The following is a 113147-nucleotide window of genomic DNA, read 5'->3' on the forward strand; positions in this document are numbered from 1 at the left end:
CGCTGCGCGCGCCTCCGGTCGGGCTACGCCCGCCCTCCGCCGCACGCAGCGCAAGGCCATCTTCAACAAACCAACATCATATCCGAAAAGGGGTCCCTCTTCGACGCCGATCGGGGGTCCCTTTTGAACGCCGTTTGACAAGTTGATCGTGTCCGGCGACCTTGAGGTCGTCAAAGTCGGCCGGTCCACGCTGGTCCTCTATACGAGCCTCAAGGCCCTGATCGGCCGCTAGGCGGTCGAGGTCGCACTCTTGCCGAAGGCGGGGCGCAGAATTTGCGCCCCATCGCGCAGCTCGTCGAGATAATCGGACCAATGCTGCATCATGCGAACACGTTCGTCCCAATATTCGCCGCGGGTGTAGACCCGGCGCGTCGCATTGGCATCGAGATGTGCCAGTTGCCTTTCGATCGCATCCGGGTGCCACATTCCCATCTGATTGAGGAGAGTGGCGGCCGTCGCGCGGAATCCATGAGCCGTCATCTCCTCACGGCTGTAGCCCAGCCGCCGAAGCGCGGCGCTGACAGTATTCTCCGACATGCAACGGCGGGGCGTCCGAAAGGACGGAAAGAGGTATCTCCCATGGCCGGTAAGGGCGTGGAGCTCTTCGAGCATCGCAAGAACTTGCCGTGACAGGGGGACGCAAAGCGAGCGGCGCATTTTCATCTTCTCTGCCGGGATCGACCAGACGGCATCATGGGAATCAATCTCCGCCCATTCTGCCTGGCGCAGTTCGCCCGGTCTGACGAAAAGATGCGGCGTCAATCGAAGCGCGACCGCGGTGAGCTCGTGACCAGCGTAGCCATCGATCGCGCGGAGCAGCGCGCCGACTTCCTTCGGGGCCGTGATGGCGGCGTGGTGCTTCACCTTCGGAGTGATCAGCGCACCACGGAGATCGGCCGCCAGATCGCGGTCGGCCCTTGCGGTCGCAATGGCGTAGCGGAACACTCGGCTAATCACGCTCCGCATGCGCCGCGCGCTTTCATATCGGCCGTTCGCCTCGACTTTACGGAGAACGGCCAGGATTTCCTGCGCGGTGAGTTTCGATATCGGGCGACTGCCGATCATCGGTTCGGCGATGTCGAGGAGCCATCGCACCTTCCGAAGCGTGACTGGCGCGCGCTCTTCTCGTTCGATTTTCACCAGCCATTCCTCGGCGATCGCCTTGAACGTATTGTCCTGCGCGATCTTCTGGGTGATCCGCGCGACCTTCTTCTCCGCTGCGGGATCAAGCCCGGCGACAAGCTTCTTGCGCGCCTCGTCGCGAAGTTCCCGAGCGGACGCGATGCCGACATCGGGCCACGACCCGAAATACAGCGTCTTTTGCCGTTCGAGATAGCGATAGTTCATTCGCCAGACTTTTGCGCCGCTCGGCCTGACCACGAGGTACAGGGCGTCGGCGTCAGCCATTTTATAGGCTTTTTCCTTGGGCTTAGCGTTCGAAATCTGGATGTGGGTAAGCGACATGATGGTTTCACCTTCGATAGGCTGACCGAAACCATCAAAAACACCATCAAAGCTGATGGTACGCTGATGGTTCCGGCTGGATCAGCCTGGATTCCACTCAGCGAGTCTCATCGAAAAAGCGGTGAGAAACCAGCCGCTTACTGGACGTCCTCGGACATTCCGAGGAGAACAGATGGTGCCCAGAAGAGGACTCGAACCTCCACGACCTTGCGATCGCCAGCACCTGAAGCTGGTGCGTCTACCAATTCCGCCATCTGGGCACGGGGTAGGAGCGGGCGCTTAGCGGGGCCGCCATCGGCTTGTCAACAACGCTGCGAGGGGCGACGTGCATTTTATCGCAAAGCCGCGGGTTTTGCGTCCGAATGCCGTGGTTCCCCTTGCCCCCTTCCCCGCTTCGCGGCATGGGGAAGCCGTGTGGCGCGCCCTGCGCCGGGTAAAAGAATCGATCACAGGCGGACGATATGCAGAAACTCGACGGACAATTGATCACGGTGCTGGGCGGCGGCGGCTTCCTCGGCCGCTATGTCGTGCAGAGACTGCTCGCCCGCGGCGCCCGCGTCCGCGTCGCGCAGCGGACCCCGCGCGCCGCGACCTTCCTCAAGCCGCTCGGCGGCCTTGGTCAGACGCAGTTCGTGGCATGCGACGTTCGCGACCCCGCCAGCGTGGCGCGCGCCGTGCAGGGCAGCGACACGGTGATCAACCTCGCCGGCGCGTTCGACGACATGCAGGCGGTGCAGGCCGACGGCGCCGGCCATGTCGCCGCGGCGGCGAAAGCGGCAGGCGCCGGCGCGCTCGTCCATGTTTCGGCCATCGGCGCCGATCGCGAAAGCCCGTCGGCCTATGGCCGCAGCAAGGGCGACGGCGAAGCCGCGGTTCGCGCGGCCTTCGCCGACGCGGCGATCTTGCGGCCGTCGATCCTCTTCGGGCGCGAGGATCATTTCATCAACCGGTTCGCGGGCCTTATCCGCATGTCGCCGGTCGTCCCGGTCATTGCGCCGAACGCGAAATTCCAGCCCGCCTATGTCGGCGATGTCGCCGATGCGGTCGTCGCCGCGCTCGGCAACGAGGCGGCAGGCAAGATGTTCGAGATTGGCGGACCGCAGGTGCTGGCGATGCGCGACCTGCTCCGCTGGATCGCCGACGCGACCGGCCGCTCGCCCCTGTTCATCCAGATACCCGACTTCGTCGCCTCGACGCTCGCTTCGGGATTCGGCTGGGCGCCCTTCGCGCCGATCACCAAGGACCAGTGGCTGATGCTCCAGCACGACAATGTCGTTGCCGGCGGCGCTGCGGGCCTCGCCGAGCTCGGAATCGCGTCGACCTCGCTCGCCGCGGTCGCCGATGGCTGGCTCGTCCAGTATCGCCGTCACGGCCGCTTCGCCCAGACCGCCTGATACCCCCACCGCCCTTCCCGGCGGTCGCCATGTGATTGCCGGGGATGACGATCCCCAGGACATTCCATGAACGACCTTCTGACCATCATCCTCCTCGGCATCATCGAGGGGCTGACCGAATTCCTGCCCGTCTCTTCGACAGGCCACCTGATCCTCGCGAGCGAATTGCTCGGCTTCACCGGCGAAGGATCCGCGGCATTCAAGATCGCGATCCAGCTCGGCGCCATCCTCGCGGTGCTTGTCGCCTATCGCCATCGTTTCTGGGCCGTCGGCAAGGGCCTGCTGCACGCCGACCCGTCGTCGATCGCCTTCACGCGCAACATCTTGATCGGCTTCCTGCCCGCAATGGTTATCGGCGCTGTCGCCTATAAAGGCATCCGCGCGCTGCTCGAATCGCCGACCACAGTCGCGATCGCGCTGCTTGTCGGCGGCGTTGCGATCCTCGTGATCGAACGCATGATAAAGGTCGTAAAGTTCGAAAGCGTCGAAGCGATGCCGGTGCGCACCGCCATCGCCATCGGTGTCATGCAGTGCGTCGCGATGATCCCGGGGGTCAGCCGGTCGGGCGCTACGATCATGGGCGCGTTGCTGATGGGTGTCGAACGCAAGACGGCGGCCGAATTCAGCTTTTTCCTCGCCGTACCGACGATGATGGGCGCCACCGCCTATTCGTTGTGGAAGGATCGCGCGATCCTGACCTTCGACGACATCAACGCCATCGCCATCGGGCTGGTTGTCGCCTTTCTCGTCGCGCTGATCGTGGTGAAGGCGTTCGTCAAGATCGTCGGCCGCTTCGGCTTTGCGCCCTTTGCCTGGTATCGAATCATCGTCGGCGCCGGTGCACTGGTGTGGCTAGCCGTGAGATAGGTCCGATATTTTACTAGTTTGCGAAACATTATTGCGCGAACTCATTTTGAGGAAAATTCCCCTCCATTTTAGGTTAGTAATGCTGCCCTAACTCGCATTTTGGTCGTGACAGGCCAATTTTGGCAATGCAACTCCCCGCTCAACGAAGGGGATACTGCATGGCTTCCGAACGCATGCTCCAGTTTGTGGGGCGTGAACAATCCTATCCGGACAAGCGCTCCGCCGAAGAACGCGCGCGCGACTTCCGCGAGATCGCCGAGCGCTATGCTGCGCCCGACGCCGACGCGCAGGCGGCGCGCTGCTCGCAATGCGGCGTGCCCTATTGTTCGGTGCATTGCCCGCTCCACAACCATATTCCCGACTGGCTGCGCCTGACCGCCGAGGGGCGGCTGCGCGAAGCCTATGAGCTCAGCAACGCGACCTCGACGATGCCCGAGATCTGCGGCCGCATCTGCCCGCAGGACCGGTTGTGCGAAGGCAATTGCGTGATCGAATTTTCGGGCCATGGCGCGGTGACGATCGGCAGCGTCGAGAAATATATCACCGACACGGCGTGGGCCGAGGGTTGGGTCGAGCCGCTGCACGCGGGCGCGGCGACGGGCCAGTCGGTCGGCGTCATCGGCGCGGGGCCGGCGGGGCTTACCGCCGCCGAATATCTGCGCGCCGCGGGGCATGAGGTCCATGTCTATGACCGGCATGACCGCGCGGGCGGGCTGCTCACCTATGGCATCCCCGGTTTCAAGCTGGAAAAGGACGTCGTGATGCGCCGCATCGACCGGCTGGTCGAAGGCGGCATCCATTTCCACCTCGGCTTCGCGGTCGGCGAGGATGCAACGCTCGACGCGCTGCGCCAGAAGCATGACGCGATCCTGATCGCGACGGGCGTCTACAAGGCGCGCGAGATCAACGTCCCCGGCAAGGACGCCGACGGTGTGATCGCCGCACTCGACTATCTGATCGCATCGAACCGCAAGAGCTTCGGCGACGCCGTCCCCGCATTCGACGACGGCCGCCTCGACGCCAAGGGCAAGCATGTCGTCGTGATCGGCGGCGGCGACACCGCGATGGACTGCGTCCGCACCGCGGTGCGGCAGGGCGCAAAATCGGTGAAGTGCCTCTATCGCCGCGACCGCGAGAATATGCCGGGGTCGCAGCGCGAGGTCGCCAACGCCGAAGAGGAAGGCGTCGAGTTCGTCTGGCTCTCGGCCCCCGAAAGCTTCACCGCCGACAAGCATGTGAAGGAAGTCGCGGTCGCCGGGATGCGCCTCGGCGCACCCGACGCGAGCGGCCGCCGCAGCCCCGAAGCCGATCCGGGGCGCAAGTTCGACGTGCCCGCCGACATGGTGATCAAGGCGCTGGGCTTCGATCCCGAGGAACTGCCGCACCTGTTCGGCTCGCCCGACCTTTCGGTCACGCGCTGGGGCACCCTGCGCGTCGATCACCAGACGATGATGACCAGCCTTCCCGGCGTTTTTGCCGCAGGCGACATCGTGCGTGGCGCCAGCCTCGTCGTCTGGGGCATCCGCGATGGCCGCGATGTCAGCGACCATATGGCAAAGTGGTTGAAAGCGAAGGCGAAAAGCGAAAAGAGGGCAGCATGACCAACAGGAAGGAATTTTCATGATGCCGTCGTTCAAATCGATTCTGCTTGCCGGTGCCGTCGCCATGCTGCCGCTCGGCGTCGCGGCGCATGCCGCGCCCAAGAAAGCCGCCAAGGAAGCGCCCGTCGCCGAGGTGATGGTGGCCGAGCCCGCGCAGGTCGAGGAAGAACCCGCCACCGACTTTGACAGCGAAGCCTATGCCGCACGGCAAAAGGAGCGGATGCAGAAGGAAATGGATGAGGCGATCGCGCTCATCGAAAAGATGTTCGACACGAGCGGCCTGCCCCCAATCGACCCCGCGCGCCTGACGCTCGCGCAGCAGACGACCGCGGCACTGATCCCGGCCGGCAGCATCGAGAAGATGGTCGACAACCTTTACGGCAAGATGTTCAAGACGCTGATGGGCGAGTTCGGCGGCCAGTCGGACATGATGCTGTCGATCAAGACCGGGGTCGAAAGCGACCAGATCGCGAAGCTCGACGAGGCGACGAAGGGCAAGGTCGCCGACATGTTCGACCCGCACCGCAAGGAGCGCGAAGACCAGATCACCCGCGTGATCAAGCCGCTGATCAGCGAAGCTCTCGCCGACATGGAGCCGCCGATGCGCAGCGGCCTTGCCAAGGCCTATGCCCGCAAGTTCACCGGCGCGCAGCTCACCGACCTCAACGGCTTCCTCGCAAGCCCGACGGGCAGGATCTACGCGAGCGAGTGGATGGCGCTGCAGGCCGATCCCGAAGTGATGCTCGCAGTGATCAAGGCGGTGCCGCCGCTGATCACCAAGTTCATCGATCGCGCGCCCGAGATCGAGAAGGACTTCAAGGAGCTGCCGAAGGAAAAGCAGCTCTCCGACTTCACCGACAAGGATCTCGCGAAGCTCGCCAAGCTGATGAAGGTCGATGTGAAGGTGCTGAAGGAACAGCGCGACATGTGGAACTCGGACGCCGTCGAGGCGACCGAGGCCGCCGAAGCGGTCGATGCCGCCGTCGACGTCGCGGGCGCCGAAGCCGCGGCTGACGCGGCCGAGGCCGCCGCCGATGCTGCCGTCGCAGCGGTCGACGACCCGGCCTATGATCGCAGCAACTGGTCGGCCGCCGACCTGAAGCGCGTCGAGGAGCTCGAAGCCGCCTCAGCCGCCGCGGCGAACGCCTATCTCGAAGCCGAAGCCGAAGCCGCCAGCAAGGCGCGCGAGCGGCTGGACAAGAACCCCTCCGAATAGGCTCCGGCCTATCCCGTCAGGACGAAGATGATGACCCACTACCCCACCCCCGATCACGCGCGGCTCGAAGCCGAAGGCATGTACCGCCCCGACATGGAATCCGATGCCTGCGGCGTCGGCATGGTCGCGGCTACCGACGGCAAGCCGTCGCGCCGCGTCGTCGAGGCGGCGATCGAGGCGCTGCGTGCCGTCTGGCACCGCGGCGCAGTCGACGCCGACGGCAAGACCGGGGATGGGGCGGGCATCCATGTCGACCTGCCGGTGCGGTTCTTCGACGATGCGATCGCGGCGTCGGGGCACAAGGTGCGCCCGAACCGCCTCGCCGTCGGCATGGTCTTCCTGCCGCGCACCGATTTGGGCGCGCAGGAGGAATGCCGTACGATCGTAGAGGCCGAGATCATCGACGCTGGCTTCACCATCTATGGCTGGCGGCAGGTGCCGGTCGACGTGTCGGTGATCGGCGACAAGGCGCAGCGCACGCGCCCCGAGATCGAGCAGATCATGATCGCGGGCCCCCTCCCCGACGAACAGTCGGTCGCCGAGTTCGAAAAGCAGCTCTATCTCGTCCGCCGCCGGATCGAGAAAAAGGTGATCGCCGCGCAGATCGCCGACTTTTACGTGTGCAGCCTGTCGGCGCGCTCGATCATCTACAAGGGCCTCTTCCTCGCCGAGAGTCTCGCCGACTTCTATCCCGACCTCACGAACAAGCTGTTCGAAAGCCGCGTCGCGATCTTCCACCAGCGCTATTCGACGAACACCTTCCCGCAATGGTGGCTTGCACAGCCGTTCCGCTGCCTCGCCCACAACGGCGAGATCAACACGATCCGTGGCAACAAGAACTGGATGAAGAGCCACGAGATCAAGATGGCGAGCCTCGCCTTCGGCGAGCATTCGGAAGACATCAAGCCGGTGATCCCCGCAGGCGCATCGGACACCGCCGCGCTCGACGCGGTGTTCGAGGCGCTGTGCCGCGCCGGCCGCGACGCGCCGACCGCAAAGCTGATCCTCGTCCCCGAGGCCTGGACGACCGAATGCGACGTCCCCGACAACCACCGCGCGATGTATAGCTATCTCGCCAGCGTGATGGAGCCGTGGGACGGCCCCGCCGCACTCGCGATGACCGATGGCCGCTGGGCGGTCGCCGGCATGGACCGCAACGCGCTGCGCCCGCTTCGCTACACGCTGACCGCCGACAACCTGCTCGTCGTCGGTTCCGAAAGCGGCATGGTGCTGCTGCCCGAAGCGAGCATCCGCAAGAAGGGCCGCCTTGGCCCCGGCCAGATGATCGCGGTCGATCTCGACGACGGCACGCTCTACGAAGACCTCGCGATCAAGGACAAGATTGCCGACGCCGCCGACTATGCCTCGCGCGTCAAGGGCTTCCGCACGATGGCCGACCTGCCCAAGGGCGGCAAATCGAGCCTGCCCGTCTTCGATCGCCCCGAATTGCTCCGCCGCCAGGTCGCGGCGGGCCTCACCATGGAGGATATGGAGCTGATCCTGTCGCCGATGGTCGAGGACGCAAAGGAAGCGATCGGCTCGATGGGCGACGACACGCCGCTCGCGGTGATCTCCGACAAGCCACGCCATGTCGCGCAATTCTTCCGCCAGAATTTCAGCCAGGTCACCAACCCGCCGATCGACAGTCTGCGCGAACGGCATGTGATGAGCCTCAAGACGCGTTTCGCGAACCTCGCGAACATCCTCGACGAAAAGGGACAGAGCGACCACGTCCTCGTGATCGACAGCCCCGTCCTCGTCGGCGACGACTGGGATCGCCTGCGCGCCTATTTCGGCGATGCGGTTGCCGACATCGACTGCACCTTCGCCGCGGGCGGCGATGCGTCGACGCTGCGCGAGGCGATCGCCCGCGTCCGCCGCGAAGCGGAGGAAGCGGTGCGCGCCGGACGCTCCGAACTCTTCCTCTCCGACCAGAATATCGGCGACGGCCGTGTCGGGGTCGCGATGGTGCTGGCGGCCGCCGCGGTCCACACCCATCTCGTCCGCAAGGGCCTCCGCAGCTACGCCTCGATCAACGTCCGCTCGGCCGAAGTGCTCGACACCCACGCCTTCGCCGTGCTTGTCGGCGTCGGCGCGACGACAGTGCACGCCTATCTCACCGAAGCGGCGATCTCCGACCGGCAGGCACGCGGCCTGTTCGGCGAACTCTCGCTCGACGACTGCCGCCTGCGTTTCCGCAAGGCGATCGACGATGGCCTGCTCAAGATTCTCGCCAAGATGGGGATCGCGGTGATCTCTTCCTATCGCGGCGGCTATAATTTCGAGGCCGTCGGCCTCAGCCGCGCCCTCGTCAACGACCTGTTCCCCGGCATGCCCGCGAAGATTTCGGGCGAAGGCTATCAGTCGCTGTTCATCAACGCGACCGACAAGCACAGCGCCGCGTTCGACAAGCGCGTCACCACCCTCCCCATCGGCGGCTTCTACCGCCAGCGCGCGGGCGGTGAGGCGCACGCCTATTCGGCGCAGCTCATGCACCTGTTGCAAACCGCGGTCGCGACCGACAGCTATTCGACCTATCTGCAATTCTCGCGCGGGGTCGCCGACCTGCCGCCGATCTATCTGCGCGACCTGATGGAGTTCAACTATCCCAATCAGGGCGTCGCGCTCGACAGCGTCGAGGCGATCACCGAGATCCGCAAGCGCTTCGTCACTCCCGGCATGTCCTTGGGCGCGCTGTCGCCCGAGGCGCACGAGACGCTCGCGATCGCGATGAACCGCATCGGCGCGAAGGCGGTGTCTGGCGAAGGCGGCGAAGCGAGCGAACGCTATCGCCCCTATGCGAACGGCGACAATGCCAACAGCAATATCAAGCAGATCGCGAGCGGCCGCTTCGGCGTCACCGCCGAATATCTTGGCGCGTGCGACGAGATCGAGATCAAGGTCGCACAGGGCGCCAAGCCCGGCGAAGGCGGCCAGCTCCCGGGCTTCAAGGTCACCGAGTTCATCGCGCGGCTGCGCCATGCGACCCCCGGCGTGACGCTGATCAGCCCGCCGCCGCACCACGACATCTATTCGATCGAGGATCTCGCGCAGCTCATCTACGACCTCAAGCAGATCAACCCCAAGGCGCGCGTCTGCGTCAAGCTCGTCAGCTCAGCGGGTATCGGCACCGTCGCTGCGGGCGTCGCGAAAGCGCACGCCGATGTCATCCTCGTCGCGGGCAACACCGGCGGCACCGGCGCCAGCCCGCAGACGAGCGTCAAATATGCCGGCACGCCTTGGGAAATGGGCCTCAGCGAAGTCAATCAGGTGCTGACGCTCAACGGCCTTCGCCATCGCATCCGCCTGCGCACCGACGGCGGGCTCAAGACCGGGCGCGACATCGTGATCGCAGCGATCCTCGGCGCCGAGGAATATGGCATCGGGACGCTGAGCCTCGTCGCGATGGGCTGCATCATGGTGCGCCAGTGCCACAGCAACACCTGCCCCGTCGGCGTCTGCACGCAGGACGAGAAGCTGCGCCAGAAGTTCACGGGCAGCCCCGAGAAGGTCATCAACCTGATGACCTTCATCGCCGAGGAAGTGCGCGAAATCCTCGCCAAGCTCGGTTGCCGCAGCCTCGACGAGGTGATCGGACGCACCGAACTGCTGCGCCAGGTCAGCCGCGGCGCCGAGCATCTCGACGACCTCGACCTGAATCCGATCCTCGCCAAGGTAGATGCGCCCGACGATCAGCGCCGCTCGCAAGGGCCGAGCTTCCGCAACCCGGTGCCCGACAGCCTCGACGCGCAAATCCTCAACGATGCCAAGCCGCTGTTCGAGCGCGGCGAGCGCATGCAGCTCACCTACAACGTCCGCAACACGCACCGCGCCGTCGGCACGCGCCTGTCGGCCGAGGTGACCGCGCGGTTCGGGATGAAGGGCCTCGCCGACAATCATGTGCAGGTTCGCCTCCGCGGCACCGCGGGCCAGTCGCTCGGCGCTTTCCTCTGCCAGGGCGTCACGCTCGAAGTGTTCGGCGACGCGAACGACTATGTCGGCAAGGGCCTGTCGGGCGGCCGCATCGTCGTGCGCCCGACCGTGTCGAGCCCGCTTGTCAGCCAGCACAACAGCATCATCGGCAACACCGTGCTCTATGGCGCGACCGCAGGCACCCTGCTCGCGGCGGGTCAGGCGGGTGAACGTTTCGCGGTCCGCAACTCGGGCGCGAAGGTCGTCGTCGAAGGCTGCGGCGCCAATGGCTGCGAATATATGACCGGCGGCACCGCGGTGATCCTCGGCCCCGTCGGATCGAACTTCGGCGCAGGCATGACCGGCGGCATGGCGTTCATCCTCGACACCGACGGCCAGTTCGAAGGTCGCGCGAACGGTGAATCGATCGTGTGGCAGCGGATCGACAGCGCGCACTGGGAAGGCGTGGTCCGCGAACTGATCGAAGATCATGCGCAGGCCACCGGCAGCAAATGGTCGAGCGAAATCCTCGCCGACTGGGACCGCTGGAAAGGCCAGTTCTGGCAGGTCTGCCCGAAGGAAATGCTGACCCGCATCGCGCATCCGCTAAGCGAGACGCAAGCCGAGGTGGTGGCCGCCGAATAGCCCGGATCCTCCCCGTGGCGATGTCATGGGGAGGATTGGTCGCGTTCACGCTACGCTTCACCGCATTGCGCGGCGCGTTCACCGGGGCGAAAGCGTCGATCCGCTATGGATGCCGCTTTGATGAACCATCACGTCCTTCGAAAGGATGGAATCATGACCCGTTTCGCGCTGATCGCCCTTCCCCTGCTCGCACTCGCCGCGCCGCTTCCGGCCGCCGCGAACGACATGCGGGGCGCCGTTGCGACGCTGAACGACCCCGCGGCGCAGGATCGGATGGCGGACACGATCACCGCGATGGTCGGCGCGCTGATGCAGATGCAGGTCGGCCCACTGGCGAAGGCCGTGGCGCAGATCGACCCCGAATCCGATGCCGCCTATATCCCGCCCGACGCGACACTCGGCGAAGTAACCGGGCGCGATCCCGAATATGCGACACGCATGGGCGCCGACGTCCGTGCGGGCACGCGCATGGCGGGGCACGCCGCCTCGGCACTCGCGGCCTATGCGCCGGTGCTCAAGGACATGGCACGCGACTTTGCGGCGCAATGGGAACGCGAGCGCGACGCGGCGCGCCGCTGACGCTTAATCCACAATCGCTTCACCGGCGCGCGCTATAGCCGTTGCGCGCGCCGCCCCGGTGCCGCTATGCCAGACCGATGTGGCAACTCTATCAATTCCCGCTCTGCCCCTTTTCGCGCAAGGTCCGCCTTTTGCTGGGCGAAAAGGGCGTCGGTTATGAATTGGTGCGCGAATCGCCGTGGGAACGCCGCGACGAGTTCATCGACCTGAACCCGGCGGGGCGGACCCCCGTGATGGTCGACCAGGCGCGCGGCCAGGTGCTGATGGACAGCATGGCCATCGCCGAATATTTCGAGGAAACCGTCGAAGGCAAGGCGATGATCAACGGCACGGCAGCCAACCGCGCCGAAATCCGCCGGCTGACGTCGTGGTTCGACCATGACTTCTATTATGAAGTCACCGGCCCGCTGCTCTTTGAACGCATGCAGAAACGCATCGTCCACCGCCAGCCGCCCGACGGCGGCGCACTGCGCGAGGCGATGAAGGCCGCCAACAACCATCTCGACTATGTCGATTACCTCATCGACCACCGCACCTGGCTCGCCGGCGCGACGATGAGCCTCGCCGACCTCACTGCCGCGGCGCATATTTCGGTCGCCGACTATCTCGGCGGGATCGACTGGACGGGGCACGAACAGACGAAGGGCTGGTATTCGGGGCTGAAATCGCGCCCGAGCTTCCGCCCGCTGCTCGCCGAGCGGATGGAGATCGTGACGCCGCCGAAATATTATGAAGACGTCGACTTCTGACGCAAAGCCGTCAGCAGCTCTTGTATTTCCAGTTGCGGTCCTTGCCCTCGGCAACCTGCGCGACGATCGTTTCGATGCGCTTGACCCGCGTTTCCTCGCGCTTCGCCTCGAGCACCCATTCGATATAGTCGCGCCGCTTGCCGGGCGAGAAGGCGTCCCAATGGCCTTGCGCCGCGGCGTTCGCCTTCAACGCGGCGCCTAGATCGTCGGGCAGGTCGAGCGCCGCCTTTGGCTTCGAAGCCGCGCGCTTGGGCTTGCCCTCGGCGCACAGAGCCGCGGCCTTCGCGATATAGACCGCCATCTGCCCGTCCGATGGCAAATCGGCCAGCGACGCGAGCCGCCCCATGCTCCCCATCGCCCCGGTATCGCGCGGCGATCCCGTCACTTCCTCGTCGCGCCAGAAGCCGAACGTCGCATGTTCCTTGAACGCCGCCATGCCCGCGAGATTCTGTCCGCCGAGCACAAAATGCGGTACGCCCCATTTTAGCGTCTCTTGCGCGCCCGGCGCATGGCTATGCACCAGTTCGCGCAAATGGGTCAGGATCGGCTGCGCAAAGGGCTGCGCCTTCGCGATATAGGCGTTGACGCGTGGGTCGCGCCTGCCGCTCATTTGGCGATCAGCCCGGCCACCGCGCGGCGACCAGATAGTTGAGCGCCTCGCTGCCGCCCAGCTTGAAGCCTTTGGCCGCCGACGGCGACAGGCCGGTGCGGTCGATCACCTCGAGCCCCGCGCCTTCGAGAAATTTCGTCAGCTCCTCGGGCTTCAGGAACTGGTCCCAGTCGTGCGTCCCGCGCGGTACCGCGCCGACCCTTTCGGCCGCCTCGACCAGCAGCAGCTTCGACAGCATCGTCCGGTTCGGCGTCGACAATATCATCAGCCCGCCGGGCGCGAGCCGCGCCCCAAGCTCGCCGATGAACGCCGCCGGATCGGTGACATGCTCGACGACCTCCATCGAGGTGACGAGGTCGAAGGTCGCGGGCGGCAGCGCGGCGAGCTCGCCGGCAAAATAGGCGATCGCCAGCCCCTGCCCCGCCGCATGATCCTGCGCCGCAGCGATATTCTCCGGCGCCGCATCGACGCCCGTCACCGCCGCGCCCATCCGCGCCAGCGGTTCGGCGAGCAGCCCCGCCCCGCACCCGACATCGATCGCACTTCGCCCGGCGAGCGCATAACGCTCGCGCGCATCGACATGCCAATGCGCGTCGATCTGGTCGCGGATATAGGAAAGCCGCACCGGATTGAGCTTGTGCAGCATCGCCGAAGACCCGTGCGGGTCCCACCAGTCGGCGGCGAGCGCCCCGAAATGGGCGGCTTCGTGCGGATTGATCGTGGCAGCGCTCATGCCCCGCGATGTGGCACTCCGCCTCGCGCCATGCAAGAAATTCTATCCGCCGCATACGAAGCCGGTCTTGCCATCACCCGCCCCCTTGCCTAACAGCGCGAGCGCCGCAGAAATCCACGGGAAAGTTGCGGTGGAAACTTATTCAGGAAAGCGGGGCGAGATGGCGCGGATCGTGATGAAATTCGGGGGCACGTCGATGGCGGGCACCGAGCGGATTCGCACCGTGGCGAAACTCGTCGCGCGCGAAGTCGCAAACGGCAACGAAGTTGCGGTCGTCGTCTCGGCGATGGCGGGCGAAACCGACCGGCTTGTGGGTTTCTGCCGCGAGGCGAACCCGCGCTACGATCCGGCCGAATATGACGTCGTCGTCGCCGCGGGCGAACAGATCACGTCGGGCCTGCTCGCGCTGACCCTGCAAGCGATGGGCACCCCCGCGCGAAGCTGGCTCGGCTGGCAGCTCCCCATCCGTACTGAGGAAGCCCACGCCCGCGCGCGCATTGCCGATATCGACACCGGCGCGCTCGCCGCCGCGATGGCAAAGGGCGAAGTTGCGGTCATCCCGGGTTTTCAGGGCATGATGGACGACGGCCGTGTCTCGACACTCGGCCGCGGCGGCTCGGACACCAGTGCCGTGGCGGTCGCCGCCGCGCTGAAGGCCGATCGCTGCGACATCTACACCGACGTCGACGGCGTCTACACGACCGACCCGCGCATCGTCGCGCGCGCGCGCAAGCTCGACTATGTGACCTATGAAGAAATGCTCGAACTCGCGAGCGTCGGCGCCAAGGTGCTCCAGACGCGCTCGGTCGGGCTCGCGATGAAAGAAGGCGTGCGCGTGCAGGTGCTTTCGAGCTTCGTCGAGGGCGACGAGGCTCCGAAAAAAGGCACGATGATCGTCAGCGACGAGGAAATAGAGGAACATCAGATGGAACGGCAGCTGATCACCGGCATCGCCCACGACAAGAATGAAGCGAAGATCATCGTCACGCGCGTGCCCGACAAACCGGGCGCTGTCGCGAACATCTTCGGCCCGCTCGCCGCTGCGGGTATCAACGTCGACATGATCATCCAGAATGTCGGCCGCGAAAAGGGCGAGACCGACGTGACCTTCACCGTTCCCGCCACCGACCTCCTCCGCTCGATCGACCTGCTCGAAGGCGCGAAGGACAAGATCGGCTTCAACCGTATCATCAGCGACGACAAGGTCGCGAAAATCAGCGTCGTCGGCGTCGGCATGAAGAGCCATGCGGGGGTTGCGAGCACCATGTTCCGCGCGCTGGCCGACCGCGGCATCAACATCCAGGCGATCTCGACCAGCGAAATCAAGGTCAGCGTACTGATCGACGAGGACGAAACCGAACTCGCGGTGCGCGTGCTCCACACCGCCTACGGGCTCGACGCCGAATAATCACTCCGCTGCGAGCGGCTGCAACTCGCCGTTCGCGCGGCGGCGCAGCCGCGCCTGCATGATGAAGTGCACCACCGCAATGTGGACCGCGAACAGGCCGAACTTCGACGCCAGCGGGAATATCCCGATGAACAGCGGCCACCATGCGGTGAAGAAGAGTGCGACGACGAGGTTCAGCCCCGCGCTCGCGAACATCAGCGCCGCCCAGATCATGCCGAAGCGGTCCATCACATCGCCGACGATCGCGAGCTGTTCGGGCGGAATATAGCGGTTGAGCCAGCCCTTGCGCAGCATCACACTGCCCACGATCAGATAGACGATCGTCGGCTTCGCCATCACGAAGCGCGGGTCGCCGGTCAGCAAGGTCGCGGCGGCGGTAAACAGCACCGAAGCGAGGCTGATCCACTGTAACGCCGCAATCCGGTGGCCCCGCACCAGCTCGTATCCGATCACCGCGACCGCAACCACGGTCCCCGCAACGACCGCGGGAACGATGCCCGCGCCGGCGGCAAGCAGCACCGCAAAGACGAGCACGCCGAGCGAGTCGAACAGCATCGGCCCGATGGCATAAAGCAGGGTTTTCATCCGCCGTTCCTTTCGACTCAATGTTTCCACTGTCAATATCGATGATCGCGGAGCCCGAAGTCAAGCATTAAATTGACAGCGTCAACATTGACGGATTAAGCGGTCGCATGACCAGGCCCTATCATCATGGCGATCTGCGCGCGGCGCTGCTCGCCGCCGCCGAAGAAATTGTGAACCGCAATAGCGTCGCCGGCCTGACGTTGCGCGGCGTCGCCCGCGAGGTCGGTGCCTCGCACGCCGCGCCCAAAAATCACTTCGACGACCTGACCGGGCTCGTCAGCGAACTCGCGGCGGTCGGCTTCAACCGCTTCGCCGACGCGATGCAAAGCGCATCCGCACGTCACGAGGATCCGCAGGACAAGCTCAACGCGATCGGCCGCGCCTATGTCGAATTCGCGCTCGCCGAACCGGGGCTGTTCCAGCTGATGTTCCGCGGTGAGCGGCTCGACAAGACGCGCCCTGCGCTGCACGAGGCGATGCTGCGCGCCTTCGGCACGCTGACCGGCTCGGTCGCCGCCACCCACGAAGGCGACCCCGACGCCGCGCGCGCCACCCGCGCCCACGCCGCGCGCGCGTGGAGCATGGTCCACGGGTTTGCGATCCTGCTGCTCGACGACCGGCTCAACCCGCTCCTCGACGCCGGTTCACCGCGCGCCGACGCACTGGCGCTGCTCGACGACATGCTGGCCATGGGCTGAACCGGCGCGGGGTGCCTTGGCTGTCTTTCGATAAAGAAAGACCCGCCCCCAGGCCCATGTCCCCGGGGGCGGGTCGCGACCCGTCGTCTTGTGCGGCCGCCGCTGTCTCCGCGGCATGATGCGGGAACAGCGGCGCCAGAAGATCAGGCGAGGTCGAAACGGTCGGCGTTCATCACCTTGGTCCACGCCTTGACGAAGTCCTTCGCGAACTTTTCGCCATTGTCGGACTGCGCATAGACTTCGGCGACGGCGCGGAGTTCCGCATTCGAACCGAAGATCAGGTCGGCGCGCGTCGCGCGCCAGGTCTCGCCACCGCTGGTGCGGTCGGTCGCGACATATTCCTGGTCGTCCGAGCCTTCGACGGCCTTCCACACATTGGTCATGTCGAGCAGGTTGACGAAATAATCGTTCGTCAGTTGGCCCGACCGCTTGGTGAAATGGCCGTGCCCGCGGTCGCCATGATTGGCGCCGAGGACCCGCAGCCCGCCGACCAGCACCGTCATTTCAGGCACCGACAAGCCGAGCAGCGAGGCGCGGTCGAGCATCATTTCCTCGATCTTCACCGCCAGCTTTTTCTTGCCGACATAGTTGCGGAAGGCGTCGGCCTCGGGCTCCATCACCGCGAAACTGTCGGCGTCGGTCTGCTCGGCGGTCGCATCGCCGCGGCCGCCGGTGAACGGCACATTGGTGGCGCCCGCCTTCTCCAGCCCGACCACGCCGCCGAGCACGATCGCATCGGCCAGCGACATCGAGCCGCGAAGGCCGTTCAGCGTGTCGATCACCTTGGCCAGGACAGCAGGCTCGTTAACCTCCCAATCCTTCTGCGGCGCGAGTGCGACGCGTGCGCCGTTGGCACCGCCGCGGAAGTCCGACTTGCGATAGGTGCTCGCCGACGCCCATGCGGCCTTGATCAGCTGGCTGACGGTCAAACCGCTGTCGGCGATCTTCGCCTTCACGGCAGCGACATCGGCGTCCGACGGCGTCGAACCTGCGGGGATCGGATCCTGCCAGATCAGGTCTTCGGCGGGGACTTCGGGGCCGAGGTAGCGCACCTTGGGCCCCATATCGCGGTGCGTCAGCTTGAACCAGGCGCGCGCGAAGGCGTCGCGGAACGCCTCATGGTCGTTGCGGAACTTCTCGCTGATCTTGCGGTACGCCGGGTCGCGCTTCAGCGCCATGTCGGCGGTGGTCATCATCGTCGGCACCTTCAGGTTCGGATCCCAGGCCGCGGGGGCCATATCCTCTTCCTTCTGGCCGATCGGCTGCCACTGGTTCGCACCCGCGGGCGACTTCACCAGCTCATAATCATAGTCGAACAGCAGGCGGAAGAAATTGTCGGTCCATTTGTCCGGCGTATTCGTCCAAGCGCCTTCGAGCCCGCTGGTGACGGTATGCTCACCGATACCGCCGCTCTCGTGCCCGCTGACCCAGCCGAAGCCTTGCGCGGCAAGGTCGCCGCCCGCCGGCGCGGCGCCGAGCAGCGACGCATCGCCATTGCCGTGCGCCTTGCCGAAGGTGTGGCCGCCGGCGGTGAGCGCGACGGTTTCCTCGTCGTTCATCGCCATGCGAGCGAAGGTTTCCTTCATGTCGCGCGCCATGCCCTCGTCATCATGCGAATTGCCCTGCGGGCCTTCGGGATTGACGTAAATCAGGCCCATCTGGATCGCCGCGAGCGGACCCTCGATATTGTCGAAACCCTTGCCCGGGTCGATGCGCGTCTGGACGCCCTGGTTGACCCATTTCTCTTCCGAGCCCCAATAAATATCGCGTTCGGGCTCGAACACGTCGGCGCGCCCGCCACCGAAGCCGAACACAGGGCCGCCCATGCTCTCGATCGCGACGTTACCCGCGAGGATGAAGAGGTCGGCCCAGCTGATCTTGTTGCCATATTTCTGCTTGATCGGCCAAAGCAGGCGCCGCGCCTTGTCGAGATTGCCATTGTCGGGCCAGCTGTCGAGCGGCGCGAAACGCTGCTGCCCGCTGTTGGCGCCGCCGCGCCCGTCGGCGGTGCGATAGGTGCCTGCGGCGTGCCATGCCATGCGGATGAAGAAGGGACCGTAATGGCCATAGTCGGCCGGCCACCACGGCTGGCTGTCGGTCATCAGCGCGGTCAGGTCACCCTTCAGCGCCTGATAGTCGATCGACTTGAACGCCTTGGCATAATCGAAGTCGTCGCCCAGCGGGTTCGACGAACCGTTCGGGTTGAGGATCTCGGTCGCCAGCATGTCCGGCCACCAATCCTTGTTGGTGCGGCCGAGCAGGCCGCGGACGCCGCCCGGCTGGTGGATCGGGCAGCCGCTGCCGATGGGGGTGGGGTCGTTCATGCAGTCTCTCCTCGTTCGATTGTTGTTGGGTATCGGATCGTGACGCCGCGGAATGACGGGCGCATGACGTGCGGGCGACGCGGGGTCGCTGGCGGACGGCCGGTATGGGCGGGCGTCGAGTCGATGGCGCCATCCTTTCGTTCTGACCGGGGAAGGATATGCCGCGCTTCCCCATCGACATAACCGAATAAGCTGAATTCAGTCATCGAATGAACCGATCAACGGCGGGTCGGTTGCCGGGTCAGCGGGCGCCCGTCCCGCCCCGGCCACGGCCCGGCGATGCGCGGGCAACATCGCGGGCCCATCGGGGTTGGTCCCATGCCGCGTCATGATGGCATGCTGCGGCAAAGGAGACGGAAAGTGGCTAACACCCCCAACCAGCAGAATGAGAAGAAACCGCAGGCGGATCGCGACGAAGAGCAGCGCCGCCAGCAACAGCAGCAGGGCGGCCAGAACCGCCAGCCCGGCAGCGACCAGCGTCCCGATCAGGGTCGCCAGAACCCGCAGCAGCGCTGACGCCGTCAGCCTGCATGAGAAAGGGCCGCCCCGCGGGGCGGCCCTTTTCTTTTGTCCGGAGTATGGCGGATCAGAAGCTGAACTTGACCGTTCCGCCCCAGGTTTGCGGGTCGCCCGGCTGGCCGGCGATCAGCCCGACATTGCCCGGCGCGACCTGAAGCGTTTCGATGTAATTCACGTCGAAAGCGTTGCGGACCCAACCGAAGATATCGAGACCGTCGGCACGGAAGCCGACGCGGAAGTTGGTCAGCGCATAACCCTTCACATCGGTGTAGATCGACGGCGACGCGTTGGAGTTCCAGTGCGAGCGATAACTGCCGTCGACGCCCACATAGATCTGCCCATCCTTCGACAGCAGCGAGACCGGGGCGTTGGCCTCGGCGCCATAGGAGAAGGCCCATTTCGATACGCCGGGCAGGTCGAAACCCGAAATGTCGCACTGCCGCGGGCTGAGCGCGCCGGGTACGCCCGGCTGCGAATAGTCGGGCGCGGCGCCGGCCGGCTGGAGCGTGCCGCCGGACAGTTCGGGCGGGCACGGTGCGTTGACGAACTTCTTATATTTGGCGTCGGTATACGCCCCGTTCGCATAGGCGGTGAAGCGGTCGCTGGCGCGGATCTTGAAGTCCGCCTCGATCCCCTGCGAAACGACCTTCTCCGCATTGGCGAGATAGCCGCGGACGGTACCGAATTGCCCGCCATTCACCGTCGCCTGGAAATTCTTGATCTCGGTGCGGAAGGCCGAGAGGTTGAACGTCGCAAGGCGGTTGAAGAAGGAGGTCTTGAGGCCGATCTCGAAATGATTGACCGATTCCGGCTTCACCGTGCTCGCCGACAGCTCGGGCAGGTTGGTGGCGCTGTTCAGCGGCAGGCCGTTCTGGTTGATGCCGACCGTCTTGAAGGTTTTCGCATAGGTCGCATAGGCGAGGATATCGGGCGTGACCTTGTAATTTACATTGAGGTCGTAGCTGAAGTTCCAGTCGCTGACCGACGGCGACGTGCTCTGCGGCTGATAGACGCCGCACTGCGCCGCAAGCGCGCTGTTCGCCGCCAGCGGCGGGGTACAGCTGATGACCTGCCCCGCGCCATTGGTCACGACGCGCTGATAGAAACCCGACTTCTTGTCATAATTGACGCGGATACCCGGCTGGATGGTCAGTTCGGGCGTCAATTTATAGCTGAGCTGGCCATAGAGTGCCGCGCTCGTGCTCTTGAGGAACTGGGTGTTGGTCGCCGTCAGGCCGTTGAGGATGGCGGGATTGTCCCTGCCCTGCGCCGCGGTCAGGCTCCACAGGCTCGCGTTTGGACCCTGCTGCTCGGTGCCCTGCGTGTCGATCCGCTGCTTGAAACCGAACAGGCCGACGACAAAATCGAGTTTGTCCCCCGAATAATTATAGCGGAATTCCTGGCTATACTGGTCCTGCTGCGACGGGTTCTGCGACTTCGAAACGATCGACGCGCCCGTGAAATCGCGGTCGTTTTCGGGTTTCCAGTCCCAGAAGCGCCACGCGGAGATCGAGGTGAAGGTACCGGGACCGACGTCCCACTTCACCTTCACCGACGCGCCGCCGATCTTGTTGCCCGCATTAAGGCTGGCGTCGATGTCGGTCAGGCGGTCATAGACGTTGCGGCTGGGCACCGAAAAATTCTGCCCGGGATTGGCGGCGTTCAGCCGCGCGATCAGCGCGTCATACTGGCGGTCGAGCGCGCGCTGCGTGCGGCCGACGCGGACGAACGACGTGCCATAACCTTCGGGGTCCTGCTTGCTATAGTCGCCCGACAGCGTGATGCTGAGATCCTCGTTCGGCTTGAACAGCAATTGGCCGCGAAGTCCCAGATTATCCTGCTCGTTGATCCAGCGGTCGCTCGTGACGTTGAAGATCGTGCCGCGCCGGCTGGTCGCGGCGATCGCGAGACGCGCGGCAATGGTATCCGACAGCGGGCCGGAAACAGCCGCCTTCGCCTGCCGGTAATTGAGGTTGCCGACGCTCACCTCAGCCCGCCCCTCGAAATCGAAAGTCGGCTGGTTGGTCGTGATGTTGATCGCGCCGGCAGTGGTGTTCTTGCCATACAGCGTACCCTGCGGCCCGCGGAGAACCTCGACCTGGTCGACATCGAGGAAGTCGAAGGTCGCCGCGGCGACGCGCGAATTATAGACGTCGTCGACATAGATGCCGACGCCCTGCTCGAAGCCGTCGCTGGTCAGCCCGTAAGGCACGCCGAGACCGCGGATGTTGACCGACGTGTTGCGCGGATTGGTCGTGTAGACCTGCAACGTCGGCGCCAGTTGCTGGAGCTTCACGACGTTGAAATTGCCGGTGGCTTCGATCGAATCGCCGCGGATCACCGAAATCGCGACCGGCACCTCCTGCGCGGTCTCCTGCCGGCGGCGGGCTGTGACGATGATGATGTCGCCGCGACTGGTGTTATCGTCGGCCTGATCGACCGCGTCGACCGTTCCAGCTGCAGCGACAGCGGCCTCATCGGCCCCGGTTTCCGCAGCAAGCGCAGGGGTCGCGCCGAACGCGAGAAGAAGCGAGAGTGTGAGTGCCGACGCCGGCACGCGGCGACGGACGGACGGATATTTTGCGGTCATGACAATTTTCCTGTTGCGTTGAAGACATGCGAAAATTGCCACATCCGGCGGTCCGGTCTGCGGCAGGATGAGGGGTTACCCCTCGCTGGGAGCTGTTGCGTTCAGTTGGGGTAGCGGTGCCGCTCGGTCACATCGACTTGCACAAGACGCCCCTCGTGCACGGTCAGCTGGATCGCACCGAACTTCAGCTTGTCGAGTGCCTCGAGCACCGTCTGGATGGCGCGGGGCACCTCTTCGGAGCCGCCTTTGGCGACGTCCTTGATAGCGCTCATGGTCTTTCCTTTCCCTCGTGGATTCGTCGCCCGAGCATATTCCAAGTAAATTAGTAGACAATGATTGTTTTGCTTTCTGCGCCGAAAGGTTCGGTTGTCGCGCCCAACGGACCGCGCCAAACGGATTCAGGCATGCGACGGGCCGCCGGTCGCAACGACGCTAGGGATTGCGCGCGAGTCCCAGTGCTGGCAAAGGCAGCCTCAATGAGCAAAATTAACGATCTGATGGCCCGCGGGACCGAGCTTCTCGGCAGCGACTACGCCATCCTCTGCGGTGCGATGAGCTGGGTCTCCGAACGCCATCTGGTCAGCGCGATCAGCAATGCCGGCGGGTTCGGCGTGATCGCGTGCGGGGCGATGACGCCGGAACTTCTCGATGCCGAGATAGCTGCCACAAAGGCGCTCGCAACGCGCAATTTCGGCGTCAACCTGATCACCATGCACCCGCAATTGTTCGAGCTGATCGACGTGTGCGCGAAACATCGTGTCGGCCATGTCGTGCTCGCGGGCGGCCTGCCGCCGAAGGGAAGCCTCGAGGCGATCAAGGCGTCGGGCGCCAAGGTCATCTGTTTCGCCCCGACCCTCGCGCTCGCGAAGAAGCTCGTGCGGTCGGGGGTCGATGCACTCGTCATCGAGGGCATGGAGGCCGGGGGCCATATCGGACCCGTATCGACGAGTGTGCTGGCGCAGGAAATCCTGCCGTCGCTCGCCGACGAAGTTCCGGTGTTCGTCGCCGGTGGGATCGGCCGCGGCGAAGCCATCGCCGCCTATCTGGAGATGGGCGCGTCGGGGGTCCAGCTCGGCACGCGCTTCGTCTGCGCGACCGAGAGCATCGCACATCCCAATTTCAAAAAGGCTTTCATGCGCGCCTCGGCGCGCGAAGCGGTCGCGAGCGTCCAGATCGACCCGCGTCTGCCGGTCATCCCGGTCCGCGCGCTCAAGAACGCCGGCACCGAAGCCTTTACCGCCAAGCAGCGCGAAGTCGCGAACAAGCTCGATCAGGGCGAGGTCGACATGATGGAAGCCCAGCTCGAAATCGAGCATTATTGGGCGGGCGCGCTGCGCCGCGCGGTCATCGACGGCGATGTCGAAAATGGTTCGTTAATGGCAGGGCAATCTGTCGGTATGGTATCCGAAGAGGAGAGCGCGGCGGCAATCGTCGCATCTCTGGTGCAACAGGCCGAAGCCGCGTTGCAGGCTCGGGGTTGATGCCGCATAGTCATGCGGTTGGGGAGTGGAATATGAATTTGTCGCGGAAGATCATCGTAGCCGGCCTGCTGGCGAGCGTCGCCGCCTGTGCGCCCAAACCGCCCCCGCCGCCTCCCCCGCCGCCGCCGCCGCCCGTCGCGGTCGTCATCCCGCCGCGACCGCTGCCGCCGGGGAACGCGTCGCTGACGCAAATCCTGCCCGGACGCGCGATCGACGGCCACTTCGTCACCGCGAACAGCAATGTCACCGGCGACCGCGCCTTCTGGCAGCTCAAGATCGGGCTCAACGTCGCAGCGATCGGCTGCCGCGGGCTGGAAGAAACGACGCTCGTTTCGGCTTATAACAATATCATCAAGGCGCATGGCAAGGTGATCAAGTCGACCGAAAAATCGGTGATCACCCAGCTCGGCAAGGAAAACAGGAACAACGGCATCGCGCCGCGCGATCGCCTGTCGACGCAGCTGTTCAACTATTTCGCCCAGCCGCCGGCGCAGCGCGCCTTCTGCTCGCGCGCCAATGAAATCGCGCAGGTCGTGTCGTCGACGCCGTCGGCACAGCTCGTCGAACAGGCCCCCGGACATCTCGCGCGGCTCGACCAGCCGTTCCACGATTTCTATGAAGCCTATGCCAAATATCAGGCCGACGTCGTCGCATGGGATGCCAAATATGCGCCGCGTCCGGCGCCCGTACCCGCCTTCGGCACGCCGGCACCGGCTTCGCCGGTCGGTGCGACCGCTGCATCGACGGTTGCGACCAACCCGGCGGGGAACCACTGACGCTTGTCCGGGGCGGCACAAGAATAGAATAGACAATCGTTCGCGGGGTATTGGCGCTCGCCGCATCCTTCTGTTAGCAGGATTGCGATGACCAACGCCCCGCCACCGCCCTCTTCGGCCGCCCAGTCGGCGCGCACCATCCTGACCCGGCTGCACGAGGTCATGGCATCGCGTTCCAACGCACAGGGCAAGCTGAACCAGGTCGTCGGCATCATCGGCGAATGCCTCGATAGCGAGGTCTGTTCGATCTACCTGCTGCGCGACGGCGCGCTCGAACTCTACGCGACCCGCGGGCTGAAGCAGGAGGCGGTGCACGTCACGCGCCTCGGCCTCGGCGAGGGGCTGGTCGGCATGATCGCCGACCAGATCGAGACGCTGAACCTCGACGAAGCCGCGGCGCACCCCGACTTTTCCTATCGCCCCGAAACGGGCGAAGAATTGTTCCACAGCTTTGCCGGAGTCCCGATCATCCGGCGCGAACGCGCGGTCGGCGTGCTGTGCGTCCAGCACAGCGACCCGCGCCGCTATGACGATATCGAAATCGAAACGCTGCAGACCGTCGCGATGGTGCTGTCGGAACTGATCGCCAATGCCGACCTCGTCGACACCGCGGCGCGCACCGATGCCGCCGCGGCCGATCAGTCGGCGCAGCGGCTGAACGGCCAGAAGCTGGTCGACGGCATGGGCGCCGGGGTCGCGGTATTCCACCAGCCGCGCATCACGATCGAACATACCGTCGCCGACGATACCGAGGCCGAGCGCCATCGGGTGTACGCGGCCTTCGACAAGATGCGCGAACAGATCGACCGCATGGCGAGCAGCGCCGACTTCGGCGTCGGCGGCGAGCATGAGGAGGTCATCGAGACCTACAAGATGTTCGCCTATGACGAAGGATGGTCGCGGCGGATCAACGAGGCGATCGACAGCGGCCTGACCGCCGAGGCGGCGATCGAACGCGTCCAGCAGCGCACGCGGATGCGGATGCGCCAGATCGACGACCCGCTGCTGCGCGACCGCATGCACGATCTCGAGGATCTGTCGAACCGGCTGATCCGCATCGTGTCGGGGCAGATGGGCACCGCGGCGCAAATGGGGCTTCGGCAGGATTCGATCCTGATCGCGCGCAACCTCGGCCCTGCCGAACTGCTCGAATATGACCGCCGCCGCCTGAAAGGCGTCGTGCTCGAGGAAGGGTCGCTCACCGCGCACGTCATCATCGTCGCGCGCGCCATGGGGGTGCCGGTGATCGGCCGCGTCAGCGATGTGCGCGCGTCGATCCGCGAAGGCGACCTGCTTCTGCTCGACGCGACGGCGGGCCAGTTGCACGTCCGCCCGACGCAGGCGGTACAGGATGCGTTCGACGCCAAGCTGGAGATTTCGCAAAAGCGCCGGGCCAATCTCGCGTCGCTGCGCGATCTGCCTGCGGTCACCAAGGACGGCGTGCCGATCGAGCTGATGATCAACGCGGGGCTGCGCGAAGATGTCGCCGCGCTCGACTTGACGGGCGCGCGCGGCATCGGGCTGTTCCGCACCGAATTCCAGTTCCTCGTATCGGCGACCTTGCCGTCGCGCGATCGCCAGCAGCGGCTTTATCGCGACGTGCTCGACGCCGCGGGCGACCGGCCGGTGATTTTCCGCACCGTCGACATCGGCGGTGACAAGGCGCTGCCCTATATGAATGTCCGCGACACCTTGCAGGAAGAAAATCCGGCAATGGGCTGGCGCGCGCTGCGCCTTGCGCTCGAACGCGAAGGGCTGCTGAAGGTCCAGGCGCGCGCGCTGATGGAGGCGGCTGGGGGGCGGACGCTCAACGTCATGTTCCCGATGGTGTCCGAACCGTGGGAATATGAAGCGGCGCGGAGCCTGTTCGTCGCGCAGCGCGCGTGGCTTGCAAGCCACAACAAGAAGCTGCCGGTCGCGATCCGTTACGGCGCGATGCTCGAGGTACCGGGGCTCGTCGAAACGCTCGACCTGATGCTGCCGCACCTCGACTTCCTGTCGATCGGCACCAACGACCTGACCCAGTTCCTCTTCGCCGCCGACCGCGCGCACCCGCGCCTTGCCGAACGTTATGACTGGCTGTCGCCGACCGTCATGCGCTACCTCGCGCGCGTCGTGCGGATCGTCTCGGGATCGAAGATCGCCCTCGGCGTCTGCGGCGAGATGGGCGGACGCCCGCTGGAGGCCATGGCGCTGCTCGGCGTCGGGATCGAACGGCTGTCGATCACCCCCGCCGGCGTCGGGCCGGTCAAGGCGATGATCCGCTCGCTCGACCTCGGCGCGCTGCGCGCCGACATGCCCGCGATCCTCGCCCAGCCGTCGCCCGACCCGCGCGGCCAGTACCGGGCGTGGGCCGAGCAGCATCAAGTCGATCTCGGCGACTAGACCATCGCGCTTGCTCGCGCTCGCCGCTCCATTGCTCGCTTGGTTAGCCTGTAATTAACCATCTCGGGGCACAATTGAGCAAACCGCGTTGCTGGAACCCACAATGACATATGCCGATCGTAGACCCTGCGCAGCGAACGACGGATCGACGTGCGAATTTGTCTCGCTCGGGTCGTTCGACGATAAAAGCGGCCTTGTGGGCGAGGTGAGCGTCGCGCAATGCCGCCGCTGCGGCTTCGGGATCAGCCTGCCGCCACTGCGTGACGTCGGCTTCCTCTATGCCGACCGCGAGAGCCAGGATTTCCAGCCCGATACAAGAGGGTTGGCATATGCGATCAAGAATTGGTTCTTCCGGAGGCAAGCGGCGGCGTTGATCCGTCAACTCGGTAAGCAACCTGCATCTGTCCTCGATTTCGGCTGCGGCAGCGGCCAGTTCACTCGCTGCCTTGGCGACCTCATCGGCGCCGAGCGCGTCACCGGATCCGATTTTCACGACCATCCGCCAGAGGAACTGCGAGGGCGCAATTATCTGCCGGCGGCCAATCGGGAGGACCATTCAGGCGCATTCGAAGCCGTCATCGCCATGCATGTCCTGGAACATGACGACGATAGCGCTGCGTTGCTCGAACAGATCGTCTCCATGGTTCCTAGGGGCGGCACGGTGGTGATCGAGGTACCCAACATCCAGTGTGTATGGGCGCGCATATTAGGCCGGCACTGGGACGCATGGTATCTGCCCTACCATCGCACCCATTTCAGTCGGCGCGCCCTACGTAAAATGATGACGCGTGCCGGATTGACGATCCTGACGGAACAGGGTGCGTGCGTCCCGACCATGGGCCGATCGTTTGCCAACATGTTCGGCGCGCAAAACAACCTGTTCTTTCTGCTCGCCGGCGCGGCGCTGCATCCCGTGCAATGGCTGGGAGAAAAACTCACCGGTGAGGCGTCTGCGATCCGAATCATCGCCCAACGCGGCTGAGCGGCCCTTTCCCCACCATGGCAAAGCGCGCCGCGAGATAATTATAAGCCATGACAAGGCCGGTGATGAGTGGCGACGCAATCATCATAGGGACATTCAGCGCATCATAAATGAGCGCATAGAGCGCCGTCGAAATCACGAACGCGCTGATCAGGCCCGCCATGAACCGTCCGTAGCGCGACCAGTTCATCGCCACCGCAAAGGTCCGGCGCGCATGAAGAATGAACGCCAGCGTACTCACAATGGCGAATGCCGCGATGTTCGACACAATGTAATGAATGCCCAGCGCATCGCCGCCAATCAGGATGACGCTGTTGAGCACGGCGCAAAACCCGCCGACCATGAGATAACGGAATGGCTCTGTCACGTCGCGTGAGGACTCAGCGGTCATAGCCCGCGCGCCAGCTTCAATCGCAGCCGCGGCCAGATGCGTTCGACGAGCCGGGCTTCGCGCGCATAACGAACGGCCTCGACCGGCCCGAGCCGCGCCATCGCCATGATCGCGCCGGACAGCGCCGAAATTTTTCCGGTCGAGGCCTCTGCGAGCGATACATTCACGGCGATGGAGGCTTCTGCCCTCGCCCGTTCGCTCGCCCCGACCGCGTGGGAATAGCGCGACAGGACGATGTCCATCTGCTCCTTGAACGCGCCCTTTTCCATGCGGCCCGTCATCGTCAGCGACCCGCCGTGGATACGAAAGGCCGTCGTCTTTTCCGGCCGCACCGCGATATCGCCGAGCAACGCCAGTTTCAGATAGAGGTCCCAGTCGGCCGTATACCAGAGCGCGGGGTCCAGTCCGCCCACCCGGTTCCAGGCGTCGCGCCGGATGACCGGGCTCGGGATGGCGATGCCGTTCTGGACGATCAGGTGCCTTGCGGCCGCCTTTCCTTCGATCGCCCCGTCGGCAAGTCCGCAATTCCAGTCGCCGACGATCCGGCCGCGCAGGTCGATCAGGCGGCTCGATCCGATCTGCATAACCGCATCGGGGAACGCTTCGATCGCCGCGCGGACGCTCCGCAAATGGCCTTTGATCCACAAATCGTCCTGATGCAGCATTGCGACATGATCGCCGCGTGCCATCCGCATCGCTTCGTTTGTCTTGGCGGTCCAGGGCAGGATGTCGGGGGTGTGGCGGTACGCGATGTTCATGCGCGAGGAGAAGGCCTCCACGATCTGCCGGCAGCCGTCGCCCGCGCTGCTATCGAGCAGGATGAACTCGACCCCGTCCGGGCACTCCGACGCCGCGCTTTCGAGCGTCGCGGCAAGCGTGGCTTCGCCGTTATGAACGGGTAATGCGACCGTCAGCCACGGTTCAGCCATCACGCCCTCTTCGCAGCATCGTTCGCCGGCAAGCGATCTCCGGGAAAGGCGGGCGTGAAACGCGCATCATGGCCGCCGATGATCGCGAGCAGGAAGCCGCCCAGCACGGTCTGCGCGCCCACCACGCCAGTCACCGCAGCGAGGACGAGCGGCAGGGTATTTTCGAGCGCGGCATAGTTGATGGCCGACCAATGGATGCCGATGCCGACGAAAGCGGCCGCGGCAATTGCCATCAGCAACGAACCGAGGACCAGCGCAACCTCCAGCGTCAATATGTTCGACAAGCGATCGATCGCGGGCCGCAGCCGCCGATATCCCTGACGGACACCGAACAAGTGCGTCGCGAGCGCCATGATGAGCGACAGATGCCCCAGCGTGAAGAGGAAACCGGCGACGATTGTCCAGCTGGTCCCGAAACGCCCGGTGCCGGGAAGGATACCGAGCGCGTGCAAGCCGGCGCTGAACAGCAGCGCCATGGCGATCCCCATCGCGAGCATCGCCGGCACGCCGAACACCCAGGTCGGGCTGAGCATCAGCAGATAGCGAAGATGCCGCCAGCCGTCGCGCCAGGGGCGCAGGTGCGGCGCGCGATCGCGCAGGTCGACCGACAAGGTCGCCGGAACCTGAACGACGCGCATTTTCTTGAGCGAGGCCTTGATGACCATTTCACTCGCGAATTCCATGCCTTCGCCCGAAAGCCCCAGCTGCGCGAACGCGTCGCGGCTGATCGCGCGCAATCCGCAATGGGCATCGTTGATACCCGAGCGAAAGAAGAGGTTGAGGATACCCGTCAGCGCCGGGTTCCCGATGTGGCGGTTCTTCCACGGCATCGCACCGGGGGCGATCCCGCCGTCGAAGCGCGACCCCATGCACAGGTCATACCCCTCGATCAGCTTGCCGATCATCGCGACGCCTTCGGTGAAATTATAGCTGCCGTCGCAGTCGCCCATCAGGATATAGTCGCCATAGGCGGCCTGACAGCCGCCGATGAGCGCCGCGCCATAGCCGCGCCGCGTGACGGGCACGACCCGCGCACCGAGCGATTCGGCAAGCGCCTGGCTACCGTCGGTCGACCCATTGTCGGCGATGACGATTTCGCCCGCCAGCCCGAACCGGTCCTCGATCATCCGCAGCGCGTCCTGCGCGTTGGCGATGCAATGCGGCAGGCTGATCGTTTCGTTGAGGCAAGGCATGACGATCGTCACACCCAGCACCTGCGCCTGATCGAGCGCCAGTGCCTCGGCCCGCTGCTGATACATCGAAAACTCCCCACAAAGCCATGTCCTGCCGGGCTTAGGAACTTGTGGTTAACATTCGATAAAAACCGCCTTTGTGGCGCGCCTTCACTCGATCGGGACGATGCGGCAACCGGCGGCGCGCAGATCGCCGGCAAGCGCCCCACTGGCGGCGTCGGCGCGCGGCGGAGCCATATGGTAATAGGCAAGGATTGGCGCCAGCTCGCCGGGTCCGGTCAGCGCGACCCGCGGCCGGGACGCACAAATGGCGCGCACCAGCGCCGGGTTCATGACCTCGCGGAGCAACCGGATCGGGCGCCCATCGAGATAGGGCGGATTGATCACAAGGTCGGCGGCAAAGGGCGCGTCGCCTGCCCCGACCACGACATAGTCGGCGTCGATTGCCGAAAGCCGCTTCGACACATGCGCCGGCGGCGCGTAGAAGCTGTGCGCCATCCACGCCTGAATGGGCAGAAGGATGACAAGGCCCGCCATCGTCGAGCGCATCATCAGCGCGCGCCATGGCCCGGATCGGTCGCCGAGCGACACCCAGCCATAGACCGCGAGCAGAATGCAATTCCCGATCAGGCCGTGGAGATAGCGGTATCCAAAGCCATGTCCCTGATAGGGCAGGATCACCGTGACCACCGCCAGGGTAAGCAGGATGCCCCCCGCCAGCGCGCCGGCCATCCGGTCACGCCGCGCGATACCCAGCCCGACGACAAGCAGCGGCAACAATAAGAGGTGCTGCCACGCGGCGAAGCGGATCAGGTTCACCACCATCAGAGCCAGCCCGCCCGTGCTTCCTTTCATCGCCAGCGCGATGCGGCTGAAGAAATCGACGCCTGCGGCCTGCGGAACCCCTGCCCCGGCCTCGACCAGCGACCACATCCAGCCGGGCCAGCATATCCAGAAAGCCCCGATTGCGGCATATCCCGCAAAATAGAGGGCGGCGCGGCGCCAGTCGCGTTCGAGTATGAGAAGGAACAGGATCGGGGCGGCGAACATCGGGTGCAGGATCGGCTGGTGCAGCCCGACCGCGACAAAGCCGATCATCAGCGCGGCGATGTCGGCCCATGGCGTGCGGCGCAGGAACAGCCAGAGCCAGCACAGATTCAGCGCGAGATGCGCGGGCATCGCATAGGCCGTCATGCCGTTGAGCCAGATCTGCCCCGATCCGAGGTAAAGCAGCAGCGCGACGACCGGCGCCTCGCGATTGTCCGGCCAGATACGGCGCACGCATCCCCACAGCGCCACCGCACCGAGCAACGTCATCGCCGGGCCGGTCAGCGCCGGATCGCCGAGCAACCCGAAAAGGGCGCGAAACGCCGCATTGAACGGCAGGTAGGTCGAGACCCACGCCGCGCTCTCGCTGGCCGGATACATGAACATCGTGTTGAGCGCCGCAGCATGGTCGCGCCACATCGCGTCCAGCGGCGCAACGAGCTGGCCGCGGGCGAATATCGCCGCATCGAACGTCGCCATCTGCTCGTCGCGGCTCATGTCGTGCCCCGACAGGATCGCATAATGGCCCGCAAAGGTGCCGATCGCCATCGCGGCCCCGATCGCGACGGGCCATCGCCAGCCGCCGGCGAAGGGCCGCTCGCGGGCCGGAAGGCGCCAGAGACAGAGTGCGAGCAGCAGCGCGCCGGCGAGCAGCAGCCAGCGGTCCTGCCGGTGCAGGAAAAGGAACGTCAAGCTGACGTCGGACGCGATCAGCGCTGCAAGCGCGAACGCCATGACCGCCAACACCACCGGTCGCTGCACCGTCAGGCCGAGAAGCTCTTTTCTTGTCATATCCGGCCTTTGGCAGATCATGGATAATTCAGCGTTAACTCAGCGGAAAATCACCTTGCCAAAACTTTTGGCAGAGCGACATGTTTCTGATATGTTCTCACTTCAATTCCTCGAGGAGAGAGTCATGACCGAGCAAGCCCCCCGTGCCAGCGGCCAATGCCATTGCGGCGCGATCCGCTATTCGATGTCCACCGCGGTCGAGCATCATGCGCTGTGCCACTGCACCGATTGCCGCCGTCATGCCGGCGCGCCGATGGTCGGATGGGGACTGGTCGGCAATGACGCGATCGAGATCAGCGGCACGGCCAAGATTTACGCTTCGTCCGAACATGGCCGGCGCCATTTCTGCGGCGATTGCGGCACCGGGCTCTTCTATACGAACGAGGCAATTTTCCCGGGCCAGATCGACGTGCAGACCGCAACGCTCGACGATCCCGACCTGATCCCCGTGCAGGTGCAGATCCAGACCGCCGACCGTATCGGCTGGATGGAGAAGCTCGGCGATCTGCCGTCGTTCGAGCGCTACCCGCCCTTCGAATAGGTCAGCGCATATCGTCGGCGGCAACGACCGCTTCGACGAGCTTTGCGATGTCGAGGCGGTTCTTGTCGTCGTCATAGCCCTGCCGGACGATCACCAGGTCGCGCGACGGGATGACGACGAGATATTGGCCGCGATTGCCGAAGGCGCCGAAGGCGTCGGCGGGAATGTTCTTCGACTTGTTGAGCAGCCAGAAGCCCGCGCCATAACCGAACGCGCCGTCGGGCTGCGGCCCGCTCGGCGTAGTGACGAAACGGCGCCAATCCGCGGGAAGCAGGCGTTGGCCCTGCCACATGCCGTCATTCTGATAGAGCAGCCCAAGCCGCGCGAGGTCGCGTGCGGTCGTCCACACCTGGCTCGACAAGATATAGTCGCCGTCCTTGTCATGCTCGACAAAGGTCCGCGTCATGCCGAGGCGATCGAAAAAGGCAGCTGGGTCGAGCGGATCCCCGGCTTTCGCAAGCGCGGCCTTCAGCGACAGCGTCGCCAGCAATGTGTCGTTGTTCGCATAGCGATAATGCGTGTTTGGCGGATTGAGCAGCGGCCATTGCACCGTCCACTGCCGCACCGACGCCCCGCCCATATAGATGGCGTCGCTACGATTGCCCGCGGTGTCGCTGGTGAGCCCGCTCGCCATGCGCACCAGCTGTTCGGTCGTGATCGCAGCGCGCGGGTCGCCGGGAGATTTCCATTGGGCGATCTGGGCAGGCTTCGCGACGTCGATCTGGCCCTTCAACACCGCATGACCGATCAGCGTCGCGGCCATCGATTTGGCGACCGAGAAGGTCCGCTGCGCCGTGTGCAGATCATGCCCGGGCTGATACCATTCGGTCATGATCCGCCCGCGCTTGACGATCAGCAAGGAACTGGAACGGCCGCCGAAGTCTGCAAGCTGGGCACGAACCTCGAAGAAGGGCGGAAGGCCCGCGGGCACCCCCGCGCGCCGGTAACTGTCGCCCAGCGGCCAAGGCCGGTCGTCCAGGTTCGGGCGCGCCGCCGCGGGGACATTCTCCGGCGTCGGCGCCGACGCGCCGATCGGCAGGGTGACGCAGCCTTCGCGCTCGCTCCATTCGGCAATACGCGGCGGCATATCGTCGCGATAGCGTACGCTCACCCGCTTGGCGCGCTCGTCGACGTCGGCCTTGAGCGCGCGGACATCGGCCTCGATCTCGGGATAGATGCCCGTGAGCTCGTCGCGCTCGATCGCATCGAGCGATTTGCCCGCGCCATTCCACAGCGACGAACAGACGAAGGCCGCGCGGTAGCCCGCGGCCCATGCGCGGTTCAGCTCGGCATTGGGTTTCGGCGCCTGCGCCTGCGCCGGGGCTGCACCGACAAGAAGGGCCGCACCGACGAGGAGACGAAAATCAGGGACGATCGCCGAAATCCTGCCGCTGCGGCTTTTTCGCGCGGTCCCACCACGCGCGGCGCAGAACATTGGCGACACGCTCGGGATCGTCCGAGCCGAAGCGGACGAGGAGCGCATGCCAACCCTCATAATGCGGCGTCTGCCAGAAAGTGTCGGGATCGGTTTCAAGCAGGATTTCCTTTTCGTCGGACTCGCACATCACCGCAAAGCTGCCGGGCTCGCGCCCAGGCGATGCGAGCGCCTTGCCGTTGAGCTTGGGACAGGGGGTGCCATAAAAGGAGAGCATCTCGACGTCGGGAAGCGTACAGGCGAACGCGACGACATCGTCCCAGCTGTCGAATTTGGCCGCCATATCCTCCCGCCTGGTTCAGTCTTCCAATGTCCCGGCGGTGACCTCTATGTCGCGCCCCAATGGCTGCATGGGCTGGAAGCGAAGGCGGGTCAACACCAGGCGGTCGCCTTGAATATCGAGGTCATAGAAAGCGTTGCCGCCGCGCGGGCAACAATTGCCGTCGCCATCGCGCGCAACCGGCACAGAGGGGAACATCTCGTCGAACACGAACTGCGCCGGCCCACGCAGCCAATAGCCCGTGGGCAACATCTTGCTCCCCTGCTCCGACCAGTCGGAGAGGTCGACGCGGCGCCATTTGGGCGTCGCGGCATCGCTGACGAACAGCGCATCGGCGTTGCCGCCGCCGCTGCCGGCGAGCGTGCCGCCGACATGGACCAGCCGCCGCTGGTCGCCGTCCACCACCAGATCGGGTGTCCCGATCGATCCCGAACTTTCGGCAAAGCCGGCGAGCATCGCCTTGCCCGCCTTGTCTTGCGACAGCAGCACGAGCATCCGCGTCTGCGGCCCGTCGCGCGGAGCGAGAAGCATCTTTTGCCATAGCAAAGGCGCGCCGCGATCGGCGGTGTTGATCCGCCCGCTCGCCTCGACGCTGCATTTTCCGCCAAAGTCATAGAGGCATCGCTGCGCGATGTTGGAGACGCGTGCGCGCGTCAACGCGATCTTCGCCGACACCTCTGCGGCGGTGCATTTTGTTTCGATAGTGCCGCCTGGACAGGACAGGATCGGTGTCGCTGCGGCGGCAAGGACAAGCGCCAATGCCATGATGACTACCCCAGTTCCGGCGCGACCCGAGCTGGCGAAAAACTATACCCGCACGCGAAGCGAGGCAAGGCCGGGTTCAATCCTTCGCGTGGCGACGCGCGTCCCACCAGGCGAGCCGCTCGGCGATCCGCTTTTCAAAGCCGCGATCGACAGGTCGATAGAAGTCGACCGGCGCCATGCCGTCGGGCCAGTAATTGTCGCCCGAAAAGCCGTCAGGTGCATCATGATCATAGCTGTAGCCCGCGCCATAACCCAAATCTTTCATGAGCTTGGTCGGCGCGTTGAGGATGTTCGCGGGCGGCGCGAGGCTGCCGGTTTCGCGCGCCGCCGCCCACGCCGCCTTCTGCGCCGCATAGGCCGCATTCGACTTGGGTGCGGTCGCGCAATAGAGACACGCCTGCACGATCGCGAGTTCGCCTTCGGGCGAGCCGAGGAACTGATAGGCGTCCTTGGCGGCGAGGCATTGCACCAGCGCCTGCGGGTCGGCGAGGCCGATGTCCTCGCTCGCGAAGCGGGTGATTCGCCGGAGCACGTAGAGCGGCTCCTCGCCCGCGACGAGCATCCGCGCGAGCCAATAGAGCGACGCCTGCGGGTCCGACCCGCGCAGCGCCTTATGCAGCGCCGAGATCAGGTTGTAGTGGCCGTCGCGGTCCTTGTCATAGACCGGCATGCGGCGATGGAGGAACTGCGCCAGCTCGGCGGGGTCGAGCGGCGCTTCGATGGTCACCGAGAAAAGCGTCTCGACCTGGTTGAGCAAGAAACGCCCGTCCCCGTCGGCACTCGCGATCAGCGCCGCGCGCGCTTCGTCGGTCACGGGCAGGCGCTGGCCGACCTCGGCCTCGGCGCGTTCGACCAGCGTGCCGAGCGCGTCCTCGCCAAGCCGGTTCAGCACCAGCACCTGCGCGCGGCTCAAAAGCGCGGCGTTCAGTGCGAAGCTGGGATTTTCGGTGGTCGCACCGACGAGCACGACGGTGCCGCGCTCGACATAAGGCAGGAAGCCGTCTTGCTGCGCGCGATTGAAGCGGTGGATCTCGTCGACGAAGAGCAAGGTGCGCTTCCCCGCCGCCGCCATCTTTTCGGCGTCGGCAAAGGCCTGGCGCAGGTCCGCGACGCCCGAGAAGACCGCCGACAGCGGCGCGAAGCGCATCCCGACCGCTTCGGCGAGCAGCCGCGCGATCGTCGTCTTGCCGGTACCCGGCGGACCCCAGAGGATGATCGACGCCAGTTGGCCCGCCGCGACCATGCGGCCGATCGCGCCCTCGGGGCCCGTCAGATGCTCCTGCCCGACGACCTCACCGAGCGTGCGCGGGCGCAGCCGCTCGGCGAGCGGCACCGGCCCGGTCGCGCCGCTGTCGCGCTGCGCGGGTGCGTCGCCGCCGAACAGGTCCCCGGCCACCGGACGCTCAGCCCCGGTGCCGCTGTTTCTGGCGGATCAGGCGGATATAGGTGTCGGCGACCGCCTGGTTGATCGCATCCCAGTCATAGGAGCCGCTTTCGAGCACCGCCGCCGCGCCATGTTCGGCGCGCAACTGGATATCGCGGCAATAGCGCTGCAGGTGATCGGCAAAGCCGGTGATCGACCCGGGTGCGACAAGATAGCCCGTCTGGCCATGCTTGACGATGCTGGCGCTGCCGGTCGCGCGCGCGGCGACGACGGGCAGGCCGCACGCCATGGCTTCCAATGTGACATTGCCGAAGGTTTCGGTGACCGACGGGTTGAAGAAGATGTCGCACGACGCCAGCGCGTGCGCGAGGTCGGCGCCGCCCTGAAAGCCGACGAACTTGGCGTTCGGCAGGCGCGATTCGAACCATTCGCCCGCCGGCCCCTCGCCGATCACGACGACCTTGTGCGGCACGCCGCGCCGCTGGAGCACGTCGATCGCGTCGGCGAAGACGTCGAGCCCCTTTTCCATCACCAGCCGGCCGAGGAAGGCGATCGCGGGCACATCGTCCTCGATCCCGAGCGAACGGCGCCAGTCCATGTCGCGGCGGCCGGGATTGAAGATCGCCTGCTCGACACCGCGGGTCCAGATGCCGATGTCGTAATTCATCCGCTGGTCGCGCAGCACCTGCGCAAAGCTTTCGGACGGCGCGATCAGCGCGTCGCATTTGCGATAAAGCTTGCGCAGCCAGGCCACGACGACGGGTTCGAGAAACGACAGGTTGTAATAGCGGAAATAGGTCTCGAAGCGCGTGTGCACCGAACATGCGACGGGAAGCCGCCGCCGCCGTGCCCACGCCGCCGCCTGCCGCGAGACGCGATCGGGGCTGGAGATATGCACGATATTCGGCGCGAATTTGACGATATCCTCGCGAACGCGCGACGAGAAGGACACCGGAATGCGATATTCGCTGCGCCCGGGGATTGCGAAGGACGGCACGCTGACGAGGTCGCCGGTCGGGTCGAAATCGGGGTTGGCGACGGTCGGCGAATAGACACGCACCGCGGCGCCATGCGCCAGCAAATAGCCGACGAGGCGGTTCAGCGCCTTGTTCGCGCCGTCGGTGGTCATGTTGTAATTGCCGCTGAACAGGGCGATGCGAAGGTCGGAAACTTCCATCCGGCCTCGCCTAGTCCTTTAACCCCGCAAAGGCAATTGGGTCAGAACTCTTCGCTGCGCTCCGACGGCGCTTCCAGATCGACCTCGACCGGCGGATGCAGGCGCAGGCGATGGACGCGCCGCTCGTCGGCCTCGGTCACCTCGATACGCCAGCCGCTCGGATGGACCAGGATTTCGCCGACTTCGGGGACATGCCCGGCGAGCACCGCCGCGAGGCCGCCGAGCGTGTCGACATCTTCGTCGATCTCGGCAAGCCGCGGGTCGATCGCCTCGCCGACATCGTCGAGTTCGGCGCGCGCATCGGCGTCCCAGCACCCGCCCTCGCCGGGCGCGAACAGCGCAGTCGGCTCGTCGTCATGCTCGTCCTCGATCTCGCCGACGATCTCCTCGACAAGGTCCTCGATCGTCAGCAACCCTTCGGTGCCCGAATATTCGTCGATCACGATCGCGAGGTGAGTGCGCTTGGCGCGCATTTCGGCAAGCAGGTCGAGCACGCCCATCGATTGGGGGACGTAGAGCGGCTGGCGGATGAGGTCGAGCAAGGGCGGCGGGGTGCGGCCGTCGGCCAGCACGGCGAACACGTCCTTGACGTGGATCATCCCGACGACCTCGTCGAGATTCTCGCGGTAAATCGGCAGGCGGCTGTGACCGGCCTCGACGAACAGAGCGACCACCTCGGCAAAGCTGGCGCTTTCGGGGATCGCGATGATGTCGGCGCGCGGCACCGCGACATCGTCGACCGTCTGTTCGCCGAAATGGAGGAGGTTGCGCAGCATCTTGCGCTCGATCTGCGACAGGTCGCCGACGATATTGCTGCCACGACGGTCCTCGCCCTCTTCCTCGGCCTCGTCGATGACCTCTTCGATCTGTTCGCGAAGCGACGGTTCCTTGTCGCCGCCGAACAACAGGGTCTTCAGCCCGGACAGCAGTCCGGGTCTACTACTGTCCTCTTCCGATCGGTTCGAAGATCCCTGGTCGTCGGGCATATTTCCTGCTTTTCCCTGTTAATCCTGATCCGCATATGGATTGGCGATGCCCAGCGATGCAAGCGCTTTCACCTCGATCGCTTCCATCGCGGCGGCGCTGGCGTCGTCCATATGGTCGTAGCCCACGAGATGCAGCGCGCCGTGGACGATCAGGTGCGTCGCATGATCGATGATCGCAATCCCCTTCTCTTCCGCCTCGCGCACGCAGGTTTCGCGCGCCAGCACGATGTCGCCGAGCAATATCTCGCCATCGTCGCTGTTCGCGAGCCCCTCCAGCAGGTCGTGCTGGACCTGCGGAAAGGACAGCACGTTGGTCGGCTTGTCCTTTCCGCGAAAATCGCGGTTGAGCGTGTGAACCTCTGCATCGTCGGTGAGGCGCACCGCGACCTCGACCAGCGGCGCCGCGTCGGCGAGCGAGGCATAAGGCGTCAACGCCAGCGCGGCTGCGACCGCCTCGCTTGCCCTGGCTTCCCAGTCGATCGCGTCGGGCCACGGCGTCGCGGCATAGGCTTCGACGCTCAGCACGAAAAAAGCCACGGCGAGAAAAGGGCAGAAAACTGCGCAACTTCACGCTGGAATTGCATTTCCTGAGGAGGCGAAGAAGCCAGTATATAGTCGATGCGGATCATGGTTCGACGCTATAGCGACGGTGCGCTGTAGGACAGCTAAAAAGTTGCCCGGAAGTCGCGCTTGACGGCTGCAGAGGTGTATGATTATTGCAATACACAATGTAATCGATACCCCTCAAGCTTTGGATCACCAAAATATGCTGAATAGAGTTTCTGCCGCAATCGGCCTGATTGCGGTCATGGGCGGGCTCGCGGCCAGCGCAAACGCCCGCACAACACCGGTCGCGGAAGCGAACAACAAGACGGCCGCAATCGAACAGCTGATCCAGAGCGAGATGATTGCTCGTGACATTCCCGGACTGCAATTGGCAATAGTGCAGAATGGCAAGATCGTCTTCACGGGTGCCTATGGTCTGGCCAACAGGGAAACGTCCGCCCCCGTCACGAACAAAACCATTTTCCGCATCAATTCGATCAGCAAGGCCGTTACCGGTGTTGCGGCAATGCAGCTTGTCGAAGCGGGCAAGCTTGATCTTGATGCGCCAATCTCAACCTATCTCGAAAAACTTCCGGAAGCATGGAGTAGTGTCACCGTTCGGCAGGCTCTCACCCATACATCCGGGCTGCCCGAAATTGTGGATGACAATACCCGGCCGATTGACGGTCTCGTCGACCCGGATGCCTCCTGGGCAAGGGTGCAGCAAAATCCCCTGACCTTTCCACCCGGAGCGGGATTTAGATATAGCCAGACCAACTATGTCGCGATGGGGAAAATCATCGCGAAGCTTTCAGGGAAATCCTTTTCCGATTTCGTGCGCGATCGGCAGTTTAATAGGGTGGGCATGAAGCAGACCGGCTTTGCCTATCCTGTCTCGGCCAAGCCTGACCTGGCTGAGCTCTACACGCATTTGACGCTGAAGTTTGACGGGATGAGAACTGTCGGCGCTGATCGCAGTGAAACTGCGTTTGTGCGTCAGGAATCATGGACGTCCGCACAATTGCTCCCGATCGGGGGCATCCAATCCACGGCCATTGATTTGGCGAAATGGGTTATTGCGATCCAGAAATGGCAACTGGTGAACAAGAACAGCGTTGAGGAACTCTGGAAACCACAGCCGCAAAAAGATGGCAGCTATCGCGGCTTCAACGCTTTCATTAATGGCTATGGCTTGGGCTGGCCATCGGTACGACGCGCGGAGCATCCCGCGCTTGCCCTTACTGGCGGCGCACGCGCCACCGTATTCATTTATCCCGAGGACGACCTTAGCGTTGTGGTGCTGACGAACCTGATGGGCGCTTCGCCCGAGAAATTCGTCGACAAGATTGCTTCGCACTACATCCCCGGCCTCGCCGCCACAAACTGACCCCCGGGGCCTCCCTCGACGAGAGGGAGGCCCCGCTTAATGCATATGGCGCAGCTTGTCGGGGTTGCGCATGACATAGATGGCCGTGACCTTCCCGTCGACAATCTCCAGCGCGGTGGTCTGGAGTTCGCCGTCGGCTTCGCGCGTCACGAAGCCCGGCAGGCCGTTGATCATGCACGTGTGGACGAGCGTCGAGCCATATTTGCCGAACAGCACCGCGAGGCTGCGGTGCAGTTTCAGCACGACGTCGTAGCCGAGCACCGGGCCCGCCGCGGCGGGGCGCTTGCCGCCGCCGTCGGCCCACATGCCGACATCGGCAGCGAGCAACGCGCCGAGCGCGCTCATGTCGCCGCTGCGCGACGCGGCGAAAAAGGCGTCGGCGATCTGCAACCCCTGCTCCTTTTCGAGCTTGTAGCGCGGGCGGGCGTCGCGGACGTGGGTGCGCGCCCGCGCCGCAAGCTGGCGCGTCGCGGCGGGATCGCGGTCGATCGTCTTCGCGACCTCCTCGAACCCGACCCCGAAGACGTCGTGCAGCAGGAACGCAGCGCGCTCCAGGGGGGAGAGCCGTTCGAGCGCGAGCATCAGCGGCAGCGTGACATCATCCTCTTCCTCCTCCTCGACCAGCGGGTCGGGGAGCCAGGGGCCGATATAGGTCTCGCGGCTGTTCCGCGCCGACTTGATCTGATCGAGGCAAAGCCGCGTCACCGTGCGGCGGAGGAACGCCGCGGGCTCGCGTACCGCATCGCGATCGGTGCCGAGCCAGCGGATGAAGGCATCCTGCACCACATCCTCGGCATCGGCGACCGAGCCGAGCATGCGATAAGCGACGCGCGTCAGGAGCGGGCGCAGCGGGTCGAAACTCGCCGCCGCGTCCGTCCCCGCATCGCTGTCGCCGCGGATGCCTTCGCGGGTCATCAGGCGGCCTTCGCGGGCGCGCCGCCTTCGTACCAGAGGTCGAAACCGACCGCGATGCGGTTCCAGCCATTGATGACGTTGATCATCACGGTCAGGTTCATCTGCTCCTCGGCAGTGAAATGCGCATCGAGTGCTTCGCGCGCCGCCTTCTGTGTGTGGCCTTGCGACAAGCGGGTCAAGGCGTCGGTCCACGCCAGCGCGGCGCGTTCGCGCGGAGTGTAGACGGGCGCGTCGGCCCACGCTGCGAGCAGGTAGATGCGCTGTTCGGTCTCGCCCTTCGCGCGCGCCTCGGCGGTGTGCATGTTGATGCAATTGGCACAGCCGTTGAGGATCGACGAGCGGATCTTCACCAGCTCGATCAGGCTCGTCTCGAGGCTCTTTTCGGCCGCGAGGCTGACCGCCATCCACTGCTTCATCAGCTGCGGCGAGGCGGCGAAGGGGTCGGTTACCTTGGTCATGTCATGTCTCCTTTGGGCGGGTTGTACCGGCTTGACGAGACAGGATCGGCGCGTGTGACATCGATCGCAAAAAAATTTCGCGCTGGCCCGAAAATCGGTTAGCCTCCCTGCCTCGACAATCGGAATGAGGGGGGAAAATCATGAAGTTTCTCGATGGTTTCGGCGAACAGGCTTATGCGCTGCTGCGCATCGTCGCAGGCCTGTTGTTCCTCGCGCACGGCGTGCAGAAATTCTTCAACTTCCCGGTCAAATTCCCGATGGAACTCAACCCGATGCTGCAAGCGGCCGGGGCGATCGAACTGATCGCAGGCGGGCTGATCGTCATCGGCCTGTTCACGCGCCCCGCGGCATTCGTCGCGAGCGGCATGTCGGCAGTCGGCTATTGGGTCGCGCACGGCAGCCAGGGCGCCTTCCCGATCGCCAATGGCGGCGAGACGATCGCACTCTACTGCTTCATCTTCCTGTTCATCGCGACGCGCGGCGCCGGAATCTGGAGCGTCGAGGGGCCGAAGAAATAGGGCGTTGCGCTATTATCTCGACGCCGAGTTCAACGGCTTCGGCGGCGCGCTGATCTCGATCGCGCTTGTTCCCGAAGTCGAGGGTGCGGCGTCCTTTTACGGCGCCGTCGAGTGCCGCGACCCGACACCATGGGTCGCGGCGCACGTGATGCCAAAGCTCGACATCGCGCCGATATCCTATGCCGAACTGCAATGGGGCTTTGCCGATTATCTGGCGGCCGATCCGGAGCCGGTGCTGGTCGCCGACTGGCCCGAAGATATCGTCCACGCCGCGCGCCTGCTCGTTACCGACGACGGGCGGCGACTGATCATATCGGCGGTGCGCTTCGAACTCGCCGAGGTCGTCAATTTCTCGACCGCCGAACTCAGCCATGTTCCGCACAACGCATGGCATGACGCCGTCGCGCTTCGGACCTTTTGCATGGCGCGCCGCCACGCCACCACAAAATAGGGGGCGGCCCTTCCGGACCGCCCCCAGTTTCGGGCTTCACATGGTGAAGGTCGTCAAAGCTTGCGCGTGTTCGTCTCGATCAGCTTCTTCGCTTCGCTGATGGCTTTCGCGGTGGTCAGCTTCTTTTCCTGAACCTCGTCGGCCATTTCGAGCAGGCGGCCGCTGATCACGGTGCCGGTGTCGGCCTTTTCGTCGATCGCGATGCCGCCCTTCGCCGCGGCCACACGGTCCCATTCGGCGCGCACCGCGGCCCAATATTCCTTCGTCGCGGCCCAATAATCGTCGGCCGCCTTCACGTCATATTGGTCATATTTGATATAGGTGTTGAGGACATATTCCTGGACGATCGGCACCAGCTTGCCGTCCTTCGTCCCCATCTTCGTATTGTCCTGCCAGTGGACCCAGCCGTCGGGCGATGGCTGGTGGCGGTTGATCGAGAGGTAACGGTCGTACACGGGATTGCGCACGGCGTCGCGGCGCGCGAGTGGGCGCCACGTCCAGTTCGAGCGCCAGCGGCGGACGCCACCCTGCGTTTCGAACTGCCCCCAGCCGCCGTAACGAGGGGAATCATCCACCTGATAGACGGTCTGCGACCAGCGGCCGGTGCGCATCTTTTCGGGGACATCTTCCCACGTCCACGCGTTGCGGTCCGAATAGACCAGCACCTTCGCGGGCTCATATTCCCAATCCTGCCGCCAATGCTTGATGATCATGCTCTTGTCGTCGTCGCCGGTGATGACGAGCATATGCTGCAGGCTGATCTTGCGGCCCGTGTCCTCGATCACGCGCACGACCTCGTTACCGCCTGAACGCTTGGGTTCGAGAACCTCGTAGGTCGGGTCCCAGCGCGTCGATTCCTGCATGTTGAAGCTGACGCGATAATTGCCCGCCATCGCGAGGATATCGGCGCGGTCCTGTTCGAAATTGGCGGCGGCGGCCTCGGCGGCGATCGGCGGGTGCGCCGAAGCGGCGACGGGCAGCGCCGCGGTGAGCAGCAACAGGCTGGCGGCAAGCTTGCGATATGTTTTCATCGGTGCAGTCCTTCTGTTTTGATTAGAAGCGGAAGCTCAGCGACACGCTCGCGTTCCGGCCGGGCTGGGTATAGGCATCGGCGCTCGCCGGGACCGTGGGCGCAGCGACCGTTCCGCCCATCGCGAGACCGCGCACATCGCTCCACCAGCTGTATTTCTTGTCGAGGATGTTGAAGACGCCCGCGCGCAGCGTGAGCTTGTCCATCACGCGGACGAACGCCGTCGCATCGAGGATCGTGAAGGCATCGGGACGGAAACATTCGGGGGTGCAAAGCCCCGTCGTGCGCGACGCCTCCTTGCGGCCCGCGTGCGTCACGATGATCTGGCCGCCGAAGCGCCCTTCGCGCTCGCGATAACCGACCCCGGCGACGAGCTTGAGCGGATCGATCGACGACAGCGGCGAACGCACGCCGTCGGGGTCGATGATGTCACCCTTCGCATAGGATAGGGCGAGCGTCGTATACAGGCCGGACGACGCTCGCCCCTCGAACCGCGCCTCGGCCCCTTTGACCCGGACGCGATCGAGATTCACGAATTGATAGAGGATGGGGTTGGCGATCGTGCCGACGCCGCCGACCTGCTCCTGGCTGATGAAATCCTTGTACCGCGCCGAAAAGGCGGTGACGTCGAGGCTGACTGCATCGCTGGAAAAACGCACGCCGCCTTCGAAGCTCTCGCTGCGCTCGGGCCCGAGGTCGGGGTTCGGGAGCGTGCGGTACGAGAAGAAGGGCGAGGTCAGGTTCTCGAAGAACTGGTTCACCTGCCCCGGTTCGGGCGCCTTGAAGCCGGTCGCGTAATTGGCGAGCAGCCGGACATCGTCGGTGATCTTCCACACCGCGCCGAACTTGGGCGACACGCGCGAACCGTCCTGCTTCGCACCGCGGAAGGTCGGCAGCAGCGGGTCATTGTCGGGCGACAGGTCGAACCAGTCGAAGCGCAGCGCCGGATAGAGCAGCAGGCGCCCGTCGGCGACCGAGATTTCGTCGCCGACGAACAGCCCGGCGCGGGTGAAGTCGGTGCTCGGGAAAGCGCGCGTCGGATAGGTCTCGCCCGCCGGCGGCACGGTGCCGCCGCGCAGCCCGCGCTGGCGCGTCTTGCTGATGTCGCCGCCAAAGACGAGGCGGTGCGTGATCGCACCGGTGGTGAAATCGGCGCGTGCGTCGGCCGAGGCGCCGAAGACGCGGTTCTCGAAGGTGTTGAGGCGCGTGCGATCGACCGACGGGGTGCGATCTTCCTCGGTATATTGCCGGTCTTCGCCATCCTGCCAGTAAAGCGCGACGCGCGCGAAATCGATCGCCCCCTCGCCTTCCCAGCTCCAGTCGAGCGACACACGCTTGCGCTCACCCGTGTCAAAGCCTTCGAGGCGGTCGACGGTCGCGCCGAGGCCGTTCGGACCAAGGCCGCTCAGGCCGTTGGTATAGAGGCGCGTGTCGAGATATTCGCCGGTCAGCCGCAGCTTGTGGCCGTTCGCGGGGTCATAGACGATGCGTGCGAGCGCGGCGTCCGAACGGCCGTCCTGCGGGTTGGCCAGCGTGCGCGACGGGCCGATGCCGTTCGCGGTGCCGAGGCTGCCCTGGTTCTCGAGCTCCTTGTAATCGCGGCGCGTGTAGGCCGCCATCACCGACCAGTCGCCGCTGCGCCCCGCGAGGATCGCGGTTTCGCTGAATTCCTCGTCGGCGCTGCTGTAACCCGCGCGGAGGAGGCCGCCGACATTCTTGCCCGGCTCGAGGAAATCCGACGGGTCGGAGGTGATGAAGCTGACCGCGCCGGCCAGGCCGTCGCTGCCGTAGAGCGCCGACGATGGGCCGCGGAGGATCTCGACCGACTTGACGAGCCCGAGGTCGACATAATCGCCGCGGCCCGACGCCTGCGCGCCGAAACTGAAGCCGTCGGGGACGCGGACGCCGTCGACCTGGATCAGCACGCGGTTGCCGCCGATGCCGCGGATGTTGAAGCTGTCGTTACCCGCGCGACCGGTGGCGCCGAGCGCGGCGCCGAAGCGCGCGGGCTGGCGCTGGACGCTGACACCGGGTTCGAAACGGACGAGGTCGCGGATGTCGGTGACCATCTCGTCGGCGATCTGTTCGTCGCTCTTGACGGTGACCGTGACAGGAATGTCCTCGGCCTTCACCGCGGTGCGCGTCGCGGTGACGACGATCTGGTTCTTGCGCGCGACCCAATAATCGCCGTCATTATCCTGCGCAAAGGCCGGCGCGGCGGTCGCGGCGAGCGCGAGGCCCAGCGCGCTGCCTGCGGCAAGGCGGGATACGGACGGCAAATATTGGCTGTTCAATTTTCTTCCCCTGAATGATTGCGACTGACTCGCAATAGCGTCGCCCTAGGCGCGCAAATTCGGGGGGTCAATATGCTATTGAGAATCACTCTCGTAAAAATGGCGACGCATGTCAGCGCGACACCGCCGGCCCCAAAGCACCGGGAACGCGGCAGCAGGCTCGAAATCATGAACGACGGGTTTCGAACGATTGCGGACGTCTCGGCTCTTATAACTTCGTCATTCCCGCGAAAGCGGGAACCCAGTGTGGGATCAGCTTACGCACGCTCTGGGTCCCCGCTTTCGCGGGGATGACGAATATTGGGTGTGGCAGCTTTCCACCCCAAAACCGACATCGAAAACAACTGTCCTACATTATCCGGCTGTGCCAGCCTTCATCCCGGCTCATTGAATTCGGTGGATAAGGACGGTCGCGACCCGAAGGTCGGGTGCAGCCAAGGCGCGGCGTGCCGGACGCATCGAGCGCGCCGCGAGGTTCAAATCGGCGCGCGCATAAGGCTGAACTTCACTGAACTTTGAAAATATCGCGGCCTCGCCAACCGGTCCCGGATCAAGCCCGGGTCGATGAAAGCCGGCCAGGCCAGCGCACCACGTCCAAGCAGACGCTATCCGTGCGCTAGGCCCCCGGCCCTTCATAGGCATCGACGATCCGCCCGACGATCGGGTGACGCACGACGTCGGCGCTGGTGAAATAGCTGACGTTGATCCCCTCCAGCCCTTCGAGCCGGCCGACCGCGTCGGCGAGGCCAGAGGTCGCGGGGATCGGCAAGTCGACCTGCTTGGGGTCGCCGCAGATCACCATGCGGCTGTTCATGCCGAAGCGGGTCAGGAACATCTTCATCTGCGGGATCGTCGTATTCTGCGCCTCGTCGAGGATGATGAAGGCGTCGGCGAGCGTCCGCCCGCGCATGAAGGCCAGCGGCGCAATCTCGATCTCGCCGCTCGCGATACGGCGCTCGACCTGCTCGGCGGGCAGGCAGTCGTGGAGCGCGTCGTAGAGCGGGCGCAGATAGGGATCGACCTTTTCCTTCATGTCGCCGGGAAGGAAGCCCAATTTTTCGCCCGCCTCGACCGCGGGGCGCGAGAGGATCAGGCGCTGGACGCTGCCGGTGATGAGCTGCGCCACGGCCTGCGCGACGGCAAGATAGGTCTTGCCGGTGCCCGCCGGGCCGAGCGCGAAAATCACGTCGTCGCGCGCGAGCGCTTGCATATAGGGGACCTGCGAGGGTGCGCGCGGGACGATCGTCTTCTTGCGCGTGCGGATCATGATCGGCGGCGCCTCGTCCTTGTCGTGACGAATGATGCCGTCGAGCGTCGGCTGCGCCGACATCGCGATCACCCCGTCGACGAGGCCGGCGTCGACCTCCTGCCCCTGTTCGATCCGGTTGTAGAGTTCGGTGAGCACGTCGCGCGCCCGCGCCGCGGCTTCGGCCTCGCCCTCGATCTGCACGCGGTTGCCGCGCGCCGAAATATAGACGCCGAGACGGTTTTCGATCGCGACGAGGTTACGATCGAACTCACCAAACAAGATGCCCAAAAGCTGCGTTCGCTCATATTCCGCCGTCAGTCGGACGCGGTCGCCGGGTTCGGCGGGGGCAGAGGCGGTCAGCGGGCGTTTGGACATATAAGCAAGGCTCCTTCGATCGACAGCAGGACTGTACTCCCGTCATTACGGGAGTCCATGACTTGCAGGCTGCGAATGCGACGGAAGGAGGCCGAGTGTGTCTTCGGGGAGACAGCTCCCACCAAGCGCACTAGGCAAGCTCTTCCATCAAGGCTTCGGCGCCAAGGCTGTTCGGCCCGGCCGAAGTGATGCGCACGTCGATCATGTCGCCGATCGCAAGCCCCGGCGCGATGACATGCACTGACTGGAGCCAGGGCGATTTGCCGATCAGCTGGCCGTCGAGCTTGCCTTTGCGTTCGAGGAGCAGGCGCGTGGTGCGACCGACGGTCGCCGCGTTGAACGCCTGCTGCTGCTCGTTGAGCAACGCCTGAAGGCGCTGGAGCCGGTCGTTGAGCACAGCTTCGTCGATCTGACCGTCCATCGTCGCCGCCGGCGTGCCGGGACGGCGCGAATATTTGAAGCTGTACGCCATCGCATAATTGGTCGCGCGGACGATATCGAGCGTCGCCTCGAAATCCTCCTCGGTTTCGCCGGGGAAGCCGACGATGAAATCGCCCGAGATCGCGATATCGGGACGCGCCGCGCGGACGCGTTCGATGACCTTCAGATAGCTTTCAACGCTGTGGCTGCGGTTCATCGCGGCAAGGATGCGGTCGCTGCCGGCCTGCACCGGCAGGTGGAGGAAAGGCATCAGCTTGTCGACCTCGCCATGCGCGGCGATCAACCCTTCGGTCATGTCGTTGGGATGGCTGGTCGTGTAGCGGATGCGCTCGAGCCCGTCCTCGCGCGCCAGTTCGCGGATGAGCCCGTCGAGGCCGATCGCCCGCCCCCTGTCATCCTCGCCGTCCCACGCGTTGACGTTCTGGCCGAGCAAGGTGATTTCGCGGACCCCGCCCGCGACGAGTGCGCGCGCCTCGGCGATCAGGTCGGCGAAAGGCCGGCTGATCTCGGCACCGCGCGTGTAGGGCACGACACAGTAAGTGCAGAATTTGTCGCAGCCTTCCTGCACGGTCAGGAAGGCGGTCGGGCGCTGGCCGCCCGCGCGCTTCGGCAGCGCGCCGAACTTGCTCTCGGCGGGCATGTCGAGATCGACCGCCTTCTCGCCCTTCGCGGCGCGCGCGATCAGGTCGGGCAGCCGGTGATAGGCCTGCGGACCGACGACGACATCGACCGAAGGCGCGCGGCGCGCGATCTCGGCGCCCTCGGCCTGCGCGACGCAGCCCGCGACCGCGATCGTCGGGCGGCTGCCGTCGGCGCGCTTCAGCCGGCCGATGTCCGAATAGACTTTCTCGGCCGCCTTTTCGCGGATGTGGCAGGTGTTGAGCACGACAAGGTCGGCATCGGCGCCGTCGGCCGCCGCGACATAGCCTTCGGCGCCGAGCATCTCGGCCATGCGCTCGCCGTCATAGACGTTCATCTGGCAGCCGAAGGATTTGACGTGGAATGTCTTTTGAGGACTTTGGGGAGAGTCGGATTTCATTGGCGCGCTATAGGCGATGCGGCGCCGGGGCGGAAGACCGCGCAATTTCGGCGCCGATCGCTGCCCGCGCCGCCTCGCTGATCGCCTTACGGTCATGCTCGGCTTCTTGCGGAAGCGGGTCGAGATAATGAATGGTCAGCGCGACGGGGCGCTTGCGCGCGAGGATCCGCTTGAAATTGTCGAGCCCGGATTCGGGGTCGAGCCACGCGATGTCGTTCGCCTCGGCACCATAGTCGAGGAAAACCGGCTGGACCCGAAGCTTCGGCGGCGTCGGGATGATCGCCTGGAACAGCGAGGCGCGGAAGGGAAGCAGCCCGTCGCCGGGTCCGGTCGTGCCTTCGGGAAACAGCGTGACAGGCCGCCCGCGTGCGAGCGCGTTGCGAAGGTCGTTCGCCTGATTGTGGATTTCGCGCTTCGCGTCGCGCTGGACATAGACAGTATGATTCTGGTCGGCGAGCCAGCCGACAAGCGGGGTCGTGCCGACCTCCGCCTTCGACACGAAAGCCGAGCGCGCCGCGCCGCCGAGCGCGAGGATATCGAGCCAGCTGACATGGTTCGACACGAAGAGGACATCGCGCCGCAGCCGCGTGCCCGTCGTGCGGATGCGCAGGCCGGCGATCCAGCCGACGGCGTTGAGAAAAGCCATGACCATCGGCGACGGGCGACCGACGGCGCGATAGAGCAGGTGGGGGACGATCAGAAACAGCAGCGCCAGCACCATCAAGGCGAGACGGGCGACCGTCCGCCAGGTGATCGAGGCGCGATCAGTCGCGCTTGCGATCGATGGCGACACCATAAAGCTCCATGCGATGGTCGACGAGGCGGAAACCAAGCCGTTCGGCGATCACCTTCTGCAACGCTTCCAGTTCGGGATCGACGAATTCGATCACCTTGCCCGTTTCAACGTCGATCAGATGGTCGTGATGCGCCTCGGGCGCGGCTTCGTAGCGCGAGCGGCCGTCGCCGAAATCGTGGCGATCGAGGATGCCTGCCTCTTCGAACAGGCGAACGGTGCGGTAAACGGTCGCGATCGAAATTCCGCTGTCGACCTTCGACGCGCGTTCATACAGCGTTTCGACGTCGGGGTGATCCTCCGAATCGGAGATCACGCGCGCGATGATGCGACGCTGCTCGGTGATGCGCAGCCCCTTTTCGTGGCACAGGGCTTCGAGATCGATATTGCCGGACATGCTTGCCTTTCCTGCAGATGCAGCCGTGTCTGTCTTTGTTACAAACTGTATAGGCACCCGCCGCCGATAGGACAAGGGCGGCCCCCTTCAGGGCCGCCCTTCCCTGCCCGCGCGGGCGACGATTTATGAACGTCAGGCCTTCGCCTTGCGCTTGCGGCCACCGCCGCGACCCTTGGTGCCGAGGCCGATTTCCTTCGCCAGCGCACGGCGCTTTTCGGCATAATTCGGCGCAACCATCGGATAGTCGGCAGGCAGGCCCCATTTCGCGCGATAGTCGTCGGGCGTCATGCCATAATGCGTCATCAGGTGGCGGCGCAGCATCTTGAGTTTTTTGCCGTCCTCGAGACAGACGATATAATCGGGTTTGACCGAGGTGCGGATCGACACCGCGGGCACCAGTTTTTCCTCGACAACCGGATCGCTTCCCAGGCCCGACAAGGCGGCATGGACGTTGTTAATCAATATGGAGAGATCCGAAATGGCGACGCTGTTGTTGCTGACATGCGCCGCGACAATGTCGGCGGTCAGCGTAACGAGCATCTCATTGGTATCGGCTTGATCGGACATGAGACTATTCCTTGCTTATCTTACCCAGAAGAGCGACTGGCAAATATTGGATTTTTTCTTTCGCCGTCGCGATTACTGCCACTCTGGATGCAATTCCGCAATGATCGATCAGTTGGCGGTGCCGCTATCGCCCGATCGCCGCATCGTGATCGCATCGCGAACCATGCCGTCATTGCCGCGATAATAGGCGGTCCGCCGTCCGCATTCCGAAAAGCCCGACCGCCGATAAAGATGAACGGCATCATTGTCGGCGCGCATTTCAAGGAAATAGTCTTCAGCGCCTTCGCCAGCGGCCCAGGCCTGCCAGTCCTTCAACAATAATGCGCCAATACCGCGCCCGCGAAAATGCGGGTCGACTGCGAGTAACAATAATTCGCTTTCCGGCCCTGCAATACGCGCGGCGGAAAAACCGCATACCTGTTCGCCATCCCACGCGAGGCACACGCGCGCCGAGGGGAGCGCGAACAATGTCAGCAACTGCGCGCCGCTCCACGCTTCGCCATAGGCGGGCTCGAACGCGGCATCCATCACGCGCATCGCCGCGGCAAGATCGGCGACGCGCGCGGTGGCGAGGCGGATTTCGCCCGTCATGCCGGCGCCATCGGCTTGGCGTCGGGCGCGCGGCCATAGATCGGGCTTGGCTCGTCGATCAATTCGCCGGGAGGAAGCCGCAGAAAGGCGCGCGCGTCGGGAAGGATGGCGAGCGCGCGCCCCGAACCGCGGCGCGCGACAAAGGGCTCCGCGCGGTTGCCCACGACCAGTTCGTCGGCGAGCAGGATCGCATCGTCGGGCAGGAGCGAGCGAAACGCAGCACGCGGCGAAAGATCGGCGGCAAAGGGCTGGACGAACCATTGGCCATGGCCGCCCTCCATCACCACCAGCGCGCCGCCCGCCGCGGCGATCGCGTCGGCAGCGCTCGCCGCGACCAGCGCGAGGGTCGAAAAACCGCGCACCGGCACCTGCCAGCCGAGCGCGAGTGCGCGCGCGGCGGCGACACCGATGCGGACCCCCGCGAAGCTGCCCGGGCCGCATCCCGCGACGATGGCATCGGCACGCCCGCCGCCCGCCAGTTCGGCGATGAGCAGCACAAGCCGTTCGGCATGGCCGCGCCCGATGACCTCGTGACGATAGTCGACGACCGACCCCGCCTCCAGCAGCGCCACCGAACAGGCCTCACTCGCCGAATCGATGACCAGGTGCCGCATGGGTCGGAGAACGCTTCGCTCAGGCGATGCGGTTGAAGCGCGCGAAATCCGGGCGCGGGCTGCGCTCGAAGATGCTCGCCGGGTCGCCATAGCCGAGGGTCGAGATGAAATTGCTCTTCACATTCGGCTGGTCGGCAAAGAAAGCCTCGTCGACCGCCGCGTTGTTGAAGCCCGACATCGGCCCGGTGTCGAGGCCGAGCGCGCGCGCGGCAAGGATGAAATAGGCGCCCTGCAGGCTCGCGTTCCGAAAAGCCGTCGTTTGCGCCAGCGTCTCGTTGCCCGCGAACCAGCTCCGCGCATCCGTGTGCGGAAAGAGTTCGGGGAGGTGTTCGTAAAATTCATTGTCGCTCGCGATGATCGCGGTCACCGGCGCCTTGAGGATCTTTTCCTCGTTCCCCGGTATCGCGTGCGCGGCGAGCTTCGCCTTCGCCGCATCGCTCACGCACCAGACGATCCGCGCCGGCAGGCTGTTCGCGCTCGTCGGGCCGAATTTCATCAGGTCCCATATCGCGTGCAGCTGCGCCTCCGACACCGGCTTGTCGAGATAGCCATTATAGGTGCGCGCGGTACGAAACAGCTGGTCGAGAGCGCTGTCGGAAAGCGGCTCGCTCATGGGGCAATCTCCTGGAGTGGATTGGTCAGACGGCGTGAACTGCCGTTACCTCAGGAACATAATGTTTCAAGAGGGACTCGATGCCATTCTTCAGCGTCGCGGTCGACGAAGGGCATCCGGCGCAGGCGCCCTGCATCTTGAGGTACACATTGCCCTTGTCGAAACCGCGATAGACGATGTCGCCGCCATCATTGGCGACCGCGGGCCGAACGCGCGTTTCAATGAGTTCCTTGATCTGGTCGATGATGTCGGCATCGGCGGGGTCGTCGGCAAAGCCCTCGTCTTCGGCCGGAACCGAAAAACCCGCGCTCGCCGCGTTGAACAGGGGCACGTCGGCGAGGAAATGATCCATCACGATCCCGAGCACGTCGGGCTTCACATCGGCCCATTCGGCGCCCGGCGCGATCGTCACCGATACGAAATCGCGACCGAAGAAGACGCCCGTCACGTCGCCGAGCGAGAAAAGCGCGCTCGCAAGCGGTGACGCCTCAGCCTCTTCGGGGCTCGCAAAATCGCGGGTTCCCGCCTCCATCACCGCCCGGCCGGGCAGGAATTTGAGCGTCGCGGGATTGGGCGTCGATTCGGTTTCGATGAGCATGGGGTGCATGTGGGGCGCACAGTGGCTTTGTGCAAGATGAGTTGGATGCGCTAAGGCCAGCAGATGCGCTGCTTCTCCCATTTCGTCGCCATCGACTGGTCGGGTGCCCGCGGCGCGCGGCAGCGCGGGATCGCGCTGGCGGTCGCCAGCGGCACGGCGGCGCCCGCGCTGGTGCGGCCGGGGCATATCTGGTCGCGAGCAGAAGTGCTGGACTGGCTGGAGAGCATGGCCGCGACGGGCGAAGACATGCTGATCGGCTTTGATTTTTCGGCCGCCTTCGCCTTCGCCGACCGGGGCGCCTATTTTCCCGAATGGGCCGCGAGTCCGGACAATATCCGCGCCCTCTGGGCGCTCGTCGAGCGGCTTGCCCACGCCGATCCGCACCATGAAATCGGCGGCTTCCTCGCACACCCTGAAGCGCACCGGCATTTCCGCCACGGCCGCGGCGACGTCGGCGACCTGTTCGAGGCCGGCGCGGGCCGCTTGCGCGTCGTCGAACATCATCAGCGCGCGACAAAACAGGCGGCGAGCGTCAGCAACTTCAACCTCGTCGGGGCGGCGCAGGTCGGCAAGGCAAGCCTTACGGGAATGCGTCTGCTGCACCGGCTGGGTGGCCGGATACCGCTCTGGCCGATCGACCCCGTGCCCGCCCAAGGTACGCTCCTTGTCGAAATCTACACCAGCCTCGCCGCGCGCGCCGCTGGCGTACCCGCCGGGCGCAGCAAGATCCGCGACGGCGCGGCGCTCGACCGCGCGCTGGCGATGCTCGGATCGCCAGCGACCGGCCTTCGCGGTCCCGTCAGCGACCACGCGAGCGACGCGCTGCTGACCGCCGCCTGGCTGCGGACGATCGCAGCCGACACGGCCCGCTGGAGCCCCGCCCCGCTCACCGATGCGCTGGCAAGAACCGAAGGCTGGACCTTTGGCATTATTTGAAGCTTTCCGGGTCCCCGCATTTTTTTGAGAGCGTCAGATATTTCCATCCGACCGAAAAATGCTTAGGGGGGCCGAAAGCGCCGGCTTAGCTCAGTTGGTAGAGCAACCGCCTTGTAAGCGGTAGGTCGTCAGTTCGAGTCTGACAGCCGGCACCATAAGCGCATATTCTGCGCCCGCGATCGCAGCGGACTCAAGCTGCCCGAAATCGACATGGTCGATAGCGAACGAACGGGTTTACGACGCCGATCGACTGATAGCGGGCCTCCGTCGCACAATCGTCTGGGCGTTGGTATATTCGAGCAAGCCTTCAAGCCCGCCTTCGACCCCGACACCCGATTGCTTCATCCCGCCGAACGCTGCGGTGGGGGAGAGATGCTGCGTCTCGTTGACCCAGACGGTGCCGCTCGCGATGCGCTGCGCAATCTCGAACGCCTTATCCTCATCCTGTCCCCACACCGAACCGCCGAGGCCGTAATCGGTCGCATTGGCACGCGCGACGACATCGTCGAGATCGTCGAACTTGAGCAGCGGCAGCACCGGACCGAACTGCTCCTCCTGGACGATGCGGCTGTCCTCGGGCGGGTTGTCGAGGATGGTGACTGGGATGAAATAGCCCGGCACGTCGGCCGGCTCACCGCCGACAAGAAATGTATAGCCCTTGTCCTTCGCGTCCTGGATGAGGTCGAGCACGCGGCGATATTGCGCTTCGTTGTTGATCGGGCCGATCTGCGTCCCCTGTTCGGACCCGTCGCCAACTTTCACCGTCTTCGCATAGGCGACCAGCGCCTCCTTCAGCGGCTCGTAGATGTCCTCGTGCACATACATGCGCTTGGTCGCGATGCAGATCTGGCCATTGTTGCGGAACGCGGCCCAGAACAGCTCCTCGGCGACCTTTTCGACGTCGATGTCGGGCATGACGATGGCGGCGTCGTTTCCGCCGAGTTCGAGCGTGACGCGTTTCAGCGTCGGCGCCGCCGATTCCATCACGCGGCGCCCGGTCGCGGTCGACCCGGTAAAGCTGATCTTGTCGAAGCCCTTGTGGCTCGTCATCCACGGGCCGAGCGCGTCGCCCCCGGTGACGATGTTGAGCACGCCGGGCGGGAGGATATCCTTGACCAGCTCGCCGAATTTCAGCGTCGCCAGCGGCGTAAAGGGCGATGGCTTCAGCACCATCGTATTGCCCGCCAGCAGCGCCGGGCCGACCTTGAACATCGCGAGGACCATCGGGAAGTTCCACGGTGCGATCGCGCCGACGACACCGAGCGGGACATGGCGCGTCTCGCTGTACCGCTCGTCGCTGTCCTCGTTTACGGTGACGGGCAGGTCGAGGCTCGCAGCGCCCATCAGCCAGTATCCCGCGCCCATGACTTCGCCTTCGGCTTCGGCATGGGGTTTGCCCTGTTCGGCGGTGAGCAGGCGTTTGAAGGCGTCGGCGTTTGCCAGGATCGCCTGACCCATCGCATTGAGCGCTGACTTGCGTTCTTCGATCGGCGTGGCGGCCCAGCCGGGAAAGGCGGCGCGCGCGGCGTCAATGGCGCGTCCGAGGTCGTCGGCGCTGGCGTCTGGTGCGCGGCCGATCACCTGCTCGTTTGCAGGGTTCAGCACATCAAAGCCTGCGTTACCGCCTTCGAGCTTGCCGCCGATCAGCATCGCGTAGTCGCGGTCGAAATCCATCGTCTCTCTCCAGCTTTATCGGTGTCTTCAGGGTATCAGCACGACCTTGATGCACTCGCCGCGCGCCTGCGCCGCCAGCGCCTCGTTGATTTCGGCGAGCGGGAAGGTTTTTATCAGCTTGTCGAACGGAAAACGTCCCGCGGCATGGTGCGCGATCAGTTCGGGGATGAATATCTGCGGATCGCTGTCGCCTTCGATAATCCCGAGGATGCGGTGGCCGGGGGTCATCAGCGCCGCGATATTGACGCTGAGCGCAGCGTCGGCCTTCGACGGCACGCCGACGAGGCCGATCGCGCCATGGCTGCCGAGCGCGGCAAGCCCCGCCTCGATCACAGGGACGACGCCGCTGGTGTCGAAAGCGAAGTCGAGGCCGGCTGGAATGATGGAACGCAGCGCTTCGGCAAGGTTGCCCGCCTCGGCCGGATCGATAATATGCGTTGCGCCAAGATCCTGCGCAATGGCTCGGCGAGCCGGGACCGGTTCGACGAGGATGATCGTCGAGCAGCCCTGAATCACCGCGCCCATCACCGCCGCCAGCCCCACGGGGCCGCCGCCGAAGATCGCGATGCTGGACCCTGCGGGACAGGCGAGCGAGTTCATCACCCCGCCCGCGCCGGTCTGAAAGCCGCAGCCCAGTGGCCCGAGCAGTTCGAGCGCGACGTTCGACGTGTCGACCTTCACCACGTTTCGCGCGCGGGTGACGGTGAGCGCCGAAAAGGAGGATTGGCCGAAGAAATGCGAGGTGACGCGCTCATCACCTTTGGCGTAGGCGGTCGAGCCGTCGTCGAGCCGCATCCCGGCGTAGTTGAGCGGCACGAAGCTCTGGCAATAGCTCGGCAGATGCTCGTCGCAGCGCGGACAGGCGCCGCAGCTCGAAAAGCCGACGACGACTTCGTCACCGACCGCAAGCCCCTCGACGCCCTCGCCGACCGCTTCGATCACGCCGGCGCCTTCGTGACCGAGCACACCGGGCAGCGCGAAGGGAGCGAACTGGTCACGAAAGATCAGGTCGGTGTGACAAAGGCCGACGCCGGCGATCGCCACGCGCACTTCGCCCGCGCGCGGTGCCTCGACCTCGATCGTCTCGATCGTGAAATCGCCGCCGGGCTGACGCACCACGGCGGCCGTCGCTTCGGTCATTGTCTTCTCCGTTCAGTGAAGCCCGCGCCGTTCCTGCTGGCGATAGTCGCTCGGCGCCATGCCGAACCAGGCGCGGAAGGCGCGGCTGAAATGGCTCTGGCTGGTGAAGCCCGTCGCCTCGGACAAGGCGGCGAGGCTGAGTTCGGTCTGGACGAGCATCTGTTGCGCGCGATCAAGCCGCGCCTTCATCACATATTGATGCGGCGAGATGCCCGTTGCCTTCTTGAACAGGCGGCAGAAATGCGACGGGGTCACCCCGGCGACTGCGGCCATCGCCTCAAGGCTATGCTCCTCGGCGGGATTGGCGAGCACCGCGTTCATGATCTTGTGGAGGCGGTAGGCCGAGAAATCGGACACCGGAATCTCGGTCGGGTTGCCGTGCGCGGGCGGGCCCGAAAGGATATGCGCCTTTAGCGCATTCACCATAGCCGCGACATAGGCGGTACGCTCCTCGGCCTGCGGCGCGTAAAGTTCGGAGAGGATCTGGCGGGTCAGTGCGACGCCCAAGGGATCGGCGAAGGCGAAGCGCATCTTGTTGAATTGGTCGGCGTGCGGCTGGCCTGCAAGGACATCCGACGACATCGACAAGGTCACGACATCGAGTTCGCCATCGACCAGCCAGCCGGTCGGCATACCGGCGGGGACAATCGTCGCGCAGCCGGGGATCGAACTCGTTTCGGTCCAGCCGTCGCGGTCCCAGGTCTTGACCTGCGGCTTGCCCGCGACATGCACGGTAAAGATCGGCTGGGGTAGCGCGGGGAGCGTGTAGCTGCCGACGAACTGGCGCCAGCGACAGAGCGACCAGCCATCGCCGAAAGACCCCATCTCGACGTCGGGCGCACGGCCGAGAACGTCGCAGATGATTTCCTTGTTATCCCAGACACTCTCGTTTTTCACGCTACCAGCCTGACGTCGAGCCGCTTGAAGCCGTTGATGAAGTTCGAGCGCACGCGGCTCGGCTCTCCCATGATCTCTATGCGCCGAACATGACGCGCCATTTGCGCAAAGGCGAGTCGCAATTGCATTTCGGCAAGCCGCGAGCCGACGCAGACATGCGTACCGGCGCCAAAGGCGAGGTGCTGGCGGATCGGACGCAACACGTCGAAGCGGTCGGGTTCGGCGAATACCGCGGGGTCGCGGTTGCCGGCGGGATAGAAGACGACGACCTTGTCGCCCTTGCGGATTTGCTTGCCGCCGAGTTCGGTATCGCGCGTCGCGGTGCGGCGCATATGGACGACGGGACTGGCGTAGCGCACCATTTCCTTGACCGCGTTCGGCAGCAGGCCGGGGTCGGCGCGGATGGCATCCCACTGATCGGGGTTGCCCGCGAAGGCGATCAGGCTGTGGTTGATCGAATTGCGCGTCGTCTCGTTGCCGCCGACGAGCGCGAGGATGAGATTGCCGATGAAATCGCCGAGCGGGACGGGTTGCCCGTGGATTTCGGTATTCGCGAGCAGCGACGCGATGTCAGGGCCGGGGTTGGCGCGGCGTTCCGAGAACAAGGCCGAGGCAAAGGCGATGAACTCGCCCATCACCGCCGCCATTGCTTCGGGCGACTGACGGAAATCGGGATCGTCCTCGCCGACGAACGCGTCGGTCCAGCGATGAAGGTCGTGCCACATCTCCGCCGGCACGCCGAGCAGTTCGGCGAGTGTCAGCAGCGGCAGCGGCACGGTGAGCAGCGGCAATATGTCGACCGTCTCGTTCAACGGCACGGCGTCGAACAGCCGCTCGACGCGTTCGGCGATCCGCGCCTCGATCCCCTCGAGCCGTGCGGGCGACAGTGCGGGCATCACGAACTTGCGATACTGTGTGTGCGTCGGCGGATCGCGCGAGATGAAGGGGATGCCGATCGCCGACTCCCCCGCCCCCGTCAGCCCTACCTCATTCTCGTTGAAGATCCGGTGCCCGCCATTCTCGTGCGCCGAGGAAAAGAGATCGGCCTGCCGCGACACGGTGACGATATCGTCGAACCCCAGCACCGCCCAGAACCCCGCGCCATCCTCTTCGGGATTCCAGTGAACCGAGCCCGCGGCGCGCAACGCCGCAAGCTCGGCATAGGGCATGCCGCCGACGTAAAGGTTCGGATCCTTGAGGTCGGTCATCGTCAGAAGCTGTAGCGCAAGGACACGCCATAGGTGCGCGGGGCCGACGGCACGAGGAAGTTGTACGGGAAACCCGCGCCGCGAAGGTCAAGGCCATAACCATAGGTCTTACGCTCGAAGATATTGTTCGCGAAGGCGCGCACCGTCAGCGCGTCATTCGACCAGCTGAGCGACGCATTGACCTTGGCATTCGCGCCCTGCTGCAATTCGCTGTTCACCTGCGGCGATCCGGGCGCGTTGATCTCGTTGAACGGCGAGAAATATTGGCGGCTCGAATAGGCCATGTTCGGTGCGAAGGTGATCGTGCCGCCCGCGAGGTCGACGACGTCCCATTCGAAACCGAGCTGCGCGGTGAGTTTCGGCGCGAAGGGCAGTTCATTGCCCGACAGGTCGGCACCCTGCAGCGTCAGCTCCTTATATTTCGAGTGCAGCCAGCCGAGCGAGGCGTCGATGCGCAGGCCGTCGACGGGGCGCAGCGTCGTTTCGACTTCGAGGCCATAGACTTCGGACGAAGGCGCGTTGACGAGGAAGGAGACGGGGCCGGCGCGCGTGTCCTGTAACTGCTGGTTCGAATAGTCGTAATAGAAGGCCGAGGCGGCATAGGTCAGCAACCGGCCGCCCGCGCGGCCCTTGATCCCGATTTCATACGCGTTGACGCGCTCGGGCTCGATATAGCCGATGCCGCTCGACGAGGTGTAGCCGCCGCCGTTGACCGCACCCGCGCGGTAGCCGCGGTTGTAGCTCGCATAGACGAGCGGGCCGTCGTCGAAGGTGTAGCTCAGTGCCACGCGGCCGGTGAGTGCGTTGTTGGTGTCGGCGAGCGCAAAGCGCGCGGCGGGATCATAGGGGCAGGTGCCCGCGACCCCGGCGCACGGCACCGTCGTGGCGAGCGGCGTCTGCGGATCGTCGACCCCGCCGACGAACAGGTAAGCGAAGGCATCGTCGTAACGCGACTTGTCCTTGGTGTAGCGCGCGCCAAGCGTGAGGACGAGCCGGTCGGCGAGATCGATATCGGCCTGCGCGAAGACGGCATAGCTTTTGCGCACCTGCCGGTAATGCTGGAAGAAACCGCCCGCGGGAGGCAGCGGCAGGTTGAACGTGTTGTCCGTGATATTGCGGTCCCAGCCGTAGAAAAGCCCGCCGACGAAGGTCAGCCCGTCGCCCTCGTAATTGCCGCGCAATTCCTGGCTGAACTGGCGGTAGCTCGAGCGCCAGTTGATATCGAGGATATCGAGCGGCGACCCGTCGGCGGCCTGCTGGAGATTCTGCTTACCGCCGTCATAGCTGGTGATCGACGTCAGACTAAGCGTATCGCTGAGTTCGAGCGCGATATTCGCCGAAAAGCCCCATGCGTCGGTGCGGTTCTCGCCGATGCGATTTTCGTTCGTCTCGAAAAAGCCAAGCCCGGCGCGGAAGGGTTCGAGACCATGCACGGCCGCCTGCGTCCCGCGATCGCGGCCGGCGTAAGCGCGCAGCACGATATCGAGCGTCTCGACCGGCTTGACGCGCAACGACGCACGTCCCTGCAGCGTGTCGACCGACGCGGCGTCGCGGCCGCCGGGGAAGACATTCTTGATCTGCCCGTCGCCCTTCGCGTAGTTCACCGCGAGGCGCAGCCCCGCGACATCCTCGGCGAGCGTCGCCTCGGCGGCGCCCTGCGCGGTAAAAGTGTCGAAATTGGCGTAGCCGACCTGCAGATAGCCGTTGGTTCCCGACAAATCGGGCTTCTTCGTGATGAAGTTGATCGCACCGCCGGTGGTATTGCGGCCGAACAACGTGCCCTGAGGCCCGCGCAGCACCTCGATCCGGTCGAGGTCGAACAGCCCCATGCCATGGCTGGTGCGCGGGGCCAGATAGACGTCGTCGAGATAGACGCCGACGGGCGAGGCCTGATTGCTGTTATATTCGTTCGCCACCCCGATACCGCGCAGCGAGAAGTTCGGCTGCGTATCGCCATAGGGGCTGTTGATCTGGAGGTTCGGGACCGCGTCGCCGAGCTGCGCCGAATTGGTGATGCCGCGGTCGGCCAGCGTGTCGCCGCCGAGCGCGGTGACCGCGAGCGGCACGTCGAGCAGCGACTGTTCGCGGCGCTGTGCGGTAACGACGATATCGCCGTCGGCGGCTTCGGCCCCAACGGGTTTGCTGTCCGCGTCCTGCGCCATCGCGGCGGTCGATGTCGAAATTGCCAGCGCGGCCATCAAGCCGCGCGAGAAGGCCATGCTTGCCATTCCATCTCTCCCGATCGAGGTTTCTGCGAACCTCACGGAAAAAGTTTAGGCTCCGGACACCCCGCTGGCTTTAGCCTCGCTTGCATCGAGATTTTACATTTCTTGCGGCAACAGCGCCGAGCAACCGTTCACAGCCAGCCCGGCGATCGACCGTCACTTCCGATAGCTTTTGATCTCGATCCCGTGGCGCGCAATCTTGTCGTACAGCGTTTTGCGCGGGACCCGCAAGATCGCGAGCGTTGCCGCGACGTCGCCGCCGGTGCTGGCCAGTGCATCGCGGATCGCGTGCGCCTCGAACTGCGCGACACGCTCGGGCAGCGTCGGCATCGCCTCGCTGGCGGCCCCGGTGCGCGGCGCGATGCCGAGCACTTCGCTATAGGCGAAATTGCGCAGCTCGCGGACATTTCCCGGCCAGTCATGCTCGATCAGGTGGCGGCGGGCGGCGTCACCCATGCTGAAATCCTGCGCCCCGACGCGGCCGCTCGCTTCCTCGACGAAGTGGGCGAAGAGTTGCGGAATGTCCCCCTTGCGCTCTCTCAGCGGCGGCATCTGCAGCCGGACAACGTTGAGGCGATAAAATAAATCCTCACGAAACGTTCCCGCGCGAACTGCCTCGTGCAGGTCGCTCCGCGCCGACGCGATAATGCGCAGGTCGACCGACCGCGGCTCGGTCGCACCGATCGGCTGCACCTTCCGCTCCTCGACCACACGCAACAGCTTCGCCTGGATCGCAAGCGGCATATTGTCGATGCCATCGAGGAACAGCGTGCCGCGATCGGCTTGCTCGATCCGTCCCTCGCGCGCGACCGGCCCGTAACCGGCGGCACCGCGGTCGTGGCCGAACAATTCGACTTCGGCGAGTTGCTCGGGGAGCGCGGCGCAGTCGACCGCGACGAACGGGCGTCCCGAACGCGGTCCCTTGCGGTGGAGAAGCAGCGCCGCAAGTTCCTTGCCGGTGCCGGTTTCGCCCTCGACGAGCACGTCGATATCCGCGCGCGCAATCTGCAGGATGGTCGCGCGCAGCTGCGCCATCGCCGGGCTGTCGCCGATCAGCGGGCTGTCGACGCTCGTTTCTGCGGCGGCGCGAAGCATCCGGTTGTCGAGAATGAGCCGCCGCGTTTCGAGCGCCTTGCGCGCCGACGCGACCAGATGGTCGGTCGCGTAAGGTTTGGACAGGAAGTCGAAGGCCCCGCCCTTCAGCGCGCCGATCGCCATCGGGACGTCGGCGTGGCCGGTGATCAGGATGACCGGAATGTCCGGGTCGATCGCCCGGATGCGCGCGAAGAACTCCAGCCCGTCGATGCGCGGCATCCGGATGTCGGTGACAACGGCGCCGACGAAACCTTCGTCGATTTCGGCCAGCGCCGCTTCGGCTTCGGCAAAGGCGCGAACCTCGATATCGGCGAGTTCGAGCGACTGGGTCGTCGCGGCGCGCAAGGCATCGTCGTCGTCGACGAAGATGATGTGCTGGCGGGTCACGAACGCGCTCATGCCCGGCGCACCACCAGCCTGAACGCCGCACCACCCATCGGCGAGGCAATATGGTCGAGCGTGCCGCCGAATTCGCGCGCGATGTCGCGCGCGATCCCCAGCCCCAGGCCCAGACCGTCAGCCTTGCCCGTGACGAAGGGGGTAAACAGATTGTCGGCGACGTCGGAATCGATCCCCGGCCCGTTATCGGCGACGGTGATGACGACCTCGCCCTCCGCCACCGTCTCGATCCGGATGCGCGGATCGGGACGGCCGGCGAGCGCATCGAGCGCATTCTGGAGAAGGTTGACGAGGATCTGTTCCAGCCGCACGCGATCGGCGACGCAGCGCAGCCCCGCAACTTCCCCCACTCGCTCGATCGCCACGCCATTTTCGCGGATCCGATCGCCGACGAGCAGGAGCGCGCCGTCGATGACGGGACCGATGTCGACCGGCCCCATCGTCGGCGTGGTGCGGCGGGCGAAGCTGCGCAATTCGGCGATGATCGCACCGATCCGCTCGGTCAGCGACACGATCGTCCCCAGATTGTCGCGCGCCTTGCTCGCGTCGCCGCGATCGAGGAACTTCCCGGCATTCTCGGCAAAACCACGGATCGCCGCGACGGGCTGGTTGATCTCGTGCGCGACGCCCGCGGTAATTTGCCCGATCGTGCCGAGCCGGCTCGCCTGCGCCAGTTCCTCGCGCGCTGCCCGGAAACGCCGGTTCGCGTCGACCAGATCGGATGTCCGCGCGGCCACCTCTATCTCCAGCATCTGGCGCGCCTCTGCCTGCAAGCGCCGCTTTTCGCGCGCGCGGAACACCCAGATCAGGAGCGCCGCGAGCAGGATGAACGCGATCAATATCGCCGTCCGCGCGGTCGCGTTCGCGCTAGCTTCGGCGGGCGCCAGCGGCTGGAAGGCATAAAGCCGCGCGCCCGCCATCGGCACCGCGACGGCCGCTTCGCGGTAGCGGACAGCGGGGCCGGTCCAGGTGCCGCCGTCGCGCGTCAACGGCAGCGGCGTGAGCGGCAGATTGCCGAACTGCAAGGCCGCGCGGATGGCGGCGCGCGTCGGCGCGTCGATCGGCGCGAGGGTCCGGAACCGCCAGTCCTCGCGGCTGGTGATGATGATGACGCCATGGTCGTCGGTGACGAAGGTCGACAGCGGCTGGCGCGCCCATTCGGCCTCCAGCCGGTCGAACTCGACCTTGACGACGATCACCCCCAATGTCCGCCCCGCCTCTTCGACGCGGCGCGCGATGAACAGGCCGGGGCGGCCGCTGACCGTGCCGAGCGCGAACAGTTCGGCACCGCCCTTGGCCATCGCGTCGCGAAAATAGGGACGGAACCCGTAATTCTGGCCGACGAAGCTCTGCGGCTCGCGCCAGTTGCTCGCGGCAATCGTCCGGCCGTCGTGCGCGATGAGGTAGATGACCGCAGCATCGGTCCGTTCGGCGAGCAATTCTAGCTTGCTGTTCATACGCCGCACCGTCGCAGCGTCCCCGCCGCCGAGCACGTCGTGCACATCGGGATATTCGATCAGCACCAGCGGCAGCAGGCGGAATTTCTGAAGCTCGCCCGCAAGGCGACTGGCGGCGCTTCGCGCCTGCTGTGCCGCGGCGATGTCCGATGCGGTACGCGCGTGCCCGCCCGCCCATCCGAAGGCCGCGAACGCGATGGCGGCCAGCAACAGCGCTGCCAGTGCCGCGGCCCAGCCGAGCCGCCGCCCGGCGCCGGACACACGCGAATCAATCGACTGGAGCGGATTCGTCATTTGTGCGGATTATCGCACAAATGACGAATGACTAAGCGAAAAATCACACAGATTGTAAGCGCCCTTTTGCTGAAATTCATCATTATTCTTTATTTATCAATTGATTGTCTGACAAACAGAAGCCGCTTGGTGTGCCCGCAAGCTCGCTCATAAAATTGCCAGAAGCAGCGGCGCAAAGCCGTGCCGGGAGATGGAGCGCATGGCGGCAATCGCAATTCAGGACATGGGACAGACGCCGGCGGGAAGGACACCCTTCTATCGCCACCTCTACGTCCAGGTCCTCGTGGCCATCCTGCTCGGCGCCATCATCGGCCATTTCTGGCCCGTCTGGGGCGAAGCGCTCAAGCCGCTCGGCGACGGTTTCATCAAGCTGGTGAAGATGATCATCAGCCCGGTAATCTTCCTGACCGTCGTCACGGGCATCGCGGGCATGAAGGAAATCGCCTCGGTCGGCCGCGTCGCGGGCAAAGCCTTCGCCTATTTCCTCTTCTTCTCGACCCTCGCGCTGATCGTCGGGCTGATCGTCGCCAATCTGGTCCAGCCGGGCGCGGGCATGAACATTGACCCCGCGACGCTCGACGCGAGCGCGGTCGCCGATTTCGACAAGAAGGCGCACGAGGCCAGCCTGACCGGCTTCCTCCTCGACATCATCCCGACCACCTTCCTCTCGGCATTCACCGAAGGCTCGATCCTCCAGACGCTGTTCGTCGCCATCCTGTTCGGCCTGTCGCTGTCGATGGTCGGCAAGCCCGCCGAACCCGTGCTCGACCTGCTTGAGCGGATCGGTATCGTCGTCTTCCGGCTCGTCGCGGTGCTGATGCGCGCCGCGCCGATCGGGGCGTTCGGCGCGATCGCCTTCACGATCGGCAAATATGGCCTCGGATCGCTGGTCAATCTCGGGCAGCTCGTCGCGACCTTTTACCTGACCTCGCTGATTTTCGTACTCGGCGTGCTCGGCGCGGTCGCCCGGCTCAACGGCTTTTCGATCCTCAAGCTCTGCCGCTACCTCAAGGCCGAACTGCTTCTCGTGCTCGGCACTTCCTCGTCCGAAGCCGCGCTGCCCAGCCTGATCGAGAAAATGGAGCGCGCGGGTTGCGAAAAGTCGGTCGTGGGGCTGGTCGTCCCCACGGGCTATTCGTTCAACCTCGACGGCACGAACATCTATATGACGCTGGCCGCGCTGTTCATCGCCCAGGCGTGCAACGTCGACCTGTCGCTTGGCGATCAGGTCGCACTGCTCCTCGTCGCGATGATCAGTTCCAAGGGCGCCGCGGGGGTGACCGGCGCGGGCTTCATCACGCTCGCCGCGACATTGTCGATCGTGCCCTCGGTTCCGGTCGCGGGCATGGCGCTGATCCTCGGCATCGACCGCTTCATGTCCGAATGCCGCAGCCTCACCAATTTTATCGGCAACGCCGTCGCGACGGTCGTCGTCGCGCGCTGGGACAATGCGCTCGACCGCGAACAGCTGCGGCTGGCGCTCGACGGCGATCCGGCGCCCGGCATCGCCGCGCCGCCGATCGAACAGGACATGGATTAGGGGCCGAAAAGGTCCGGAAAAAATAACAGGGAGGATGACAATGAGAGGTACGAAATCGGCAATGCTGCTGACGAGCACGGCGATCTGCCTGCTCGCCTGCGCGCCGGCCCGGGCACAGGACAGCGGCGTCGCGGCAGAAAGCGAAGCGCAAGCGGACGACACCTCCGCGGCAACCGACATTGTCGTCGTCGGCACGCGCATCGAAGGCGCGCGCGTTACCGAAGCGCTGCCCGTCGTCGTCGTCGGCCAGGACCGGATCGACGCGATCGGCGCGGTCAGCGGCGACGAACTGCTTCGCAACATCCCGCAAATGGGCGACGTCAGCTTCAACCCCGGCAACAATGCGCAGACGAGCAACGCGGCGCGCGGCGACGTCGGCTCGGTCAACCTGCGTTCGCTCGGCGTCGGCAACACGCTCGTGCTGCTCAACGGCCGGCGCATCGTCACCCATCCCGCGAGCCAGGGCCTGTCGGATACCGGCACCGTCCCGGTGCTGAGCTATAACTCGAACGCGATCCCGACGACCGGGCTCCAGCGGCTCGAAGTCCTGCTCGATGGCGCCGCCGCGCTCTACGGCTCGGATGCCGTCGCGGGCGTCGTCAACACCGTGCTCAAGGACAATTACGACGGCCTCCGGCTCCAGGGACAATATGGCGGTGCCGAGGGCACGCACCTGCGCGAATTCCAGGGCAATATCCTGGCGGGCAAGAGCTTCGACCGCGGCAACATCACCGTGTCGTTCGAATATACCGACCGCACAGCGCTGCGCGCGGAGGATCAGGATTTCACCGCCTCGGCCGACCTGCGCCCGCTGTTCGCCGACTATCCGGGCTTCGCCGGATCGACGACTCCCGACGGGCGCGCAACGCGCGGCGCCTGGCCCGCTCTGATGGTCCCCGTCGCCGGCGGCCGGCCGCGCCGCGGCACGACCAATCTGACCACTGCGGCGGGCGCCTTCACCGTGCGCCCGACCAGCCTCGGCGGCTGCACCCAGCAGCTCACCGCCGACCTCTGCCTCGTCAACACCGCGCTCGCGACCACGGGCGCCTTCCGCAACCTGCGCTACGACACCGCGGTCGGGACGACGGTGATGCCCAGCGTGAAGCGCTATAACGCCTTTGTGAACGGCCATTACGATCTGACCGACGATCTGACGCTGTTCGGCGAGTTCGGCTATTACCGCTCGAATACGACGCGCATCCAGCCGCCGGTGATCAACCTCAACCAGATATGGATTCCGGCGAGCAACTATTACAACCCGTTCGGTGCAGCGACGATCAATGGTCAGCCGAACCCCAATCGCATACCGGGCCTCGTCAACGTGCCGGCGACGGGCCTGCCGGTGCTGCTCACCACCTATCGCTTCGTCGATACCGGACCGCAGGCGGTGAAAGTCTCGGGCGAGCAGTTGCGCGGCCTGATCGGCGTGCGCGGCGAGACAGCGGGTTTCAAATGGGACAGCGCCTTCGTCTATTCCGAAGCCTCGGCGGTCGACAGCAGCCTCGCGGTGCGCAGTTCGGCGCTCCAGCAGAGCCTCGCGCTCGCGACCCCCGATGCGTACAACCCGTTCAACGGCGGCTGCATCGACAGCCTGAGCTCGGGCGATTGCACGCCGAGTTCGCAGGCGGCGCTCGACGCGATCACCTTCCAGCTCCAGCGCCGGTCGAAGACGACGCTGACGATGGGCGACTTCCGCGCTTCGCGCGCCGATCTGCTTACCCTGCCCGGCGGCGACCTTGGCGTCGCCTTCGGCCTCGAGGTGCGGCGCGAGACGCAGCGCGACGATCGCGATTCGGCGGTCGACGGGTCGAGTCCGTTCATCGACGCCGTCTCGGGCGCGGTGACGATCAGCGACGCCGCGGCGGTCAGCGACAACCCCGACACCTATGGCAAGCGCACCGTCGCGGCCGCCTATGCTGAACTCGCGGTGCCGATCGTCTCGGAGGAAATGAACATCCCGCTCGTCCGCCGCTTCGATATCCAGCTCGCGGGCCGCTATGAACATTACAGCGATTTCGGCAGCGTCGCGCGGCCGAAGGTCGCGGCGGCGTGGGACGTCGTCGACGGGTTCCGCCTGCGCGGCTCCTTCTCGCAAGGCTTCCGTGCCCCGAACCTCGAACAGGTCAACGCGGTCGAGTATGCGCGCCTCGCGACCAGTCAGGATTTCCTGCGCTGCGAGGTTGACCTCCGCGCCGGGCGGATCGCCAACTTCAACGCCTGCGGCAACAATGTCGGCTATTCGCGCCGCGTGTCGGGCAACCCCGACCTCAAGCCCGAGAAGAGCACCAACTATAATCTCGGCGCGGTGTTCGAACCGACCTTCCTGCCGTCGGACCTCGGGCGCATGACCTTCACCGTCGACTATTGGTCGATCAAGCAGAAGGGCATCGTCGGCATCCTCGGCAACGACACCGCGATCGCGCTCGACTATCTGCTGCGCCTGCAAGGCTCGTCGAACCCGAACGTCATCCGCGACGCCGCCAACGCCGATGATGTGACCGCATTCGCGGGCACCGGCATCGCCCCGGTGGGCCGCATCACCACGGTGCGCGACCAGTTCATCAACCTCCAGCCGCAGACGGTGCGCGGGCTCGACTTCGCCTTTTACTGGCAGTCGCCAAAGACCGACGTCGGCAAGTTCGACTTTGCCGTCAACGCGACGCGCCTGCTGAAATTCTCGCGCGCGCCCGGCGATGCGGTCGACGCACTCGTCGAGGCGCGCGCGAACGGCGACATCAACGCCGCGACGCCGCTTCCTGAATCGCAGAATCTGATCGAAGCGAACGGGCGCCCGAAATGGCGCGGCACCGCATCGCTGACCTGGTCGCTCGGCCAGTTCCAGGTCGGGGCGTTCGCGCGCTACACCGGGGCCGTCGACGAGCTCGCCTTCGTCGATACGAACGGCAATCCCTGGCGCGTGAAGTCGCAGGTGACCGGCAATCTCTATGCGCAGGTCCGCATCCGCGACGATGCCGGACTCGGCGGCGACATGCGCTGGCGCGTCGGGGTGCGCAACATCACCAACGAAAAACCACCGCTGACGTCCGAGGGCTATCTGGGGTCGCTTTACAGCCCCTATGGACGTTACTGGTACACCTCGGTCACGGCGGAGTTCTGATATGAAAAACGGGCACGGCATCTGGTTCCTGATCGGCGCTGCCGCGCTCGCCATCGCGCCGGCGGGGGCGGCAAAGGAGAGCGCGCCCGCGCCGACCGCCGCCGGCGCGACCCCATCAGCTCCGCCCAAAGCGGGGCCGAAGACGATCTTGTTCATCGGCAACAGCTTCACGCAAGGGGCGCATTCGGCGGCGCGCAACTGGCGCGCGGGATCGGTCACCGACCTCAACAACGCCGGTTACGGCGGAGTACCCGCGCTGTTCAAACTGTTCGCCGAGCAGGCGGGGCTCGATTACCGGGTCAGCCTCGAGACGCAGGGCGGCAAGTCGCTGGGTTTCCATTATGACGAGCGGCGCCAGCTCTTCGACCGGCCATGGGACATCGTCGTGCTGCAGGAATTCAGCACGCTCGACCGCGACAAGCCGGGCGATCCCGCCAATTACATGCACAATGTCGACCGGCTCGCCGCGCTGTTCAAGGCGCGCAACCCCGCCGTCGACATCCGGCTTGCGTCGACATGGACGCGCGCCGACCAGACGTACAAACCCGGGGGGCATTGGTACGGAAAGCCGGTGACGGCGATGGCCGATGACCTTCGCGCCGCGGCCGACCGTGCACGCGCCGCCAATCCGTCCGTGGCGGGCGTCGTGCCGGTCGGCCAGGCCTGGAGCCGGGCGATGGCGACCGGCGTCGCCGACCCGAACCCCTATGACGGCGTCGCCTATGGCCAGCTCGATCTGTGGGCCTATGACCATTATCACGCGAGCGTCGCCGGCTCCTATCTGTCGGCGCTTGTCACCTTCGGCGCGATCACCGGCGTCGATCCGACGACGCTCGGCGCAAAGGAAATGGGCGCCGACGAGCTCGGGCTGTCGGACGCGCAGGCCGAGGCATTGCAACGCGTCGCGCGCGACGAATTGGAGAGTAGCCAAAAAGGCTCACGCTGAAACGAATATCCGTCGATAACAGATTGTGAAGTATCAACTTTCATTGTCATCGCGACGATGCTCCGGGCGCATCCCTACAGACGAGGCCTTTTTTGCTCGGGATCGGCGCGAGCGAGATTGTCGATCACGCGGAGCATCAGCAACCTGAGCGTATCGACTTCGGCATCCGACAAACTGCGGGTGGCAAGCACTTGGATTTCGGCGGTTACCGGCAAAAGCTGCTTTTCCAGGCTCCTGCCACGCGGCGTCAGATGGACCAGTATTTCGCGCCGGTCGCTCCGGTTGACGTCGCGGCGCACCAGCCCTGCGCGCTCGAGCGTGCGGAGCGACACCGCCGTCGTCGCATCGCGCATAGCGATCCGGCGGCTGAGTTCGCGCTGGCTGACCCCGTCTTCGCGCCAAAGCTGCCGCAGGAACGTCCATTGGCCCGACGATATGCCATATTCGCGCGTTTGATGTTCGCGCAGCCGCGAAAAGGAACGGAAGATCAGGCGCGCGAGATAGCCGATACTGTCGTCGAATGCCCAATAATCCATGGCTATCCGCTGATCACCCATCATTATTCCTTGCCTCGGAAGCGGCCGCGCGGAAGACCGCCTAGCGCCGAACCGCCACCGCGACCGCCTCGACCAACTCGTCCAGCAGCGCCTGAAGGAACGGGTCGGAAAGACGGCCCGATGCGTCGAACGCCCGATGGGCGTGCGGCACGCTGAGCTGTTCGGGTACCACCCAGGCCTTCACGGTGGTCAGGATATGGCGAAGCTGCGACAAGCCGCGCAGCCCCCCGAACGGGCTCGACGACGCCGACAGCAGCGCGAAGGGCTTGCGGTGAAAGGCACCATAAGCCTGCGGCGCCTCGCCCTCGCCCGGACAGGATATCCAGTCGAGCGCGTTCTTGAGCATCGCTGTGACCGAACCATTATGCTCGGGACTCGCGATGATCACGGCGTCGTGCCGGCGGAACATCGCCTTGAGCGCTACCGCCTCGGGCACCTCGCCGATCGACAGCGCTTCGGCGCCGAACAGCGGCAGGCGATAATCCGCGAGCGACAGACGCGTCGTCCGCAAACCATGCTCGCCCGCCGCCTGCGCCGCGCAGCCGATCAGCTTCTCGTTGAGCGAGCCCGTGCGGATACCGCCGGCCAGCAGCAAGAGTTCAGGCCGCCCCATTCCGTCTCTCCCTCAAGCGATCAGAAATCGAGCGACAGTTGCAGCGTCACCGTCCGCGGCGCCCCGACCATCGCCATATGGCTGTCCCCGCCGAAGGTCGGCGTGTTGAACGCCTGCGTAATCGTCACCTTGTCGGTCAGGTTGCGACCGACGAGCGCGACTTCCCATGGACCATCCTCGCGCCCCACCGCGATGCGCGCGTCATATTTGGTGAAGGCCGGCTGCGAATTGAGCGGGTTCATGTCGGGCTGGAAAAAGGAGCGCGACTGATAATTGGCCGACACGCGGGCGAGCGCATAGAGATTGCCCGAAACGGGATATTTGGCCTCGATGAAGCCGTTCGCGGTCCATTCGGGCGCCCGCACAAGCCGCGTTCCGGCAAGGTTGTTGGTCCGCGGCGTGCAGGTCGGCGGCGCGTCATACAGGCAGGCGCCGCCCGGATAATCCTTGTAATGCGCATCGAGGTAACCAAGGCTGCCACCGATCCGCCAATTGTCGCCGATGCCGATGTCGGTATCGACCTCCACCCCCTGCGAAATCGCCGAGGCGGCATTGCCGGTGATAAAAGCGGTCCCATTATATTCGGAGACCTGCAGATCGCTGAAATCCGTGCGGAAGAGCGCGATGTTGAACTGCCCCTTGCCGTCGAGGAAGCGGAACTTGCCGCCGATTTCCCACGAGCGCGCACGTTCGGAATCGAACTGGAAGGTCGCGAAGCCGTTGCGGATATTGTAAAGGAGCAGCGCGTCGTTCGACACGAAGCCGCCGCCCTTGGTTCCCGTCGCATAGCTTAGATAAACATAGGCGTCGCGGCTGAATTCATACCGTGCGCGCAGCGAGTAATCCCACAGATTCTCCTTGCGCGTTTCGGTGATGTCGTACGTCAGATAAGTCGGCGGGAACACGCCGTCGTTGAACGAGCGCGCGCGGCCGCGGCGCTTTTCGTCCGAATAGCGCAGGCTACCGCTGAGCATGATCTGTTCGGTCACCGGCACCTCGAGCGACGCGAACGGCGACCAGCTCTTGCCCTTCTGGTCGAACCGGCGCGTCGACAGCCCGTCGAGCGGCAGCGGCAGGCCGGCACTCGCGGCGCCGAACAGCGAGGCCTGCTGGATGTGGAGGTCGGTATCGATATAGGTCAGGCCCGCGATGAACGAACCGCCGTCGCCGATCTCGCGCTGCACGCGCACTTCCTGGAACAGCGAACTCGACTGTTCGGTGATATCGGATTCGAGGAAGGTGAGCGGCCCGTCATAATCCGAATTCACCCCGCCATCGAGATCCTGCCAGGCGGTGACCGAGGTGAAGGTCCAGTCGCCGACGTCGAGATTCATCGTCAGCTGCGCCATCGTCGTTTTCGTATCGTCATATTCGGGATTGATCGTCCGCGCGGCGCGGCGGAACGACGGATATTCGGGAACGTCTGCACCCGAATTGCGCACCGCGTTGCACAGCGCACAGGCCGCGCTTCCGATGTTGTTGAACACCGTGGTGCCGCCGTCGATGCGGTTCGACGAATGCTCGACCTTGACCAGTGCCTCGAAAGCGTCGGTCGGCTCCCATAAAAGCTGCCCGCGGACCGCCTCGTACCGCGATCCATTTTCTTCGCGGCCGGTGATCGTGTTGCGCATGAAATCGCCGATCGCGCCGGCACGGCCGGTCAGGCGGAGGCTGAGCGTGTCCGAGATCGGGCCCGACACCGCGCCCTCGAGGTTCCAGCCGCCCTGCTCGACCTCGCCGCTCGCGCGGACGAAGCCTTCGAACGTGCGCGTCGGGCGGCGGGTGACGACGCTGATCGCGCCCGCATTGGTGTTCTTGCCGAACAGCGCCCCCTGCGGCCCGCGAACGACCTCGACGCGCTGCACGTCGAGCAGCGGATTCTGGAATGCGCGAGAGCGGCTGAGATAAACGCCGTCGATGAACAGCCCGACCGACTGTTCGAACGACAGGTTGCCCGTCCCGGCGCCGAGCCCGCGCATCGTGATCGCGAAATTGCCGTTGGTGCGGTCGATCTGGAGGTTCGGGACGCTATCCTGAACATCGTCGAACAGCAGGATTCCCTGTTTCTCGATCTGGTCCCCGCTGACCACCGCGACCGAGATCGGCACTTCCTGCAGCGTCTGTTCCCGGCGCGTGGCGGTGACAATGATCGTCTGGTCGTCGCGCGCGGTCGCACCGTCCGCCGCCTCCTGCGCAAGCGCCGGCGTTCCGAAGGCGAGCGCCATCGCCCCGCCGCAAAGCAGTCTTTTCATTCGCATTGTCCCTCTCCCAAAGGTGACGGGTCAGGTCAGTTTCAGCGTGTCATATTGTGGTGCCGGACCCGGATATTCGGCGCCCTTGTCCTCGCCAACCTCGGCTTCGATCAGCGCGTTGGTCTTGGCATTCAGGCGTTCGATGAGCGATTTGTGGGCGTCGGGGCGCCAAGCGAGATTGTCGATCTCGTCGGGGTCGGCCACCGTGTCGTAAAGTTCGAGGTCGTTGTGCGCGACGAGGTCGTCCCAGCGCCGCGGGATATGATGCTGCGCGGGCGCGAAATAGCGCGCGAATTTATAGCGCCCGTCGTGCACACCGCGATGCAGGCGGCGGAGCATCAGGTCGTTTTCAGCCAGCGGCTTCGTCTCGGCGACACCAGCGGGCGCATCGGGCGCGTTCCACCCATAGCGCACGGCATAGTTGAACAGGACGCCCGCCTCGTCGCGGCGCGTCCGCGCGGTGGTCGAGGCGATCGCCGCCGACAGGTCGTGACCGACCAGCTTCGGCTGCATATCGTGCTGCACCTTCTCGTCGATCCCGGCGAGCGACAGCATCGTCGGAACGAGGTCGACCGCGCTGCCCAGCGCGTGGGTCGAGCGGCCGCCAGGAAGGTCGGGGTGGACGACGATCAGCGGGACACCCACATCCTCTTTGTAGATCGTGCCGCCCTTCTGCCGCATCCCGTGCGCGCCGGCGCGTTCACCATGGTCGGACGTGAAGATAATGACCGTATTGTCCAGCTGGCCGGTGGCGACGAGGGCGTCGAACACCGTCTGCATGTGCCGGTCGACGTCGCGGATGCAGTTGAAATAGTAATTCTGGTTGCGAAGCCAGACCGCCTCGTCCGAGTGGCGCATCCGGCCATAGAAGGCCCCCGAGCTGGCGTTGATCGCAGCATGGGCGCGCGGCTTGCGCGACAGGTCGTCAGCGTGAAAGCTGCGCGGCAGCGGGAATTTCCAGTCGCGACCATAGATCGGGTCGCCCGGCGCGGCGAGCAGCGGCGCGACGAGGTTCGGCCGTGCGCGCGTCGCCTCCCCCTCACCGCTCGGATCATAGAACATGATGTCGTGCGGATTGACGAAATTGACCGCCATGAACCATGGCGCATCGCCCTCATCATCGGCGAAGCTACGAAGCTGACTGGCGGCTTCTGCGGCGGTCACCCCGTCGCTCATAAAGCCTTCCCATGACAGCCCCTCGCGCTCGCCGTTGAAATTATAGTCCGAAAAACCGAAGGGCTCGAGGACATCGCTGGTGTTCGGGAATATCCCGCCGGCGACCCCGCGCAGGTTCAGCCCCTCGTTGATGTTCGAAAGATGCCATTTGCCCTTGTAGGTCGTGCGATAACCGGCGCGGCGCAGCATCGTCCCGATTGTCGGAATCTGCGGGCTCAGCTCGGGGTGCGGCGGCGAGTTGGGGTTGGCATAGACCCCGGTGTGCTGGGTGTGGAGGCCGGTGTAAATGTTCGAGCGCGACGGACCGCACGGCGTCGTATTCACATGGAAGCGGTCGAAGACGATACCACGCTCGCGCAGCCAGTCGTGCGCAGGAAGCGGCAGGCCGGCGGGAATGTCGGCCTGCGCGCGCTCCTGATCGTTTACGATAAAGAGGATGTTCGGCCGCGCACCGCGCTTTTTTCCGGGCACCAGCGTCTCCGCTCCGGCCGCCCGGACACCGTTCGCCGCCACCAGCGCCGCCGCACCTCCGGCGAGCAAGGTTCGCCGGCCAATCTCTGCCTTCTCGCGCATCCCGTACCTCCCAAAGCCGGTTATGCTGATGTTTTCTTAGTATGCTAAGATAATGACGGCTGCAAAATATTTGTCAAGTTGCTTGCGCAAATTTTTAGAAGACAGGCGTGTTGGGCGGCAGGCCGATCAGCGAGCGTCCGAGCAATTCGGTCGCGGCGTCGAAATCATAGACGACATGGCTCGCCATAACATTGACGTCGCGTAGCGCGCGCTGCAGCGGGCTGCTCGTCATATGCGCGCTCGACCCCGCGCCTTCGACCAGCAGCCGGATCGCGTCGCGGCACAGATCCATCGCGAGCGCGACCTGCGCGCGGAGCGCGATGCGATCTTCGTTGCTCACCAACCCGTCGCCCGCCGCTTCGGTCAGCGCGACATTGCGACGCCCGACCTCGCGCAGGATCATCTCCGCCGTCGCGGTCTTCGCCGCCGCCTCGCCGAGCCGCATATGCGCCGAGGCTTTCTCGTTCTGCTTGACCGTCGTCCCCAGCATCGTGCGAACACCGATCCGTTCACGGAAATGGTCGACCGCCGACCGCGCGACGCCGACCGCACCGATCGCCGCGGTGATCGCAAGGAAAGGCGTCATCGGCATCCGGTAGATCGGGTTATGCGCGTGGAGCTTCGCGCCGGGGGCGTTGCCGTTCCGCATCTCGCCCATATCCATCACGCGATGGTCGGGAACGAACATGTCGTCGCAGCGAATGTCGTTGCTTCCCGTCCCGATCATCCCGTCGACGTGCCAGGTGTCGAGCACCTCGACTTCTTCGGCCGGCAAGGCGAAAAAGAGCTGGCGCGGCGGGCTTTCGCCCGGGATCGTGCCGGTGACCATCACCCAGTCGGCGTGCATGACGCCGGTGCCCCATTTCCAACGGCCCGTCAGGCGGTATCCTCCCTCGACCGGCTGCGCGACTCCGGGCGGGTTGGTGGCGCCCGGCGCGATGATATAGGGAAAGGCACCGCCGAAGGTTTCGTCCTGCAAGCCTTCGGGAAACTGCGCGAGCATCCAGTTATGCTCGACGCAGAAGGCGGTGACCCAACCGGTCGAACCACAGCCTTCGGCAATCGGCAGCATCGCGTCGATGAAGCTGTCGATGTCGAACTCGAGCCCGCCGTAGCGCTTGGGAACGAAATGATAAAAGACGCCGGTCTTGCGGATCGCGTCCCACACCGCATCCACCGGGCGGCGCAGCCGTTCGCATTCGAGCGCGTGCGCTGCGACGAGCGGCTTGAGCGCGGTCGTCCGACGCACCAGTTCCTCGGGCGTCAGCGCCTCAAGCTCCGCGCGCGACAACCAGTCGCCTCCTTTCGGAATGCGGCGATCGGCGAACGCCTCTTCTTCAGCCCTGTGTGTCTGAACGGCAATATTCATGACATTCTCTCCCGGCGAGCCGTTGAATCGGCTGTTGCGGTCAGATTAGGCCGCGCGAGAATAATGTCAAGAAACTTAACTAAATTGGCAAAGGCTAGCCCGTGACGCCCTCGGGATCCCCTAGCGCGTCGGGCGGCACGCGCGGCGGATCGCCCCAATCCATCCGCATCGCGTCACGCAGCCCGTGGTAGGCCGGAAGGCCGATCCGCTCGACGAGCTTCAGCTCCAGATAGTGCAACGCTTTGGCGGCAGCGCGCCGCGTGTCGTTCGCCTGTTCGGCGAAACGGACGATCCGCGCGCGCCGGTCGTCGGGGTCGGGCACGAGTTCGACAATGCCGCGCGCTTCGAGCTCGCTCAGCATCAGGCTGATCGCCTGGCGCGTGACGCCGAGGTTGCGGGCGATGCGCGTCGCGCGATGCTCGCCCGCCGCGATATTGGCGATCAGCATCGACTGGGCACGGCTGACGTTGGGAATGCCGGCTTCCTTGAGCGCCGCCTGCAGCGCCTCGTCGAACCAATAGACGGCGCTCAACAGGTTCATCATCAGGAACGGGCTGTCCATCGTCGTCTTCCTTTCGGGCCGCAACGGGCCTGTCATAAGGTCCTCGACGACCTTCGCGCAATTCCAGCGCATGGCGCCCGTCCCTCTCCCGGTCAACCGGCCTTCGCCGATCGGGGCAGGCGTCAGGCGGCCTCCGACGTTCGGGCAAGATCGCGGGCGAAGGCCGAAAAGCCCATCGTCAGGATAATCGCCGCGAGCGGCAGCGCGACACCCGTCACCAACGCGATCGAATAGCGCAGCGCACCGTCGTCGCCGAAGAGATGATCGGTGAGCAGCGCCATGAGCATCGGGCCGAAACCTAGACCGGTCAGGTTGACCACGAAGAAATAGAGCGCGGTGACGCGGGCGCGATATTCGTTCGGCGTGATGAATTGCAGCGCCACCGTACCGACGCCGTGCATCGTCAGCATCGGAAAAGCGAGCGCGAGCATGACAAAGGCGAGCGTCGCGTCCGGCATCAGCGCCGCGGCGAGCAGCGGCGGCCCGCCCAGCAGGATCGACAGGCGCATGACGCGCAGATGCGCGTCGGGAACGCCCTTTGCGAACATCCGGTCGGCCAGCGTCCCGCCGATCACCAGCCCCGCCGCGCCGCCGATCGCCATGATCAGCCCGAACCACAGCCCGGCCTGCGATACGTCCATGCCATAGGTGCGCGCAAAGAAAGTCGGCACCCACGCGATCACGCCGTACATGACGAGTCCGATCAGCGACATGCCCGCGAACAGCGCGCCCAGCGCGACGCGCTGCCCGGCGAGATGCGACAGAAAGCCGGGTGCGGCAGCCGCATCGACGGATGCAGCCGTCCGCTGGAGGCCATGCCGCAACGGTTCGCGCACGGTCAGCAACAACAAGCAGACGAACAGCCCCGGCGCGGCGACCCACAGGAAGATCGTACGCCAGGCCTCGACAGGACCGATCAGCGGCAGATCGACCATCGGCGCCGCGAGCACTGCCTGCACGACAAAAGAGCCGAGGATCATCGCGACGCCCGATCCGAGCGGCACCCCGATCGAATAGACCGCCATCGCGCGCGCAAGCTTGTCGCGCGGAAACATGTCGCTGAGCATCGAATAGGCTGCGGGCGACAGTGCCGCTTCGCCTACCCCCACGCCCATGCGGGCGAGGAACAGCGTTGCATAGCTTCCGGCGAAGCCGCACGCGGCGGTCATCACGCTCCACAGCGCCACGCCCGACACAATCAGGTTCCGGCGGTTCCAGCGATCGGCGATCCACGCGATCGGCAGCCCGAGCACGGTGTAGAACAGGGCGAAGGCGAGCCCGATGAGCAGGCTGACCTCGGTATCCGAAATCTCGAGCGCCGCGCGGATCGGCGCGACGAGCAGGCTGAGAATCATCCGGTCGACGAAGGACAATGTGTAAGCGAGCAGCAGGACGCCGACGACGTACCAGCTATAGGCGGGGCGCGGCCAGCCCGCCTCCGCATCCTCATTGCCGACCGGCTCGCCTTGCGGCGCATCTTTCGCGATCTCGGTCGCCATCGATCCCGTCCTCCCGATCGCCGCCCGCTCTTGCACCACAGGTCGGCCTGTTATATAGAAACAGTTACTTAGAAAACTAAGTAATTTTGCAGCCGAGTCAAGCCTGATCGGCCGCAGAAAAAAACAATGTGTTGGGAGACGCGAGATGACCTATTTCCGAAGGAAGCAGTCCGTCCTTTTCCTTGCCGGCGTGGCGGTGGCCGCCCTGCCCGGCGTTGCGGCGGCACAGGATGCCGCCGACGACACGAGCGGCGACATCATCGTCACCGCACAGCGACAGGAACAAAGGCTGCAGGACGTTCCCGTCTCGGTCACCGCCTTCGGCGCCGAGCAGCTTCGCGACAACAGCATCGAAACGGTGCAGGACATCGCGATCCGCACCCCCGGTCTTGCGGTGAGTGCGGTCGATCCGATCAACACCAACTTCGCGATGCGCGGCATCGGCAGCGCGCCGGGCATCAGCCAGAATGCGGGCGGCGACCCGTCGGTGGTCGTGTTCGTCGACGGCGTTTATGCCGGGCGCGGCGGGACTCCCGACCTCGATGCGCTCGACCTCGAACGCGTCGAAGTGCTGCGCGGGCCGCAGGGCACCTTGTTCGGCAAGAATGCGATCGGCGGCCTCGTCCAGTTCATCAGCCGCAAGCCGACCGACGAAACGAGCTTCTTCTTCGAAGGCACCTACGGCAATTACGACCGCGTCGGTGTGATCGCCCGCGGCAATATGGCGCTGACCGACAAGGTGTATCTGTCGGCCGGCCTGTCGCACAAGCAGCGCGACGGCTTCGAATATAACGAGACCACCGGCAATGACGTCAACGATCTCAACCTGACGACCGGCCGCGTCGCCTTGCGCTTTGTGCCGACCGACACGCTCGACATCATCCTGCGCGCCGACGTGTCGCATCAGGACCAGAAGGGCAATCCGCGGCACAATAATTGCGACACCAGCTTTCAGGGCGGCATCCACTGCGTCGGCATCAACCCCGATCCGCGCGTCGTGAACGCCTATATCGACGGCGAGGTCAAACGGACGATCCAGACCTATTCGGGCGAGGTCAACCTTGACCTGCCGTTCGGCACGCTGACCTCGCTCACCGCACTGCGCAAGGTGAAGTTCAACTTCGTCACCCCCTTCTTCAGCAACCCGATCAACCCGCCCGCGCAGATCGAATCGACGAGCTTCGGCGAGGAGGACAACAGCCAGTTCAGCCAGGAACTCCGCCTTTCCTTCGACGCGTGGGACGGACGGCTGAAAGGCCAGACAGGTGTCTATTTCCTGAAAGAGAATAACGACCGCGTCGAAGGGCAGATCCAGGATTTTCCGACCCCCGCAGGCTCAGGAACGGGCATCTACCCGCAGTCGGTCAACGCGCGCAGCATTGCAGTCTTCGGGCAGGTCGATGTCGAGATCGTGCCGTCGCTGACCGCGACGCTCGGCGCGCGCATGACCTGGGAGCGCAAGAGCGGCCGCTTCGCAGGTTTCAAGGCCGACAGCGGCCCCGGCCTGCCGCCGCCGCTGGGTTCGCTCGCGGGCTATGACGTGACGGGTAAGAAGAACTGGAAGGCCTTCACGCCGCGCTTCGCGCTCAACTGGAAGGCGACCGACGATATCCTTCTCTATGGCTCGGTCGCGCGCGGTTATAAGAGCGGCGGTTTCCAAGGCCTCTCGGGCACCGCAGCGGGTGCTTCGACGCCTTATGATCCCGAGTTCGCATGGGGTTATGAAATCGGCGCGAAGACCGACTGGCTCGACCGCCGCCTGCGGCTCAACGTCGCGGCCTTCCGCACCGACTATTCGGACCTGCAAATCTCGCAGCTGATCCCGCTGTGCTGCGTCGTCGTCAGCAATGCGGCAAAGGCGCGGATCAAGGGGATCGAGGTCGAGGCGGTGGCGCGGCCGTTTGAGGGGTTCCAGATCGACGGCAGCTACGCCTATCTCGATGCGAAGTTCACCGAATATACGATCCCGGGCCAGAATTACGCGGGTAACCGCCTGCCGCGATCGCCCAAGAACAAGTTCAACATCGGCGGCCAGTTCGAGGCTCCGGTCGGCGACCTGTCGGCAAAGCTGCGCGTCGATTACAGCTGGGTCGACGACGCCTTTTTCGAAGCATCGAACATCCCGCAGCAGCTGTGGCCGAGCCATGAGAATCTCGACGCGCGGCTGTCGCTTTCGGGTCCCGACGATCGCTGGGAAGTCTCGCTGTGGGGCAAGAATCTGACCGACGAGCTGACGCCGACCTATGTCACCTATTTCGGCGCCTTCCGTCAGATCCTGACCCCCTATGCGCCGCCGCGCACCTATGGCGTTACGGTCGCATTCAAGATGTGACCCGCGGGCACGGCGGCACCCCTTTCGCCGCCGTGCCTTTTCCCCTTCGCTCCTAGAAAGGATGATCCATGGACGAGCCCCGTTTCCGCACCCTCTGTTCGTACACCGCGACTTTCACCGAACCGCAGCAGATGGTCGGCAAGGCGCATTTCGGGCGCCGGATGATTGCCGCGCTCACCGGCGGCGAGGTCACAGGCGAGCGGCTGCACGGCCGCGTGATGCCAAGCGGCGGCGATTGGGCGACGATCGACGACCGCGACACGCTGCGGCTCGACGCGCGCATCACGATGGAAACGCACGACGGCGCGCTGATCTATGTCTCCTATCGCGGCGTGCTGCGCCCGCTGTCGGCCGCGCACAAACATGCCCGCAAGGGCGGGCCGCAAACGCCCGAGGAAAAGGCCGAGGTCTATTTCCGCACTACCCCGATGTTCGAAACGGGCGACGAACGCTATCTCTGGCTCAACGACATTGTCGCGGTGGGCCTCGGCGCCAGCATTGGCGGCGCCGTCCGCTACGACGTGTTCGAGCTGCTTTAAGGGGATATCGATAGATTGGTAGCGGAGGAGGGACTCGAACCCCCGACACGCGGATTATGATTCCGCTGCTCTAACCGGCTGAGCTACTCCGCCCCAAAGGGTCGCCGCGTCGGGCGAGCCGCGCCTATAAGCAGAGCGTTGCCGCGGGTCAATATCATGTACGCACTCCGCGAAAATTGCGTGCGAATGCGGGCTGCCACGGGCCGCCGAGATAATGATGCGCGGCGAGTCCGGCGATCATCAAGGGCCGCGGATGAAAGTCGGCGGCGAGCGCGCCCTGCAATCTTCGCGCTTCGGCGGCCGGGACCTTGTTCTGGACGGTGACATGCAGGCGCGGGATGCCCTGATCCTGCGCGGTGAGCGTGCCGGCGAAATGATCGGCGATGCGCGCGCGGACGTCGAGCAGGCCGGGACTGTCGATGCGGAAGGCGACACCGCCGCCGAGCGAATAGATTTCGCGCAGATGCGCGGCGGGCGGCGGGGTGTCGGCCGCAATCCGGCGAATCAGCCGGTCAAGCTCGTCGAGGCACGACGGCGGCAACTGGTGGAACAGCGTGATATGCGCCGCGAGATGGTTGCGGCCGGGTGGAAAATGAGCGGCGCGGAGGCGATCGAAGAAGCGCTGGTCCGCCGCACCCATCGTCGCGGTCACGATGATGGGCACGGCGCCAGCGGCCCGGAAGGGAGGGGGGATGACCGGACCGCCTGTTTCGCGAAGGGATCGGCGCGACAATTTCGGGGGAATCTTGTCACCGCCCATAGGACGCCCTTCGTCGATGGACGCGCCCATGATCGAAAAGCGCCGCACGATCCAATCGATTAACCGGCTTAGAATGATCGAATATGGCGATCACAAGGAAAAGCGCCTTGTTTACAGCCTGCTCCAGAAATCTCGGAGCGCCGCAGCGACCTCGGCGGGCCGCTCGGCGATCGCCCAATGCCCTGCCCCCTCGATCACGGCCAGCGGCGTACCGGTGTTCGCCGCAAAGCGCTGCGCCACCGAAAGCTCGACATAGGGATCGCCCGCGCCCCACACCAATGTGCCGTTCGCGGGCAGTTGGGCGATGTCGCGCGCCCAGTCGTGCTCGAAGCTGAGCCCCTTCGCCGAACGATAGAGCTTCAGGATCGCGCGGCGCTTGTCCCTGTTCGCCCATTGCGCAGCCTCCTCGGCGGCGATGTCGGCTGGCATCCCTTGTGCTGCCAGCCCTTCGGCGAGCTTCGCAGGCTTGCTGAGCGCCATGGAGATTTCGCCGATGACGGGCGTGTTCCAGATTCGCGCGAGCCGGTGACCCCGATAATCGGGATCGATCACCGCGTTCGAAATCGCCCAGCTGCGGAGGAGGTCGGGACGCAGCATCGCTACGCGCTGCGCGATCAGCGCCCCCCAGTCATGCCCGACGATGTCGATCGGCCCGTGCGCCGCGAACAGCGCCTCGGCCTCGCCCACCGCCCAATCGGCGTACGCCTCCTTCGTTGCAGAAAACCCCGCCGGCAGCGGACCGGTGAACCCCGGAAGCGCGGGCACCGCAACGGGCGTGTCGGCAAGGTCGAGCGCGCCAAGCAGCGGGCGCCAGATCGCGGGGCTGTCGGGGACACCGTGGAGGAACAGCTTCGCAGTGGTCATGATATCAGCCCTTTTGCAAATGGATGATCCAGCTTCGGTCGGTCGGCTCGATCCGCCCTTCGCGATAGCCGCCGGCGAGCAGCGCGGTCTGCGCGTCGACGCGGACGAGCGTCATATAATTCCACTGCCCGCCCAGATCATAGTCGAGCCGCCGGCCGGTGCCGCTGGCGACATCGAAGATTTCGGGGGCGATATCGCCCGCGGCGACGAGGATGCGGTTCCCGGGCAGCAGCAGCAGGCCGTCGCCGATCTTGAAGCGCGGATCGGCGAGGTTGCCCACGGGAATGAATCGCCCCGCCGCGACGTCAAAGCGCTCGACCGAGCGCAGCTTGCCGCCATAATCGCGGACGTCCGATCCGCCGACGACCAATATGTCGCCATTATCGAGGCGCAGCGCGCCATGCTTGTAACGCCCCTGCGCCATCGTTCCGGCGGCGCTGAACCGGCCGGTCGCGGGATCGAACAGCTCGGCGCTCGCCAACGCCCGCCGCGGTTCGCGATCGGGCCGCCCGCCCCCGGCCACCAGAACCCGCCCGTCGCCGAGCAAGGTCGCCGTCGCGCCGCTCCGCGCGGCGCCGAGCGACCCTGCCGGGCTCAGGCGGCCCGAGGCGGGGTCGAAGATTTCTGCGTCGGAGCGGACGTCCGTTCCGTCATAACCGCCGGCGATCAGGATCCGCCCATCGGCCAGACGCGCGACCGCCGGTGCATTGCGTGGCGCCGCCATCGCCGGCCCCGCGACCGACTTGCCCGTCGCGGGATCGAATATTTCGGTGGTCGCCGACACGCGCCCGTTGACCCACCCGCCGAGGACCAGCACCTGCCCACCCGGCAGCGTCGCCACCGACGGCTGGATACGTTCGGCGAGCAGCTGGCCGCTCCCGACAAGCTCCATACTGCGGGCATCGATGATATCGACGGTCGCGCTGGCCGGACCCGCCTCGCAGCCCGCGCGCACGCATCCGCCGATGGCGAGCAGGCGTCCCTCTCCCACGGCGACAAGCTGGTGCGTCGCGCGCGGCGCGCCGAGGCGCGGACCGGACTCGATGCGGATCTCGCTCGCCTGTTCGGCCGCGCTGCCGCCGTTCGCCATGCAGGCGGTCATCGCGAGCGAAAGAAGCGCACAGATCGAAATATTCCGCATCGCACCCCTTCCCGCTGTCCGGCGATGGCCGCCTATTCCATCTCCCCGCGATCACGGCGGAGCTGATACCATTTCTGCACATTGGCATTATGTTCGGCGAGCGTGCGCGCGAAGATATGCCCGCCGTCGCCCTTGGCGACGAAGAAGAGATAGTCGTTCGCTTCGGGATCGAGCACTGCGGCGATCGAGGCCTTGCCCGGGTTGGCGATCGGCCCCTTGGGAAGGCCGATCATGCTGTAGGTGTTATAGCCGTTCACCGCCTGGATTTCGGAACGCAGGATACGCCGCCCGAGCGGCTTGCCCTTGGTGATCGGGTAGATGATCGTAGGGTCGGCCTGGAGCCGCATGCCGACGCCAAGCCGGTTGGTGTAGACGCCCGCAACAGTACGCCGTTCGGCGGCGACGCCGGTTTCCTTCTCGACGATCGAGGCGAGCGTCATCGCCTCATTGCGGTCCTTCACCGCGGTGCGCGACGTGCGCTTCGCCCACAGTTCGGCGAACGCCTTGTCCATTGCCGACTGCATCCGCTTCACCACTGCGGCGCGGCTTTCTCCCGTCGTGAAGGCATAGCTGTCGGGCAGGATACTGCCTTCGGCCGGCACGGGAATTTCACCTTTCAGGCGCTTTTCGGCCATCAGCCGTTCCCACACCATGATCGACGGCATGCCTTCGGGGATCATCACGAGGCGCTGGATCGTCTTGCCCGACTGAAACAGTTCGAGGATGTCGCCCGCGTCCATCCCTTTTTCGATCTTATACTCGCCCGGCTTGATGGGGTCGTCCGAGCCGAAGAAGCGCGCCTCGTTTCGGAAACTCGATGCCGAGACGAGCCCGGCATCCTCGAGAATCTGCCCCGCCTTTGCGATGCTCGCGCCCTGCGGGATGACGACCTCGGCCTCCTTCGGCGCGCCGCCCGAACAGGCGGCGAGCGTCAGGGCCAGCAAGGCTGCAAGCAGCCAGCGCACGCGATCAGTCGACCGCCTTGACGATCAGGCTGGCGTTGGTGCCGCCGAAACCGAAGCTGTTGTTGAGCGCTGCGCGCACCTTGCGTTTCTTGGCGACCTTCGGGACGAGATCGGCGCCTTCGGTGCCTTCGTCGGGATTGTCGAGGTTGAGCGTCGGCGGCACGACCTGATCGCGGATCGCAAGGATGCAGAAGATCGTCTCGACCGCGCCCGCGCCGCCGAGCAGGTGCCCGATCGCCGACTTGGTCGAGCTCATCGAAACATTACCCATCGCGTCGCCGAACAGGCGCTTCACCGCGCCGAGTTCGATCGTGTCGGCCATCGTCGAGGTGCCGTGCGCGTTGATATAGTCGATGTCGGCGGGGGTCATGCCCGCCTTTTTCAGCGCCGCGCTCATCGAACGGAACGCGCCGTCCATTTCGGGATCGGGCGCGGTGACATGATAGGCGTCGCCCGACAGGCCGTAGCCGACGACTTCGGCGTAGATTTTCGCGCCGCGTGCCTTGGCATGCTCATATTCTTCGAGCACGACGACACCCGCACCCTCGCCCATCACAAAGCCGTCGCGGTCCTTGTCATAGGGGCGGCTCGCCTGTTCGGGGCGATCGTTGTAGGTCATGTTCAGCGCACGTGCCTGCGCGAAGCCCGCGATGCCGATCGGGCAGATCGTTGCCTCGGCGCCGCCTGCGAGCATGATGTCGGCGTCGTCGTCGCGGATCATCCGCGCCGCATCGCCGATCGAATGCGCACCGGTCGAGCAGGCGGTCACGACCGCATGGTTCGGGCCCTTCAGGCCATATTTGATGCTGACCTGGCCCGAGATCAGGTTGATCAGGCGGCCGTGGACGAAGTGCGGCGAAACGCGGCCCGGACCCTTTTCCGCGAGCAGCAGGCTTTCGCTTTCGATGCCCGGCAGGCCGCCGATGCCCGAACCGATCGAACAGCCGGCACGCACCTGCTGTTCCGGGGTCAATTCGGTGAGGCCCGCGTCCTCGAGCGCCTGTCCCGCGGCGTCGATGCCGAAGATGATGAAGGGATCGACCTGGCGCTGCACCTTGTGGTCGACGCGCTTGCCGGGGTCGAAGCCATATTCATGGTCGGGTCCCTTGACCTCGCACGCGATCGTGCATTTCTGGTCCGAGGCGTCGAAATGCGTGATCGTGCCCGCGCCCGATTTGCCGGCGATCAGATTTTTCCAGGTGGTTTCGACATCGGCGCCCAGCGGCGTCACCAAACCCAAACCTGTCACCACAACCCGGCGCATAATCATTCCTTTCATCGGCCCCTGCCCCCGCAGCGAGCCGCGTCGATTCCTAAAGACGCATATCCATAAAAAAAGCTTCCCGGCCACTGCGCACGAGCGCTCGGGACCGGGAAGCCGGAAATGCGTGGGCGGCGTTGCCGCCGCATCCGGCCACGCCGGATCGCAGGGCTTTAGCCCTTGTTCGCTTCGATATAGTCGATCGCATCCTTGACGGTGGCGATCTTTTCCGCCGCATCGTCGGGGATTTCGACACCGAATTCTTCTTCGAACGCCATCACCAGCTCGACGATATCGAGGCTGTCGGCGCCCAGGTCATCAATGAAGCTCGCTTCTTCGGTGACCTTGTCGGCTTCGACGCCCAGATGTTCGACAACGATCTTTTTAACCTTTTCGGCCGAATCGCTCATGCACAGTTCCTTTTTTCTGACTATGTCGTGAATGTTGAAAATTGCCCTAGTGCGCGTGGGCGGGGCTGGCAAGAGGGCTGGCTTCGGTGGTGCGGCGAAGCGCCGCATCGACCAAGACTTCCTCCGCAGCGCTATATGCCGACCGTGTCCCTTTCTGCCCCTCCGGCACCTGCGTGACGAAATAGGCAATGCCCTCGCCACCTTCAAGGTCGAACCACAGGCCGGACCGCAATCCATAGGCATCGCCCGAATGGCCGAGGCGCAACCGTCCGTCGCCGAACAGGTCGTCGCGGCAGGCCGGATCGGATAGCGCCGGACCGCCCGTGCTGTGCATAGCTATGCCATATTCGCAGAAAAATCCGCCGGTCCCTTCACCGCTGGTCGGATGCACGCGCGCCATCGCCTCCAACCGCGCGAGGCTTTCGGGTTTGAGGAAATTCTCGCCGCGGCGCAGCAGCATTACGCCGATGCGCGCAAGGCCATTCGCCGAAATCCGCAGTCCCCCTTGCGGACTGAACCCCGCGCCGTGCCGCGCGAGGCGATAGCGCGCGAGGTCGCAGCTGCCGTCGGCGGCCGGAACGACCGGGCATGGCGGCCGAACGCCTTGCAAATCGTCGCGCACGACCGCGCCGTCGGCGCCGCGCAGCGTGACCGCCCGCGCGACCGCGGCGTCGCTGCACGTCGGCCAGTTGAAGCAGGCGTCGAGGCCGAGCGGCTGCATGACCAGCCGTGCCATCGCCGCATCGAAACGCTCTCCCGTCGCGCCCTCGATCGCCGCCGCCACGACCGGATAGTTGAGGTTTGCATAGGCAAAATCGCCCGCGGGCGGACGCGCAGCGTCCCAGGCGGCTGGATTGCCGAGCGCCGCTTCGAGATCGGCGCCGAGCGGCAGGGCATAGTCGACATTGTCGGCGAGCCCCGACCGGTGGCCGAGGAGCTGCGCGAGCGTAACCGGGCGATCGGGATAAACCGGATGCCGCAGTCGCCAACCGAGATAGGCCGATACGTCGCGGTCGAGATCGAGCTTTCCCGCTTCGACGAGGCGCAGCACCCCGAGCGCGACGACGAGCTTCGAGATCGATGCGATGCGAACCGGATCGTCGGGGGTCAGCGGCCGCGTGTTCGCGGCATCTGCGAACCCTTCGGCGACGCGCGTCTCGATCCGCCCTTCGCGGTCGAAACGCACCGCAACCGCCGCGGACGGAGGCGCGGCGGCGAGCGTCAGCAGGGCCAGTGCGGTGAACATCGCGCCATCCTGCGCAGCGCCGCCCGCGTCGTCAAGGCGCGCCGTCAGGGTGCGGTTTTTGCCTGAACGACACCCGATTCGCGGAGCGCCGCCGAGGCACGCTGGATGACCACCGGCGTGATCATGAACCGGCCCAGCACCCGTTCAGGCGCCGCGTCGGCGGGTTGGCGGGTGTAAGTGAGCAGGCGCTGCCATTGCGCGCGCGCCGCGGCGACATCGCCCTGTTGCGCCAGCACGATCGCCCGCACCATCATATATTGCGGCTCCATGTTGCTCGGCGACGGCATCTGGTCGAGAATCTTCCGCGCCTCCGCCAGCTCGCCGCGCTGCGACAACAAAAAGGCCAGCGTGACCGCAGGAACGCGGGGATAGGAGGAATCGAGTTGCAACGAGCGCCGGAGCAGAGCCTCGCCCTCGGTCGCCTGTCCGCAGGTCAGCTTGAACAGCCCGAGGAAACCCGAGATGTCGGCGTCATAGGGGTTCAGCGCGATCGCAGCGTCGCCCATCGCATTGCCGCGAGCACAATTTCCCGAATAGAAATTCGCGCGCGCCATCGCGAACAGCCCCGCCGTGGAATTCGGGCTGCTTTCATAGGAGCGTAGCGCCAGCGCGCGCGCCTCAGCCAACGCCTCGCGGCCCGCCGGCGTCATCCGCTGCGGCTGCCAGTCGCCATAGCGGACGAGCGACAGCGCGGTCAGCGCAACAGGGTCGCGCGGATTGCCCGTCAGCGTCGCGCGCAAGCACGCGTCGACCTGCTTCACCGCCATGACATTGCGCATCTGGCGCATCCGGTTGAACTGCGCCAGGCAGGGGAAGCCCGGCGAAAAATTGTCGGGTTGGCGCTGGACCTGGTCGCGCACGATCACCCCATAATCGCCCGCAAGCTGGGCAATCAGCGGTTCGATCGCGAAGAATTCCGGGGTTTCCTGCTGGGTCAGGCGAAGCTGCTGCGACCAGATCGCGCGCTGGTCGGCGACGCGATTGAGAACGAGCGTGACGTCGGTGTTTCCTTCGGTCGTGCGGACGAGCGACGTATCGAGCCGATAATCGCCGTTCCGGGGCGCGGTGCTGCCCGGCGCTTTCGCACTGAGCAGGTCGACCAGCTCGAAGCGGCGGAGCCCGTCGCGCAGCTTGCCGTCGAGCGCCCGCGCCAGCGCGCGCGATTCGGGTGAGTTTCCGGCGGCCGGTGCGCTGACCTCCAACAGGGGGACGGGCACCGGATCGCTCACGAACAATTGGCCGGGGCCGCCGCGCAGCATCCACAATGTCAGGAGCGCGAGCCCGAGAAGGATCAGGACGACGATCCAGCGGCCGAGGCGCGGACCACCGTCATGCCGCCGATGCGCGCCGCCCGATGCAGGCGGCCGTCCCGACGTTGCGGCAAGCGGTGCCGCTTTGACGTCATCGGCGGCCGCCGGCTCGTCGGCCGATCGCGCCGACGGCGGCGCCGCGCGATATTGGACAACGACCTCGTAGCTGCCCTGCGGCACGCGCAGCCGGTGCACCCACGGCGTGTCGGCATAATAGCGGTCGAGCAGGCTGCGCAGCCGCCCCACCATGACCCGCGGATAGCTGTCGACGGCGGGATCGAAATCCTCGCTGCGGCCCAGCGCCTCGGTCGCGATCGCATAGGCTTTGGGCGAGCTGCGTCCGCCGCGCAGGCGGTGTTCGACGAGGAATTGCAGCAAACGCGACAGCACCGGCGAGCGCGTGAACATCGGGGAATCGAGCAGGCGCTCGAGTTCGTCCGCGATGATCCGGTCGGTCTCGCCGGGATCCTGTGTCTCGTTCGCTTTCGCGTGGTCCATGCTACCCTCAAATGCCCCCGACGGGCGGTGTGGTAGATACGCCAATCAGCCAGCGCGGCCACCCATTGTTACTTCGACGTAACGGTAACACGGTAGCCTTGGTTCATATCAGAAGAAGTGCGTCTCGCCAATCTGCAAGGAAATGCGCGAAAACAGGTTAACGATTGGTTATCAAACGGCAACATCACAGCGTGTGACCCCTTGTAACTGCCGCGCTTTCGAAATTGTGTCATTCTTGGACCGTCGCGGCATTCCTACGATGACGCGGCGTGAAGCCGAAAGGCGAAAGGTGCGAGCTGGTCCCTGGCGCCTTTCGATCCCCCTCAGGCTTCATTCTGAGACTTCGCCGGGCGGCCCAACAGCCCCACCTGTTCGCCGCCCGGCAAGTCGACCGCCCCTCCCTAACGGCGATTGGTCGACGAACGCTGCGGCCATAGGCGCAACGCGAGCGCGGCGATCATGATCGATCCGAAAGCGATGCCGACGATCCGCTTGTCCGGATCGTCGCCAAAGGCGCGACCGGCATAGCTCGCGGTGAAGATGAACCAGATATAATAGATGCCGAACCGGTGGAGGCGCCGCCACCATTTGCCGAGCCGCCGCTGCCACCCGTCGGTCGAGGTCAGCGCCATCAGGTAGAGAATGGTATAGGCGAGCCCGCCGCCGATCAGCGACTGCCATGTCCGCCCCGGTGCATAGACGATGATGTTGATGCCGAGCGCGACGAGGTGGATCGTGTGCGCGAGCGCAAAGCCCAGCCCCCATTGCCGTCGCCGGCGAAGGACGGCACGCGTCGCGGGGCCCGGCCAGCGGCGCACCAGCGTCGAGGCAAGGAAGGCTGCAAGGAACAGCGGCAGGCCGGCGCGCGCGGTCCATCGCGCGGCCAACCCCGCACGCTCGGCGGCATCGCCCCCCGCGAGCAATCCCGCCGCGACCGCCAGCAAGCCGGCGAGCAAGCCGAGCAGCAGCGGGACCGATCGGCGATCGAGCCAACGGGTCAAGCCGAAGCCTTCGCGATATGGTGGGCGCCAAGCAAATTGCCGCGGCGCTCGCCCGTTTCCGAAACCATGTAAACGCCCCCCTCCGTCCTTCTTCGGTCCCCTAACGAAAAGGGGCGCCGGTTTCCACCGACGCCCCTGTCTCTCTTCGAAAAACGAAGGCTTAGGTTGCCGCCGGCGCCTTGCACGGGCCGGTGTGGGTCTGCGTCATCTGCATGACCATTTCCATGTCGCCACCGGTCGGAACCTTGCCCTTGGTGGTGATGGTGACGTCGCTCTTCTTGGCTTCCATCGTACCGGTCATCGCCATGTCGACCGTCTGGCCGTTGGCCTTGCAGGTGCCGGCGATATCGATCTTCCCGCCTGCGATATCCTTCTTCGACCAGGTGCATTCACCGCCGTTGCCCGGCCCCTTGGCGAGCTCGGCTGCGATATCTTCCTTGTCGACCTGCTCCTGCGTGAAGCACTGGTCCATGCCGCTGGCGCCTTCCATCATCTTCGCCATGCCGTCCTTCATTTCGGGCGGCATGCCGGGGACTTCGAATTTCACCAGCTTGACGTCGGTTTTCCAGTTGCCGGCTTCGCGCTTGACCGGACCACCGGCGGCGTTTTCGCTCTTGCCGCAACCCGACACTGCCAGCGCAACGCCAAGCGCCGCGACCGTCACAAATTTCTTCATAAAATCATCCTCCTGTTTGGCAAAGGGGGGAAACCCCGACGCCGCGATTTGGTTGCGAGCCATTATAATTGTCGTTGGCCCCAATCGATACCATATTGGCAGCGATGGCAATCCAGATTCGCACTTCGCTCGACGAAATCGACACGGCAGAGGGCTATGTCCCGCACCGTCCCGCCCGCCCCGACAAGGTCGAAGGCGGCAAGCGATTTGAACTGGTTAGCGATTATGAACCCGCGGGCGACCAGCCGACGGCGATCAGGGAACTCGTCTCGACCGCACTGACAGGCGAACGCGACCAGGTCCTGCTCGGCGTCACCGGGTCGGGCAAGACCTTCACCATGGCGAAGGTCATCGACGAACTGCAGCGCCCTGCCCTCATCCTCGCACCGAACAAGATCCTCGCCGCGCAGCTCTATGGCGAGTTCAAGAGCTTTTTCCCGAACAATGCGGTCGAATATTTCGTCAGCTATTACGACTATTACCAGCCCGAAGCCTATGTGCCGCGCAGCGACACCTATATCGAGAAGGAAAGCTCGGTAAACGAGGCGATCGACCGCATGCGCCATTCGGCGACGCGCGCGCTGCTCGAACGCGACGATGTGATCATCGTCGCCTCGGTGTCGTGTCTCTATGGCATCGGGTCGGTCGAGACTTACTCGGCGATGATCTTCGATTTGAAGAAGGGCCAGGTCGCCGACAGCCGCGAAATCATCCGCAAGCTCGTTGCGCTGCAATACAAGCGCAACGATCAGGCCTTTGCGCGCGGCAATTTCCGCGTGCGCGGCGACAGCCTCGAAATCTTCCCCTCGCACTATGAGGATATGGCGTGGCGCGTCAGCTTCTTCGGCGACGAGATCGAGGAGATCACCGAGTTCGACCCGCTGACGGGCAAGAAGATCGCGACCCTCAACTATGTCCGCGTCTTCGCCAACTCGCACTATGTGACGCCGGGGCCGACGCTGAAGCAGGCGTCGGAGGCGATCCGCCACGAACTCGCCGAGCGACTCAAGGAACTCGAAGCCGAAGGCCGATTGCTGGAGGCGCAGCGGCTCGAACAGCGCACCAATTTCGACCTCGAAATGATCGCCGCGACGGGAAGCTGCGCGGGGATCGAGAATTACAGCCGCTTCCTCACCGGCCGCCTGCCCGGCGAGCCGCCGCCGACCCTGTTCGAATATCTGCCCGACAACGCCCTGCTCTTCGTCGACGAGAGCCACCAGACGATCCCGCAGATCGGCGCGATGTCGAAGGGTGACCATCGCCGCAAGATCACGCTCGCCGAATATGGCTTCCGCCTGCCCTCGTGCATCGACAACCGGCCGCTGCGCTTCGCCGAATGGGACATGATGCGCCCGCAGACGGTCAGCGTGTCGGCGACGCCGGGGACGTGGGAGATGGACCGCACGCAGGGCGTGTTCGCCGAACAGGTGATCCGCCCCACCGGCCTGATCGACCCGCCGGTGTTCATCAAACCGGTCGAGGAACAAGTCGACGACCTGATCGCCGAAGCGAAGGCGACCGCTGCGGCGGGCTATCGCACTCTGGTAACGACACTGACGAAACGGATGGCCGAGGACCTCACCGAATTCCTCCACGAAGCCGGCCTCAAAGTCCGCTACATGCACTCGGACGTCGAGACGCTCGAGCGCATCGAGATCATCCGCGACCTCCGGCTCGGGGTGTTCGACGTGCTCGTCGGGATCAACCTGCTCCGCGAGGGGCTCGACATTCCCGAATGCGGGCTCGTCGCGATCCTCGACGCCGACAAGGAAGGTTTCCTGCGCAGCGAAACCTCGCTCGTCCAGACGATCGGCCGCGCCGCGCGTAACGTCGACGGCCGCGTCATCCTCTACGCCGATCGCATCACCGGCAGCATGGAGCGCGCGATGCGCGAGACCGACCGCCGCCGCGAAAAGCAGGAAGCGTATAACGCCGAGCACGGCATCACCCCGACGACGATCAAGCGCAACATCGGCGACATCATCGCACATGTCGCGTCGAAGGACGGGGTGGTGATCGACATCGGCGAGGACAAGCCGCAGCACATGGTCGGCCACAACCTCCGCGCGTATATTCAGGAGCTCGAAAAGAAGATGCGCGATGCGGCCGCGGACCTCGAGTTCGAGGAAGCGGGGCGCCTGCGCGACGAGATCCGTAAGCTCGAGGCCGACGAGCTGGGGCTGCCCCTGGACGAACAGGTCGCGCCGCGCGTCGGGCGCTCGAACGAGGGCAAGCCGGGAACACGCAAGGGGCGGTTCGGCAAGCAGAGCAAGACGAAATGGGGGCGGTGACCGCCAGATGACCGTGATCCGATGGGGCATGATCGGCTGCGGCAATGTGACCGAACGCAAGAGCGCGCCAGCCTATCAACAGGTGGATGGGTTCGCCTTGCACGGCATATTCAACCGGACCCGCGCGAAGGCGGAAGGTTATGCGGCGCGTCACGGCGTCCCGCGGATATTCGACAGCGCCGCCGACCTGATCCACGCGCCGGATATCGATGCCGTCTATATCGCAACCCCGCCCGACAGCCACGAAGCCTATGCGATCGAGGTCGCGCGCGCCGATAAACCCTGCTGCATCGAAAAGCCGATAGCGCCCGATCATGCCGCGTGCGTGCGCATCCGCGACGCGTTCGCCGAGCGGGGAGTGCCGCTCTTCGTCGCTTATTATCGCCGTTCGCTTCCCCGGTTTCGGCAGGTCCAATCCTGGATCGACGAAGGCGCGATCGGAACCGTTCGCCACATCCACTGGACACTGACCAAGCCGGCCGGCCCCGCCGATCTGTCGCAAGACAATTGGCGCGTCGACGCAAATATCGCCCCCGGCGGATATTTCGACGACCTCGCGAGCCACGGCCTCGATCTCTTCTGCTGGCTGTTCGGCGAGGTGGAGGAAGTTGCGGGCTTCGCCGTCAATCAGCAGGGTCGTTACGGCGCGGCGGATGCGGTGACGGGGTGCTGGCTGCACAAGGGCGGCGTCACCGGATCGGGAAGCTGGAACTTCGGCGCAGCCGAACGGCGGGACCGCGTCGAAATCACCGGCAGTGCAGGCCGCATCGTCTTTTCGATCTTCGACGAAGCCCCGTTCCGGCTCACGCGCGGCGATGAAAGCCTCGAGAGCGTCATCGCCAATCCGCAGGCCATCCAGCTCTTTCACGTCGAAGCGATGCGCGACCATCTCGCCGGTCGCTTGATCCATCCCTCCACAGGTGACAGCGGCGCACATACCGCGTGGGTGATGGACCGGATCCTGTCGCGCCGGTGATCCGCCGCCGGCCCGCTTCGACGAAACCTCGCCCGTAACCGACAAGTAACCTTGCCGCCGTGCCGGCCGCTGCATAGGGTCGCCCCGAAACCGGGGAGAAATATCTATGAAATCGGGTCTGTCGCTCATCGCCTTGGCGCTTGCCTTCACCGCGCCCGCCACGCTCCACGCGCAGGACAAACCCGACGACGCCAGCGCAGCGAAGGCGAAGGTCGAAAAGCCCGCCGACTATGAACCGCAGGTCCGCACGACCAAGCTCAGCGGCACCTTCGGCGGCCAGCGGATCAACTATGCCGCGACGATCGGCGAAACGATCATCAGGAACAAGGACGGCGTTCCCGAAGTCGCGGTCGTGACAACCGCTTACGTCAAGGAACCGCGCGACCCGAGCAGGCCGATCACCTTCCTGTTCAACGGCGGCCCCGGATCGGGCACCGTCTGGTTGATGATGGGCGCCTTCGGGCCGAAGCGCGTCGCGATCCCCGGCACAGGCGTCGACGACGGCGCGCCGCCCTATCCGATCGTCGACAACCCCGATGCGCTGCTCGACGTGACCGACGTCGTGTTCATCGACCCGCCGGGCACCGGTTTCTCGCACCTGATCGGCAAGGCGAAGCCCGAGGATTATTACGGGGTGACCCAGGATGCGAAACTCGTCGCCGAGGTGATCCGCCGCTGGCTCAACGACAATGGCCGCTGGAACAGCCCCAAATATCTCGGCGGTGAAAGCTATGGCACGACGCGATCGGCCGCGGTCGCGAACCAGCTGATGAACGAGACGTACAACGATGTCGCCTTGAACGGCATCATCCTCATTTCGACCGTGCTCGATTTCGCTGCGGGCGCCGATACGCCGGGCAATGAGTTGTCTCCGATCACCAACCTGCCCTCGATGGCGGTGACCGCGCTCTATCACGGCAAGGCGACGGCTTCGTCGCCCGAAGCCTTTGCCGAGGAAGCGCGGCAATGGGCGATCGGTCCCTATGCCACCGCGCTGCTGAAAGGTCAGAAATTGCAGGGCGAGGAGCGCGCCGCGATCCGCCGCGAACTTGCCCGTTTTACCGGCCTGTCCGAAACCTATCTCGAAAGCGCCGACCTGCGCGTCACGCCGAATCGTTTTTACAAGGAATTGCTGCGCGACCGCGGGCTGACCGTCGGGCGGCTCGACAGCCGCTACACCGGCAAGGATTATAACAGCGCGGGCGAAGGCCCCGACAATGATCCGAGCTTCTATGGCATCGACGCGAGCTATACCGCGGCGATCAACAGCTGGAGCCGCGACGGGCTGGGGTTCAAGACCGACCGCGAATATCAGTCGATCGGCCGGATCGGCGGGCAATGGGACTGGCGCCTCGGCGGGCGCGACACCAACGCCTATCTCAACGTTGCGCCCTATCTCGGTCAGGCGCTGCGCGAGAATTCAGGGCTGAAGATCCTCGTCGCGCAGGGCTGGTATGATTTCGCGACGCCCTTTTTCGCCGCCGAATATGCGCTGTCGCGCACCGGCATCCCGCAGGACCGCATCCACTACACCTATTATGGCGCGGGCCACATGATGTATATCCGCGACGAGGACCGGCATAAATTGTCGGCGGATGTGCGGGCCTTCATTCGCGCGCGATAGAACCGCCGATTCTTGCGTGATCCCCGGCGAAGGCCGGGGCCCATAGCGCGATAGCGCGACGTCAGCATTCTTCCGCCTTCGGCCCCGGCTTTCGCCGGGGATCACAAAGGCTATCCGCAACCCCTAACCGGGCATGCCTACCTCAGCACGCCCTTCGCTTTCATCCAGCGAGCATAGAAGAACAGCGCGATGGCAACGGCCCAGATCACGCCGAGGAACATCAAGACGCCTTCTCCGAACAGCGCCTGATATTGCGCCGCCTGCATCCCGACTTGATAAAGGCTCATCAGCGCCAGGCCGATCAGCGAGACGAGAAAGGCCGTGACCGCGTGTCGGTTACGGAGCAGCAGCAGCAAGGTACCGGCCATCGCACCCCAGACGCCGAGTGCCCAGCCGATATCCGCCCAGACCGGATAGGCGTCGACCCACGCAATCTGCTCGGGCTTCAGGCCTGAGCTTTCGAGATACCAGGCCGCCTTGGTCTTGAAGCCGACATAGTCGGAAACCGGAATGCAGTGCCACAGGAACGACAGGATACCGACGGCCCACAGATGCCACGGCGTTTTTTGCGCTTCGGTCATATTCGTCTCCCCCTCCAGAAAGATCAGGCGTAACTACCAGATTTCGCGCTACTCATCAATGTGGTGACATAGTCCCGCAATACAGCAATATTGCGGTCGAAATAGCCGATGTCGCGATAGGTGCGCGCCTGCATCACCGCGCCCTCCATCACCGTCAGAACGAATTCGCCGAGCGCCTTGCGATCGGTCCCCGGCGGGAGGCGGTCGGCGGCGGCATCGAAACAGCCCGCGATCGCGGTGGACCAGTTGGTGAAATTCGCAGCCATCAGTTCGCGGACCACCGGGTCGGGCTCGTGAATCTCGAGCGCGAGGCTGCCGATCGGGCAGCCATAGGTACAATCGGTGACGATCAGGTGGGTGCGATAGCCCGCGAGCAACGCAAAGATGCGCTCGACCGGATCGTCGACCCCCTCCCAGTTCGGCGCGAGCAACATTTCGTCGATCCCGTCGCGATAGAGTTCGAGCACGCCGACGAGCACATCCTGCTTGCCGGGGAAGAAATGATAGAGGCTGCCCGAATGGGCCTGGCTGCGCGACAGGATGTCGGAGACCGAGGTCGAGAGATAACCCTTCTCCCAGAACAGCTCCATCGCTGTCATCAGGATGCGCTGGCGCGTATCGGCGGCGTTCATGGCGGCTCCTATCCGGCGCGGTCGTAGGCGGCGCGGAGCCAGCCCGCCACATCGTCGCCCGCGTCGCCATCGGCGGCGATGCGCACGCGGTGCGAGACCATCGCATTCCAGCTGCCCGCCAGTTCAAGCTTGCCCGCGGGTTCCTCACCCTTGAGCGCCAGACCGATGTCGAAACGGTCCTTGGTCGACGGCTGGAGCAGCGCGAACTGCTTTTTACGGCGCAGGCTGACATAGCCTTTCTTCGGTGCCAGTTCGACGTCGTCGCCAAACCCCTGCACCAATGCGATCAACCGGTCGTAAAGCGGGCGCCAATGCGCCTTGGCGCCGTCAAACGCTGCCGCAACGAGCGCATCGTCGTCCTGCGATAGCGACGACGACGCGTTGGCGGCATGGACGATCATATTGGCATAGCCGTGGCCGAGGCCATGTTCGGATTTCAGGTGGTTCACCAGCGCCATATGGCCGGCGATGCCCGCGGCGCGCGCGGTAGCGACCCATTCGTCGAGCCCCTTGCCGGTCTTGGCACGGAGGCTTTCGCCCATCTTCTCGAATTCGTCGGCCATCGGCGTCCTCCCTCGTCAAGATGAGTTGATTGAACATTCAACCAAGCAATTTGTCAAGAGGCTTGGCAAGCGGGGAGCCAGCCCCGATATGCGCAGCATGTGCGTCGTTGCCCTTGCTCACCAGACCCATCCCGACTGGCCGCTCATCCTCATCGGCAATCGCGACGAGTTCCACGCACGACCCGCCGCGCCGCTCGCCGAATGGGACGACGGCAGCGGGATCGTCGCGGGCCGCGACATGCAGGCGGGCGGGACATGGCTGGGGGCGCATCGCCCCAGCGGCCGCGTCGTGGTCGTGACCAATGTCCGCGGCGCGATGCCCGATCCCGCGAAGGAGTCGCGCGGCGCGCTGGTGTCGGACCTGCTGCGCGGCGAAGGGCGATTTGCCGACCCCGCGGCCGAAGACCTGCCGCGCTTCAATGTGTTCAACCTGTTCGCGGTGGAAGGCGGTGCAGCGAGGCTGCTGACCAATCGCCCGGTCCCGTTGGTGATGCCGCTCGACCCCGGCATCCACGCGCTCGCCAATGAACCCGTCGACGCGCCCTGCCCGCGCGCCGAGCGGCTGCGCCTTGCCCTCGAAGCGACGGTCGCAGCCGGCAGCGACCCCGAGGGCCTGCTCGACACGCTGATGGCCGAAGACGATCCCGCGCTGTTCCTGCGCGGCGACGTCTATGGAACGCGCGCCTCGACGCTCGTAGCGGTTTCGGCGTCGGGCGACGTCAGGATGATCGAGCGCCGATACGAAAAGGGCGGCCGCCCCATCGGAACGACCGCCCTCACATTTCGTATCGGCTGAGCCGGTCGCGCTTATTTCGGCGCGATCACCATCAGCATCTGACGGCCTTCGGTGCGCGGATGCACCTCGACCTTCGCGATTTCCGACGTCAGCTCGGCGACGCGCTGGAGCACGTTCAGGCCGAGCTGGGTGTGGCTCATCTCGCGGCCGCGGAAACGCATGGTCATCTTGACCTTGTCGCCTTCGCCGAGGAAGTCGAAGACCTTCTTCATCTTCACGTCGAAATCATGATCGTCGATGTTCGGACGCATCTTGATCTCTTTGATTTCCTGCGTCTTCTGGCTCTTGCGTGCGAGGTTCGCCTTTTTCTGCGCCTCATACTTGAACTTGCCGACGTCGAGGAACTTGCACACCGGCGGATCGGCGTTCGGAGACACTTCCACCAGGTCGAGACCCACCTCGGCCGCCTGCTCGATCGCTTCGGCCGTCAGCATTACGCCCAGATTTTCGCCTTCCTCGTCGATCACGCGGACCTTCGGAGAGGCGATGAATTCATTGTAACGCGGGCCGTTTTTCGGCGGCATCGGTGCCATTGGGCGACGGGTCATGGGCGGTGGTATAGCTGTATCTCCTGGGTCGTTTAAAATGGGCGTGCAGCATCGACGCAAAAACACGCGTGACGGTCATATAGTGATCACGGAGCCGTCGTAAAGACTGCCCCGTGCACCTTTTAGCGCTTTTCGGACCGACTGTGGCTGGTCTGCCACTGTCGGCGAACGGCTACCATTTCGTCGGCGCGGGGTCGACGACGCGGAAACCGCCGGCGCCGATTTCGCTGACTTCGAGCGCGCGCTCGGCGATGCCGCGATTGCTGAAACGGAAGATGCCGTCGATGCCGCCGAAACCGTCGGCTGCGAGCAGGCGATTCGCCGGGAAATTGGTGCCCGGCTTCCAGTCGCGCGCGATGCGTACCGTCAGCAGCACCGAATCATAGCCGAGGCTGGCGAGCCGGTACGGCGCCTTGCCGAAACGGGTGCGATATTTGGTCGCGAGCTGGCCATAGAGGCCGTCGGAAACGCTGGCGAACCACGATCCGCGCATCACCGCGCTGCTGCCGAGCGCCGCGTCGGTATTCCAGAGTTCGGTGCCGAGAATCTGCTTGCTGCCCGTGCCCTTGATCACCGGCACCGCGCGAATGGCGTTGCCGCCGCTGTCGGCGATCAGCACCGCGTCCATCGCGCCGGCATTGGCGATCCGCCGCGCCGCGCCGGTCAGCGCCGTCGCGCTGCGGTCATAGCTTTCGACCGCGACGAGCGTGCCGCCCGCTTCGGCAACCGCGGCGCGGAACGCCGCCGCCGAGCGGTCGCCATAGACATTCTTGGGAACGAGCGCGCCGAAGCGCTGATGGCCCTTCGATCGCGAAAAAGCGACGACGCGCTCGACCGACTGGCCGGGGACAAAGCCCATGATGAAGACGCCGTTGCCCGCGACGCTGCTGTCGTTCGAGAAGCTCAGCACCGGCACCTTCGCTTCGCGCGCGACCGGCGCGACCGCGGTGACATCCTCGCTGAGCAAGGGGCCGAGGATCAGCTTGTTGCCGTCGGCGACCGCCTGCCGCGCCGCCGCGGCGGCGCCGAGCGCGGTATCATAGGTGGTGATGCGCACGCGCTCGGTACGCGAATCGAGCAAGGCCAGCGTCGTCGCATTGGCGATCGCGGTGCCCACGTCGGCGTTCGGACCGGTCTGCGGCACGAGCAGCGCGACGCGGTGGCGATCGGTGTCGGTGGGCAGGCCGGGGCCGACATTGTCGTCGGGGTTGGTCGGCGGCGGCGGGGTCGCCGGGCCATTGCTTTTCGGGACGACCTGGCACGCCGCGAGCAGACCTGCCATTGCCACCGCCCCAAGGCCGCGCAGCATCTGACGGCGCGGCGATGCTTTATTTTGGCACTGGCCGGCAGTTTCTGCCATTTTCGGCCTCATGCCAGATTCGAACATCTCAGATTCTCCCTTGCCCGGTCTCTATATCGTCGCGACGCCCATCGGCAACCTCGGCGACGTCACACCGCGTGCCGCCAAGACGCTCGCCTCCGCCGGCGTGATCGCCGCAGAGGATACGCGCGTGACCGCGAAATTGCTGTCGCATCTGGGTTTGCGTGTGCCGATGACCCCCTATCATGATCATAGCGACGAACGCACCCGCGCCGCGCTGGTTGCGCGCATGGAGCAGGAAATTGTCGTTTTGGTGTCGGACGCAGGGACCCCGCTGATTTCGGACCCCGGATACAAGCTGGTGCGCGACGCGCGCGACGCGGGGCGCCACGTCACCACCCTGCCCGGCCCGTGCGCCGCGATCGCCGCGATCACTTTATCCGGGCTGCCGAGCGACCGCTTCCTCTTCGCTGGGTTCCTGCCGAACAAGGCGAAGGCGCGCGCCGACACGCTCGCCGAATTCGCGGCCCTGCGCGCCACGCTCGTCTTCTACGAAAGCGGGCCGCGGCTGTCGGCGTCGCTCGCCGCGATGGCCGAAGGGCTCGGCGACCGCGAAGCGGCGGTCGCACGCGAAATCAGCAAGCTGTACGAGGAATGCGTCACCGGCACGCTGACCGAGCTTGCCGCGCGTTACGCCGACGCACCGCCGAAGGGCGAGATCGTCGTGATCGTCGGCCCGCCGGGCGAGGCGGTGGCCGAAGAGGCCGACGACGATACGCTCGACGCGGCGCTGCGTGAAGCGATGGCCGACAAGCCCGTGGCGCAGGCGGCGAAAGCCGTCGCCAAACGCTTCGGCCTCGACCGCCACGACGTGTACGCACGCGCGCTGACGCTGAAAGAGCAGGCTTGAACCGCGCTGCCGCCGAGGCGCGCGGACGCAAGGCCGAGCGCCGCGCAGCATGGTGGCTGCGCCTCCACGGCTGGCGCATATTGGGCGAGCGGCTCCGCGTCCCCGTCGGCGAGGTCGACCTCGTCGCGCGGCGCGGGCGCACGGTCGCCTTCATCGAGGTCAAATGGCGCGACCGCGCCGCCGACCTCGACCTCGCCATCGACCAGTATCGCCTGCGCCGCGTCGCCGCGGCGGCCGAAATGCTCGGCCCGCGCTTCGCCGGTCCGCGCGACGACATACGGATCGACGTGATGCTCCTTGCACCAAGGCGCCTGCCACGCCATCTGGTCCACGTCTGGCAACCCTGAGGAAGATCGAATGACCCTGCGCGCTGCGGTACAAATGGACCCGATGGACGGTATCAACATCGGGGGCGACAGCAGTTTCGCGCTGATCCTGAAGGCGCTCGATCGCGGCTACGAACTCTATCATTATGACGTGCGCGGACTGACGTGGGAGGCCGGGCGGCTGACGACGAAGGCGCACCGTATCCTCGAAGCCCGGCGCGAGGCCGGCGCCCATTATAAATTCGGCGACGAGGTGCTGCTCGACCTCGGCCGCGACGTCGATGTCGTGCTGATGCGGCAGGACCCGCCCTTCGACCTCGGCTATCTCACCGGCACATGGCTCCTCGAACGGCTCGCGGGCGAGACATTGGTCGTCAACGATCCGGTTTCGGTGCGCAACGCGCCCGAAAAGGTCTTCGTGCTCGACTTCGCCGAGTTCATGCCGCCGACGATGGTGACGCGCGATCTCGACGCGGTGAAGGATTTCCAAGCGCGCCACGGTGCCGTCGTGATCAAGCCGCTCCACGGCAACGGCGGCAAGGCCGTGTTCAAGATCGATGCCGACGGCAGCAACCTCGGCGCACTCGTCGAGCTTTTCGGACAGGTCTGGCCCGAACCCTTCATGGTCCAGCAATTCCTGCCCAGCGTGTCGAAGGGCGACAAGCGCATCGTGCTCGTCGATGGCGAGGTCGCGGGCGCGATCAACCGCAAGCCCGGCGAAGGTGAATTCCGCTCGAACCTCGCGGTCGGCGGCTATGCCGAGGCGGCCGAACTCACCCCGCGCGAGCAGGAAATCTGCGACATACTCGGCCCGCAGCTTCGCGAACGCGGGCTCGTCTTCGTCGGCATCGACGTGATCGGCGGCGAATGGCTGACCGAAATCAACGTCACTTCGCCCACGGGGATCGTCGCGATCGACCGTTTCAACAACAGCGATACGGCGGGGATGATCTGGGACGCGATCGTCCGCCGGATCGGCTGACGCCCCCGCGCGTTCCCCCCGCATGACCGATTTCATCCTGAACCTGATCCAGAGCTGGGGCTATGTGGGGATTTTCGTCCTCATGTTCCTCGAAAATGTCTTCCCGCCGATTCCTTCCGAAGTGATCATGGGGCTCGGTGGGATCGCCGTTTCCAAGGGGCATTTCGATTTCTGGCCGCTCGTCGCGGTCGCGGTCGCGGGCACGACCGCGGGCAACTGGATCTGGTACGGCGTCGGCCGCTGGATCGGCTATGAACGGCTCAAACCCTTCATCGACCGCCACGGCCGCTGGCTGACGCTCGACTGGGCCGAAGTCGAACGGATGCACAATTTCTTCCTGAAATACGGCCCCGCGATCGTCTTCGTCGCGCGCTTCATGCCCGTCGCGCGCACGATGGTGTCGCTGCCCGCGGGCATGGTGAAGATGAACCAGGCGAAATTCCTGCTCTGGACCGCCGCCGGCTCGACGATCTGGATCGCGGCGCTCGCGGGCGCGGGAAACTGGTTCGGCGGGCGGTTCGCCAATCTCGACGCCTTCGTCGGCCCCGTCGCGCTGGTCGCGATCGGCTCGCTCGTCGTCGTCTATATCTATCGCATCATCACCTGGAAGCCGAAGCAGGCCGATTAGGCGCGCGGGTGCGCGCTGCGATAGATGTCGAGCAGATGCGCGGCATCGACCGCGGTATAGACCTGCGTCGAGGCAAGGCTCGCGTGGCCGAGCAATTCCTGCAAACTGCGTAGGTCCGCCCCGCCCGCGAGCAGGTGCGTCGCAAAACTATGACGCAGCGCATGCGGCGTCGTGCGTTCGGGAAGCCCCAGCGCGCGGCGCGCCGACCGCACGCTCGCGCGCACGACGCCGGGCTGGAGCGGCCCGCCGCGCGCGCCGAGGAACAGCGGCGTTTCCTTCGCGATCGGCCAGGGGCAAGCCTCGACATAGCGCAACACCGCGGCGGCGACTGCGGGCAGGACCGGGACGATGCGCGTCTTGTTCCGCTTCCCCGTCACGCGCAGCGTCTCGCCAAGCGGCAGCACCGCGCCGGTGAGCGACAGCGCCTCGCCGATGCGCAGCCCCGCCCCGTAAAGCAGCAACAGCAGCGCGAAGTCGCGCGCGCCGACCCAGCCCTCGCGCGCATGATCCTCGACATCCTGCACCAGCGCGAGCGCTTCGGCGGGCGAAACCGGACGCGGCAGGCCTTTCTTGACGCGCGGCCCGCGCATCTGCGGTACGCTCGCGTTCGACCCGCCGACGAAGCGCAGGAAGGTCCGCAGCGCCGAAAGCTCGCGCGCTGCCGACGCATTGCCCAGCCCCTCGGCGCGCCGCTCGGCCAGATAGGCGCGCAGGTCGTTCGGGGTCAGCGTCTTCAACATGCGCGCATCGACCGCTCCGCCGCGATGCCGCGACAGGAAAGCGAAAAAGCGTGTCGCGGTGGCGATATAAGCACGGCGCGTGTGCTCCGACCGGCGCTTCTCGTGCGCCAGATGGGCATCCCAGTCACGGATCAACATGTCGCTCAAAACCGGCCTCGCTTTGGCGCGAGCCTAGCCCGTCCGCACCACCTCGGAAAGGATCGAGTCGAGCAGCAATATCCCGTCATCGGTGACCGCGAGCCGATCTTCGTCCTGCCGCATCAGTCCTTGCCCCGCCAGCCGCGCCACCGCCCTTTCATCGACGAACGCTTCGCGCGGCAACCCGCTGCGTGCTTCGATCCGCGCGAGGTCGATCCCTTCGGCCAGCCGCAGCCCCATCAGCATCGCCTCGGTCGCGCGTTCGTGCGCTGGCAGGTCGCTCTCGTGCCTGAGCCCGTGGCCGTTGCGTGTCACAGCCGCGATGAAATTTTCGGGTTTCTTGTGCCGCTCGGTCGCCTGTCCCAGCCGCCGTCCGTGCGCCCCCGGACCAACCCCCGCATAATCGGCGTAGCGCCAATAAGCGAGATTGTGGCGGCTCTCCTGCCCGACACGCGCATGGTTTGAGACTTCATAGCGCGGCAGGCCCGCAGCGCGTGTCATCGCCTGCGTCGCGTCGAACAGGTCGGCGGCGGTGTCGCCGTCGGGAATGGTGAGGTCGCCCTTCGCCGCGAGCGTCGCGAAGCGCGTGCCGGGCTCGATCGTGAGCTGGTAAAGCGAGAGATGATCGGTGCCAAAGGCGAGCGCGCCCGCCAGCTCGGTTTCCCACGCCGCGATCGACTGCCCCGGCCGCGCATAGATCAGGTCGAAGCTGACGCGCGCGAAATGCTCCTGCGCGGTGGCGATCGCACGCCGTGCCTCATCCTCGCTGTGCGCGCGACCCAGGAATTCAAGCACTTCGGCATCGAAGCTCTGGACGCCTATCGAAACGCGATTGACCCCGGCTGCGGCGAGGTCGGCGAAATTGGCGACCTCGACCGAATTGGGGTTCGCCTCGAGCGTGATCTCGACGTCGTCGGTGAGCCCCCATGTGCTCTCGGCCGCCGCGATCACCGCCGCGACGGTTGCGGGCGGCATCAGGCTGGGCGTACCGCCGCCGAAGAAGATCGACCCCACCGTGCGCCCCGGCAACAACGTCGCCTCATGCCGCAAATCGGCCAGCAACGCCTCACGCCACACCCCTTGATCGACACTCTCGCGCACATGGCTGTTGAAGTCGCAATAGGGGCATTTCGACACGCAAAACGGCCAATGGACATAAAGGGCGAGCGGTTCGGCCATTTGCAGCGATATAGTCGCTTTGCGCGGAAAGTCAGTCGTCAGGTTCGAAGACGTAAAATCGCCCATCCGATTGATTGTAAGGTGTCGCCAGCTGCCAGATATTCGAGCCAGAGGGGGCTTTGGCCGATTCCGCTTCGAGACGCGCCGCACCGCCTTCTTCGTCTTCCGTAAAAAAGCAATGTCCGCCGCTAGCCGATCGCCGGGCTCGAAGCCAACCAATGCGCCAAATGTCAACGATCTCCAGCGAAAGACCTTCACCGCCGTCGGCGAAGAACGGCGCTTCCGACCATTCCCGCTCCAACGCCAAAAGAGCGGTGGCTTTCGCCTCTTCGATGCTCGCCGTTATTGCGGTTCGTGTCGTGAAGAACCCGGCATAGCCTTCAAGAGGCGGGTCCCACAGACCGCGAAGGAGAACACGATAATAGGCCATCGGCAGCTTAGAAAGCCCCCGCCACCAGCTTCGAAAAAGCGTCGGCGCGGTGGCTGATCGCATGCTTTTCCGCCGGATCGATCTCCGCATAAGTCAGCATGTTACCGATCGGAACGAACACCGGATCATAACCGAAGCCGAGTTTCCCGCGCGGCGGCCAGGTCAGGCTCCCGTCGGCGGCCCCTTCGTACACATCGGCATGGCCGTCGGGCCAGGCGATCGCGAGGGTGCAGATGAAGCGCGCGCTGCGGTCGACGTCGGGGCCCTGCTCGGCGAGCAGGCCTTCGACCTTGCCCATCGCCATATACCAGTCGCGCCCCGGATTGCCCTCGAACCATTGCCGTTCGGCCCAGTCGGCGGTGTAGACGCCGGGCCGTCCCGAGAGTGCCGCGACTTCGAGGCCGCTGTCGTCGGCGAGCGCAGGCAATCCCGACCCCGATGCACTCGCGTGCGCCTTCAGCAAGGCATTCTCGCGAAAGCTCGTCCCCGTCTCCTCGGGCTCGGGAAGCCCGAGGTCGCCCGCCGACACCGGCTCGATCCCAAAGGGTTCGAGCAGCGCGCGAATTTCGCGCACCTTGCCCGCATTATGGCTGGCGATGACGAGCTTGCCTGGGGCGAGCTTGCGCGTCATCTCAGCGACCCGTTGCCTTGTCCTGCGCCGCGAAAATCTCGCCGCAACCGATGCGCGCGAGGCGGAGCAGGCGGAGCAGGCCTTCCTCGTCGTACGTCGCGCCCTCGGCGCTCGCCTGCACTTCGACGATCTGGCCCTTGCCGGTGAGCACGAAATTGCCGTCGGCCTCGGCGACCGAATCCTCGTCATAATCGAGGTCGAGTACCGGCGTGCCGTTGTAGATGCCGCACGAGATCGCGCCGACCTTGTCGACGATCGGATCCTCGGCGATCGTCTTCGCCGCGAGCAGCTTGTCGACCGCGAGGCGCAGCGCGACCCACGCGCCCGAGATCGATGCGGTGCGCGTACCGCCATCGGCCTGGATCACGTCGCAATCGATGATGATCTGGCGCTCGCCGAGCTTCTTCATGTCGACGATGGCGCGCAAGGAACGGCCGATAAGCCGCTGGATTTCCTGCGTCCGGCCCGACTGCTTTCCCTTCGCCGCTTCGCGGCTGCCGCGCGTGTGCGTCGCGCGGGGCAACATGCCATATTCGGCCGTCACCCAGCCCTGCCCCTTGCCGCGCAGGAAGGGCGGCACCTTCTCGTCGACGCTCGCGGTGACGAGCACCTTCGTATTGCCGAAGCTGACGAGCACGCTGCCCTCGGCATGGATGGTGAATTCGGTTTCGATGGCGATGGGACGCATCTGGTCGGGCGCGCGGCCTGAGGGGCGCATGAGATATCCTTTCGACTGGTGATGGCCGAGGCCCTTAGGCGGCTGCCTTCATTCGCTCAACCGCATCTTGAAGAATTCGGGGATTATTGCCAATTGCTCCCGCCAGGCCACGAGGGGCCATTTCTACGCGTCCATCAGCCCGAGAAGCTGGTCCGACGGCACCGGCCCCGATTTCAGGAACCCCTGCCAGGTCGCGACGCCGATTTCGGACAGGCGCGCGAGCTGCCGCTCATTCTCGATCCCCTCGGCCACCACGAGCAGGCCGAGCGCCCGCGCGAGGTCGACGATCGCGCGCACGACGATGCGGTCGCGGTCGCTGCCGTCGATCGTGCGGGTAAAGCCGCTGTCGATCTTGAGATAATCGATCGGCAACCGCGCGAGCAGCGACAGGCTGGAATAGCCGGTCCCGAAATCGTCGATCGCGACCGCGACGCCGAGCGCGCGGATCTGCGCGAGCTGGTCGGCGGCGCTCGCCGGGTCGCTCAGCATCGCCTGTTCGGTGAGCTCGAGCGTCAACCGGTCGGGATCAACCTTGGCGGCCTTGGCCATGCCCGCGAAGCGGCCGGCAAATTCGGGATCGCCCAGGTCGGCGGCGGTGATGTTGAGCGACACGCGCAGCTTCGCCAACGCCTTCGGCCAGGTCGCCATTTCGGCAAGCGCGACGCGGTGCGCATGTTCGGTGAGCTCGCATTCGAGCCGCGCGGCGCGCGCCGCGGTGACCAGCGGTCCCGCGCCGAGCAGGCCGAGTTCGGGATGCTGCCAGCGGAGCAGCGCCTCGACCCCGGTCATCTCGCCGGTGCCGACGTCATATTGCGGCTGGTAGTGGATCACCACCTCACCCGCCGACAGTGCGGCATGGACCATCGCCCCGTCGCGCGCCGACGCGGGACGCGCGAGCTGGTCGCCCGCGGCGCGGAGCTGTTCGGCGACCGATTCGTCGCGGGTGATCAACGCCGCCGCGATGCGGATCGACAGCCGGCCGTTCGGATCGCCGACGATCGGTTCGGCGAGCGCGACGTGCAGCGCGCGTTCCTGTGCTCGAAGCGCGCCAAGCGACATCGGCGCTGCCGGCACGATCAGGAAACGCGGCCCGTCGAGACGGTCGACGCACGACCCCTGGCCGAATTCGTCGCTGGCAAAATTTTCGAGCCGCCGCCCGATCTCGTCGAGCACCGAATCGCCCGTCGCGGTCCCCGCGCTATTGTTGATCCGCGCCATCTGGTCGACCTGGACCAGGATGACGCCGGCATCGGCATTGTGCCGCGCGTGCAGCTTTTCGAGTTTATGGACACAGGCGGAAAGGGTCTCGGACAGGCGATTCATCGCATTCCCCTAGCAGGCTTTGCTTGCCAAGCTCGTGCCTTTTGCATCACAATATGCGCGTGGCTGCCACATTTTCCCAACCGGCCGCATCCACGGCGCCCCTGATCGACGGCATTGGCCGCCGGATCAGTTACTTGCGCCTGTCGGTTACCGATCGCTGCGACCTGCGCTGCCGTTATTGCATGGCCGAAGACATGACCTTCCTGCCCAAATCGGCGGTGCTCAGCATAGAGGAAATGGGCGACCTTGCCGAGCGGTTCGTTGCGCGCGGGATCACCCGCATCCGTCTGACGGGCGGCGAGCCGCTGGTGCGACGCGGGATCGACACGCTCGCGATGCGGCTCGGCGCGTTGATCGGCCGCGGGCTCGACGAGCTGACGCTGACCACCAACGCGATGCGCCTCGCCGAACACGCCGCGATGCTCGCCGCGGCGGGGGTGCGCCGCATCAACGTCAGCCTCGACACGCTCGACGCGCACGCCTTTCGCCATATCACGCGCGTTGGCGACCTTTCCGTGGCGCTGCGCGGGATCGACGCGGCGCGCGCCGCCGGGCTGGCGGTCAAGATCAACATGGTCGCGCTCGCGGGGCTGAACGAAGACCAGCTCCTCCCGATGCTCGGCTATTGCGCGGTGAACGGCTGCGACCTCACGCTGATCGAGACGATGCCGCTGGGCGAAGTGTCCGACGACCGCAGCGATCATTATATCCCGCTCCACCATTTCATCGCGCCGCTTCGCGAAGCCCGCGCCATCTGGCCGGTCGACCAGCGCACCGGCGGCCCCGCGCGCTATTTCGCGGTCGAAGACAGCCCGGTCACCCTTGGCCTCATCACCCCGCTCAGCGACAATTTCTGTGCGACGTGCAACCGCATCCGCCTGACCGTCGAGGGACGCGTCTATATGTGCCTCGGCCAGGACGATCATGTCGACCTGCGCGCCGCGCTGCGCGACGGCGGCGACGTCGACGGCTTGATTGATGCGGCATTGGCTGGCAAACCCCGCGCGCATGACTTTCATATCGAACGAGAGTCCAAACCGGCGGTCGCGCGTCATATGAGTGCAACGGGGGGCTGACACGCCGCCCGATATTTTGAGGCACGGGGGGACCGGACCAATATGCATCGCAAGATCGCGCTTGTCGCATCGAATGCGCCCGCGGCCATGGAGGCGGAAGCCGAACTGCGCCCGCTCTACGACTTTGTCGAGCTGGCCGAGGCCGACCTGTTGATCGCGCTCGGCGGCGACGGTTTCCTGCTACATATGCTGCACATGCTGCTCGACCAGCGCCGCAGCCTGCCCGTTTTCGGGATGAACCGCGGCACCATCGGCTTCCTGATGAACGAGTTTCGCGTCGAAGGGCTGCTCGACCGCATCGCCGCCGCGCGTCCGTTCCTCATCCATCCGCTCTCGGGAGATATCACGACGATCAGCGGCGAGCGGCATATCCTGCCCGCGATCAACGAGATTTCGCTGCTGCGCGAAACGCGCCAGGCGGCCAAGCTCGAGGTGATGATCAACGAAAAGACGATGCTCGAGGAGCTCGCCTGCGACGGCGTGCTCGTGTCGACCCCCGCGGGATCGACCGCGTACAACCTCAGCGCCAACGGCCCGATCCTGCCGCTCGAATCGGAAATGCTCGCCCTCACCCCGATCAGCCCCTTCCGCCCCCGCCGCTGGCGCGGCGCGCTCGTCCCCGAATCGACGAGCATCCGTTTCAACGTCCGCGAGGCCGCGAAACGCCCGGTCAGCGCGGTCGCCGACCAGCGCGAAATCCGCGACGTGAAGACGGTTTTGGTGACAACCGACCGCAGCCGACCGCTGACTTTGCTGTTCGATCCCGACCAGGGCCTCGACGAACGCATCGCGATGGAACAATTTATCGTCTGAGAGTCATAAAAGGCGGCAAAACCCCCTTGATAAAGTTGTCGGTTGGCGGCAAAGGGGCCGCCTTGTCCGCTTCGGCGGTGTGTTCCTCGGTAGCTCAGCGGTAGAGCAATCGACTGTTAATCGATCGGTCGTAGGTTCGAATCCTACCCGGGGAGCCAATTACAGCCTCTAAAGCTTTGATTTTAGATAGTTTTTACAGTGGTCGCGAAAATGACCCCACATCCATCCCCACAAAATAATTGCGTTGCGACCCGTCGCTTAGCCGGAAAGGGCAGTCGGCTTACGCATGGTCTGATCTTTCGATCGCATTTCAGAAGCCGATTCTAAGCCCGGCGGCATGCCCCTCGCTCCTCCGCGGTTCTTCTGACATTTTTCCCGAGTAGTCTCCCACTCGATCGTCCGAGCGGTGGGGTGGTCTCCTTTTTTTCACCAGAGCAAAACTTCGGCGAGACGTCACGCGGCGGCCCCATTTTTCCTGAAGGGATGAGCAAACGCGACCCGGCAAAGCGCTATAAACACTTGCTTGCCGCAAGCTATTTGGATAGCGTTGCTGTCAAAATATGGAGAGGAATTGCAGATGCGACGCTCGGCGCCACCGGACGATTCACGTCGCGGCCCAATTGAGACCATTTGACGAAGAACGCCCGCCAACGCTCCCGCGATTCCGGCGAGCGCCGCGAGCAAGCACGCACAGTCCGGCGAATTCCACACGCCGAGCGCGGTGCTCCTTCGAATGACGAGCGTAACAATTCACTTTTGAACCTTTTAGGCATTGAAACAGAGCGGAGTTGACGATCATGTCCCAAGACCAGCTACAACAAGTCAATGAGATGATCCGCTCGGGCCCGGATCTCGGGTCGCTGCCGGTACCGGAATTGCGCGTGGCGTTCGACGGGTTTGGCGATTTTACGCCGTTCGATTCCTCGATCGAGTTCGAGCTTGTCGATGCCAATGGGGTGCCCTGCGAAATCGGTGTCGCGCCGGGATCCAGAACCGACGCTACCTTACTTTATCTGCACGGCGGCGGATATGTGATCGGCTCATTCACGTCGCATCGCGGCCTTGTTGCGAGACTGGGTCAGGCCGCATCGATGCGCACCATGGCGGTCGATTACCGCTTGGCACCTGAACATCCCTTTCCAGCGGCTATCGATGATGCCGTCACCGCCTATCAGTGGCTTCTCGATAGCGGCACGCCGCCCGATCGCATTTTCTTCGCTGGCGACTCTGCGGGGGGCGGCCTTGTCGTCGCCACGATGCTGCGATGCAAGGCGCGCAATATTGCTCTTCCCCGCGCAGCTGTTCTGTTTTCGCCATTCGCCGACATGGGCACGACCGGACAGTCGCTTGTCGACAACCGGGACCGTGATTTTGTGGTCACCGAAGGCGTGGCTCCCGGCATGGCGGAAACCTATCTTGCAGGCGCAGATGCCGCATCACCCGAAGCGTCACCGATCTATGGCGACCTAGCGGGATTGCCGCCGATCCTGATCCAGGTCAGCAGTCATGAGGCTCTTCTGGACGATTCCCTCAGACTTTTACGAGCCGCGATTCTGGTGGATGTCCAGGTGCACCTGCGGGTCTATCAGGGACTTCCTCATGTCTGGCAGTTGTTTACGGGCATGCTGGACGAAGGTCAGGCTGCACTCGAGGAGGCAGGCGCGTTTTTCGACAAGCATCTGGACAGGTAGCCGCGAACGGCCGGCCCCTGCTTTAAGGAGATTCGCTTGATCAAGATGTTATGCCAAGTGCCTCGGAAACTGGGCATGAGCGAGGGCGAATTCTACCCGCGCTATCTCCAGGGGCATGGGAGCCTTGTCCGTAACCACGCGCGGGCGATGGGCTTCTTGCGCTACGTTCAGACCCACCGGATCGCCTTGCCCCAAATAGACAATTTCACCGCGGGGCAAACCTGGCGCACCCCGTTGGACGGTCAGTCGGAACTGTGGTGGGATAGCTGGGAAAGCATGGAGCGCGCGCTCGCCTCGCCCGAGGGCGGAGAGGCCAGCGCCATCCTGGAAGTGGATGAGCGGGAATTCACCGAAACGAGCAATGTCAGCGGATTTGTCGCTCA

General features: G+C 65.0%; 102 protein-coding genes and 4 tRNA genes (1 of these 106 running past the window's edge). 38 read left to right on the forward strand and 68 right to left on the reverse strand.

Going from position 1 to position 113147, the window contains the following annotated elements:
* Positions 1 to 228: 228 nt before the first annotated feature.
* Both VGN62_RS07385 and VGN62_RS07390 read right to left on the reverse strand, forming a co-directional pair.
* A complete protein-coding gene (locus tag VGN62_RS07385; RefSeq protein WP_054588751.1) occupies positions 229 to 1464 on the reverse strand; it encodes a tyrosine-type recombinase/integrase in 1236 nt (411 codons plus the stop codon).
* A 173-nt stretch (positions 1465 to 1637) separates the two neighbouring features.
* A tRNA-Leu gene (locus tag VGN62_RS07390) sits at positions 1638 to 1724 on the reverse strand.
* Between the two features lie 201 nt (positions 1725 to 1925).
* Here VGN62_RS07390 and VGN62_RS07395 point away from each other — a divergent pair.
* The 7 genes from VGN62_RS07395 to VGN62_RS07425 all read left to right on the forward strand — a co-directional run bounded on the left by VGN62_RS07395 (position 1926) and on the right by VGN62_RS07425 (position 12427).
* Positions 1926 to 2858, forward strand: a complete 933-nt coding sequence (locus VGN62_RS07395; protein WP_327452318.1) for a complex I NDUFA9 subunit family protein — start codon at positions 1926 to 1928, stop codon at positions 2856 to 2858.
* Between the two features lie 66 nt (positions 2859 to 2924).
* Positions 2925 to 3725, forward strand: a complete 801-nt coding sequence (locus VGN62_RS07400; RefSeq protein WP_327452320.1) for an undecaprenyl-diphosphate phosphatase — start codon at positions 2925 to 2927, stop codon at positions 3723 to 3725.
* Positions 3726 to 3883: 158 nt separating this feature from the next.
* Positions 3884 to 5326, forward strand: a complete 1443-nt coding sequence (locus VGN62_RS07405) for an NAD(P)-dependent oxidoreductase (RefSeq protein ID WP_327452322.1) — start codon at positions 3884 to 3886, stop codon at positions 5324 to 5326.
* A 19-nt stretch (positions 5327 to 5345) separates the two neighbouring features.
* The gene (locus VGN62_RS07410; protein WP_327452324.1) at positions 5346 to 6542 is read left to right on the forward strand and encodes a DUF2059 domain-containing protein; all 1197 of its coding nucleotides are present in this window, start codon (positions 5346 to 5348) and stop codon (positions 6540 to 6542) included.
* A 27-nt stretch (positions 6543 to 6569) separates the two neighbouring features.
* Complete coding sequence (gene gltB, locus VGN62_RS07415) at positions 6570 to 11099, forward strand: glutamate synthase large subunit (RefSeq protein ID WP_327452326.1); 4530 nt, start codon at positions 6570 to 6572, stop codon at positions 11097 to 11099.
* A 153-nt stretch (positions 11100 to 11252) separates the two neighbouring features.
* Positions 11253 to 11678, forward strand: a complete 426-nt coding sequence (locus VGN62_RS07420) for a hypothetical protein (RefSeq protein WP_327452329.1) — start codon at positions 11253 to 11255, stop codon at positions 11676 to 11678.
* A gap of 77 nt (positions 11679 to 11755) precedes the next feature.
* Entirely contained in the window at positions 11756 to 12427 is a 672-nt protein-coding gene (locus VGN62_RS07425) for a glutathione S-transferase family protein (protein ID WP_058537165.1), read from the forward strand.
* Positions 12428 to 12437: 10 nt separating this feature from the next.
* Here VGN62_RS07425 and VGN62_RS07430 read toward each other — a convergent pair whose 3' ends face one another.
* A complete protein-coding gene (locus VGN62_RS07430) occupies positions 12438 to 13037 on the reverse strand; it encodes a YdeI/OmpD-associated family protein (protein WP_327452336.1) in 600 nt (199 codons plus the stop codon).
* Between the two features lie 7 nt (positions 13038 to 13044).
* Entirely contained in the window at positions 13045 to 13770 is a 726-nt protein-coding gene (gene ubiG, locus VGN62_RS07435; protein WP_327452338.1) for a bifunctional 2-polyprenyl-6-hydroxyphenol methylase/3-demethylubiquinol 3-O-methyltransferase UbiG, read from the reverse strand.
* A gap of 160 nt (positions 13771 to 13930) precedes the next feature.
* Here ubiG and VGN62_RS07440 point away from each other — a divergent pair, with 160 nt between their 5' ends.
* A complete protein-coding gene (locus tag VGN62_RS07440; RefSeq protein WP_327452340.1) occupies positions 13931 to 15178 on the forward strand; it encodes an aspartate kinase in 1248 nt (415 codons plus the stop codon).
* Here the strand turns inward: VGN62_RS07440 and VGN62_RS07445 are convergent, their stop codons facing one another.
* Positions 15179 to 15763 (reverse strand): inner membrane-spanning protein YciB, encoded by a 585-nt coding sequence (locus VGN62_RS07445; protein ID WP_327452342.1) that lies wholly within the window; start codon positions 15761 to 15763, stop codon positions 15179 to 15181.
* 107 nt (positions 15764 to 15870) lie between these two features.
* On the opposite strand from VGN62_RS07445, the gene VGN62_RS07450 reads away from it, so the two are divergent.
* Complete coding sequence (locus VGN62_RS07450) at positions 15871 to 16461, forward strand: TetR-like C-terminal domain-containing protein (protein WP_327452344.1); 591 nt, start codon at positions 15871 to 15873, stop codon at positions 16459 to 16461.
* A gap of 143 nt (positions 16462 to 16604) precedes the next feature.
* Here the strand turns inward: VGN62_RS07450 and katG are convergent, their stop codons facing one another.
* Entirely contained in the window at positions 16605 to 18785 is a 2181-nt protein-coding gene (gene katG, locus VGN62_RS07455) for a catalase/peroxidase HPI (RefSeq protein WP_327452346.1), read from the reverse strand.
* 360 nt (positions 18786 to 19145) lie between these two features.
* Here katG and VGN62_RS07460 point away from each other — a divergent pair, with 360 nt between their 5' ends.
* On the forward strand, positions 19146 to 19301 hold the full coding sequence (locus tag VGN62_RS07460) for a hypothetical protein (RefSeq protein WP_327452348.1): 156 nt from the start codon (positions 19146 to 19148) through the stop codon (positions 19299 to 19301).
* A gap of 70 nt (positions 19302 to 19371) precedes the next feature.
* Here VGN62_RS07460 and VGN62_RS07465 read toward each other — a convergent pair whose 3' ends face one another.
* Positions 19372 to 21894 carry a TonB-dependent receptor gene (locus VGN62_RS07465; protein ID WP_327452350.1) on the reverse strand — a complete coding sequence of 841 codons (2523 nt, stop codon included), beginning with the start codon at positions 21892 to 21894 and terminating at the stop codon, positions 19372 to 19374.
* A 101-nt stretch (positions 21895 to 21995) separates the two neighbouring features.
* Positions 21996 to 22166 (reverse strand): YezD family protein, encoded by a 171-nt coding sequence (locus VGN62_RS07470; RefSeq protein WP_294032720.1) that lies wholly within the window; start codon positions 22164 to 22166, stop codon positions 21996 to 21998.
* Between the two features lie 204 nt (positions 22167 to 22370).
* Here VGN62_RS07470 and VGN62_RS07475 point away from each other — a divergent pair, with 204 nt between their 5' ends.
* The 4 genes from VGN62_RS07475 (at position 22371) to VGN62_RS07490 (ending at position 27518) form a co-directional block, all read left to right on the forward strand.
* Entirely contained in the window at positions 22371 to 23375 is a 1005-nt protein-coding gene (locus tag VGN62_RS07475; protein WP_327452355.1) for an NAD(P)H-dependent flavin oxidoreductase, read from the forward strand.
* Between the two features lie 32 nt (positions 23376 to 23407).
* Positions 23408 to 24151 carry a hypothetical protein gene (locus VGN62_RS07480; protein WP_327452357.1) on the forward strand — a complete coding sequence of 248 codons (744 nt, stop codon included), beginning with the start codon at positions 23408 to 23410 and terminating at the stop codon, positions 24149 to 24151.
* Between the two features lie 87 nt (positions 24152 to 24238).
* A complete protein-coding gene (ptsP, locus tag VGN62_RS07485) occupies positions 24239 to 26536 on the forward strand; it encodes a phosphoenolpyruvate--protein phosphotransferase (RefSeq protein WP_327452359.1) in 2298 nt (765 codons plus the stop codon).
* A gap of 103 nt (positions 26537 to 26639) precedes the next feature.
* Positions 26640 to 27518 carry a class I SAM-dependent methyltransferase gene (locus VGN62_RS07490; RefSeq protein ID WP_327452361.1) on the forward strand — a complete coding sequence of 293 codons (879 nt, stop codon included), beginning with the start codon at positions 26640 to 26642 and terminating at the stop codon, positions 27516 to 27518.
* Here the strand turns inward: VGN62_RS07490 and VGN62_RS07495 are convergent.
* The 4 genes from VGN62_RS07495 to VGN62_RS07510 all read right to left on the reverse strand — a co-directional run bounded on the left by VGN62_RS07495 (position 27499) and on the right by VGN62_RS07510 (position 31870).
* Positions 27499 to 27909 (reverse strand): GtrA family protein, encoded by a 411-nt coding sequence (locus tag VGN62_RS07495; RefSeq protein ID WP_327452363.1) that lies wholly within the window; start codon positions 27907 to 27909, stop codon positions 27499 to 27501. The two genes, VGN62_RS07490 and VGN62_RS07495, sit on opposite strands and share 20 nt — an antisense overlap.
* Positions 27906 to 28838, reverse strand: a complete 933-nt coding sequence (locus tag VGN62_RS07500) for a glycosyltransferase (protein ID WP_327452365.1) — start codon at positions 28836 to 28838, stop codon at positions 27906 to 27908. Before VGN62_RS07500 ends, VGN62_RS07495 begins: the two co-directional genes overlap by 4 nt.
* Positions 28838 to 30097, reverse strand: a complete 1260-nt coding sequence (locus VGN62_RS07505; protein ID WP_327452367.1) for a glycosyltransferase family 2 protein — start codon at positions 30095 to 30097, stop codon at positions 28838 to 28840. The genes VGN62_RS07500 and VGN62_RS07505 overlap by 1 nt, the downstream gene beginning before the upstream one ends.
* Positions 30098 to 30181: 84 nt before the next feature.
* A complete protein-coding gene (locus tag VGN62_RS07510; RefSeq protein WP_327452369.1) occupies positions 30182 to 31870 on the reverse strand; it encodes a hypothetical protein in 1689 nt (562 codons plus the stop codon).
* A 124-nt stretch (positions 31871 to 31994) separates the two neighbouring features.
* Between VGN62_RS07510 and VGN62_RS07515 the strand changes: the two genes are divergently transcribed.
* Complete coding sequence (locus tag VGN62_RS07515) at positions 31995 to 32411, forward strand: GFA family protein (RefSeq protein WP_327452371.1); 417 nt, start codon at positions 31995 to 31997, stop codon at positions 32409 to 32411.
* A gap of 1 nt (position 32412) precedes the next feature.
* Here the strand turns inward: VGN62_RS07515 and VGN62_RS07520 are convergent, their stop codons facing one another.
* The 7 genes from VGN62_RS07520 to ybeY form a co-directional block, all read right to left on the reverse strand.
* The gene (locus VGN62_RS07520; RefSeq protein ID WP_327452775.1) at positions 32413 to 33846 is read right to left on the reverse strand and encodes a serine hydrolase domain-containing protein; all 1434 of its coding nucleotides are present in this window, start codon (positions 33844 to 33846) and stop codon (positions 32413 to 32415) included.
* Positions 33776 to 34129, reverse strand: a complete 354-nt coding sequence (locus tag VGN62_RS07525) for a hypothetical protein (protein ID WP_327452373.1) — start codon at positions 34127 to 34129, stop codon at positions 33776 to 33778. Before VGN62_RS07525 ends, VGN62_RS07520 begins: the two co-directional genes overlap by 71 nt.
* A 15-nt stretch (positions 34130 to 34144) precedes the next feature.
* Positions 34145 to 34891 carry a hypothetical protein gene (locus VGN62_RS07530; RefSeq protein WP_327452375.1) on the reverse strand — a complete coding sequence of 249 codons (747 nt, stop codon included), beginning with the start codon at positions 34889 to 34891 and terminating at the stop codon, positions 34145 to 34147.
* 76 nt (positions 34892 to 34967) lie between these two features.
* Positions 34968 to 36287 (reverse strand): replication-associated recombination protein A, encoded by a 1320-nt coding sequence (locus VGN62_RS07535; protein WP_414713256.1) that lies wholly within the window; start codon positions 36285 to 36287, stop codon positions 34968 to 34970.
* 7 nt (positions 36288 to 36294) lie between these two features.
* Positions 36295 to 37452, reverse strand: a complete 1158-nt coding sequence (locus tag VGN62_RS07540; RefSeq protein WP_327452377.1) for a glycosyltransferase family 1 protein — start codon at positions 37450 to 37452, stop codon at positions 36295 to 36297.
* A 41-nt stretch (positions 37453 to 37493) separates the two neighbouring features.
* Complete coding sequence (locus VGN62_RS07545; RefSeq protein ID WP_327452379.1) at positions 37494 to 38438, reverse strand: hemolysin family protein; 945 nt, start codon at positions 38436 to 38438, stop codon at positions 37494 to 37496.
* 18 nt (positions 38439 to 38456) lie between these two features.
* Positions 38457 to 38963 carry an rRNA maturation RNase YbeY gene (gene ybeY, locus VGN62_RS07550; RefSeq protein ID WP_327452381.1) on the reverse strand — a complete coding sequence of 169 codons (507 nt, stop codon included), beginning with the start codon at positions 38961 to 38963 and terminating at the stop codon, positions 38457 to 38459.
* A gap of 241 nt (positions 38964 to 39204) precedes the next feature.
* On the opposite strand from ybeY, the gene VGN62_RS07555 reads away from it, so the two are divergent.
* Positions 39205 to 40371, forward strand: a complete 1167-nt coding sequence (locus VGN62_RS07555; RefSeq protein ID WP_327452384.1) for a serine hydrolase domain-containing protein — start codon at positions 39205 to 39207, stop codon at positions 40369 to 40371.
* Positions 40372 to 40407: 36 nt separating this feature from the next.
* Here the strand turns inward: VGN62_RS07555 and VGN62_RS07560 are convergent, their stop codons facing one another.
* Positions 40408 to 41286 carry a sigma-70 family RNA polymerase sigma factor gene (locus tag VGN62_RS07560; RefSeq protein WP_327452386.1) on the reverse strand — a complete coding sequence of 293 codons (879 nt, stop codon included), beginning with the start codon at positions 41284 to 41286 and terminating at the stop codon, positions 40408 to 40410.
* Entirely contained in the window at positions 41286 to 41744 is a 459-nt protein-coding gene (locus tag VGN62_RS07565; protein WP_327452388.1) for a carboxymuconolactone decarboxylase family protein, read from the reverse strand. The genes VGN62_RS07560 and VGN62_RS07565 overlap by 1 nt, the downstream gene beginning before the upstream one ends.
* 140 nt (positions 41745 to 41884) lie before the next feature.
* Here VGN62_RS07565 and VGN62_RS07570 point away from each other — a divergent pair, with 140 nt between their 5' ends.
* Positions 41885 to 42262 (forward strand): DoxX family protein, encoded by a 378-nt coding sequence (locus tag VGN62_RS07570; protein WP_327452390.1) that lies wholly within the window; start codon positions 41885 to 41887, stop codon positions 42260 to 42262.
* A 4-nt stretch (positions 42263 to 42266) separates the two neighbouring features.
* Positions 42267 to 42713: a hypothetical protein gene (locus VGN62_RS07575; RefSeq protein WP_327452392.1), complete on the forward strand. Its 447-nt coding sequence runs from the start codon at positions 42267 to 42269 to the stop codon at positions 42711 to 42713.
* 53 nt (positions 42714 to 42766) lie between these two features.
* On the opposite strand, the gene VGN62_RS07580 is transcribed toward VGN62_RS07575, so the two are convergent.
* The 11 genes from VGN62_RS07580 to VGN62_RS07630 all read right to left on the reverse strand — a co-directional run bounded on the left by VGN62_RS07580 (position 42767) and on the right by VGN62_RS07630 (position 53314).
* Positions 42767 to 43744 carry a DUF6607 family protein gene (locus VGN62_RS07580; protein ID WP_327452394.1) on the reverse strand — a complete coding sequence of 326 codons (978 nt, stop codon included), beginning with the start codon at positions 43742 to 43744 and terminating at the stop codon, positions 42767 to 42769.
* Between the two features lie 22 nt (positions 43745 to 43766).
* Positions 43767 to 46022 (reverse strand): TonB-dependent hemoglobin/transferrin/lactoferrin family receptor, encoded by a 2256-nt coding sequence (locus VGN62_RS07585; RefSeq protein ID WP_327452395.1) that lies wholly within the window; start codon positions 46020 to 46022, stop codon positions 43767 to 43769.
* A gap of 631 nt (positions 46023 to 46653) precedes the next feature.
* Entirely contained in the window at positions 46654 to 47661 is a 1008-nt protein-coding gene (locus VGN62_RS07590) for a PhoH family protein (protein ID WP_327452397.1), read from the reverse strand.
* A gap of 130 nt (positions 47662 to 47791) precedes the next feature.
* A complete protein-coding gene (miaB, locus tag VGN62_RS07595) occupies positions 47792 to 49141 on the reverse strand; it encodes a tRNA (N6-isopentenyl adenosine(37)-C2)-methylthiotransferase MiaB (protein ID WP_327452399.1) in 1350 nt (449 codons plus the stop codon).
* A gap of 7 nt (positions 49142 to 49148) precedes the next feature.
* Positions 49149 to 49934 (reverse strand): lysophospholipid acyltransferase family protein, encoded by a 786-nt coding sequence (locus VGN62_RS07600; RefSeq protein ID WP_327452401.1) that lies wholly within the window; start codon positions 49932 to 49934, stop codon positions 49149 to 49151.
* The gene (locus VGN62_RS07605; RefSeq protein ID WP_056369183.1) at positions 49906 to 50331 is read right to left on the reverse strand and encodes a Fur family transcriptional regulator; all 426 of its coding nucleotides are present in this window, start codon (positions 50329 to 50331) and stop codon (positions 49906 to 49908) included. The genes VGN62_RS07600 and VGN62_RS07605 overlap by 29 nt, the downstream gene beginning before the upstream one ends.
* A gap of 132 nt (positions 50332 to 50463) precedes the next feature.
* Positions 50464 to 50898 (reverse strand): MucR family transcriptional regulator, encoded by a 435-nt coding sequence (locus tag VGN62_RS07610; protein ID WP_327452404.1) that lies wholly within the window; start codon positions 50896 to 50898, stop codon positions 50464 to 50466.
* A 108-nt stretch (positions 50899 to 51006) separates the two neighbouring features.
* Positions 51007 to 51489, reverse strand: a complete 483-nt coding sequence (locus VGN62_RS07615) for a GNAT family N-acetyltransferase (protein WP_327452406.1) — start codon at positions 51487 to 51489, stop codon at positions 51007 to 51009.
* Positions 51486 to 52103, reverse strand: coding sequence for a tRNA (adenosine(37)-N6)-threonylcarbamoyltransferase complex dimerization subunit type 1 TsaB (gene tsaB, locus VGN62_RS07620; RefSeq protein ID WP_327452408.1), 618 nt, complete (start codon positions 52101 to 52103; stop codon positions 51486 to 51488). Before tsaB ends, VGN62_RS07615 begins: the two co-directional genes overlap by 4 nt.
* A gap of 19 nt (positions 52104 to 52122) precedes the next feature.
* Positions 52123 to 52716: a malonic semialdehyde reductase gene (locus VGN62_RS07625; RefSeq protein ID WP_327452410.1), complete on the reverse strand. Its 594-nt coding sequence runs from the start codon at positions 52714 to 52716 to the stop codon at positions 52123 to 52125.
* Positions 52717 to 52741: 25 nt separating this feature from the next.
* Positions 52742 to 53314, reverse strand: a complete 573-nt coding sequence (locus VGN62_RS07630) for a NifU family protein (protein ID WP_327452779.1) — start codon at positions 53312 to 53314, stop codon at positions 52742 to 52744.
* Positions 53315 to 53377: 63 nt separating this feature from the next.
* Between VGN62_RS07630 and VGN62_RS07635 the strand changes: the two genes are divergently transcribed.
* Positions 53378 to 54250, forward strand: a complete 873-nt coding sequence (locus VGN62_RS07635; protein ID WP_327452412.1) for a hypothetical protein — start codon at positions 53378 to 53380, stop codon at positions 54248 to 54250.
* A 79-nt stretch (positions 54251 to 54329) separates the two neighbouring features.
* Positions 54330 to 54405, forward strand: a tRNA-Thr gene (locus VGN62_RS07640).
* A gap of 79 nt (positions 54406 to 54484) precedes the next feature.
* On the opposite strand, the gene VGN62_RS07645 is transcribed toward VGN62_RS07640, so the two are convergent.
* From VGN62_RS07645 to VGN62_RS07675, 7 genes are all read right to left on the reverse strand, one after another.
* Positions 54485 to 55924 carry an aldehyde dehydrogenase family protein gene (locus VGN62_RS07645; RefSeq protein WP_327452414.1) on the reverse strand — a complete coding sequence of 480 codons (1440 nt, stop codon included), beginning with the start codon at positions 55922 to 55924 and terminating at the stop codon, positions 54485 to 54487.
* Between the two features lie 27 nt (positions 55925 to 55951).
* The gene (locus tag VGN62_RS07650; RefSeq protein ID WP_327452416.1) at positions 55952 to 57064 is read right to left on the reverse strand and encodes an NAD(P)-dependent alcohol dehydrogenase; all 1113 of its coding nucleotides are present in this window, start codon (positions 57062 to 57064) and stop codon (positions 55952 to 55954) included.
* 12 nt (positions 57065 to 57076) lie between these two features.
* Positions 57077 to 57961 carry an AraC family transcriptional regulator gene (locus tag VGN62_RS07655; protein WP_327452418.1) on the reverse strand — a complete coding sequence of 295 codons (885 nt, stop codon included), beginning with the start codon at positions 57959 to 57961 and terminating at the stop codon, positions 57077 to 57079.
* Complete coding sequence (locus tag VGN62_RS07660; RefSeq protein WP_327452420.1) at positions 57958 to 59169, reverse strand: cytochrome P450; 1212 nt, start codon at positions 59167 to 59169, stop codon at positions 57958 to 57960. Before VGN62_RS07660 ends, VGN62_RS07655 begins: the two co-directional genes overlap by 4 nt.
* A gap of 2 nt (positions 59170 to 59171) precedes the next feature.
* A complete protein-coding gene (locus tag VGN62_RS07665; RefSeq protein WP_327452422.1) occupies positions 59172 to 61397 on the reverse strand; it encodes a TonB-dependent receptor in 2226 nt (741 codons plus the stop codon).
* A gap of 153 nt (positions 61398 to 61550) precedes the next feature.
* Positions 61551 to 62888 carry a sigma-54 dependent transcriptional regulator gene (locus tag VGN62_RS07670; protein ID WP_327452424.1) on the reverse strand — a complete coding sequence of 446 codons (1338 nt, stop codon included), beginning with the start codon at positions 62886 to 62888 and terminating at the stop codon, positions 61551 to 61553.
* The gene (locus VGN62_RS07675) at positions 62885 to 64639 is read right to left on the reverse strand and encodes a sensor histidine kinase (RefSeq protein WP_327452426.1); all 1755 of its coding nucleotides are present in this window, start codon (positions 64637 to 64639) and stop codon (positions 62885 to 62887) included. The genes VGN62_RS07670 and VGN62_RS07675 overlap by 4 nt, the downstream gene beginning before the upstream one ends.
* 199 nt (positions 64640 to 64838) lie before the next feature.
* Here VGN62_RS07675 and VGN62_RS07680 point away from each other — a divergent pair, with 199 nt between their 5' ends.
* The 3 genes from VGN62_RS07680 to VGN62_RS07690 are packed head-to-tail and all read left to right on the forward strand — an operon-like array spanning position 64839 to position 70243.
* Positions 64839 to 66179 carry a dicarboxylate/amino acid:cation symporter gene (locus tag VGN62_RS07680; RefSeq protein ID WP_327452428.1) on the forward strand — a complete coding sequence of 447 codons (1341 nt, stop codon included), beginning with the start codon at positions 64839 to 64841 and terminating at the stop codon, positions 66177 to 66179.
* Between the two features lie 40 nt (positions 66180 to 66219).
* Positions 66220 to 69297, forward strand: coding sequence for a TonB-dependent receptor domain-containing protein (locus VGN62_RS07685; protein WP_327452430.1), 3078 nt, complete (start codon positions 66220 to 66222; stop codon positions 69295 to 69297).
* A 1-nt stretch (position 69298) separates the two neighbouring features.
* Entirely contained in the window at positions 69299 to 70243 is a 945-nt protein-coding gene (locus tag VGN62_RS07690) for a DUF4886 domain-containing protein (RefSeq protein ID WP_327452432.1), read from the forward strand.
* Positions 70244 to 70317: 74 nt separating this feature from the next.
* Here VGN62_RS07690 and VGN62_RS07695 read toward each other — a convergent pair whose 3' ends face one another.
* The 7 genes from VGN62_RS07695 to VGN62_RS07725 form a co-directional block, all read right to left on the reverse strand.
* The gene (locus tag VGN62_RS07695; protein WP_327452434.1) at positions 70318 to 70800 is read right to left on the reverse strand and encodes a MarR family transcriptional regulator; all 483 of its coding nucleotides are present in this window, start codon (positions 70798 to 70800) and stop codon (positions 70318 to 70320) included.
* 40 nt (positions 70801 to 70840) lie between these two features.
* A complete protein-coding gene (locus tag VGN62_RS07700) occupies positions 70841 to 71413 on the reverse strand; it encodes an NAD(P)H-dependent oxidoreductase (protein ID WP_327452436.1) in 573 nt (190 codons plus the stop codon).
* Positions 71414 to 71433: 20 nt separating this feature from the next.
* A complete protein-coding gene (locus VGN62_RS07705) occupies positions 71434 to 73665 on the reverse strand; it encodes a TonB-dependent receptor (protein WP_327452438.1) in 2232 nt (743 codons plus the stop codon).
* 30 nt (positions 73666 to 73695) lie between these two features.
* Entirely contained in the window at positions 73696 to 75414 is a 1719-nt protein-coding gene (locus VGN62_RS07710; protein ID WP_327452440.1) for a sulfatase-like hydrolase/transferase, read from the reverse strand.
* Between the two features lie 94 nt (positions 75415 to 75508).
* On the reverse strand, positions 75509 to 76783 hold the full coding sequence (locus tag VGN62_RS07715) for a hypothetical protein (protein ID WP_327452442.1): 1275 nt from the start codon (positions 76781 to 76783) through the stop codon (positions 75509 to 75511).
* Positions 76784 to 76877: 94 nt separating this feature from the next.
* Entirely contained in the window at positions 76878 to 77345 is a 468-nt protein-coding gene (locus VGN62_RS07720) for a MarR family winged helix-turn-helix transcriptional regulator (protein WP_327452444.1), read from the reverse strand.
* 122 nt (positions 77346 to 77467) lie between these two features.
* Positions 77468 to 78844: an MFS transporter gene (locus VGN62_RS07725; protein ID WP_327452446.1), complete on the reverse strand. Its 1377-nt coding sequence runs from the start codon at positions 78842 to 78844 to the stop codon at positions 77468 to 77470.
* Positions 78845 to 78989: 145 nt separating this feature from the next.
* Between VGN62_RS07725 and VGN62_RS07730 the strand changes: the two genes are divergently transcribed.
* Both VGN62_RS07730 and VGN62_RS07735 read left to right on the forward strand, forming a co-directional pair.
* Positions 78990 to 81176 carry a TonB-dependent receptor gene (locus VGN62_RS07730; RefSeq protein ID WP_327452448.1) on the forward strand — a complete coding sequence of 729 codons (2187 nt, stop codon included), beginning with the start codon at positions 78990 to 78992 and terminating at the stop codon, positions 81174 to 81176.
* A gap of 68 nt (positions 81177 to 81244) precedes the next feature.
* On the forward strand, positions 81245 to 81715 hold the full coding sequence (locus tag VGN62_RS07735; protein WP_327452450.1) for a DUF3237 domain-containing protein: 471 nt from the start codon (positions 81245 to 81247) through the stop codon (positions 81713 to 81715).
* Positions 81716 to 81731: 16 nt separating this feature from the next.
* Here the strand turns inward: VGN62_RS07735 and VGN62_RS07740 are convergent.
* The 11 genes from VGN62_RS07740 to VGN62_RS07790 all read right to left on the reverse strand — a co-directional run bounded on the left by VGN62_RS07740 (position 81732) and on the right by VGN62_RS07790 (position 91847).
* A tRNA-Met gene (locus VGN62_RS07740) sits at positions 81732 to 81808 on the reverse strand.
* A 61-nt stretch (positions 81809 to 81869) separates the two neighbouring features.
* A complete protein-coding gene (locus VGN62_RS07745) occupies positions 81870 to 82355 on the reverse strand; it encodes a 2'-5' RNA ligase family protein (protein WP_327452784.1) in 486 nt (161 codons plus the stop codon).
* A 231-nt stretch (positions 82356 to 82586) separates the two neighbouring features.
* On the reverse strand, positions 82587 to 83339 hold the full coding sequence (locus VGN62_RS07750; RefSeq protein ID WP_327452452.1) for an alpha/beta hydrolase: 753 nt from the start codon (positions 83337 to 83339) through the stop codon (positions 82587 to 82589).
* Between the two features lie 4 nt (positions 83340 to 83343).
* Positions 83344 to 84480 (reverse strand): hypothetical protein, encoded by a 1137-nt coding sequence (locus tag VGN62_RS07755; protein WP_327452454.1) that lies wholly within the window; start codon positions 84478 to 84480, stop codon positions 83344 to 83346.
* 32 nt (positions 84481 to 84512) lie between these two features.
* Positions 84513 to 85445 (reverse strand): endolytic transglycosylase MltG, encoded by a 933-nt coding sequence (gene mltG / locus VGN62_RS07760; protein WP_327452456.1) that lies wholly within the window; start codon positions 85443 to 85445, stop codon positions 84513 to 84515.
* 4 nt (positions 85446 to 85449) lie between these two features.
* On the reverse strand, positions 85450 to 86709 hold the full coding sequence (gene fabF, locus VGN62_RS07765) for a beta-ketoacyl-ACP synthase II (RefSeq protein WP_327452458.1): 1260 nt from the start codon (positions 86707 to 86709) through the stop codon (positions 85450 to 85452).
* A 170-nt stretch (positions 86710 to 86879) separates the two neighbouring features.
* Positions 86880 to 87116, reverse strand: a complete 237-nt coding sequence (locus tag VGN62_RS07770) for an acyl carrier protein (RefSeq protein WP_003039428.1) — start codon at positions 87114 to 87116, stop codon at positions 86880 to 86882.
* A 46-nt stretch (positions 87117 to 87162) separates the two neighbouring features.
* A complete protein-coding gene (locus tag VGN62_RS07775; protein ID WP_327452461.1) occupies positions 87163 to 88362 on the reverse strand; it encodes a serine hydrolase domain-containing protein in 1200 nt (399 codons plus the stop codon).
* Positions 88363 to 88406: 44 nt separating this feature from the next.
* Complete coding sequence (locus tag VGN62_RS07780; RefSeq protein WP_327452463.1) at positions 88407 to 90170, reverse strand: tetratricopeptide repeat protein; 1764 nt, start codon at positions 90168 to 90170, stop codon at positions 88407 to 88409.
* A gap of 401 nt (positions 90171 to 90571) precedes the next feature.
* Entirely contained in the window at positions 90572 to 91171 is a 600-nt protein-coding gene (locus tag VGN62_RS07785; protein WP_327452465.1) for a hypothetical protein, read from the reverse strand.
* Positions 91172 to 91331: 160 nt separating this feature from the next.
* Positions 91332 to 91847 (reverse strand): DUF3617 domain-containing protein, encoded by a 516-nt coding sequence (locus VGN62_RS07790; protein ID WP_327452467.1) that lies wholly within the window; start codon positions 91845 to 91847, stop codon positions 91332 to 91334.
* Positions 91848 to 91951: 104 nt separating this feature from the next.
* On the opposite strand from VGN62_RS07790, the gene uvrB reads away from it, so the two are divergent.
* From uvrB to VGN62_RS07805, 3 genes are all read left to right on the forward strand, one after another.
* Entirely contained in the window at positions 91952 to 94138 is a 2187-nt protein-coding gene (gene uvrB / locus VGN62_RS07795; protein WP_327452469.1) for an excinuclease ABC subunit UvrB, read from the forward strand.
* Between the two features lie 7 nt (positions 94139 to 94145).
* Positions 94146 to 95114: a Gfo/Idh/MocA family oxidoreductase gene (locus VGN62_RS07800; RefSeq protein ID WP_327452471.1), complete on the forward strand. Its 969-nt coding sequence runs from the start codon at positions 94146 to 94148 to the stop codon at positions 95112 to 95114.
* A 106-nt stretch (positions 95115 to 95220) separates the two neighbouring features.
* Positions 95221 to 96738: a S10 family peptidase gene (locus VGN62_RS07805; RefSeq protein WP_327452473.1), complete on the forward strand. Its 1518-nt coding sequence runs from the start codon at positions 95221 to 95223 to the stop codon at positions 96736 to 96738.
* A 137-nt stretch (positions 96739 to 96875) separates the two neighbouring features.
* Here VGN62_RS07805 and VGN62_RS07810 read toward each other — a convergent pair whose 3' ends face one another.
* Genes VGN62_RS07810 through VGN62_RS07820 form a run of 3 tightly spaced genes read right to left on the reverse strand, consistent with a single transcriptional unit; the run spans position 96876 to position 98514 of the window.
* Entirely contained in the window at positions 96876 to 97319 is a 444-nt protein-coding gene (locus VGN62_RS07810) for a hypothetical protein (RefSeq protein ID WP_327452475.1), read from the reverse strand.
* A 23-nt stretch (positions 97320 to 97342) separates the two neighbouring features.
* Positions 97343 to 97951 (reverse strand): TetR/AcrR family transcriptional regulator, encoded by a 609-nt coding sequence (locus VGN62_RS07815; protein ID WP_327452477.1) that lies wholly within the window; start codon positions 97949 to 97951, stop codon positions 97343 to 97345.
* Positions 97952 to 97959: 8 nt separating this feature from the next.
* Complete coding sequence (locus VGN62_RS07820; RefSeq protein WP_327452479.1) at positions 97960 to 98514, reverse strand: DUF4287 domain-containing protein; 555 nt, start codon at positions 98512 to 98514, stop codon at positions 97960 to 97962.
* An 88-nt stretch (positions 98515 to 98602) separates the two neighbouring features.
* On the opposite strand from VGN62_RS07820, the gene VGN62_RS07825 reads away from it, so the two are divergent.
* Positions 98603 to 99310 carry an NRDE family protein gene (locus tag VGN62_RS07825; RefSeq protein ID WP_327452481.1) on the forward strand — a complete coding sequence of 236 codons (708 nt, stop codon included), beginning with the start codon at positions 98603 to 98605 and terminating at the stop codon, positions 99308 to 99310.
* A gap of 11 nt (positions 99311 to 99321) precedes the next feature.
* Here the strand turns inward: VGN62_RS07825 and infC are convergent, their stop codons facing one another.
* Both infC and VGN62_RS07835 read right to left on the reverse strand, forming a co-directional pair.
* On the reverse strand, positions 99322 to 99858 hold the full coding sequence (infC, locus tag VGN62_RS07830) for a translation initiation factor IF-3 (protein WP_327452483.1): 537 nt from the start codon (positions 99856 to 99858) through the stop codon (positions 99322 to 99324).
* Positions 99859 to 100030: 172 nt separating this feature from the next.
* Entirely contained in the window at positions 100031 to 101167 is a 1137-nt protein-coding gene (locus VGN62_RS07835) for a penicillin-binding protein activator (protein ID WP_414713261.1), read from the reverse strand.
* A 61-nt stretch (positions 101168 to 101228) separates the two neighbouring features.
* On the opposite strand from VGN62_RS07835, the gene rsmI reads away from it, so the two are divergent.
* Genes rsmI through VGN62_RS07855 form a run of 4 tightly spaced genes read left to right on the forward strand, consistent with a single transcriptional unit; the run spans position 101229 to position 104025 of the window.
* The gene (rsmI, locus tag VGN62_RS07840) at positions 101229 to 102089 is read left to right on the forward strand and encodes a 16S rRNA (cytidine(1402)-2'-O)-methyltransferase (RefSeq protein WP_327452487.1); all 861 of its coding nucleotides are present in this window, start codon (positions 101229 to 101231) and stop codon (positions 102087 to 102089) included.
* The gene (locus tag VGN62_RS07845) at positions 102086 to 102436 is read left to right on the forward strand and encodes a YraN family protein (protein ID WP_327452489.1); all 351 of its coding nucleotides are present in this window, start codon (positions 102086 to 102088) and stop codon (positions 102434 to 102436) included. The genes rsmI and VGN62_RS07845 overlap by 4 nt, the downstream gene beginning before the upstream one ends.
* Before the next feature lie 10 nt (positions 102437 to 102446).
* Positions 102447 to 103397, forward strand: coding sequence for a glutathione synthase (gene gshB, locus VGN62_RS07850; protein WP_327452491.1), 951 nt, complete (start codon positions 102447 to 102449; stop codon positions 103395 to 103397).
* A gap of 22 nt (positions 103398 to 103419) precedes the next feature.
* Positions 103420 to 104025: a DedA family protein gene (locus VGN62_RS07855; RefSeq protein WP_327452493.1), complete on the forward strand. Its 606-nt coding sequence runs from the start codon at positions 103420 to 103422 to the stop codon at positions 104023 to 104025.
* Here VGN62_RS07855 and VGN62_RS07860 read toward each other — a convergent pair.
* The 6 genes from VGN62_RS07860 to VGN62_RS07885 form a co-directional block, all read right to left on the reverse strand.
* Positions 104022 to 104912: a tyrosine recombinase XerC gene (locus VGN62_RS07860; protein WP_414713257.1), complete on the reverse strand. Its 891-nt coding sequence runs from the start codon at positions 104910 to 104912 to the stop codon at positions 104022 to 104024. The genes VGN62_RS07855 and VGN62_RS07860 overlap by 4 nt on opposite strands.
* A gap of 24 nt (positions 104913 to 104936) precedes the next feature.
* Positions 104937 to 106082 carry a radical SAM family heme chaperone HemW gene (gene hemW, locus VGN62_RS07865; RefSeq protein ID WP_327452495.1) on the reverse strand — a complete coding sequence of 382 codons (1146 nt, stop codon included), beginning with the start codon at positions 106080 to 106082 and terminating at the stop codon, positions 104937 to 104939.
* A gap of 31 nt (positions 106083 to 106113) precedes the next feature.
* Positions 106114 to 106512 carry a hypothetical protein gene (locus tag VGN62_RS07870; protein ID WP_327452497.1) on the reverse strand — a complete coding sequence of 133 codons (399 nt, stop codon included), beginning with the start codon at positions 106510 to 106512 and terminating at the stop codon, positions 106114 to 106116.
* Between the two features lie 7 nt (positions 106513 to 106519).
* Positions 106520 to 107143, reverse strand: a complete 624-nt coding sequence (gene rdgB / locus VGN62_RS07875; RefSeq protein ID WP_327452499.1) for an RdgB/HAM1 family non-canonical purine NTP pyrophosphatase — start codon at positions 107141 to 107143, stop codon at positions 106520 to 106522.
* Position 107144: 1 nt separating this feature from the next.
* Complete coding sequence (rph, locus tag VGN62_RS07880) at positions 107145 to 107861, reverse strand: ribonuclease PH (RefSeq protein WP_327452502.1); 717 nt, start codon at positions 107859 to 107861, stop codon at positions 107145 to 107147.
* A gap of 123 nt (positions 107862 to 107984) precedes the next feature.
* Positions 107985 to 109184, reverse strand: coding sequence for a GGDEF domain-containing phosphodiesterase (locus VGN62_RS07885; protein WP_327452504.1), 1200 nt, complete (start codon positions 109182 to 109184; stop codon positions 107985 to 107987).
* A 53-nt stretch (positions 109185 to 109237) separates the two neighbouring features.
* Between VGN62_RS07885 and moaA the strand changes: the two genes are divergently transcribed.
* The 5 genes from moaA to VGN62_RS07910 all read left to right on the forward strand — a co-directional run.
* Positions 109238 to 110260 carry a GTP 3',8-cyclase MoaA gene (moaA, locus tag VGN62_RS07890; RefSeq protein ID WP_327452506.1) on the forward strand — a complete coding sequence of 341 codons (1023 nt, stop codon included), beginning with the start codon at positions 109238 to 109240 and terminating at the stop codon, positions 110258 to 110260.
* Positions 110261 to 110302: 42 nt separating this feature from the next.
* Positions 110303 to 111073: an NAD kinase gene (locus tag VGN62_RS07895; RefSeq protein WP_327452508.1), complete on the forward strand. Its 771-nt coding sequence runs from the start codon at positions 110303 to 110305 to the stop codon at positions 111071 to 111073.
* A gap of 83 nt (positions 111074 to 111156) precedes the next feature.
* Positions 111157 to 111231 (forward strand) — tRNA-Asn (locus tag VGN62_RS07900).
* 639 nt (positions 111232 to 111870) lie between these two features.
* Positions 111871 to 112764 carry an alpha/beta hydrolase gene (locus tag VGN62_RS07905; protein WP_327452788.1) on the forward strand — a complete coding sequence of 298 codons (894 nt, stop codon included), beginning with the start codon at positions 111871 to 111873 and terminating at the stop codon, positions 112762 to 112764.
* A 75-nt stretch (positions 112765 to 112839) separates the two neighbouring features.
* Positions 112840 to 113147, forward strand: the 5' portion of a protein-coding gene (locus VGN62_RS07910; RefSeq protein ID WP_327452510.1) for an EthD domain-containing protein. It continues 178 nt past the right edge of the window; 308 of the gene's 486 nt are visible here — the first part of the coding sequence; its start codon is at positions 112840 to 112842; its stop codon lies off the right edge, out of view.

The organism is Sphingopyxis sp. (assembly GCF_035998905.1).
Taxonomy (GTDB): Bacteria; Pseudomonadota; Alphaproteobacteria; order Sphingomonadales; family Sphingomonadaceae; genus Sphingopyxis.

What these genes read in the sequence shown, in the direction of transcription:
- VGN62_RS07495 (WP_327452363.1), bottom strand. Translation starts at nt 27,909, where the DNA reads ATGACCGCTGAGTCCTCACGCGACGTGACAGAGCCATTCCGTTATCTC.
- VGN62_RS07515 (WP_327452371.1), top strand. Translation starts at nt 31,995, where the DNA reads ATGACCGAGCAAGCCCCCCGTGCCAGCGGCCAATGCCATTGCGGCGCG.
- VGN62_RS07810 (WP_327452475.1), bottom strand. Translation starts at nt 97,319, where the DNA reads ATGACCGAAGCGCAAAAAACGCCGTGGCATCTGTGGGCCGTCGGTATC.
- VGN62_RS07465 (WP_327452350.1), bottom strand. Translation starts at nt 21,894, where the DNA reads ATGACCGCAAAATATCCGTCCGTCCGTCGCCGCGTGCCGGCGTCGGCA.
- rsmI (WP_327452487.1), top strand. Translation starts at nt 101,229, where the DNA reads ATGCCAGATTCGAACATCTCAGATTCTCCCTTGCCCGGTCTCTATATC.
- rdgB (WP_327452499.1), bottom strand. Translation starts at nt 107,143, where the DNA reads ATGACGCGCAAGCTCGCCCCAGGCAAGCTCGTCATCGCCAGCCATAAT.
- moaA (WP_327452506.1), top strand. Translation starts at nt 109,238, where the DNA reads ATGCGCGTGGCTGCCACATTTTCCCAACCGGCCGCATCCACGGCGCCC.
- VGN62_RS07685 (WP_327452430.1), top strand. Translation starts at nt 66,220, where the DNA reads ATGAGAGGTACGAAATCGGCAATGCTGCTGACGAGCACGGCGATCTGC.
- VGN62_RS07520 (WP_327452775.1), bottom strand. Translation starts at nt 33,846, where the DNA reads ATGTTCTGCGCCGCGCGTGGTGGGACCGCGCGAAAAAGCCGCAGCGGC.
- VGN62_RS07450 (WP_327452344.1), top strand. Translation starts at nt 15,871, where the DNA reads ATGACCAGGCCCTATCATCATGGCGATCTGCGCGCGGCGCTGCTCGCC.
- VGN62_RS07750 (WP_327452452.1), bottom strand. Translation starts at nt 83,339, where the DNA reads ATGACCACTGCGAAGCTGTTCCTCCACGGTGTCCCCGACAGCCCCGCG.
- VGN62_RS07675 (WP_327452426.1), bottom strand. Translation starts at nt 64,639, where the DNA reads ATGACGAATCCGCTCCAGTCGATTGATTCGCGTGTGTCCGGCGCCGGG.
- VGN62_RS07525 (WP_327452373.1), bottom strand. Translation starts at nt 34,129, where the DNA reads ATGGCGGCCAAATTCGACAGCTGGGACGATGTCGTCGCGTTCGCCTGT.
- VGN62_RS07725 (WP_327452446.1), bottom strand. Translation starts at nt 78,844, where the DNA reads ATGGCGACCGAGATCGCGAAAGATGCGCCGCAAGGCGAGCCGGTCGGC.
- VGN62_RS07690 (WP_327452432.1), top strand. Translation starts at nt 69,299, where the DNA reads ATGAAAAACGGGCACGGCATCTGGTTCCTGATCGGCGCTGCCGCGCTC.
- VGN62_RS07680 (WP_327452428.1), top strand. Translation starts at nt 64,839, where the DNA reads ATGGCGGCAATCGCAATTCAGGACATGGGACAGACGCCGGCGGGAAGG.
- tsaB (WP_327452408.1), bottom strand. Translation starts at nt 52,103, where the DNA reads ATGCGGCACCTGGTCATCGATTCGGCGAGTGAGGCCTGTTCGGTGGCG.
- VGN62_RS07805 (WP_327452473.1), top strand. Translation starts at nt 95,221, where the DNA reads ATGAAATCGGGTCTGTCGCTCATCGCCTTGGCGCTTGCCTTCACCGCG.
- VGN62_RS07395 (WP_327452318.1), top strand. Translation starts at nt 1,926, where the DNA reads ATGCAGAAACTCGACGGACAATTGATCACGGTGCTGGGCGGCGGCGGC.
- VGN62_RS07610 (WP_327452404.1), bottom strand. Translation starts at nt 50,898, where the DNA reads ATGTCCGATCAAGCCGATACCAATGAGATGCTCGTTACGCTGACCGCC.
- VGN62_RS07855 (WP_327452493.1), top strand. Translation starts at nt 103,420, where the DNA reads ATGACCGATTTCATCCTGAACCTGATCCAGAGCTGGGGCTATGTGGGG.
- rph (WP_327452502.1), bottom strand. Translation starts at nt 107,861, where the DNA reads ATGCGCCCCTCAGGCCGCGCGCCCGACCAGATGCGTCCCATCGCCATC.
- VGN62_RS07400 (WP_327452320.1), top strand. Translation starts at nt 2,925, where the DNA reads ATGAACGACCTTCTGACCATCATCCTCCTCGGCATCATCGAGGGGCTG.
- VGN62_RS07730 (WP_327452448.1), top strand. Translation starts at nt 78,990, where the DNA reads ATGACCTATTTCCGAAGGAAGCAGTCCGTCCTTTTCCTTGCCGGCGTG.
- VGN62_RS07745 (WP_327452784.1), bottom strand. Translation starts at nt 82,355, where the DNA reads ATGGGTGCGGCGGACCAGCGCTTCTTCGATCGCCTCCGCGCCGCTCAT.
- VGN62_RS07530 (WP_327452375.1), bottom strand. Translation starts at nt 34,891, where the DNA reads ATGGCATTGGCGCTTGTCCTTGCCGCCGCAGCGACACCGATCCTGTCC.
- VGN62_RS07645 (WP_327452414.1), bottom strand. Translation starts at nt 55,924, where the DNA reads ATGGATTTCGACCGCGACTACGCGATGCTGATCGGCGGCAAGCTCGAA.
- VGN62_RS07715 (WP_327452442.1), bottom strand. Translation starts at nt 76,783, where the DNA reads ATGAATATTGCCGTTCAGACACACAGGGCTGAAGAAGAGGCGTTCGCC.
- VGN62_RS07770 (WP_003039428.1), bottom strand. Translation starts at nt 87,116, where the DNA reads ATGAGCGATTCGGCCGAAAAGGTTAAAAAGATCGTTGTCGAACATCTG.
- VGN62_RS07695 (WP_327452434.1), bottom strand. Translation starts at nt 70,800, where the DNA reads ATGGGTGATCAGCGGATAGCCATGGATTATTGGGCATTCGACGACAGT.
- VGN62_RS07905 (WP_327452788.1), top strand. Translation starts at nt 111,871, where the DNA reads ATGTCCCAAGACCAGCTACAACAAGTCAATGAGATGATCCGCTCGGGC.
- ptsP (WP_327452359.1), top strand. Translation starts at nt 24,239, where the DNA reads ATGACCAACGCCCCGCCACCGCCCTCTTCGGCCGCCCAGTCGGCGCGC.
- VGN62_RS07815 (WP_327452477.1), bottom strand. Translation starts at nt 97,951, where the DNA reads ATGAACGCCGCCGATACGCGCCAGCGCATCCTGATGACAGCGATGGAG.
- hemW (WP_327452495.1), bottom strand. Translation starts at nt 106,082, where the DNA reads ATGGCCGAACCGCTCGCCCTTTATGTCCATTGGCCGTTTTGCGTGTCG.
- VGN62_RS07650 (WP_327452416.1), bottom strand. Translation starts at nt 57,064, where the DNA reads ATGACCGAAGCGACGGCCGCCGTGGTGCGTCAGCCCGGCGGCGATTTC.
- VGN62_RS07800 (WP_327452471.1), top strand. Translation starts at nt 94,146, where the DNA reads ATGACCGTGATCCGATGGGGCATGATCGGCTGCGGCAATGTGACCGAA.
- VGN62_RS07790 (WP_327452467.1), bottom strand. Translation starts at nt 91,847, where the DNA reads ATGAAGAAATTTGTGACGGTCGCGGCGCTTGGCGTTGCGCTGGCAGTG.
- VGN62_RS07425 (WP_058537165.1), top strand. Translation starts at nt 11,756, where the DNA reads ATGTGGCAACTCTATCAATTCCCGCTCTGCCCCTTTTCGCGCAAGGTC.
- VGN62_RS07475 (WP_327452355.1), top strand. Translation starts at nt 22,371, where the DNA reads ATGAGCAAAATTAACGATCTGATGGCCCGCGGGACCGAGCTTCTCGGC.
- VGN62_RS07500 (WP_327452365.1), bottom strand. Translation starts at nt 28,838, where the DNA reads ATGGCTGAACCGTGGCTGACGGTCGCATTACCCGTTCATAACGGCGAA.
- uvrB (WP_327452469.1), top strand. Translation starts at nt 91,952, where the DNA reads ATGGCAATCCAGATTCGCACTTCGCTCGACGAAATCGACACGGCAGAG.
- VGN62_RS07490 (WP_327452361.1), top strand. Translation starts at nt 26,640, where the DNA reads ATGACATATGCCGATCGTAGACCCTGCGCAGCGAACGACGGATCGACG.
- VGN62_RS07870 (WP_327452497.1), bottom strand. Translation starts at nt 106,512, where the DNA reads ATGGCCTATTATCGTGTTCTCCTTCGCGGTCTGTGGGACCCGCCTCTT.
- VGN62_RS07720 (WP_327452444.1), bottom strand. Translation starts at nt 77,345, where the DNA reads ATGGACAGCCCGTTCCTGATGATGAACCTGTTGAGCGCCGTCTATTGG.
- VGN62_RS07540 (WP_327452377.1), bottom strand. Translation starts at nt 37,452, where the DNA reads ATGGAAGTTTCCGACCTTCGCATCGCCCTGTTCAGCGGCAATTACAAC.
- gshB (WP_327452491.1), top strand. Translation starts at nt 102,447, where the DNA reads ATGACCCTGCGCGCTGCGGTACAAATGGACCCGATGGACGGTATCAAC.
- VGN62_RS07635 (WP_327452412.1), top strand. Translation starts at nt 53,378, where the DNA reads ATGCGCTGCTTCTCCCATTTCGTCGCCATCGACTGGTCGGGTGCCCGC.
- VGN62_RS07590 (WP_327452397.1), bottom strand. Translation starts at nt 47,661, where the DNA reads ATGTCCAAACGCCCGCTGACCGCCTCTGCCCCCGCCGAACCCGGCGAC.
- VGN62_RS07470 (WP_294032720.1), bottom strand. Translation starts at nt 22,166, where the DNA reads ATGAGCGCTATCAAGGACGTCGCCAAAGGCGGCTCCGAAGAGGTGCCC.
- VGN62_RS07560 (WP_327452386.1), bottom strand. Translation starts at nt 41,286, where the DNA reads ATGACCCGCGAAGGCATCCGCGGCGACAGCGATGCGGGGACGGACGCG.
- VGN62_RS07480 (WP_327452357.1), top strand. Translation starts at nt 23,408, where the DNA reads ATGAATTTGTCGCGGAAGATCATCGTAGCCGGCCTGCTGGCGAGCGTC.
- VGN62_RS07670 (WP_327452424.1), bottom strand. Translation starts at nt 62,888, where the DNA reads ATGAGCGCGTTCGTGACCCGCCAGCACATCATCTTCGTCGACGACGAC.
- VGN62_RS07755 (WP_327452454.1), bottom strand. Translation starts at nt 84,480, where the DNA reads ATGCGGAATATTTCGATCTGTGCGCTTCTTTCGCTCGCGATGACCGCC.
- VGN62_RS07430 (WP_327452336.1), bottom strand. Translation starts at nt 13,037, where the DNA reads ATGAGCGGCAGGCGCGACCCACGCGTCAACGCCTATATCGCGAAGGCG.
- VGN62_RS07705 (WP_327452438.1), bottom strand. Translation starts at nt 73,665, where the DNA reads ATGAAAAGACTGCTTTGCGGCGGGGCGATGGCGCTCGCCTTCGGAACG.
- VGN62_RS07660 (WP_327452420.1), bottom strand. Translation starts at nt 59,169, where the DNA reads ATGACCGACCTCAAGGATCCGAACCTTTACGTCGGCGGCATGCCCTAT.
- VGN62_RS07700 (WP_327452436.1), bottom strand. Translation starts at nt 71,413, where the DNA reads ATGGGGCGGCCTGAACTCTTGCTGCTGGCCGGCGGTATCCGCACGGGC.
- miaB (WP_327452399.1), bottom strand. Translation starts at nt 49,141, where the DNA reads ATGAAATCCGACTCTCCCCAAAGTCCTCAAAAGACATTCCACGTCAAA.
- VGN62_RS07420 (WP_327452329.1), top strand. Translation starts at nt 11,253, where the DNA reads ATGACCCGTTTCGCGCTGATCGCCCTTCCCCTGCTCGCACTCGCCGCG.
- VGN62_RS07605 (WP_056369183.1), bottom strand. Translation starts at nt 50,331, where the DNA reads ATGTCCGGCAATATCGATCTCGAAGCCCTGTGCCACGAAAAGGGGCTG.
- infC (WP_327452483.1), bottom strand. Translation starts at nt 99,858, where the DNA reads ATGACCCGTCGCCCAATGGCACCGATGCCGCCGAAAAACGGCCCGCGT.
- VGN62_RS07710 (WP_327452440.1), bottom strand. Translation starts at nt 75,414, where the DNA reads ATGCGCGAGAAGGCAGAGATTGGCCGGCGAACCTTGCTCGCCGGAGGT.
- gltB (WP_327452326.1), top strand. Translation starts at nt 6,570, where the DNA reads ATGATGACCCACTACCCCACCCCCGATCACGCGCGGCTCGAAGCCGAA.
- VGN62_RS07665 (WP_327452422.1), bottom strand. Translation starts at nt 61,397, where the DNA reads ATGGCAAGCATGGCCTTCTCGCGCGGCTTGATGGCCGCGCTGGCAATT.
- VGN62_RS07895 (WP_327452508.1), top strand. Translation starts at nt 110,303, where the DNA reads ATGCATCGCAAGATCGCGCTTGTCGCATCGAATGCGCCCGCGGCCATG.
- VGN62_RS07780 (WP_327452463.1), bottom strand. Translation starts at nt 90,170, where the DNA reads ATGGACCACGCGAAAGCGAACGAGACACAGGATCCCGGCGAGACCGAC.
- VGN62_RS07570 (WP_327452390.1), top strand. Translation starts at nt 41,885, where the DNA reads ATGAAGTTTCTCGATGGTTTCGGCGAACAGGCTTATGCGCTGCTGCGC.
- VGN62_RS07410 (WP_327452324.1), top strand. Translation starts at nt 5,346, where the DNA reads ATGATGCCGTCGTTCAAATCGATTCTGCTTGCCGGTGCCGTCGCCATG.
- VGN62_RS07545 (WP_327452379.1), bottom strand. Translation starts at nt 38,438, where the DNA reads ATGCCCGACGACCAGGGATCTTCGAACCGATCGGAAGAGGACAGTAGT.
- VGN62_RS07555 (WP_327452384.1), top strand. Translation starts at nt 39,205, where the DNA reads ATGCTGAATAGAGTTTCTGCCGCAATCGGCCTGATTGCGGTCATGGGC.
- fabF (WP_327452458.1), bottom strand. Translation starts at nt 86,709, where the DNA reads ATGCGCCGGGTTGTGGTGACAGGTTTGGGTTTGGTGACGCCGCTGGGC.
- VGN62_RS07405 (WP_327452322.1), top strand. Translation starts at nt 3,884, where the DNA reads ATGGCTTCCGAACGCATGCTCCAGTTTGTGGGGCGTGAACAATCCTAT.
- VGN62_RS07775 (WP_327452461.1), bottom strand. Translation starts at nt 88,362, where the DNA reads ATGTTCACCGCACTGGCCCTGCTGACGCTCGCCGCCGCGCCTCCGTCC.
- VGN62_RS07445 (WP_327452342.1), bottom strand. Translation starts at nt 15,763, where the DNA reads ATGAAAACCCTGCTTTATGCCATCGGGCCGATGCTGTTCGACTCGCTC.
- VGN62_RS07835 (WP_414713261.1), bottom strand. Translation starts at nt 101,167, where the DNA reads ATGCTGCGCGGCCTTGGGGCGGTGGCAATGGCAGGTCTGCTCGCGGCG.
- VGN62_RS07735 (WP_327452450.1), top strand. Translation starts at nt 81,245, where the DNA reads ATGGACGAGCCCCGTTTCCGCACCCTCTGTTCGTACACCGCGACTTTC.
- katG (WP_327452346.1), bottom strand. Translation starts at nt 18,785, where the DNA reads ATGAACGACCCCACCCCCATCGGCAGCGGCTGCCCGATCCACCAGCCG.
- VGN62_RS07505 (WP_327452367.1), bottom strand. Translation starts at nt 30,097, where the DNA reads ATGTATCAGCAGCGGGCCGAGGCACTGGCGCTCGATCAGGCGCAGGTG.
- VGN62_RS07510 (WP_327452369.1), bottom strand. Translation starts at nt 31,870, where the DNA reads ATGACAAGAAAAGAGCTTCTCGGCCTGACGGTGCAGCGACCGGTGGTG.
- VGN62_RS07820 (WP_327452479.1), bottom strand. Translation starts at nt 98,514, where the DNA reads ATGGCCGACGAATTCGAGAAGATGGGCGAAAGCCTCCGTGCCAAGACC.
- VGN62_RS07625 (WP_327452410.1), bottom strand. Translation starts at nt 52,716, where the DNA reads ATGAGCGAGCCGCTTTCCGACAGCGCTCTCGACCAGCTGTTTCGTACC.
- VGN62_RS07825 (WP_327452481.1), top strand. Translation starts at nt 98,603, where the DNA reads ATGCGCAGCATGTGCGTCGTTGCCCTTGCTCACCAGACCCATCCCGAC.
- VGN62_RS07580 (WP_327452394.1), bottom strand. Translation starts at nt 43,744, where the DNA reads ATGAAAACATATCGCAAGCTTGCCGCCAGCCTGTTGCTGCTCACCGCG.
- VGN62_RS07630 (WP_327452779.1), bottom strand. Translation starts at nt 53,314, where the DNA reads ATGCTCATCGAAACCGAATCGACGCCCAATCCCGCGACGCTCAAATTC.
- VGN62_RS07385 (WP_054588751.1), bottom strand. Translation starts at nt 1,464, where the DNA reads ATGTCGCTTACCCACATCCAGATTTCGAACGCTAAGCCCAAGGAAAAA.
- VGN62_RS07615 (WP_327452406.1), bottom strand. Translation starts at nt 51,489, where the DNA reads ATGACGGGCGAAATCCGCCTCGCCACCGCGCGCGTCGCCGATCTTGCC.
- VGN62_RS07885 (WP_327452504.1), bottom strand. Translation starts at nt 109,184, where the DNA reads ATGAATCGCCTGTCCGAGACCCTTTCCGCCTGTGTCCATAAACTCGAA.
- ubiG (WP_327452338.1), bottom strand. Translation starts at nt 13,770, where the DNA reads ATGAGCGCTGCCACGATCAATCCGCACGAAGCCGCCCATTTCGGGGCG.
- VGN62_RS07440 (WP_327452340.1), top strand. Translation starts at nt 13,931, where the DNA reads ATGGCGCGGATCGTGATGAAATTCGGGGGCACGTCGATGGCGGGCACC.
- VGN62_RS07565 (WP_327452388.1), bottom strand. Translation starts at nt 41,744, where the DNA reads ATGACCAAGGTAACCGACCCCTTCGCCGCCTCGCCGCAGCTGATGAAG.